Genomic DNA, 115343 nt, shown 5'->3' with positions numbered 1-115343 from the left:
ACAGGTTCCTTCCGGACAAGGTGGTGATGAGGATGCAGACCCGTGAGCTGTTCAACAGCCTGGCTTCCCGTTCCGATCACCTGGACAACGACACCCTCACGCAGACCGTCGACGCGCTGCTGGCGTGCGAGCAGGCCACGGCTGCTTGCGCGAGCGGAATGCTCGCGGAGAAGGAGGTGGACGAACTGCGGATGTCGATCGACAGGGACCTGGACTGCGCAGACATCGCTGTGGCGACGCGGCGGGTCCTCACTCGGGGCAGTAACCCCGAAACGACGCTGCTCGCAGCACAGCTGCAGGCCTGCGTACTGGCGTGTCAGCGCAGCCACGAGTCCTGTGACCAGCATGTGCAGCATGCCTGCGCACTGCCGGTTGTGCGCGGAGGCGACCGCGCAGGCCGCAGCGGCTTGCAAACAGGCCATGGAAGCCCTGAGCAAGACGCCGTGATCCTGGTCCGCTCCGCCGGCAGGCGAAGCCACAGCCGACCTTCGCAAGCTGAGCCAGCACCTGGTGGAAGAACTCCGCCGACGCGGCTACCTGCCCGATACGGCACCTACTGAGCCCGCGTCGCCCCCGCCCGCTGCCGACGCGCCATCGGCCCGGTGACGAGTACTCCCCCTGCGAAGCGGTCGACCAATCCTCCTCGGGAGTCCGGCGGCCTCGCGCCTGACTTCCCCACGAGTACGCCGTTCCGATCCCCGGCGAGCCTTCTTGCCCGACACTAGCGGAATGTGCGTTTTCTATGCTTTCGGTGGGTATCTTGACGGCTGAGCGCCCGTGGAATCAGCTGGGAGGAAGCACCGTGTCCCATCCCCTGTCCGACTCACCGCAGCACCGTATCTTCGCCATGTTGGACGTGGACGGTGACGGCGCCATTACCCACGCGGAATACCTCGCACGAGTCGACCGCGTGGCGTCGGCCCTGGAACGCGACGCCCATCATCCGGTCGTCACCGCCGCGCGGGCTGCCCATGAAGCGGTCTTCGCGGACATGGACGCCGACCAGGACGGCCGCGTGACCTTCGAGGAGTACCGCACCTGGGTGGGACATGAGGCGTTCGAGCGCTCCTGCCGGCCCGCGCTGGGGTCCCTGTTCGACATCGCCGACAGCGACGCCGACGGGCGTCTGGACCGCGGCGAGTTCATCCGCCTGCGTACCGCCGCGGGGAACGCTGGAACCGGCGTCGCCGCGGCCTTCGACGCCCTCGACAGTGACGGCGACGGGCTGATCGACCGTGACGCCTACCTGGCGGGCATCAAGACATTCGTCACCGACGGCAGCTCTCCCATGGCCGCGGCCTACGGCAGCGAGCGACCGGCACTCGGAACCCTGTCCTGACCCGCGGTCAAGGCGCCGACCTCAACATCGGTCTCGCTGACGACTCACCAGCAGCCCGTCCACCCGCGCGCACAACGTCTCCGTCACCGGCGAGGGCCCGGCCCCCGCCCCCGTAACCAGGGGCAGCGCGCAGGCGAGAACACCCCCTTCAGCGCCCGGTGGCGACCACGTCCTCCAGACGCTCACGCAGAGCGCTGATGTCGCTGCTGCCCGCATATGGCTCGGTCTCTTCGTGCAGTTCGCTGAGCCGGTCGGTGATGCGGGAACTGTGCAGGCCCTCGGCGATGGTGAGCGCGGTGGTCGTCTCCTGGCAGGCCCCGGCCAGTTCGCCGACGGCCCAGGTGTGTGCGGGCGAGGCCGATGTGATCGAACGCGCGAGACCGTACGCGGCCCTCGGGCCGTAGCCGCAGGGCGTTGGCCAGCAGGACGAGGGACTGCTCGGCCCGGTGGGTGCGACGGTGGCCGGAGGCGTGCTTGGCGGCGATCTGGTGGGCGACGCCGAGGGTGGCCGACAGTTCCGCCTCGTCGAAGAATGCGGTGTGCGGCGGCTCGTCGTCCGGGCGGATGCGGGTGAAGGCGTTCTCGGCCTCCCCGGCCGCCCGCCGGCTCTCTTCCAGGTCGCCGCACAGGGCGCTGAAGCGGGAGTGGAGCGCGGCGAGGATGGCGCGGGTGCCGGGGCCGGCGTGCCGGCGCGCCCCGTACTGGGCGAGGGCGACGAGTTCGAGGACGTCCTCGACGTGCCCCAGGTGGGACATCTGCCGGGCCATGCACTGGAGGATGTGCGCGCCCAACTGCCGGTCGCCGCCCTCGCTGGCGGCGTGCAGCGCGGCGATGAAGAGCCGTTGCGCGCTGACGTGCGCTCCGGCGTCGAAGGACATCCATCCGGCCACGCTGCCCAGGTCGGCGACGGCGCAGAAGAGGCGGCGCCCGGTGGCCTCGGTGTAGGAGGCGGTGGCAGCCACCCACGCCCCAGGCGCGTACGGTGGACACACCGGCGAGCCAAGGAGTGTCCATGGGTGTGGCGGCAGCGATCCGCAACAGCGACGGCGCCTACCTGCTGCACCTGCGTGACAACATCGACGGCATCTGCTGGCCCGGCCACTGGAGCTTCCTCGGCGGCCAACTGGAAGCTGGCGAGACCCCACACAAGGCCATTACCCGCGAACTCCACGAAGAAGCCGGCCTCGTCCTGCCCGACCTGCGCCCCCTGGCCACAGTGCAACAGGGCAACGGCCGGGCGGACATCGAAGTCTTCACCGCCTCCTGGAACGGAGACGCCGCCCGCATCCAGGTCACCGAAGGCATCATGCTCGCCTGGTTCCACCCCCGGATACTGCCGCGCCTCCGCGTCCCACCGTGGTGCGTCGAAGCGATCCACCTCCACCAGGCCGCCGCCCAGCAGGCCGGCGTCGAGGACGCCGGGGCCCGCCACCGTAGGTCACCACCCCCAGGATGAAGCCGACGAGCAGCGGCCCCATCAGGGGAGAGCGAGCCTGCGCGGCGGGCTTTCGCGCTGATGCTGTTCTGGGCAGCAGGACCAGCCCAAGCACGTTGACCGCCGCAAGGGAACTGGCATCTGAACAGTCAAGCCCGCCGTCCCCGGCGTCAGCGGGCGCCTCAAGCGCGACGCGCACCACCCGACCTGCCACTCGCCGGGGACGCCCTGGTCTGCCTCATCGCTCCGGAGACCACCGTCCAGCTCGTGGCGCCCAGAGTGGAACCGCGTCGACCTCCTGATTCGCGGCCGAACTCACCGACGCTGTTCCGGCACTGCTGGAGACGGAACGCATTCCCGGCGGCTGCCGCGCGTACTCGGGAATCTGCACCATGCCGGTGATCAGACAGTTCTCCCAGGTGGTCAGAAACCGTGTCCGTTCGTGCTCGACGGTGACGGCGTTCTGGACGGGCTCGTGTCCTGCGGACAGCTGGCGGCGCCATAAGCGGATGTGCGACTCGAATCCCCGCAGGCGGGTGAGCAGTTCCTCGTACGCCTCGGGTTGGCCGGTCCCCTGCGCCCCATGCGCCCAGGCCGTCGGCCGTAGCCGTCTGCTTACTGTTCTCCAGCTTGCTGGCCTTGGCCTTTGGGATCCGCGAGAACATTTTTTGCGGTGGAGCCCGTGGTCTTCCTGGCGGGCGCCGTCTCCTCCGGAGCGACGGCCTTCTGGATGACCCGACGCTGAGGAGACGTTCCGGCACGAGGCGGGCGAGGCGTAGACGACCGATCAGTCCTCAGCGTTATGGACTTGGGGGTAGCCAGGCGGAGGCAAGGGCGACTGTCGCAGGAACAGGAGAGCCGACGGCAGCGAGGAGCCCCCGGGGAACCGAACCCCACGCTTCCCTGAAGACGACCGTCCCGCCGGAGAACGCCGAGCTGCCGAAGGCCACCGTGCCCCCGGAGAACAGCGCTGCCGTGAAACACACCTCGCCATCGGAGAACGTCGCACCGCCGAAGTCCACCGCACCACCGGAGAACACCGCACGCCTGAAGGTCAGCGCGCCGCCGGAGAACGCCGCACCGCTGAAGTCCACCGCGCCACCGGAGAACTGTGCACGCCCGAAGGTCACCGTGCCGCCGGAGAACGTCGCAACGTGGAAGTACACCGTGCCACCAGCGAACGTCGCACCGCTGAAGTCCACCGTGCCATCGGAGAACACCGAGCTGCCGAAGTCCACCGCACCACCGGAGAACACCGCGCGCTCGAAGGACACCGTGCCACCGGAGAACGACGCGACGCCGAAGCGCACCGTGCCACCGGAGAACAGCGCTCCCGTGAAGCACACCTCGCCATTGGAGAACATCGCACCGCCGAAGCGCACCGTGCTACCGCAGAACTTCGCATCGTGGAAGTTCACCGTGCTGCCGGTGAACGTCGCGCCGCTGAAGTTCACCGCGCCATCGGAGAACATCGCACCGCTGAAGTTCACCGTGCCACCTGAGAACACCGCGCCGCTGAAGTTCATGCCGCCGTCGATGGTGACGCCGGTGAGGTCGAGGTCATAGCCCTGCCAGGAGCGGCGGGCGGCCTGCGGGCGCCGGTAGTGGTCGCCGATAATACGCAGGATCGTGTGCCGGACCTTGCGAAAGGCCAGGTAGCGGTGGCGCTCCTCCTGATGGGCCGGGTCGTCACCGGGGTCGGGGGTGAAGGGGAGCTGGAGGTAGGCGCACAGCACATCGATGCAGGTCTGGCGCAGGCTGTCGTCAGGGGCGTCATCGGCAAGGCCGGCCAGTGCATGGACCCCGCCCAGCCGGACGGCCGGGGAATCCGAGCCGAGCTTGTCGACCGCCTGAGAGAAGCGCTCGGTGTGGAGCCGGGTCGCTTCGCGGTGGGCGCCGGCCTCGTCGACGCGCTGGCGACGGTAGGCGACCACCAGAGCGACGAGCGCACCGGCCCCGGCGACCACCCCGAAGGAGAGCTTCACCAGGTCGAAAAGCGTCTTGGCGTCGAGCTTGGCGGTGTCGTCGATACCTCTGAAGCCCAGCAGCACCACCAGCCCGTAGAAGATGCCGCCCGCGACAAGGACCGCGGCGACGAAGGCGGAGGTCAGTGCCCGGCCGACCTTCCACATCCGCAATTCCCGGTCATCCGCGGCGGGACGTAACCTCCGGTTGGCTGTCATGACGGTGAAGATACGGCCCGGAAGCCAGCGGTTGCGGCCGGCCTGTCGAGTGGTTCGGATCATCTGCCCATGCTGCAGCCGGGGTTGCGGGTACGCAGGCGGTCGGCGAAGCCCGGGCTCGGCATCGAGGAGGTATACCGGCCGGTGCCGGGGCCTGTGCAACCAGCGGGAACGTCAGTGGCCCGCCGTCGCGGCCGTACGCGTCGGGCGAGGTTTCGCCCACGTCGGCGCACTCGACTATGGCCCGGCCGATCTGCCCGTCCAGCGCCAGGGTACCGCCCGCGGGCACGTAGGCGACGTGGTACACGCTGTGCGGGCTGCACCGCGCCTCCTGGGCAACCTTCGTGCACGTCATGCCCTGGTGATTGTGACGGCGCTCAAAGATGTCCACCTTCGCTGCAGAGAGCATCGGTCGCGCCTTCCTGCGGGAGTACGAGCCCACGGCGCGGGCTGCTGACCGGCATCTCAACCGAGGACCCCAGCCCCGTGTCCGGCCGACAGTAGGGACACGGCTCCGCACCCTGGCCGAGCGCCTCAGCCGTACAGTAGCCAGTAGCCAGTCAGGCTGCGGCGGCAGGACCAGCTCGGGGCGGTTGCGCTTCTGCTGCCCGACTTGCTGGATACGGCCTGTACGCACGGCTCAAGATCCCCGTCCGAAACATGCCCTAGCGCGATGGAAACTCCGGGGCACGCTGCCAGTCGGCGGTCCCGCGAGCTGTTGCCCGGTAGCCCCCGGGTGTCTGGCCGACCGTGCGGGTGAATGTGTCGATGAATGCGCTGGTGGTCGCCCACCCGCAGCTTCGGCCGGACTCGGTGACCGAGCGTCCTTCGGCGAGCAGGATCATGGCGTGGAAGACGCGGGTGATGGTCCTCCACTGCGGGTACGTCATGCCGAATTCGTTGCGGAACAAGCGCGACAAGGTGCGTTCACTCACGCCGGAACGCCGGGCCAGCCACTTCGCGGTGCGCGGCCGCGCCAGGTCCTTCGCGACCAGCGAGCACGCGCGGACCAGTCTGGGGTCCTGCGGAGTGGGCAGGGTGAGCGGCTGTACGTGCGAGCGTTTGAGCCTGTCGTGCACGACGGCCAGCAGTCGTCGGGCCTCGGGCGGGGCCAGGCCGGGTTCGCTGCCCGCGATGAGGAGTTCGCGCAGCAGCGGGTCGACGGAGACGACCATGGGCGTCGAGGTGGGGAGCGGTGCGTCGTCCGGAGAAAAGCCGTAGGTGTGCACCCGGCTGATGCCGTACACCCGGTGTTCGTGCCAGGTGTCTGCCGGGGTCCACATCGCCCGGGCACTGGAGGCGACCCAGGACGCCGCCTCGGTCCGCACGGCCAGGACGCCGGTGCTGACGTAAATCAACTGGTGGAACGGGTGGCGGTGGCGGCCGATCGTCTCCCCGGCGAGGTGGTCGTGCCGTGTGATGGCCTGCCGCGTTCCCGATGAGGTGTTCTCCGACATCTTTCGAGAGCGTACCGGGAGGAAATCGGTTCGCCGTTTCCGGTCAGCAGTGCAGCGCTGCGCTGCCGCTCCTACGGGAGGCTGGGGCGGTCACCGGTGTGGCCGTTCTACGAAAGTCAACGGCGGAATTACGGAAGCCCGCCAATGCCCGGACGCGTCAGGCTGTGGGGCATGCCCACGGAGACACCCAGCCCGGCACCTTCGCCCAGCACCGCAAAAACGCCCGGTCCTGCAGAAACGCCCGGTCCTGCAAGGACGCAGCGCGGTAAGCCCTCCACGAAGAGGAAGAGGTTGTCCGCACGGCTGCGTGGTGCCGCTCTCGACACCCGCCCCCTGCGCGTCCCCGCCTTCCGGCGCTTGCTCGCGGGGCAGGGGCTCTCGTACATCGGCACCATGATCACCGAGGTGGCGGTCCCGCTTCAGGTGTACGGCCTGACCCACTCGTCGCTGTACGTCGGCCTGACCGGTCTCGTCGGTCTCGCTCCGCTCGTCGTCTTCGGGCTGTACGGCGGTGCCATCGCCGACCGGGTCGACCGTCGCCGGCTGTATCTGGTCTCCGCGACCGTGACCTGGGCCGTCACCCTGGCCCTGTTCGTACAGGCACTGGTGGGCGCCGGGTCGGTGGGGCTGCTGCTCGGGCTGGTGGCGCTGCAGGCCGCCGCCTTCGCCGTGTCCTCCGCCGCGCGCGGAGCGATCATCCCCCGTGTCGTACCCGCCGCGCTGGTGCCCGCCGCGAACACCCTGAATTACACCGCCGGGAATCTGGGGCAGGTCGCCGGTCCGCTGGTGGCCGGGGTGCTCGTCGGTCTGCCGCACGGATTCGCGTGGGCCTATGGAGTCGACGCCGTCCTGTTCACGGCACTGTTGTATTCCACCGTGCGCCTGCCTCCCCTGCGCATGGAAAGGGGCCTCCCGCAGCGAGGGGGCGTGCGGATGGTGTGGGACGGCTTGCGCTTCATCGGCTCGCACCCGGTTCTGTGGATGTCCTTCGCGATCGATATCGCCGCCATGGTGCTGGCCATGCCCACGGCTTTGTACCCGGAGGCCGCCTCGACGCGGTTCCACGGAGGTGCGGGACTGCTCTACTCGGCCGTCGCCGTGGGCTCACTGGTGGCCGCCGCCTTCAGCGGCTGGATCGGCAAGGTGAGCCGCCAGGGGCGTGCCCTGACCGTTGCCGTGGCTGCCTGGGCGGTGGCCATCGCGGCGGCCGGGGCGACGGACAGCCTGACGCTCACGGTGGGGCTGCTGATCTGCGCGGGCGCCGCCGACCTGGTCAGCGCCGTCTACCGGCAGACCATCATGCAGACCTACGCGCCGGACGAGATGCGGGGCCGCCTCCAGGGAGTCTTCACGGTCGTCGTCGCCGGCGGACCGCGCCTGGGCGATCTGCGAGCCGGGGCCATGGCTTCCGCCACCGGCATCACGCTCGCCTGGTCGGGCGCGGCCCTCGCCTGCCTGGTCCTGGTCGTGGGAGCGGCGCTGACCGTACGGCCGTTCTGGCGCTACGCGGCTTCGTCGGCCTCGCCGGGCTCTCCGGCCTCGTCGGACGGTGTGCTCCCCCAGCCACAGGCCGTGCACGAGGCCGGCCGATGAGACGCAGGCGGCCGGGCCTCAGAGGCCCGGAATCAGACCGGGCCTGACACCGATCTCCGCCATATCCTCGCGGACGGCAGCCACAAAGCGTCCGGCCTCCGCTGCCAGGGCGTCCCAAGTGACCGGCGAGGTCCAGGCATCCGGCGCGAAGACGGAACCGACCCGCCACCCCGGGTTCCGCGCAGGACATCGAGTCGAACACGAAGTCACCGCGCTCGCCGTCCGGCCGCTGAAGCCAGCCCGCCAGAGCATGCGCCAACTCAGCCACGGGGAACAGCTTCTCCGCGAGCACCACCCGGTCGCCGTCCCGGATGACCAGGTTCAACCTCGTCCCAGGGGTGCAGCGCGCGGACCGTCACACCCTGTCGCGCCGAGACCCGACCGACGGTCAGGCCCTCGACGTCACTGGCATCAGGCACGCTCCTCACCGTCGCCGCGGCCGGCGTCCGGTGGGGTGATTCCGATGGCTGCGAGGTTCCGTGCCTCCCGACTGACCGGATCGAAGGGCTTCGCCGCAGTAAAGACGATGCATGTGTTTTCGGGCGTGGTCACCGTCACGTCGCGGGTGTTCCAGGGAGTGTCCCGCGGCTCTTCGACCGAGTCAGGGCGCACCGCGCGACAGGCTTCGACGAGGGAGTCGATCTGGCTGAGCACGCACGCGAAACTGCAGCTCATCGCCGGTGGCTGTGCCGGAACACCCTCCGCCTGGGCGAGGAGTACATCCTGGGACGCCCAGCGGCGCAGGTGCACCAGCCTGCCGGGAATGCCGGGCAGCTCGAAGAGCTCCAGCCCACGGGTCCAGAAGTCCACCGAAGCCGCCAAGTCGCTCGTGGGGATCGTCACGAACGCGGGCATCCCACACTCGGGCCTCACGCAACGCGAGGATCAAGCGCGATCGGGGCGCATAAAGACGCGTCATCAAAGATGCGATGTTCAAATGTCTGACGTTTGTCTGTATGCTGCCGCCATGAAACGCATCAGTACACCGCGGCGGACGGCCAGCCTCTCCGCGCAGCTCGTGGACAGTCTCCGCTCGCACATCGAGGCAGACGGATGGCCGGTGGGCACGCGCATCCCGTCGGAGCAGGCGCTCATTGAGGAGCTCGGGGTCGGGCGCAGCACGCTGCGGGAGGCGCTCGGTGCGCTTGTGCACCTGGGCCTGTTGGAAGCCCGGGTCGGGGACGGCACGTACGTCCGCGCGTCGAGTGAGCTCCAGTCGGTCATGGTGCGGCGAGCGAGTTCCGCCCAACGGAACAACGTGCTCGAACTGCGTACCGTCCTCGAAGAGTACGCCTCCGGAGCCGCCGCCCTGCGCCGCAGCGAGGACCAACTGCGGCAGCTGAGAGAGCTGTTGGCCGACGCCGACGCGGCCTGTGCGGGAGCGGACAGGTCCGCGGCCGAGAGTGTCGACGCGCTGTTCCACCGGGCCGTCGTCCGGGCGAGCGGCAACGACCTCCTGATCGAGATGTACGACCACCTCGGTACGGCTCTCACCTCCTCCCTGGGCGGTCTGCCCTGGGACACCGCCGGTGCCGAGGAGCACGCCGCCCTGCACCGGCGTCTCGTCGACGCGATCGAGGAGCGGGACGAGAGCGGCGCCCGCGCCGCGGCGGCCGCGATCGTCCAGCTCACCCGCGACCACGAGGCCGGTGCAGCACACGTAGCGGAGGGCGAGTGAGTCCGCGGTTAGCGTCGCTGTCCCACCGGCGCTCCCCCTCTGAGTCGTCGACCGCCGACCCCATCCGGCCTGCCGTGTCCGTCGGGCTGGTCTTCGCGATCTGCCTCGTCGCGGCGAAACTGCGTACCAGCCTCACCGGTGTCGGCACGCTACTGCCGGCGATCGAGCGCGGCAGCGACCTGACATCGAGCTGGGGCGGGCTGCTGAATACGCTCCCTCTGCTGACATTCGCCGCGACATCACTCCTGGTAGGCCCGGGCCTACCAGGGATTCGGCACCGCACGTCTGCTGGTGGCCGCCCTCGGCGCACTGACGGTCGGCACCGTGGTCCGGTCACTTCCCTCGGTGGTCTGCCTGTTCACCGGAACCGTGATCCTTTCCGCTGCCGTCGCGTTCGGCAAGGTGCTGCTGCCCGCGCTGGTCCGGCGGAGTATGCTCGCACACCGCATCCAGGGCATCAGCGCTCTCTGCGTCACAGTCATGGGCGTCACCGCCGCGGTCTCCTCCGGGATCTCCGCGCCGCGCTCCCCCAGCTTGCCGGGTTCCTGGCACCCCGCTCTCGCCTGGGGTGTCGCCTTCACCGTCGCGGCATTCCTCGCCTGGCTGCCCCGGACGCGGGGCGACCGGCCCCAATCCGACAAGCCCCACTCTGGCGGCCCCGACTGTCCCGGCAGCTCAGCATGTTCGTGGGCCTGCCGCCCCTGGCCTTCTGCACCGCCGTCGCATGGCTGCCCAGCATTCTGATCCACCGCGGCTCGACCAGCACCACGGCCGGATGGATGCTGTTCTCCTACCAGCTGGTCTCCCTGACAGCCAGCAGTCTCCCGCCCCTGCTCACCCGGGGGCTGTCACGACCAACGATGGACTGCGGCCGGGGCCTCGGTCGCCGTGGCCGGCGGCATCACCGTACTGGTCTCGGCCCCCGCGCTGTCCGTTCTGACGTGCACCCTGCTCGCTGGCGTGCACCCTGCTCGGTCTCGGCGGCGGCGCGTGCCTCGTCCCCGCGCTGACCGTCCAAAGCGAACGCGCCGATAGCTCCGGCGAGACTGCCGCGCCGGCAGGCATGGCGCAGCCCGTCGGCTACCTCATGGCGGCGGCCGGCCCCCTCCTCCTCGGCATCCTGCACGACAGCACGGGCAGCTGGACGCTTCCGCTCGTGGTGCTGGTCGCCCTCGGCGCGGCCATGGCAGCTGCCGGGTATGGCGCAGGGCGCAACCGCCTGGTGCGCTGTTCGGCACGCTGACGAGGCGGTCCGCTCCGCTCTTCCCCCGCAACATGACGATTCCCCCACCTGAACGGGCCTGCCAGGCACAGGCCGAAGAGGAGAGCACTCATGTCCGACTCGCAAACCCCGACCGACGACTTCACCGCACCTACCGCCCATCCCCCGACTGACGAGTTCACCGCACGTACCGCGCGGCGCGCCGCTCACCTGTACGCGACAGATCCGCAGTTCCGCGACGCCGCGCCGCTGGACTCCGTCACCGAGGCGATCCGGCGGCCGGGCCTCCCGCTCGCCGACCTCGTGGCCACGGTGATGGAGGGTTACGCGGATCGTCCCGCCCTGGGCGAGCGTGCCACGGAGCCGGTCACCGACCCGGATACGGGCCGCACCACGCTGCGCCTCCTGGAGCGCTTCGACACGATCACCTACGGCGAACTGTGGGAACGTGTCGGCGCGGTGGCCTCCGAGTGGCGGCACCACCCCGGCCACGCCGTGGACCGCGGCGATTTCGTCGCGCTGCTCGGTCCCACGAGCGCCGAGTACGCCATGGTGGACCTGGCATGCCTCCGCTGCGGTGCGGTGAGCGTTCCTCTCCAGGCCGGTGCCTCGGCGGAGCATCTGGCCCCCATCATCGCGCAGACCGGGCCGCGCCTGCTCGCGGTGGACATGGCCCACCTCGACGTCGCGCTCCAGCTCGCGGCGGACGCCCCCTCCCTGGACAGGATCGTCGTTCTCGGCCACCGTTCCGAGATCACCGCTCACCAGGAAGGGCTGGACTCCGCGCGCGACCGGCTCGCCGCGCAGGGCCGAGGCGTCACCGTGGACACGCTGGCGTCAGTCATCGAGCGGGGGCGGGCCCTGCCGCCCCTCCCCCGGTGCCCCGAGGGAGCGACGCCCGATGCGCTCAGCTCGCTGATCTACACCTCGGGGAGCACCGGCACTCCCAAGGGCGCCATGTACACCGAGCGCCTGGTCCGGCAGTTCTGGGTCGACTTCGTGCCGGGCCAGGGGGTACGGCCGTCCATCGTGCTCAACTACATGCCGCTGAGCCACATGATGGGACGGGGCGTGCTGTTCGGCACGCTCGCCAAGGGGGGCATCGCCTACTTCGTGGCGTCGAGCGACCTGTCGACGCTCTTCGAAGACCTCTCCCTGACCCGCCCCACCGAGTTCATCATGGTGCCCCGCATCAGCGACATGCTCTTCCAGCGCTACCAGGCCGAGTTGGCCCGCCGTAGCGATACGGGCGCGGAGGCGCCAGGAACCACGGCCGATCGGGCGGAGCACGTACAGGAGGACGTGCAAGCGGAACTGCAGGCCGAACTGCGCGAAGAGTTGCGGGAGAAGACCCTGGGCGGCCGCCTCCTGTGGGCCCTCAGCGCCTCGGCCCCGTTGAGCGCCGAGATGACGGCGTTCGTCGAGAAGTGCTTGCACGTCAGGCTGCTCAACGGTTACGGGTCGACGGAAGCCGGAATCGTCTCGCTCGACGGCCGGGTGGTGCGCCCGCCGGTGACCGACCACAAACTGGCGGACGTGCCCGAGCTGGGATACTTCCGGACCGACTCGCCGCACCCCAGGGGCGAACTCCTGATCAAGTCCGACCGGCTCTTTTCCGGTTACTTCCAGCGGCCGGACGCCACCGCCCAGGTCTTCGACGAGGACGGCTTCTACCGCACGGGCGACATCATGGCCCGCACCGGTCCCGACACGCTGGTGTACGTCGACCGCCGTTCCAACGTCCTCAAGCTGTCCCAGGGCGAGTTCGTGGCCACGTCGCGCCTGGAAGCCCTCTTCATCGGCAGTCCGTTCGTCCGGCAGGTCTTCGTGTACGGCAACAGCACCCGTGCCTACCTGCTCGCGGTCATCGTGCCCACCCAGGACGCGCTCGACCGCTCCGGAGAGGACACCCAGCGCCTCAGGTCGATCCTGCGCGAGTCCCTGCAACGCCTCGCCGCCGAGGCGGGACTCAACGCGTACGAGATTCCACGGGACTTCCTCATCGAGACCGAGCCGTTCAGTCAGCAGAACGGGTTGCTCTCCGGAGTGCGCAAGCTGCTGCGGCCCGCGTTGACGAAGCGCTACGGCGAACGCCTCGAAGCGCTGTACACCGAGCTGGCCGAGCGCGGGACCGACGAACTCCAGGCACTGCGCCAGGCCGGCCCGTCCCAGCCGGTACCGGAAACCGTGCTCCGGGCCGCCCGCGCACTCCTCGGACACCGACAAGGCGACGTCAAGCCCGACACGCACTTCCTGGAACTCGGTGGTGACAGCCTCTCCGCGCTGTCGTTCTCACAGCTGCTGAAGGAGATCTTCCACGTCGACGTGCCGGTCGACGTCCTCATCAACCCGGTCAACACCCTTCGGCAGGTGGCTGACCACATCGAGAATGCCCTTGCGGGGCACCAGCGTCCGACCGCCGACAGCGTCCACGGACCGGGCGCGAAGCGCCTCCTGGCGAGCGACCTGAAGCTGGGCGCATTTCTCGACACAGGCACCCTCACGAAGACGGGCAGGCCGGCCGGTCCGCTGCCCGAGGCACGGACCGTCCTGCTGACCGGCGCCAACGGATACCTGGGCCGCTTCCTGTGCCTCGAATGGCTGGAGCGGGTCGCCGAGCGCGGCGGCACCCTGGTGTGTGTGGTCCGTGGCAGCACCGACGAGGCGGCCAGGGCACGGCTCGATGCGGCCTTCGACAGTGGCGACGCGGAACTTCTCCGGCACTACCGTGAAGTGGCCGCCGAGCACCTGGAGGTGATTGCCGGCGACATCGGGGAGGCCGATCTCGGGCTCGACAAGGAGACCTGGCAGCGACTGGCCGACACCGTGGACCTGATCGTCCACCCGGCGGCACTCGTCAACCATGTCCTGCCGTACGACCAGCAGTTCGGCCCCAACGTCCTGGGGACGGCCGAGCTGATCAGGCTCGCGCTCACCTCCCGCGTCAAGCAGTTCACCTACCTGTCGACGGTCGCCGTCGTCTTCGGGGCCGAGGCCGCGGCCGACGAGACGGCGGACATCCGCACGGCCTGCGCAGTGCGCGATCTCGGCGGCGGTTACGCGGACGGTTACGCGGCCAGCAAATGGGCGGGCGAGGTACTGCTCCGCGAGGCGCACGAGACGTACGGTCTGCCGGTCGCCGTGTTCCGCTCGAACATGATCCTCGCGCACCGGCGTTACCGGGGCCAGCTGAACATCCCGGACGTGTTCACCCGCCTCCTGCTGAGCCTGCTGGCGACAGGCATCGCGCCAGGCAGCTTCTACGCCGGAGGCGCCGGCGCCCACACGGGCAGCGGGCACTACGACGGGCTCCCCGTGGACTTCACCGCGCGGGCCGTCGCCGCGCTGGGCGACGGCACACGGGAGGGTTACCGGACCTTCAACGTCGTGAACCCGCACGAGGACGGCATCTCACTCGACACGTTCGTCGACTGGCTGACGGCAGCCGGGCACCCCCTCACGCGCATCCACGACTACGACGCATGGCTCGACCGCTTCGAAACCGCCCTGCGCGGCCCGCCCGACCGCCAGAGGCAGCATTCGCTGCTCCCTCTGCTGCACGCCTTCACTAAGCCGGAGGAGCCCTTGCCCGGATCGGCGCTGCCTGCGCAACGATTCCGCGCGGCCGTGCGGGCCGCCGCCCTCGACGGGAAGGCGGACATCCCCCATCTGTCGCAGGACTTGATCACCAAGTATGTGGCGGACCTTCGGGCGCAACACCTGCTGTGACCAGCCGGGCCGGGTATCGCTGAATCCGGGGCTCGGACTGGGGCCAGGCCGTGTATCAAAAGTGGATCTTGGACTGTGCATGTTCGTGCTTCATGGGTCGGGGACTGTCCCGGACGAGCAGTGGGCGGTGCTGGAGCCGTTGTTGCCGAAGGGTGCCAGGAGGGGACCCCGTCTGTCCTCGGCGGCAGTTGATAGACGGCATACGGTTCCGGATCCGCACCGGTGGTCCATGGCGGGGATGGCCCCGTCGAGTACGGGCCGTGGAGCCGGGTCTGCGACCTGTTCCGCCGATGGCAGCGCAACGGCACCTGGCACCGCATCCTCACCCGTCTCCAGTCCGCGGCCGAGGTGAAGGGCGCGATCACGTGGGACCTGAGTGTCGACTCCACGGTGTGCCGCGCGCATCAGCATGCGGCCGGGGTCCGCAAGCAGGGAAATCCGCAGAAGGAGCCACCTGGCGGCACCTCCACCGAGCCCCGTGATCACGGACTGGGGAGGTCGCGCGGTGGGTTCACCACTGGTCTCCGCCCGGGTTGGCCCCCGTCGGCGGTCGTTGTCCGGGTCTCCGTTCGACGCGTACGACGGGGCCACCGGCGTCCAGGCGGGGCTGTATCTCGGTGCGCAGGTAGTGGTAGCGGTCGGCGGCAACGAGGCCGGCCAGAGCACGGCCGCGAAGGCGTTCGGCGAGGACGGCCACGGTGCCCCGCCTGAGACACAGACGGGGCCGGGTCCGAGAGCAGCCGGCGCCTCGGATGGAGGGAGATTCCGCACGTAACGTCAGCGTAGAAGGCGCGCCTGATGAACTTCAGGTGGGCCGGCCGTTGTCGTCTCCCGCCTTCGTGCGCCGGTGGTGGAGGGTGCCTTGCGCCAGCTCGGGCGGCAAGGAGTGCCAGGACCGAGGCTTCACGGTGAACGTGTCAGGGCCGCGCGGCAACCTCGCGGGTCGCACGCTTCAGGAGAAGGGGAACGGTCTGGTGGTGCAGGGGTGCGGCCGAGGCCCACACGGCTCGGCCGGTGCGGCCGGTGACATGCACGAAGGTCGACCAGGTCACAAGCGAGCCACCGGTGCGGATGACATTGCGGGCGGTGAGCAGCGGCGAACGCGCCTCCAATGTGATCGAGCCGGGCCCGGTGGCCGTGATGGGCCAGCCCAGCACGTGCCGGTGTGCGCCGCGTGGGCCCAACCGCAGGCCGAGCCCGCCACGCCACGCGGCATACAGGCATCGCTGCAAGGCGACGGGTGCCCCTTCGAAGACGATCCGGGCCCATGCTTCGGGCGACAACTGCGGCAGGCCCGCAACGGGTGCCGCGAACGCCGACGCATAGTGAGCACCAGCAGGGTCAACTGCGGTGCGGTGAACGGGCAACGCACGCGAAAGGGGCATGGGCGGATTGTAGAGAATCGTTGGGCCGCCCAGGGCTTGCTTGATCCCATCCGAGAGCAGGGGTGCATGCGTTGGCGGATAGTGACGGCCTCCGATGGCCAGCAACCGCGTTCGAGGCCGGACGTCCTGTTCCCGCGGCACCTTCGGCTCGGCCCGCTGATCTTGCCGTACGGGTTGGCTGTGTGGAGAGTGCGGACGGTTGCGTTCCTGTCGGTGCGACGGCCTGCCGCCGTCAGGGCGCGTAGGGCAACAAATGCGAAGGTTCGCCGGTACCAGCCGGAGCTTGGGCATGGGCCGGGGAAGGGCGCAGCAGAGGCCGCAGGCCAGCGAGCACCGGCAGGTGCAGAAGGTACGGGCGGCGGAAGACCGTCAACGGCAGCGGGCTCCCACCCCGCGGGTAACAGTCGACTCCGGCCCGGCGAACCACTACCGGGGCGCGGTCGTGGGCGATGCGGCCTGCGGCAGGGCGCCTTCGCCCAGACTTCCGAACCCGTCTACGGCGGCGTACGCCGCCTCGCCCCGGTCATCAGTGGCCCGGCAAAGCCACCCTCCACAACCGCGACACCCCCTGTGAGGGCCGGACCGGCGGCGCTAGGCTTGACAGTGCACCGTGAGGTCGCCCGGGCCGGGTGGAGCCGGCCCAAGCGGCGGTCGGGGCGGGTCAGGCGGAGAGCAGGTGAAGTGCGGCGGTCCCCGTCCGCGGGCATCAGCGGTCCCCTGTGGCCGGACTTCCGCTCCCACCGCTAGGCGCGCGCCCTGTCCCCGCGTCCACGCCGTGGAGGCGGGAGCCTGCCGATCGGCGGCTTTCATGCCTGCGACCCTGCGGGAAGTGCGCATCGCCGAAGCGGTGCGCGATCTGGTTCACCGCACAGCGGACTTCGATCCGCTGGAGTTGCTGCACGACCTGACCGAACACACCACAGCCCTGCTGCCGGTGGCCGGAGCCGGCGTCACCGTCCTCGACGACCTGGGGCAGGTGGAGTACGCCACCGCCTCGGACGAACGCTGCCGCCAGCTGGAGGACGACCAGATCGAACTGGGCGAGGGCCCCTGCCTGGACGCCACCCGCGACGGCACCGCCGTGCCCACCGCCGTCCTGACCGGCCCGGCGGCGCTGCGCTGGCCGCGCTTCGCCCGCCGCGCCCAGCGGGCCGGCATCACCGTCGTGGCCGCACTGCCGCTGCGTACCCCCGCGCTGACGGCCGGGGCCCTGAACCTGATGAGCGATCAGGACGCCGAGACCCTGCCCGACGGATTCGACCTGCGCATCGCCCAGGCCCTGGCCGATGCCGCCGCGTCCTGTTTCGGCCACCGGCACGACCTGCACGACCAGGCCGTCCTGATCGAGCAACTGACCACCGCGCTGGACAGCCGCCTGGTGATCGAACAGGCCAAGGGTGTGCTGTCCGAACGCTTGCGCATCAGCCTGGACGACGCGTTCCACCGGCTGCGCGCACACGCCCGCGCCCGCCGGCGCAAACTCACCGACCTGGCCACCGACGTCGCCCACGGCACGGTCCCCGACGAACTGTCCCACTCGTGACAGCCCGGCCGCACCCGGCACCCAGCGGCGCCCCGGCCGCCGCCCCGCCGTGCCCGCGACAGAAGGTGGACCATGCCCCGTGCCGAGATCGACACCCTCTTCGACCGGCTGCGCCACGCCGTGCGCACCGGCCGGGGCCTTGACGTCCTGTCCCCCGGGGCCATCGCGCGCCTGCTCGGCCACGACGCACTGACCTTGTGCCTGGCCACCCCCCGCGGCCATCTGGAGCTCGTCTGGAGCGACGACGCAGCCGACCAACTCGGCCCGAAACTGGACGACCTGCAATACACCCTCGGCGAAGGTCCCACCCTGGACGCGGCCCGCACCGGCCGCACCATCACCGAGCCCGACCTGACCCGGACCCCGGCCGACCGCTGGCCGCAGTTTCTGCCCGCCGCCGCCACCACTCCCGCCCGCGCCGTCGTGGCCATCCCGCTGCGCCTGGGCGTCGTCCCCGCCGGTGCCCTGACCGTCTACCGCATACGCCCCGGGCCGCCGACCGCCCGGCAGCAACAAGCCACCGAACGCTTCGCCCGCGCCGCCCTGACGCTGATCCTGCGCACCTCCCCCGCCCGTCTGCTCACCGGTGAACACGGCACCGGACTCGCCCTGCACCGCGCCGAGGTCCACCAGGCCGCCGGCGTCCTCGCCGTCCAGCTCCGCCTCCCCCTCGACCAGGCCCTTCTACGGCTGCGCGCCCACGCCTACACCCACGACCGGGCCCTGCTCGACGTCGCCCGCGACATCCTCACCCACCGGCTCCACCTCAACAACGGCACGGCATGACATACCGCCGGGCGCCCCAGTTCCGTCACACCGGTGCTGCACCACCTCGTACACGCGATGCATACTGCCGAGTGGGCAGTGATCGACCGGTCGAACCGCCAGGTGCCGGCGCGGGCCCGTGCGGCGAGTGGGAGCGGCTGCTCGACGAGCGGGAGGCGGCCGCCGAGCTGCGCGAGCGCCGCGCCGACGAGCGGGAGCGGGCCGCTGACCGGCGCCAAACCGCTCTCGATACGCAACAGGGGCGGGCAGACCGGCGCTCTCGCGCCGCGGGGCAGGCGGTGACCGGTTGCTGGAAGTCGTCCTCCGCATCCCTGCGTCGGACGCACGAGGCTGTCGCGGAAAGTCAGGACCGGCTGGACCGTCATGCAGCGAGGCTCAAGCGCGCACAGGCGCGCGAGACGCGCGAGCAGCGGGCCGTCGATCGAAGTGGCCACCTCGGCCCGTCAGCGCGACGATGACGATACGCCCGCCCGCCAACGGCACGAGGACGCCCCGGATACGCACTAACACCACCGCAGGCGGGCGGTTCCCTTCAACAGGTGTGCTCATCCAGGTGTGTTCGTACATGGCCGAGAAGAGACCGGGCATGGCCGGCCCTGCCCTGGCAGGCTGCCTCCACCGCTTACTGGAGTCGGGCATGTCACTGCCGATGGGAGGCGGTGACCGGGCGCGAGGGCGGCACCCGCGCCCGCCCTCGCGCCCCGCACCCGGACTGGCGAGCGGTGCCCCAGCAACCGCTGCACTGCCTACCACCACACCGGACGTAGGGGATGTCATACCGCTGCGGCCGGGTGATGCTGACGCGGACGGGTATGCCGATGGCATGCTCAGCGCGTCGAGCCGCCAAGGGTGTGGACTCCTCGGGCCGAGGCGTCCAGCGCCGTATAGGGGAAGGCCCTGATCTCGTTGCTCCGACCCGCCCAGTACCACCTGCTGTATCTGCCCGACGGGTCGTGGGAAACCGTGAGCTGCCTCGCCTCCGTTATCCGGTGCCGTGCCACCGCACCCACCGTGCTCCTCGATGTGTCGCCAGTAGAGCGGCTGACCTTCAACTCCCTGACCGTGCTGGTCCGCAAGGCGATGCATCTGCGCTCGGTGGGCGGCGAACTCCTGCTAACCGGCCCGGGCCCGACCCTTCGCAAAATGGTCGACCGCACGGGAACCGGCTCGCTGCTGCCCCTCTTCACCGACAACACCGCCGCTCTCCGCGCACTGGCCGAGGACGGGCGCACCTGGTGCCGGGTGGACCTGTCCGCTGTGCCAGACACGTTCTTCACCGCACCGCCGCTGCAGTAGCGTTTACCCACCAACCGTGATTATCGGGTGAACATCGTGCGACGGCACGTGCCCGAAGGTTCCGATTTTCGTTGCTCCCACCACATAGGCGCCCTGAAGAAGGCGAGGATCTGATGGAACATCGCGCGGCGCCGGCAACCTACGGCCCCTGGGCTATGACTTCCTGGCGTGCTGTCCGTTCCGTGCGGGCCCGACGCCAAGGTACCGGTGGTGCGCCATCGCCCCGTCGGCGGTACCGACCTCTGGAACTGCGCCGCGAAGCATCACTCGGCACTGTCGCCCAGCGGGCCTCGGTCATCCAGGGTGCCGCGCCCACGGCCGGCGGCGGTGCCCCCTCTGCTGTGGAGAGCCGTATGAACGCACACGTCGGCACGCCTTCGCGCCTTGGCCTCCTCGGCCGGCAGCAACACCATGCCCCAGCCACCCGGCCTGAGGAGGAACCGGCCGCAGGGCGGCCGAAGAAACAGGTCACGCTCCCGACCATGGCCCTGCACGGCTGCGCACCGGATCACCACCGCACCCGCCTTCAGGACGGCGTGGTGGTCCGCGAGGAGTGCGTGCAGTGCGGCTACCGGATCTCCTACGAGCCCGTCGACCGTAACCGCTCTCCTCGCCCCGGCTGGCCCCCCGATCGCGAACCGTCAGGACCGGGCCGAGGCCGCCAAGCGCGCTGACGGCGACCCGTACGCCGAAAATGCCTGCTCGGTGATGGCTACGCAGACGCCCGTGGCGGCCGATGCCGCAGGGTCGTTACGGGCTCGCTTCAACCACCACGCTCTTGCCTCACCGGACCAGGCGGCGACTTGCGGGCCGCCCTCGAAGGCAGCAGCTCGATCGGTGCCGGCACCGCACCATTGCCGACATGCAGGCGCAGGTCGCCGGCGCGGCGTCGTATCCGGTCGCGGGTGGCGACCACCAGCGCCGCCGCGACCAGGTCCAGCCGGGTCACGCGGGTCAGGTCAAGGTGAACGGTCCGGCCGGGAAACCGCTGCGCAAGTTCCCGCAGGCACTGCTCCAGCACGGGGCGGGTGGCGGTGTCGATGGCGCCGCTCAGGCGCAGGCCGAGCGGACGTATCGTCCAGTGCACCCGTAGCGCCTGCGGGCGGGACGGCAGTCGAGGCATGATCGCTCCAGGGTCCGGGGAGCTGCGTTGATCTTCACTTCTGGTGCGGATCCGTGCCCACACTGGGTGGGTACGAACCGCACAGTGCGTGGCCTCAACAGCCCGAACATCGTCCGGCCGGTAGCCCGTCGGCGGCCACAGGGGTGAGGGCGTCGGCAACCGTGGGAGCGGGCCGCAGCACCGCCGCAATACCGGTGACGTGCAGCAGGCACAGTGTCAGTACGCGGTCGCACACCACCCGCAGCCGTCCGCTCCGTGTGCGAAGACGCTGATGCGCGGACAGCAGTAACCGTAGTCCGGAGCAGCCGAAGAACGCGGCCGGACGCAGGCCGAGCAGCACGGCCGACTCCGCAGCGTCCATGACCGCCATGACACGGCCGCGCGCCGAGAAGGTGCTCGCGAGGCCGGGTCGAACTCACCGTGCAGTTCGAGCACCGTGGCATCGCCGATCGCATAGCCGCACAGCCGCCAGCGGCCGGGGAAGCCCGCCGGGCCTGGGGATACGGCGGCCAGATGGCGGTGCCGGCGGTCGGACATGCGCTCTCCACCGTGAAGCAGCCGGGCAGGTAACAGCGCTCTGCGGCCAGCAGGGCGCCACGGGCAGCACACGAGCAGCGTAGCGGCGCCAGCCCGGCCCCTGGGGCGCACGAACGTTCGTGCTCACCGCATCATTCATCTGTCAGCGGCCTGCCCGGTGCCAAAGGGGAGCGGCTCTCTCGGGGCGAGGGGCTGCTGTCGAAACGCACGGGACGGCCCCGGTGTCCTATGCGTGCCCCAGGGTGCAAAGCAGCCACCGGGGTTGCGGCCAGGTCCGCGGCACCCGCCTGGTCGACCTCGTCAAACCATGGGTCCTGAGCTCGTGGCCACGGCCTCCGGCATGGACCCGCAGGCCGCCCTCGTCCATCTCGCCGATCACGTCGATGCCGGGAGGCTCCCTGAGCCGCGAGCAATCCCGCTACTGCAGGCGCAGAACACCTGGGGCACGGCTCTCGAAGATCCCGACGAGCTGGTCGAAGACGGTCTGCCCGCGGCCGTCGTGGGCGGCGGCCAACCTGGCTTCGACAGCCGCCCGGTTCGAAGGGTGGCACCGCGCCAGGCGAAGCTCCAACTGACGTACCGTTTCCGGGTAGCCGAGGTGCTCGCGCGATACGGCATGGTCGTGCCACTCGACGACGTAGTCATCCGCTTCGGGCCCCCCGGGCCCGCCACTGAGGCAGTCCGCGAAGGCGTCGAGGTTCCGGCCGAAGTACTGGCGTCCCGGGCTGTCGAACGCGTCCATGAGAACCCACCAGAAGTCATCCAGCGATCGAATCGAAGCGCCGTCCAGCACGAATATGGCCATCACGAGCCGCAGGATACGTCCGCCTCGGAGTCACGATCACCTGGATCGAACCTGTGCCGTCCAGGCATCGCCTCGCACGGATTCGCCGGAAGATGTGCTTTTTCGAGGACGACCCGTTCGAGGCGATGGCGACGCTGTTCTGCTCCTCGGGTCCGGTCACCTCCTGGAACAGCAGCTCCGATACGGATTTGAACGGTACTTTCCGGTTGATAGGCTCCGCGGCGCTTCGGCGCCACTACTCTGCGGGTACGGCGTGTGACCGCCTTCGGAGTCGGCGCGCCATCGTCGCAGGGAGGCCGCGATGGAGGACGCGGGTGTTCTGCCCCAGCTGCTGGACGGCCTGGCGCAGGCCGCCGAAGCCGAGGAACGCCGCCGGTGGGCGCAGCGGTGCGCCGACGCCCTGGAGCTGGAAGGCATAGCGGCCTCGCTGAACTCGGAGCTGGTGTGGTTCAGCAACGACACCAGTGCCCGGCTGGAGGACGCGCAGTTCACCCTGGGCCAAGGCCCCGGCCTGGCCCCGGACTTCGACCAGGTGCCCTACCAGGTGGCCGACCTGGGCCAGGCGGCGGACGAGCGGTGGCCGCAGTTCGCCGCCGAAGCCCGCAAGCTCGGCGTGCGGGCCGTGTTCGTCTGGCCGCTGCGGGCCGGCGCGGCCCGCTTCGGCACCCTGACCGGCTACCGCAGCCGGCCCGGCCCGCTGACCGGGCGGCAGGCGCACGACGGACTGCGGGTGGCCGATGTGCTGGCCGGGCGGCTGCTGGCCTGGTGGCCTGGCGCCGAAGCCACCCACGGAGGCCGGGGGGCCGCAGGTGCGGTGGAGGTGCACCGCATCGAGGTCTATCAGGCCGCCGGCGTCCTCAGTCACCGGCTGGGCATCGCGGTCGACGAGGCACTGGTGCGGCTGCGCGCCCAGGCGTACGCCGCCGACCGGCCCGTCACCGACGTCGCCCACGACATCCTGCGCGAGCTGCCACCGTGACGCCCGGCCCCGCCCCGCCACGGGGTTGCTCACCGTACGAGGAGACACAGCATGAGCAGGGAAGAAGCCATCACCCGGACGTTCGTGGAACTCGCCGACACCCTGGTGGACGACTTCGACGTCATCGACTTCCTGCAGCACCTGACCACCCGCTGCTGCGAGATCTTCACCCTCGCCGACGCCGCCGTCCTGCTGGCATATCCGGGCCCGGACCTGCACAGCCCTGCCCCGTGCGACCCCAGCCCCGCCCTGTCCAAGGTGCTGGACCTGGCCCTGCGCGAAGGCCCCGGCCGCGACGCCTACCGCACCGGCGCCGCCATCGCCCCCGGCGACCTGGCCCGCGCCCCCGCCGACTGGAACGACTTCACCCCCCAGGCCCGCGACGTCGGCTACACCCACGCCTGCGCCGTGCCCCTGCGGCTGCGGCGGCAGACCCTGGGTAGCCTCCTGCTGCTATGCACCACCTCCGGCCCGCTGCCGGCCGACGACCTGCTCGTGGCCCGCGGCTTCGCCGACGCCGCCACCATCGGCCTGCTCAACGCCCGCACCCTGGAGTACGCCGAGTCCGTCAACGAGCAGCTGCACACCGCCCTGCACAGCCGTATCGTCATCGAACAGGCCAAAGGCTTCCTGGCCTCCCAGCGCCGCATCCCCCTCAACACCGCCTTCGAGGCCATGCGCCGCCATGCCCGCCAGCACTGCGTCAGGCTCACCACCGTCGCCCACAACGTCATCACCACCGGCCAACTCCCCCAGCCCCCCAACACCCCACCGGCCAACCAGCGCCCCGGAAAACCCGCCCAAAACACGCCCTCCGAATGACGCACCGCCGGCTGCCGAACCGGCACCGGCAGCCGGACCGCCCACAGGCGGCCGGTGACGCAAGACAGGGCTGCAGCACCGCCTCCTGTCAGGCCCCCAGGTCGGTGACGAGAGCGGAGGCAGGAGCCCTGAGCATGGCGCGCACGGTCTTGCCGCTGCCGGAGACGGCACGTACGTCCAGCGCCTGAGCCAGGGCGCGGACGATTACCAGGCCGCGCCCACTCTCCTCGCTCATCTGCGCCGGACGCAGGCAGGACCACCCGCGAGGCGCAGCCAGCAAGAACTACGCGTGTGGCAGATGACGTTGGTGACCAGCTCGGTAACGACCAGCACCACATCGTCCGGATCAGCGCGACTGTACTGATGCAGATCTTTTCGGGACAGGAAGGCGGCGGTCAGCCAACGGGCCCGACAGGCGGACTCCCGCGCGCAAGGCAGGAAGTATTCGGCGCAGGTCCTCGGGATGCGGGCGCGGCAGGCGCTCCCTCCTCGCGGCCCGGACGCGCGGACGATGCCCGGTTCGCGCACGCCCCACAACTGGCAACACAGTAGGCAGAGTTAGTTGCGGAAGATGCGCCAGCACATATTCACGCACGTCATCACGCACACGGTCGGCATCCCCCCGGCCCGGCCGAGAAGGTGTTGCATGCCGTCCGGACCCGCCTCACCGGACCACTCGGCAATCACCCAACAGTTCGTGCAGCAGTTCGTGCGCGGCAAGACCGACAGCAGACCCAGCACCAGGCCCTCGCCCGGCGCCAGAGCCCCACCCGCGAGAACCGGCCCGCTACCCGCCCATCAGGATCTCGAACGCCTCTGGCCGACAGGCGGGGTCTACGCTGTGCCCCGCGGCCACCACGTGATCTCAGCCTGCACACCCCGATGATCGGCAATGGCCGTACGCGTCTCTCAGCCGACCCCGACACCAAGAGCGCGACCTCCGGCTGAAGTAAGAGCAGTCACCAAGAGACAAGGAGACACAGCCAGGTGGTCGCCAACGGCGAACAACAACACATACAGGGCCAGCGGATCTGGGCGGTCCGCGCGGCGCGACTGTTCGACGGGCACGCGTTGCGAGCGGGGCGCCCGCTGGTGCTCATCGAGGGTTCGCGCATTGCCGGTGTCGATATGACGGGAGCGGCCCCCTCCGCGGATCTGCGCGTTGTGGATCTCGGCGATGCCACGCTGTTGCCCGGGCTCATCGACTCCCACGTGCACCTGGCCTTCGACCCCGACGACAGGTCGAAGGAGGCGATGGCGGATGAGGATGACCACACCACCCTGACGCGCATGCGCCACCACGCCGGGCAGCACCTGCGGGCGGGCGTCACCACCGTACGAGACCTCGGCGACCGCCGCTTTCTGGCCCTATCGCTCCGTGAGCGCTACACGGCAGGCAGCGAGACGGGCCCGGAGATTGTTGCCGCCGGGCCTCCCAACACGCGTACGCGGGGACACTGCTGGTTCCTGGGAGGCGAAGCCGACGGCGTCGCGACGGTGGAGGCCGCCGTCGAGGAGCGGATCGCGCGCGGCGTCGACGTGGTCAAGGTCATGGCGACCGGTGGTGTGACCACTCCCGGATGGGGGCCGCATCAGTCGCAGTACTCACTCGACGAACTGGCCGCCGTGACCCGGACTGCCCATGCTCACGGCAGGGCGGTCACCGCGCATGCGCACGGTCGGCAGGGGATGGCCGATGCCGTGGCCGCCGGCGTCGACGGCCTGGAGCATGCCTCCTTCTTCACCGAGGACGGTGTCGAGCCCGACTGGAAGACCGTTGCGGCCGTGGTGGAGGCAGGCATCTTCATTGGCGCCACCGAAGCATGGCTGCCGACGGGCGCGATGGTCGCACCGCACATGGCCGAGCGCGTGGTGCAGCGCGCCGCGAATTTCGCGCGGATGCACCGCGAAGGAGCCCGGCTGGTCTGCTGCTCCGATGCCGGTGCCGGCCCCCGCAAGCCCCACGGTGTGCTCCCGTACGGAATCATCCACTTCGGCTCGCTCGGCCTCACCCACGCCGAAGCCCTGGCCTCGGCCACGTCCCTCGCCGCACAGGCATGCGGGCTGGCCCACCGCAAAGGAAGGGTCGCCGCTGGCTACGACGCCGACCTCATCGCCGTACCCGGCAACCCGCTGCAGCACCTGGAGACGCTGCTCGACATCCGAGCCGTGATCCGAGCCGGAACGATCGTCAGCGGGAGAACGGCGTCCTTGCCTTAGCGGGTAACTGGCCGTCCGGCGCCTTGGCCTGGGCGGCCTGCAGCGTCGCGGACGAAAGAGAGCGGCGCAGGACGATTGTGGCCGACCCTGACAATCCGCCCCCGGCGAACCGGCCCCGCCACTTGCGCACGCTGTCCAGGTGCAGGCCGGTCTCCCGGGCGACGCTCGCGTTGGAGCGGCCCCTGGCCGTGTGCAGCACGATGTGCGCCCCCATCCGGGCCTGGTGGAAGGTCTTGTGGCTCGTACGTCATCTTCTTCAGCCGATGCCTTTGCGAGGCGATCAGCGATATCCGACCGGCGGAAGCAACCGGCAAGGCAGGCAAGGCCGATCAGCAGATGTGGATCTCCTGAGCCAGGGCCTGTGCGGAGTCGTGATCACGCTGTGGCCGGCCACCGATCGGGGCGCCTGGAAAGAGGTGGCGTGCGCTGGGCAGCGGCCGGGCTTCGTCGTCGTCCGACGGCGTACGGAGCAGCGGGCGGTGGAAGTAGCGCGCAGGTCGGGAGGATCAGTCCGGCGCGCAGGAGCGAGGACTCACCACTGCCAGACGGGCCGGCCAGCACCGGCAAGGGCCTCTCGCGCACCCTGACCATCAGCTGCTGGATGAGGTCGTCCCGGCCGACACGGTGACGGAATCAAAGGGCGCGTAATCTTCCCGCCGTGCGACCGTGATGCTTCGATACCTGATAGCGGCTCGGCGAAGCCGTGCAGGAGTGACGACGCTCCGAAGGAGGGCCGCGTGCCGGCATTCGACTTCGTCATCGTGGGCGCGGGGACGGCCGGCTGTGTGCTGGCGGCGAGGCTGTCGCAGGACGTGAACACTCATGTCCTGCTGATCGAGGCGGGTGGCTCACAGGTGCTGCCCGCGCAGACCTCGCCTCCCGTATGGCCCACCCTGCTCCAGACCCCCGCGAACTGGGGAGACTTCACCGTCGAGCAGTCGGCCACCGGCACATCCGTACAACTGCCGCGAGGGCGCGGGCTCGGCGGATCTTCGGCGATCAACGGCATGGTCTTCACCCGCGGCCACCGCTCCGGCTACGACCGGTGGCCCAGCCAGGGCGCCAAGGGCTGGGGCTTCGACGATCTGCTGCCGTACTTCCGGCGCAGTGAGACCGCGGTGGGCCGCGATCCGGCACTGCGCGGGATCGACGGCCCACTGACCGTGGGACCCGCCAACCCGCCGCATCCGGTCATCGAAGCGTGCCTGGAAGCGGCCGCGGAGACGGGGTATGCCAGGGCCCCCGACATCAGCGGCGGCCTGGAGGAGGGCTTCGGACTGACGGACCTCAACATCGTCGACGGCAGGCGGCAGAGCGCCGCCGACGCCTATCTCGCGCCGGCCCTGGAGCGGCCCAACCTGAGCGTCGTGACCAACGCCCTGGTGCGGCGGCTGCGCATCAGCGGCGGGCGCTGTGTCGGCGTGGAGTACCGCACCGGTACCGACGAGGTGAGCGTCGACTGCGCGGGTGAAGTCGTCCTGACTGCCGGTGTCATCGGCTCCGCACAGCTGCTGCTCCTGTCGGGGGTCGGCCCGCAGGCCCATCTGGCCGACGTGGGCCTCACGACCGTCCTCGACCTGCCGGGCGTCGGCGCCCGGCTCCACGACCATCCGATCGTCAGCGTCACGTCGAGCGCGGCCCGCCCGCTGCCGCCACGGCGCAACAACCACGGCGAAGCCATCGGTCTCATACGCAGCGATCCCGCTGTCGAAGAGCCGGACCTCCAGGTCGTCTTCGTCGACGTGCCTTCCCACCTGCCCTCGGGCAAGGACCCCGAGGACGGCTACACCATCGCTGTCTCCGCGATCCGCCCGTACAGCCGCGGCACGCTGCGGCTGGCAAGCGACGATCCCGGTGCGGCGCCGGTGCTCGACCCGGGTTTCTACACCGACGAGCGTGACCTGACGGCGGTCGTCGCCGGTGTGCGGCTCGTCCGGGAGATCGGCTACGCCCCGGCGCTCGCGCCGTGGCGTGGTCGGGAGGTGGTTCCCGGGCCGGACGCGGACGACGACGATGCCGTGCGCGGGTTCGTCCGCCGGACCCTCACCTCGTACTGCCATCCGGTGGGCACCTGCCGGATGGGGGCCGATCCCCTCTCTGTCACCGGGCCCGACCTGCGGGTCCACGGCATCGACGGACTCCGGGTCGCCGACGCCTCGGTGTTCCCGTCCATTCCGTCGGCGAATACGGTCGCCACGGTGTACGCCGTGGCCGAACGAGCCGCGGACCTGCTGCGCGGCACCGCCTAAAGGAGGGCATCGCCATAAGCGTGCTGCCCGCCCGGCTGACGGAGCGGTTCGCCGTCCCCCACCCGCACGAGCTGTCGCCGCACCGCCTGCCCGCCGCCGGATACCTTTCCAGGCGGAGTTCGGGCCTTCACGTGAGGCCGCGGAGCCAGATGACCGCGCCGCGGAGGTGGAGTGCTGCAGGGTAGCTCTCGGGGGTCTTGTCGTAGCGGGTGGGTGCGCCACGAGGCGACCGTCCTCATCGCTGCCGTCAACGAGTGGCTGTGACGCGCACCTCCACAGACGTCCTACGCGACCCTGACCACGTACTTGCCCTGGACGCCGCCCGCCTCCAGTGCCCGATGTGCCGCTGCCGTCTCCTCCAGGGGGAAGACCGTGTCCACCGCAGGGCTCAGCTTGCCCTCGACCACGTGGCGGGCGAGGTCGTCGAAGTCCGCCCGCGTGGGGTTGCCGCTGAAGAAGCGCACCCGGCCGTGTCCGTGGACCGTGCTGGCCGCGAGGTAGCCGAGCGACGCAGCGGGCCGTTTCATGTCGAAGGCGATGGTGACCATGCGCCCGCCCGGATTCAACAGGCGCCGGAAGGCCCGCAGGTCGGTCCCCGCGGTGTCCAGGACCACGTCGAAGCGGCCCAGTTCCGCCGGCCGCACGGCCCGGTGGTCGACGGCCTTGTGCGCGCCGAGCCCGCGGACGAAGTCGAGGTTGGCTGCGCGGGCCAGGGCCGTGACCTCGGCGCCGTACGCCCGTCCGAGCTGGACGGCGGCGTTGCCGACACCGCCCGCCGCGCCCCGGACGAGGAGTCGTTCGCCGGGACGCAGCCCTGCTTTGTCCCGCAGCGCGGTGATGGCCGTGGTGGCCACCGGCAGCGCGGCGGCGTCCACCGGGTCAAGGCCGTCGGGGAGCCGGCCGACCCGCTCGGCGGGCACGGTCACGTACTCGGCGGCGCTGCCGAACCCGGAGGTGCGGCCCAAGACCCCCCATACGCAGTCGCCGGCCGCGAACCGTGTGACTCCGGCCCCCCGTACGGCGACCTCGCCGGTGAAGTCCAAGCCGACGCGCTTGGGGAATTTCCGGCCGCTCAGCAGGCGGAGACGGCCGGCACGGACTGCCAGTTCGCCGCCGTTGACGCTGAACGCGCGCACCTTCACCAGGACCTCGCCGGGGGCCGGCTCGGGGCGTGGCACGCGGCCCGTATAGAGCACATCGGGGCCGCCATAGCGGTCGTAGAGCACGGCCTTCATCATGCGGTCCTTCATCGTTCTGCCTTCGTCGCCGGGTGCCGTACAGGGATCTGGCACCGACCGTAAGCTCTTAAGTGGACGCAATCGTCCGTTTGGACCGGAAGTGAGAGACAGTGATGGCGGAATCCTCTCGGATCACAGCCCGGGACGGGGTGCGGGCGGACGCCCGGCGCAACCGGGAGCGCGTCCTCGTCGCCGCCCGTGCGGTCTTTGCGGAGCACGGGATCGACGCCCCGATGGCGACCGTGGCGCGACGGGCCGGGGTCGGCGTGGCGACGCTGTACCGGCATTTCCCGACCCGGGACGCCCTGGTGAGAGGCGCGTTCGCGCAGCAGATGGAGACCTGCGCGCGGGCGCTCACCGAGGCTCTGGCCGCCCCTGACCCGTGGCAGGGCTTCCAGCAGCTGGTCGAGACGGTCTGCGCTCTGCAACGGGAGGAACGCGGGTTCCCGGCCGCGTTCGTCGCGGCCTTCCCGGAAAGCACGTCGGAACACGCGCAGTCCCGGCAACACGCCGAGCGGGACTTCATGACCCTGGTACGCAGGGCCCAGGCGTCGGGCGCGCTGCGGGCCGATTTTCACCCTTCCGACCTCGCCGTGGTCCTGTTGGCACACTGCGGTCTGGTGACCGCCCTACCGGATGACGGTGCAGCGTCCCGGCGCCTGGTGGCCTATCTGCTCCAGTCGTTCCGCACCGACCCGGCCAACAAACCGCTGCCCCCGCCGGCTGCACTGACACTGCGCAGCCTCCCGATGGCAACTGACGGCCCCCAGGGGCAGTGCCCCCCACGAGCCTGACAAGAAGCGGTACCTACCGCAGGGCACCTCAGTCCGACAACTCCACTTTCGCAACAGGCCCCAGCAGGATGGCTTGGACTCGACACGCACCCGTCCACCAGGAGCTTCTCCACGCCCGGTCCCCGCCCTCGCCCCCAGTGGCCCTGCTCCGCACGCAGGTTGAGGAAACCTCAGTGGGGGTGGGCGTGAGGGAGCGCGCGCCGAAGTGATCGGCGCCGGTCACGAGCGCGGGACGGTGGTCGAAACGACACCGATCCATTCGTGTCCGCGTCGTGCTCGGCTACCTGCGAGCCGGGCGCGAGCTGGATCCGGCCGAGCTTGCGGCTCAGGGCCGACTCGGACTCCCCTCCGGTGTGCTCAGCTGTGCTCAGCGAGGAGCACTACCGCCGGGGGACTCTGCTCCCAGGAGCGCGAGCAGCCCGGGGAATCTCTTCTCGATGTCCGCGCGTCGTAGTCGGATGCCCTTGCGGTTGCCGTAGTCGATCTCCTCAATGAGACCTGCCTCGCGCAGGACCCGGAAGTGGTGGGTCTGGGTCTGCTTCGAGATCGGAAGATCGAACGAGTTGCAGCCCCGCTCGCTGTCGCTGCGGTCGGCTGCCAACTCCGTCATCACCGAACGACGGTGCTCGTCGGCGAGGGCGCGGAACACCGCACCCAGATCGAGCGCCTCGGCCTCCGGGCCGACCAGGTTCCTCCCGGCCACGCCACACCTCCTTCAAGTACGACTTGCATCGTACCTGAAGGACGTGCTCCACTTAGGTACGAAAATTTCCGTACCTTGCCCCGGGCTGTGCTGCCCCGTGCCGCCGCGCCCTGAGCCCCGGCCCCGGCACTCGCCGGGGACCTGGTCATCGACACTCCGAGAGGTCATCGTCATGAAGAAGCCCGAGGTGCTGATAGTCGGTGCCGGAATCGCAGGGCCCGCACTCGCCTACTGGCTCTCCCGCAATGGATACCGGCCGACGGTCGTCGAACACGCCCGGCAGCTGCGCTCCGGTGGTAGCGCGATCGTCGTGAAGGGGCCCGCGATCCCGGTCGCCGAGCGCATGGGCATCCTCCCGCAGCTCCGCGAGCTCGCCACCCGCAATCGGTCGCTGACCCTGCTCGACCCCGACGGCAGGCGAATCCTGCAACTCCCGCTCACCTCGGACCAGGCGCCGACGGTCGAGGTGACCCGAGCCGACCTGTCCGAGGTGCTCCACCGCTCGGCGCAGACCGAGGCCGAGTTCGTGTTCGACGACACGGTCACCGCTCTCGACCAGGATGAAGACGGGGTCGATGTCACCTTCCGGCGGTCCGCGCCACGGCGATTCGACCTGGTAGTCGGTGCCGACGGGATGCACTCCACCGTTCGACGCCTGGTATTCGGCCCCGAGCGGCAGTTCGCGGGCGACCTGGGCCTGTACGGCGCGACCGTCCCGCTGGAACCCGACGCCATCGAGGACCCGACCGAGATGACGATGCTGACCGTGCCGAACCGGATGCTGGTCCTCCACCCCTCGCGGACCACCCCGCTCGCGATCTTCACCTTCCGGGCCGCACAGCCGGCGCCCCACGACCGCAAGAACATCGCCCTCCACAAGCAGACCGTGGCCGACGCCTACGCCGACGTGCGATGGCGGGCACCGGAACTCGTGGCGGCGTTCCTCGACCACCCGGCTCCGTTCTTCGACCCCCTGACCACCGTCCGGGTGCCCTCGTGGTCCCGCGGACGGGTCGTACTGCTCGGGGACGCGGCGGCGGCGACAGCCCTGCTGGGTGACGGGTCCAGCATGGCGATGGCGGGCGCGTACGCCCTCGCGGAAGAGCTCGCCGCCCATCCCGGTGATCACGCCCACGCCTTCGCCGCCTACGAGTCGCGGCTCCGCCGTGAGGTAGGTCCGCGGCAGCGACGCGTCGGCCTGCTCTCCAGGCTCATGGTGCCCCGCACCCGGCCGGGCCTCGCGGTGCGCAACGCCGTGGGCCGCGCGGTCGGCCGCACGAACCGGATCGCCTCTCGCGAAGCCGCGAACCGGTAGACCGGGTCCGCACCGACCGGTGCATAGCTCCGCGGTGGCTCGCGGCCGGCTCGGCGCCGCCATGTCCGACGAGCCCGGCGGGGCAGGCCATCGCCGATGCGGCAGGTCGGCTGCTGTCGGCCTCACCCACCGTTCCCGGCGCTCGCCACGACACCGGTGCTGGCGGTGACTACCCCCCCCCCCCGCGACGCGGAGGTGAAGTGCTGGACGGACAAGGCGTATCGATGCGCCGGCGGCACCACCCGGGCGCCCTTCCGCGGCCTGCGTCTCAAGCTGCGGCAACGTCGGCACAACAGCACCCAGGCCAAAATCCCTTGCCTCGGCGAGCAAGTGGCCGCCCTGAAGGGCTGGCGCCTCCGGCGGAAACCCCGCTGTAGCACCAACCGAGCCACCGCCATCGTCAAGACCATCCCCGCCCTTCGTCACGCCTCGACCTGAGGTTGGAGAAGGCTCAGTGTGTCCTCAGGGTGATGGCGGCGAGGGAAGGCAGGAGAGGGTCATAGCCGCGTGGCCGTGCGGATCAGTGCGGCGAGGGTGAGGGAGCGGCTGTGTGGGGGCCAGGCGATGTGGGTGACGATGGGGGGTGCGTCGGTCAGGGGGACGGCGGTGTGCTCGGCCCATAGCCAGGCGCGGGCGGAGTCGGGGAAGACGGCCATGGTGCGTCCGAGGGCGATCAGTTGGGCCAGTTGTGTCTGGTCGTGGATCTCGGGGCCCGGGCCGGGCGGGTAGGTGCCGTGGCGGGGCCAGCGGGCGAGCGGAAGGTCGGGGATGTCACTGATGTCGGCCAGGGACAGCGTCTTGTGTGCGGCGAGGGGGTGTCCGGCGGGCAGGATGGCGATCTGCCCCTCGGTCAGCAGTTGCTCGCTGTCGAACCCGGTGAGGGAGTTGTACGGCGTGTGCATGAGCGCCACATCGGCGCGGCCGTCGCGCAGCATTTCCTCCTGCTCACACGTGCCGCTCGGCAGCACCTCGATCTCTGCGGCGTCGGGCTCGGCCGCGTAGGCGTCGAGGAGTTTTTGCAGCAGCTCGTGGGACGCGGCGGCCTTTACTGCCAGCACCAGGCGGTTGCGGGAGCCGCCCGGCCTGTCGGTGCCACCGGCGCGACGGGTGCGGCGAGGGGCAGCGGTGATCGCGTCGAGGGCTGCGCGGCCCTCGTCCAGCAGCACCTCTCCGGCGCCGGTCAGGCAGACGCCGCGGCGGTTGCGTTCCAGCAGGCGGACACCGAGGCGCCGTTCAAGCTGCTGGATCGCCCGGGACAGCGGTGGCTGGGCCATGCCGAGGCGCTCGGCGGCGCGGCCGAAGTGCAGTTCCTCGGCAACGGCCAGGAAGTACTTCAGCTCGCGGGTCTCCAAGGTGTCCACGGCCACAGCGTACGCCGGTGATACCTACCGGGTATGACAGGGCACCGTATCGGTGTTGGCTGCGCCGCTCGTCCGCGAGCGAGCATCAACGGCATGAGCGAAACGAAGATCGCGCTGGTGACCGGCGCGAACAAGGGAATCGGGTACGAAATCGCGGCCGGGCTCGGCGCCCTCGGCTACCGCGTGGGTGTGGGGGCCCGTGATGAGGACCGGCGCGAGGCCGCCGTCCAGAAGCTGCGCGGCGCCGGGGTGGACGCGTTCGGGGTGCCGCTGGATGTGACCGGCGACGAGAGCGTCACCGGTGCCGCGGAGTTGATCGAACGGCGGGCCGGGCGCCTGGATGTCCTGGTCAACAACGCCGGCATCTCGGGCCCGCCGACGGGTCCGGGGTGGGGCCAGGACCCGACCATGCTCGACCTCGACGTGGTCCGTACGGTCGTGGAGACCAACGTCATCGGTGTCATCCGGGTGACCAACGCGATGCTGCCGCTGCTGCGGCGCTCGGCGTCACCGCGCATCGTCAATGTCTCCAGTTCCGTCGGCTCCCTGACCTGGCAGGCCGACCCCGGCATCGACATCGGCCCGATCATGGCGGCCTACGCACCGACGAAGACGTACCTCAACGCCGTCACCGTGCAGTACGCCCGGCAACTCGCCGGCACGAACATCCTGATCAACGCCGCCTGCCCGGGCCTGGTCGCGACCGACTTCAACGGCCATTACGGGCCCCGCACCCCCGAGCAGGGCGCGGCCACGGCCATCCGGCTCGCCACGCTGCCCGACGGCGGCCCGACCGGCTCGTTCTTCAACGACGACGGAGTCATCCCCTGGTGAGCCCGGCCACCCCGTGCCGATCGCGGCGGAGAGCGGCACGGAAGGCTCCCCGTCGCCGCGAGCGCCTTGCCGATCCAGCAATCTTACTTGCCACTCGCCGACGCGTGCGCGCAGGCTGCATCTCAGGAAGTGCCGGCCCGCAGCCTGGAGTCGGTGCCTCCTGGTCGCAATTGCCTTACCGACAGAGGGGCGGCAGATGGATAATCGTCATGTTGTGATCATTCCGATCGAGATCGACGAGGAGAAGGAAGAGGCGTATCTCGACGCCTGGCAGGCTGCCGCCGAGGTGATGGCGGCGCAACCCGGTTTTCTTCGGACGTACATGTTCCGCACGATCGTTCCGGGAAGCAGGTTCACCCTCGTCAACGTGGCGGAATGGGAGTCCACCGCGCACTGGGAAGAGGCGATGAACGTCTGCCCGATGATGGGGCAGACGCTGGCCGTCGCCCACGCCTCGAACTACGAGGCGATCCGGACGGTGCTGCCATCCCCCCGGCGCGACGCCCGCACGCCCGCCGACCTGTCCCCCGCCGAGGCGCATCGCCGCGTCGTGGACGGGGAACTCACGCTGGTCGATGTCCGCGAGGACGACGAATGGGCAGCGCGTCACCCGGCCTGCGCCGTCCACGCCGCGCTCGGCACGTTGCCGGCCTCGCTGCCCGGACTGCCCGCCGGCCCGCTGGCCTTCATATGCCGCACGGGCGCGCGCAGCGTGCAGGCCGGCGCGCAGGCGATCCGCGCGGGCCGGTCCTCCGTCCACAACGTGGCGGGCGGCCTTGAGGCATGGGAGGCGGCAGGGCTGCCGGTCACCCTCCCCGGCCGCGAGGACGCGCTGGACAACGGCGACCGTGCCGGAACCGCCGCCCACTGAGCCGAAGAGGGCGCCCGGTTGGCCCTATTGGGGCTGATCGAGGTCCAGCTGCGCGGTGTCGGCCGGACGCACCGCCGGCGTCGTGCCATCCGCACCGTACGTATCCGCACTACGAGCGGCAGCCGGCGGCGCGCCCCGGGCCGGAGCAGCACTGTGCGGGGTGCGCGACCGGCGACGTGGCGCGCTGCACCTTCGACGGCGAGGTGGCCGAGCGGTATCTACACCACTTCGGCGGCCTCACCAAGGCCAGCCGGCAGCTGTGGCGGGTCACCACCCGCGGGCACCTCCACACCACCGGCCCGACCGGCGATGACAACCTGTGGCAGACGAAGGCCGCGCGCCCTGGACGAGGCCGCGATCAGCGAGTGCGGAATCCGCAGTCGGGTCGCGGCCTGGCGGTGGCTGCGGCGACGGCCCTGATGAGGGCCGTCCTGCCGACCGCAGACCCGTACGCCAACACCTCCGACAACCGGGCAGAAGTGGCTTCCTCGGCCGTGCCCGGCGGCGGCCTGCAACTGGTGTGGCTCCAGCACCCGCACCTGGAGACCCGGATGGACAGCCTCTGGCACGCCCAGCAAACGGCCGCCCACCAGGCCTTTCGCACCGTTACGGAAGCGCAGACGGCCCTCTCCCCCACGGCCAAGGAGGTCACCGCGACCAGCCGCACCTACACCCGCTGGGCACGCTCGACTTCGCGCACGACCCGGCGACGGTCGACCAGCCTCCACCCCTCAGCACCGCTGTTACGGCACCCGCCAATAAACAGCAGGCATCAATCAGCCAGAAGGAACTGACCGACAGAACCAGTTCGAGCATCCGTATCCGAGTCAGCAGACGCAGACGGCATATACAGCGCGCCTCTCGGGGGCCGGCCCAGCAGGATCCGTCGGTGCAGTTCCCGCAGGCCGTGGCCCGGTTCGGCGCCGAGCTCTTCCGCGAGGCGGTGCCTGAGCTGCGCGTAGCAGCGCAGCGCCTCCGCGCCGTCTCCCGCCATGTACAGGGCGTGCATGAGGGCCTCGGCGACGGATTCCGTCGTGGGGTGCTCGTCCAGCAGATCTCTCAGTTGCTGCGCCACGGCGGCCGGGTCGCCGCTGTGCACCTCGAGGTCCGCCAGGCGTACGGCGGCGTCCACCCGACGGCGCCGCCACGCCTCGCGCACCCGGGCCGGCCACGCACCGCGCAGTCCGGCGAGGGGTTCGCCGCGCCACAGGGCGAGGGATTCACGGAGCAGCGCGGCCTGCCGGTCCCGAGGCTGTCCGCTGACGCGGGCCAGCGCCACCAGCCGGCGGAACCTGCGCAGGTCGACCGCGTCGGGGTCGAGGTCCAGCTGGTAGCCGCCGGGCCGGCGCAGCACCGGCAGCCGTCCCCGGCCACCGGTGTCCCGCTCTTCTCCCAGGCGCCGGATGCGGCATATGTGGGCGTACAGCGCACGGCGCGCCCCTTCCGGGGGGTCCGCGCCCCACACCCGCTCGATCAGCGCCTCGACGGGCACCGGCCGGCCGGCGTCGACGGCCAGCGCGGCCAGCACGGCCCGGCGCTGCGGCGGCCCCGCATCCATCGCACGCCCCCGCAGCACGACTTCCACCGGTCCCGACAGGCACAGCCGCACCACCATGTCCAGCCCCCGTTCACCTTGTCTCCACGGTCCTCGCACCGGCGCCGCAGGGCGACAAGCTTTCGGCAAACTTTCAATCAATAACCGACCGTCAGTCTGAACCCGGACATGCCGGGCCCCACCGGAGGCGGCGGGCACCGGCCGGGAACCGATGCGGGGTTCGGTGCGCCCGCGAACTCCACCGGCAGACGGGAGTTGACACGTGTACCGATCGAACACGGCGACGGCGGTCCGAAGCAACGGCTCACCGCCGGCACCCTCGACGACCGGGGCGCCGGGGCGTGGCGTACTGGCGGGGGCCTTCGCGCTGCTGTCCGCCCTACGGCAGGCCGAGGACGCGGGGCTCACCACCCTGGCGTCCGCCAGCGGCCTGCCCAAGACGACGGCGTACCGGCTCCTGGAGCAGTTGAGCGACCTCGGAGCCGTCGAGCACCGGCAGGGCCGTTACCGCATCGGTCCGCATCTGTTCCGGCTCGGCCAGGGATGGCAGCCGTGTCCCGAGCTGCGTCCCGCCGCACGGCGGCCATCGCGGCGGCTGGCGTCCGTCACCGGGACGACGGTGGGACTCGCCGTGCTGCACCAGGGGCAGACGATGATCCTGGAGTGGACGACCGGACTCGACACGACGCTTCCGCCGGTGAACGACCGGCCGGTCTGGCCGTGGTACACGGCGGCCGGGAAGGTCCTGGTCGCCCTGTCCGGCCCCGAACTGCCCCTCGGCCCCTCGCGGGACTCCTGGCCGGACGAGGCTGCCGCCATCCGCCGGCACGGAGCCGCTTTCGACCGGGAGGAGGTGCTGGAGGGCGTGTGCTGCACCGCCGTACCGGTGCCGGTACGCAGCGGTCCTCCGATGGCGGCGCTGTGCGTGCTGACCGATCCGGAACACCGCCTGGACCGCCTCGCCGAGGCCGCCCGGCGGACCGCGGCCGCCATCGGCGCGGCGCTCGGCCACCGCAGGTGAGCCCCGCCCCGCACTCCCGGGGGTCCGCACCCCTGTCACCTGGCAGGCGCTCCGGCTGACGGCCTTGCTCCCTGTTCCGCTCAGCGGCACAGAGGGCGACAGGTCACCGCCCGGTCGGCAGGCTGTCCACGCCGGCCGGGTTCCTCGTACCGCGCAGGCACACCGCGCTCCAACGGTCTGCTGGGAGAGCCTCATGAAGTCGTCCGCGACGCGGTCCGGGGCCGGCGGACACGCCCGTACCCCGTGCGATGCCGCGGCCCGCGCCCACTCCAGCGGCCCGCTGGATCTCTTGCGCGCCGAGTTCGACGGCGTGCACGACGTGTGGCGCTCGGCCTCGGGAATGGTGTACGTGGCCGGCCCGGAGGCGGCGCGGGCGGTGCTGGGCAACCGGCCGGCCATCGTGGCCGAGACGTCCGACTTCTACCGGACCCGGCACGGCGTCTTCGGGCCGCGGGCCGCGCAGGCGGAGATCGGCCGTGCGGCCCGCGCCCTGATGCACCACCACCTCGACGCCCGGCGGTCGCAGCTGCCCCGGCTGATCCACGAGCGCCTCGCGCCCCGCAGTTCCTGGCCGGACGCGGGGAACCTGCTGGTCCACGAGCACCTGGCGGATGTCCTGCTGCACCCGGGCGCGCCGATCTCCCTGCGTACGACGGTCGGCAAGGTCGTCACCCGCGCCGTGCTGGCGGGTGCCCGCAGGCGCCACGCACCGCCGTCCAGGCTCCTCCTCCGCCACCGCGCGTCCGCCGCGCTGCAGGCCGAGATACGCGCCCGGCAGCACCGGCGACAGCACCACGGCGGCAGCGCCGGCCCCCGCGACCTGCTCGATGTCGTGGTGGACGGCTGCGGTCCCGCGACGGCATCCGACGATCTCGCCGAGGTCTACCTGTCTTTCCTGTTCGCCGCGGTGGGCTCCATCGGCTTCGCCCTCGGATGGTCGGTCCACCTTCTCGGCACCCATCCCGGCTGCCCGGCGGCACCGGACCGGATCGTGCGCGAGGCCCTGCGCCTGTGGCCGGTGGCCTGGCTGTTCGCCCGTACGCCGCTGCGGGCCGTGGAGCTCGGCGGGATGACGGTGACACCCGAGGACCAGCTCGCCGTGTGCACCTACCTGGTGCACCGGCATCCCGCGTACTGGGAGCGACCCGACGAGTTCCTCCCGCAGCGCTGGGCGGCACCCGTCTCCCGGGCCGCCTACCTCCCCTTCGGGCACGGGCCGCACACCTGCGCCGGAGCGACCGTCACCCTGCAACTCCTCAAGGACATCGTCGGCCTGCTCATCCATGACTGGCGGCTGTCGGTCATCCACGACGGCGGCGGTCCTCAGGTGGGCCCGGCGCTGGCTCCGCCGCGCTTCACCGCGGTGCTGAGCCCACGTGCCAACAGCTCCGGAAGGAGGTGAACTCCCATGCGCGCGTTGTACCGCCAAGTGAAATCGGCTCTCAACATCCGACGCCAGTACGAATACTTCTGGTACCTCTACCACCACATCTGACCGGCCCGGCGCGGGGACCCACGCCCGACCGGCTCCCCGCGCCACGTAAGGGGAACGCTCGCCATGACCACCCCCCAGCACCCCGACGACTTCCTGCGTCTCCTGCGAATGCGCAGCGCGGCCGAGGACGGGATCTTCCGGGTCGACGAGGAACGGCTCGCCGTGTTCGATCCGGAAGCGGCCCGCCGGATCAGCGCCGCGAACTGGCACCGGTTCGTCATGCACGACCGCCTGGTCGACATGGTGCGGCGGCGCCGGAGTCCCGAGGTGCGGTGGAGCCAGGTACGGTCCGCCTGGCTCACCCAGCTGCACGCGCTGGCCACGCCGGAACAGCACGGCCGGCTGATCGAGCGCATGGCACAGATCATGGACGCGCGGCTCGGCCGGGACGTGGATCTCACCATGCTCAGCCAGGACGTGGCCGTGCGGTCGCTGCTGCCGCTCGCGCTGTCGGGCCTCACCACCGGCGAGGCGGATCTCGTCCGCCGGGACCTGGAGATGAAGCTGCTGCGGCTGGTCTCGCCCGACCCGGGCAGCACCTGGCACCACCTGCGGTTCGTCGCGGTCCAGATACGGTCGGGACTGGTCGTGCGCCGGGTCCTGCGCCAACGCGCCCGCGGGCGCCGGGGCCGCGAGCCGGACCTCGCCGACCCGATCGTCGACCTGCTGCCCGCACTCGGCATGGACCGCGCCCTGGACGTGGTGACGGCCGTCCTCACCGCCATCGGCGGCCCGCCGGGCACGGCCGCCGCGAGCGTGCTGTACGAGTTCGCCCGCCGCCCCGAGTGGCAGCGGCGGCTCGCCGATGAGCTGGGCGCCGTCGACCCCGTCGCGTTCCGTACGGCACCGCCGGACGCGGCCCCGGTGACCCACCGCTTCGTCAAGGAAGTGCTGCGCCTGTGGAGTCCGCCGCTGCTGCTGGTACGACGCTCCACGGTCCCGTTCGACCTCGGGAAGACACGCCTGGCGCCGGGCGACTGGTACTTGCTGAGCCCGCACATGATCCATCGCGATGACCGCGTCTGGAAACGGCCCGACCTCTTCGACCCGGACCGATTTCTGCCCGGTGCGCCCCACGGCCCGGCGGACCGCACGTGCTACGTGCCGTTCGGCTGGGCGCCCAAGAAGTGCATCGGCGCGAACATCGCCATCGTCCAGCTGATGGCCCTGTGCCACCTGCTGTGCACCCGGTACCGCCTGACCGTGCACCGGCCGGACGAGGTCACGATGGCCTTGCGTTTCGCTCCGGTACCGGAGAACTTCCGGGGGGAGCTGGCCTTCCGGTAACGGGGGCCGATTCCTGAGTGGTGGTGCCGTGTGCTGAGTGGCGGTGCGGTCCCGGCTCCGCCGCGTACCCTGCTCGATCGCCCGCCGCATGTCCCCACGCGTCTCTTGCGCCATGCACACCTTCTGCGCCCGGTGCGTCCCGTATGCGCCATACGGGCTCTGCGGCCCGTCGAGATGCCCGCCGCCAATACCGGGTTACCGGGAGGCCGGGTCACCGGTAGACCGGGTCACCGGTAGGAGCCATCGGCACCAGGCCGGTTCCGATGAGCGGAACAGAGCATGACCGGGCGACCGCGGGCGTATCAGACTGCCGACTGCGCCATCTGAGCCGCAACCGTCGGAGGGCGCCGGACCATTCGGCTCCGCGCGCCTCACGACAGGGGGGAATCACCATGAAAGCGCAATCTCTGGTGCATGCATTACGCGACACCGCATACCTGGACGGCATCGACGTGGGCGCCTATCTGGACCTGGTCCGCGAGCAACACCCACAGCTGTACGCAGAACTCGACTTCGGCCGGGACGGCGCCCAGCAGGCCCTCGCCTCGCTCGCCCAGGTGTTCAACGAGTTCGAGACCGACGACCGGGACAACGGTCGCGGCGATTCCTATCGCCGAGCTCAACAGAACATCGCCGTACGGATGACGGGAATCCGCCGGCTCTTCGAACTGGCCGGCGGAGTACAGGACGTACGGGACCTGCCTCCCACGTGGCGCATCCTGGACCTGCTCGCGGGCGACGGGCTGCTCACCCGCGCCCTGCGGGTGCTGGCACCGCAGGTACGCGACGGCGTCATCAGCAGCGACATCGCGCGCACGATGGTGACCGCGGCGCTGGCCGCGGGCCTGCCCGCGATCCGGCAGGACGCCCGGTTCCTCTTCATTCGAAGCACCACCATGGACGCCGTCATCCTGGCCTACGGAAGCCACCATGTGCCGTCGGACGACCGCACCACGGTGTTCCAGGAGGCCGCGCGGGTGCTGAGGCCGGGCGGGCGGTTCGTCGTCCACGACTTCGAAGAGGGCTCGCCCTCCGCGCGCTGGTTCTCCGAAGCCGTCCACCGGCACTCCGCGGCCGGCCACCCCTACCGGCACTTCACGGCGGAGGAACTGCGACGGGGCCTCGGCGCGGCCGGACTGCGCGGGATTCGCGTCCACCGCGTCTACGACCCCTTCATCATGCGGGCGGCCACACGCGAGGACGCCGCCGGGCAGCTCGCCGACTACATGCACGACATGTACGGCCTGTGCGGTCTCGACCGCGGCGACGCGACACGAGAAACGGTACGTGCGCGGGTCTGGCACCTGTGTGAGGAATGTTTTTGCTTCGGCCCCCACGACGGCGGCGCCGACCACACCGACACGTGGCCGCGACATCCCGCCGTGTACCGCGTGGGCGGACAGTGGGTCGCGGAGATTCCACGCATCGCGCTCGTCGGAGTGGGCGAAAAATAGCCCGCCGACCGCACGCCAGGAAAGCAAAGGGAAGCAAAGGAAAGCAAGGCAGAAGAACAGGGGGGCTTGGAATATGTGTGGAATCGCCGTGGAATTACGGCCGCGCACGCCGGGTGAAGTGCCCGTCGCGCGTATCGGGAAAATGCTCGCGGAGATCGCGCATCGCGGTGATCCGGAGAACGCGGGCGGGGCCCGCGGGCTGCCGGGAGCGGCCCTGGGCTGCAACCGGCTGGCCATCGTCGACCGGGAGTCGGCGATCCAGCCGATGACCGACAGCACCGGCACCCTGTGGGTCGCGTTCAACGGGGAGATCTACAACCACGCCGCCCTGCGACGCGAACTGCGCCGCCTCGGCCACACCGTCCGCACCGGCTCGGACACCGAGATCCTGCTGCACGGGTACCGGGAGTGGGGCCGTGACCTGCCCGCCCGTCTGGACGGCATGTTCGCCTTCGTGGTGTACGACGTCGCCCGCCGCGCCTACCTCGCGGCCCGCGACCGGTTCGGGGTCAAGCCGCTCTACCGGGCCACGGACGGCGACGCGGAGTACTTCGCGTCGGAGATGAAGTGCTTCCTCCCTTTCGGGCTGACGCCCGAAATCTTCCCGGCCGGCCACTGGACGGACGGCCGTACCACGGTCCGCTACCACGAGGAGCCCGAACGGCCGCCGGCCGGGACGGACCGTTCGCTGGTCGCGGAGTTCGGGCACCTGCTGGACGAGGCCGTCCGTAAACGGGTGGACACCGACCTGCCGATCGGCGTCATCTACAGCGGCGGCCTGGACAGTGCCTCCGTGCTCGCCCTGGCGGCACGGCACCATCCCGACGTCACCGCCATCTCGGTCGGCTTTCCCGGCTCGTCCGATCTCGCGTTCGCCGTCAGGTCCTGCGCGGACCTCGGCATCCGCCATGTGGTGCGGCACCTGAGCCTCGACGGCCTGGTACGCGATCTGCCCAAGCGGGTCCGGGAGGCCGAGACGTTCGAGACGGTCGACATCATGGACGCCTCCGTCATGGCACCCGCCTTCGAGACCGCCGCCGAACTCGGCCTCAAGGTCGCCCTGGTGGGCGACGGCAGCGACGAACTGCTGGCCGGCTACGACCTCTTCCGGGAACACCCCGACCCGGTGGAGCTCATGCGGTACCGGGTCGGGAACCTGCACCGTACCGATCTGCAGCGGGTCGACCGGGTGGCGATGCACCGCACCGTCGAGGCCCGGGTCCCCTTCCTCGACCGCGACCTCGCCGATTTCGCCTGGCGGCTGCCGATGGACGTCAAGTACCGCGACGGCACCGAGAAGTGGGTCCTGCGGGAAGCCATGGCCGGCATCCTCCCGCCGTACCTGGCCCGGCGCCCCAAGATCCGGATGCCCGAAGGCACCGGCCTGCTCTACCAGTTGCTGGAGCACGTCAAGGGGCAGTGGCCCCACCGGGCGCCCGGCCGGCACCCGGAGCTGCGGCGCCGGATCGGACTGGACCAGCCGGACGCCGCATACCTCCTGGAGCTGTACCTGGAACACGGCTATCCGCTGCCCCGAAGCCGTCACAAGCGGCCCGGCTGGGACTTCGCCCCCCACGGCTACTTCGCCTTCCCGGGCGCCGGAGCCCGCTGACCGGTTCCGGAACCCGACGAGGAAGCCCGACACGCTTACACGAAGACGAAGAAGAGGAAAGGGACGACCCTATGGGGGATTCAACGGTGCTGCTGGTGTACGCCCGGGGCGGGCCGCCACCGAGCGACGCCATACCGAAGGCCGCGGCCGCCACGGACCGCCTCCACCTGCTGCTCCTCGACCCGCTGCCGCTCCCGGCGGTCGCCCCGGCGGCCCGGTGCTGCGCCTCGGTCACCGACCTCACCGCCGACCGCCCGGAACCTGGTGAGCTGATCGACAGAATCGTGGCCCTGGCCCGCCGCACCGCGGCCGACGCGGTGCTGACCTTCTCCGAGTTCGCGCTGCTCGCCGTCGCCGAGGCCGCCGAGCGGCTCGGCCTGCGCGGTCCCGGCCCGGGGGCGGCCAGGGCCCGCAGCAAGCGCCTGATGCGGCGCACCTGGGCGGACGCGGGCCTGCCCGTCCCCCGCTTCCGCTACGTCGACTCGCTCACCGACCTGGAACGGGCCTGGGCCGAACTGCACCCGCCCATACTGCTCAAGTCGGCGTGGGGCGCCGGGTCGATCGGCCAGACCGTACTGGAGCAAAGGGCCCAACTGGCCGGTGCCTGGCGCCACATGCTCGGGGCGCTGACGGCGGCGAGGGCCCGCAGCATGAGCGAACTCAAGGCCGGTGAGGCCGGCCACGAACTCATCGCGGAAGAACTCATCCCGGCCACCACCGAGTCCTGGTACGACCGATCCGGCTACGGCGACTACCTCAGCGTCGAGGGAATGGTCGTCGACGGCGTCTACCACCCGGTGTGCATCACCGGGCGGCTGCCTACTGTGCCGGACTTCACCGAACTGGGGAACATGGCGCCCTGCGTACTGCCCGAGCCCCTTCAGCACACGGTGTCCGAGCTGTCGCGGCAGGCGGTCGACGCCCTCGGCCTGGGGACCTGCGGCACCCACACCGAGATCAAGCTGATGGCGGACCGCCGGCTGTGCCTGCTGGAGACCGCGGCCCGGTTCGGCGGACTGCTGCTCACCCAGCAGATCGAGGCCATCCACGGGGTGGACCTGGTCGGTGCGCTCACCCGGGCGCACCTCGGACAGGACCCGGGCCTGCCGGACGGCCTGCTGACCGGCCCCGGACGCTGCGCGGCCGGCTCGGTCAACGTCCTCGCGACCGACTCCCGGGGCCGGCCGTGGACGACCCGGCCGCTCTTCCTTCCCGAGGCGGTGGACTGGGACCGTCTGTTGTCCCCGGGCAGCGGCATCCGGGTGGCACCCGATTTCACGGTCCCGTCCGGCACCGTCATGCACCGTTACCGAACCGGTCACGGCTCCCTGAACCTGGCGGGTGTCCTCCTGCTCACGGCGCCAACCCCCCAGGTTCTGCTGCGCGATTCCTACGCGGTCCTCAACGGTCTCGAAGAAGCCTTGGCGGGCGCCGCCCTCGCTCATGGCTGACCGGCCCCGGCCACACATCACGCCGGGCCGTCGTGCCCCCGGTCCTTCGCGCGCCGGGATCACGACGACCTGGCGCGAGGCGCCGCCCGCGGCCCGCGCCCTGATCGGCGGCATGTTCGTCAACCGGCTCGGCGGGTTCGTCCAGGTGTTCATCGTCCTCTACCTGACCGGCCTGGGGTTCTCCGCGACGCAGGCGAGCCTGACGCTCGCCGCGTACGGCACGGGCTCGGTCGCCGGGGTCCTCGCGGGCGGCCGGCTGTGCGACCGCTTCGGCGGGCACGCCACCATCGTCGGGTCCATGGTGGTGTCGTCGGTGCTGCTGCCCGCCGTCCCGTTCACGAGCGACTTCACCGTGCTGCTGCTCGTCCTCGCCCTCCAGGCGGCCGCCGGGCAGGCCTACCGCCCGGCCGCGGCCGACCTGCTGAGCCGGATGCTGCCGGCCGACCGGCACGTCATGATCTTCTCGATGTACCGACTGGCGATCAACCTCGGCGCCGCGGCAGCCCCGCTGCTGGGCGCAGCACTGGTCGCCCAATCGTACGAACTCCTCTTCTTCACGGAGGCGGCTGCCGGCCTGGCCTACGCGATCGTCGTCGCACGTTGTGTGCCCAGACAGCGGCGCCGGGAACCGGTGACCCGCGCCCACTCGGGCCCGCGCGGCCGCGGCTACCGTCCGCTCCTCGCCGACCGCCGTTATCTGCTCCTGCTCCTCGCGATGCTGATCAGCACCCTGGTCTACGTCCAGTACCTGTCCGCCCTGCCGCTCGCCGTCCACGACCAGGGCCTGCCCACCACGGTCTACGCGGTGCTCATCACGGTAAACGGGCTCACCGTCGTCGCCTTCGAACTCCCGGTCACCCGCTTCACCCAGCGGTGCCGCATGCGGCCGGTGGCCGCCGCGGGAACGGCACTGACCTGCCTCGGGATGATGCTGTACGGACCGTACTGGGGCATCGCCGGACTGGTGGTCGCGACCCTGACGTGGTCCTTCGGCGAAGCCCTGTCGGCTCCCACCCTCTTCCTGGCCTACCCGGCCAGGGCGGGCCCGCCGGACCTGCGGGGCCGCTACCTGGGCGCGGCGAGCGCGATGTACGGCCTCGGATCCACCGCGGGCCCGGTCCTCGCGGTCGCCGGCTGGGACCTGCTCGGCCGCTCCCTGTGGTGGTGGTCGGCCGTCGCCGGGCTGCTGGCCGTACCCGCCGCGTGGGCAGGCGTACGGCCCGACGCACACGGCGACGGGTCACGTCCGCCTGTGGGCACCTGAAGCGGCTCACCGGGTCGGCGCGGCCGGGGGTGCCTCGCGGGGGGGATGCTCCCCCGTGCTCGGACCCGAACTCCGGCGATGTCGATGCAGGCGCTGGGAGCGCAGACACAACGTGACGTGGAAGGTGGGGCGGCGGGTGTTGGGTGCGCAGCAGCGGTTCTTCGACCGGCTGGTCGACGGGCGCGGGGCGGACGGTGGCCCCGTACGCCTTGGTCTGCACCTATGTGAAGTCGTGGCGTGCGGAGATCTGCGGCAAGCACGCAGGGGGGCGCCTCCCGCCCCACCTCGGGCGCCTGTTGGCGCGGCTGAGCGATCCGCCGGGCCGGTTCGGCCCTGGAACACGTCTCTGCCGCCGTGGTCGCGGCGGAACTGGTCATCATGCTGCTCGCCCACCTCGGCACCGAACGGCGACACTGGCGCCACTACAAGAAGGACAAGGCAGCACCCCACCAGCATGACGACATCAGGCTCGGCCCCGGCCTGGTCTATCCCGTCGCCGCACTGGCCCTGGTCGCCATCGCCGTGATCAGCGGCACCGACGTCGAGTGGAACATCGGCACGCTGAGCCTGCTCGGCGTCCTCGGCATCCTGGTTCCGGGCTACGCCGCCAACTCCGTCATGCAGCTCAGCACCCGGGGCCGCAGCAAGCCGCTCAAGGGCTGGCAGGAGATGCTGGCGTACACCCTGGCCGCACTCGGCGGAGCCGCCGCGGCCGCCTTCATCTGACCACCGCCCCACCGGCGCCGGGCACACACCCGCGATGTGTGCCCGGCACCGTCTTTGCCCATCAAGGTCGGCCCCAACAGCCCACGGGAGCCGGTGCGCCCCGGCCCGGGGACGTGTCAGAAGCGCACGTCGGAGCAGGCGTAGAAGGCGTTGCCGGTGTCGGCGATGGTCCAGACGCCGAGGATGAGGTGCCGGCCGGTCTTCTGTGGCAGGACGCCGACGTGGGTGACCGTGGAGCCGGGCAGACGGCCGCCGAAGGGCACCGTCAGGAAGGGCTGCGGGTCCAGGTCGGCCCTGGTCAGGGGCTTGTGGGGTCCCAGCCGTCCTTGGTGATGTAGTAGCGGAAGTCGGTGGTGGCGTGGCGGGCGGTGATCCGCCAGGTGAAGTTGTGGCTCTGGCCCGCGGTCAGCTTGGTGGCCGGCCAGTTCCCGCCCCGCGGGTCGTCCAGTTCGGAGAAGCGCCCGATGCCGCCCGCGCAGATGCGCCCGTCGGCGGGCCCGCGCGCGGGGAATCCCTTGGGCCCCTCCACGCTCGGCGGCTCCCACTGAATCTGCCCGCAGTTTCGGACGGTGCCGTTGCCGCACAACTGCTGGCGGCTGACGGGCGAGTCGGTGTAGCCGTGGCCCTGAGCGCTGCCGCTGGTGGCGAGCAGGGCCGTGCCGGCGAGGCCGAGGCCGAGGAGTAACGAGGTGAGCTTCCTGCGCATGGCGTGCTCCCGTGGTCCAAGGGTGCGGATGAGGCGGACACGTACCTCGGATGCCCTGCCCGGACGGACAGGGAGGACGAGGTGGCGGTACGGAGGCAACCGGAGGGCACACGTCCGATGCGGTCTAGACCAAGTTCGAGGCTAGCCCGACGATTTGAGCATGTCCATATCAACGGCAAGTCCGTCGGGACATGGATCGCCCTGGTCACTGCAGGCCCTTCCAGAACTTCTTGGACCAACGCGAGATCCCCCGGCCGAAGTCCTGCCGAGCGCTGGGCACCTGACCCCGGCTTCGCACGATCCCCGGCAGAGCCAAGCCGACAGGCCGGTCGGATACTTGCTCTGCGATTTCCCGGCATGATCATGGCATGGCAGTCTGACGCTGGCCTTGATGCGCCTTTGTCGGTATTAGGGCTGTCATTGCTGCTATAGACCACGGCAGCGGGCGGACACGCACACGTGAGCGCCCATGGTGCGGATGTAGCGGCGAACGGGACCTTCATCAAACTTCCGACGTCGACCGGTGACTTCTCACGCGGCTGGTGTCCGGGGACGTGCGGGCGCCGCGGCGCCTGCGTCCTCTGCGACAGGCGGGCACCCATCGCCGTGCACCACCGAAAGGCAGCCGGTGCCGACCGGGGTCGCCCCGGAGTCCCAGGAGGAACACTTTCATGAAGCGCCTGACAGGTACGGTTGCGGCCGCGGCGGTTTTCGTACGGCACTCATCGTCGGAGGCTCGGGGCAGGCCTTCGCCGCCACCAAGACCGTCCAGTGGAAGAACAAGGCCGCCGGGTACTGCCTGTCGTCCATCGCTGACACGCTCAGCACGGCCAAGTGCAACCTGCGGATCACCAACTAGCAGGAGACGAAGCAGGCCGACGGGACCTTCGTCCTCGAGAACTCGACCGACGGCTGATGCTTGGACAGCAGGAAGAACGGCACCGCCTACACCCACTCGTGCAACGGCGTTAACAACCAGCAGTGGCGCGGGGCCAACACTTCCACTCACCTTCCACAACCATTGGTTGTGTCTGGTGTGGTGCAGGGTTGTTTGATCGAGTGGTCGGGGCGGTGGTGGGATCAGTGCATGTCTACCCGCACAGAGCAGATCATGTATGTCCAGACGCCTGAGTTCGCGCGTCACGCGGAGCGGATCGCGGAGGTGACCGATGCGACGTCTCGACTGAACGTGCTTCCGTTCAGCGACAGCAAAGGTCGCGCGAAACTACTTTCTGTTGTGTTCGGTGGCCCGCTGCCGGAATCGGTGACGATCTACCCGCCGTTCTTCACCGAGCACGGGCTGAACACGACGTTCGGCGAGAACGTCTTCGTCAACCAGGGATGCACCTTCATGGACAAGGGAGGCATCCGTATCGGCAACGGCGTCATGATCGCCCCGAAGGCCAGCCTCATCACCGGAGGACATCCACTGCCCCTGGCCGAGCGCCGCGAGTACCTCTCCTTCGCCCCGATCGTCATCGAGGACGACGTCTGGATCGGGACAGCTGCCGTGATCACGCAGGGAGTGACCATCGGCGCCGGTGCGGTGGTCGCTGCCGGTGCGGTGGTCACTCGTGATGTTCCTGCCCGCACCGTGGTCGCGGGAGTGCCCGCCCGGGTGATCAAGACGATCGACTGAGCCCGGCCGGCTGCCGGCCCGGGTGCGCAGCACCTCTGCGGTCTGATCCCGATGCCCCGTCACGCCAGGCTGAGCGACCGGTGGTGTACCGCGTCCGACCTCTGCTGCCCTCCAGTACCGGTCGTCGTGGCGGGCTGCGGGCCGATCACCGCCGCATTGTGGAGACGATCGCCTATGAGGCGGCACGGTGGGCGACGCACTGGCTCACCCACCACCACCTCGGCACCGACAGCGACTGATCAACCCAGGCGCCGCATCACACCGACGCCTGGCGGTCAGCCGCCCGGGGTCGGCTGCAGGGCGGCGCGCAGCAGCTTGACGGGGGCGGCCGCGGCCGCCATGGCTTCGGAATAGACGGCCGTACGGGCGGGTCGCCCAAGAGCGCGACGGCGGCCTGCACAGCATCCCGGCCTGGACGGGCACGGTACGCAGGGCGGCGAGCGCGGCCGCAGCCTGTCCGGCCGGAGTGTCGGCGAGGGGCCAGCGGGCTGCCGGAAGCCCGGCGCCGCACCCCGCCGCCGCGCCGGGGCTTTCTTCGTCGCCAGCCAGCACCGGTTGGGGCTGTTGTCCCTAACGGGCCCAACACCTCCTGGGTGCGGACATGCGAGACGCCTTGCCGGATGCCCGGCAGGGCCTTGTCGGTATGCGGTGCGAGTGGGCCCGCCCCAGCGGTGCGCCTCGTCGGGGCGGGCCTGGTCGTGCGCTGCGCGAGCCAGGTCAATTGTCCAGCCAGTCTCGGAGATTACGATGCGGGCGGCGTAGGTGGCGGGCCCGTTGGTGCCCGGCTCGGTATCACCGTCGTGGTACTCGGCGGGGCCGATGTCGCGGGCCAGCGGTGCCAAGTACCAGGCCGGCTGGGCCAGGAACGGGACTGGGTCGGCCCGCAGCTCGGCGAGTAGGTTCGCCACTGCGGAGAACACGCTCGCCGAGACGCTTGGTCCAGTAACGGAAGCACGGCGGGCGAGAGCCGAACACCGTTCTCGTCTTCCCTCTCAGCGCGATCGGGGGCATCGCTCACTGGTGCTCGTCTCGCGATCGGCGGCGGCCCGCCGTCACCGTGATGTACCGGCTGTGGCACTCATGGACGCATCCTTCCGGCGGCGTCGAGCCTGCCGCCTGCTGGCCGGGGAGTGCGAGCGGTGACGTAAGAAACGGGAAGTACACACGAACCGAGACTGATGCTGACCGCTCCGATTCCGCCGGAACACCCCGCCGGCCATCAAGGCGCGCCTTCGTCCAGCGACGTGAGCTTCGAGGGGCGACGTCCAACGCTCCAGCGCCCGCGCTCCTCTTGCACCAGGTCAAGCGCCCGGGATGAGTCCTCCGCACACGGCGCGATCGTAGAGTCGCTGGACCCATTCGTTAGCACCGGGACCGGGATCGTCGGTCAGGACGGGGTTCGGGCCGGTCTCGATGAGGTGCAGCAGCGACCCGGCGACGCCGAAGCAGTCGTCCGGGCCGAAGCAGGAGACGAGGGCCCGGGCCTCTTCGCCCGTGACGGGTTCCACGATGGCCTCGAGTTGCCGGACCCGCCTGTCGATCTCTTCTTCGCTCGCTCGCCCGCGCCGTCGTCATCGCCGGACTCCTGGACGAGGACGGCGAACGCACCCTGTCTGTGATCACGACGCCGGGCGTGCCGGACTGGGACACCGTGGGACTGTGCCGGTACGGCGCCCTGTCCGTCGAAACCACCGGCAGAGGCTTCTTGGGGACGACGAATGATCGACCGCGCCGCCATGCCCGAAGCCTTCCGCCGCGCGCTGGCCGATGCGCCCGGTAGGCCGTGCGGCCTCGGGAAGCTGCCGCTCGCCGAAGGCCGGCCAGCCGAGGTGCCGTACCTGGTGCTGCGCCCGGAAGGCGGACCTGTCGGCGGCGCGCCCCGGCCGGCGCCTCCGAGGACGCGTAACTCCTTTACCGGATGACGGCCCTGGCCGCCCGTACCGACCAAGCCGAGTGAGTGGCGGACCGAGTACGACGTGCGGTCCTCGAACGCACCGCGACCGGTGACTGGCACTGGCCGATCGACGTGCCGGACGTCAGCGTGTGGGCGCGCGGGCCAACGACTCGGTCCGCGATGGAGTCAGGATGTGTCGGCCTGACAGGTCGGCTGGCAGGTGGCCGACCGAGGAGCGGTCCGAGACCAGTGAAACGGTCACACGGTGGCCTTGGCGCCTTGGTCTAGCGGCGTCGCTCGCGTCGTAAACCACTGGCTGATCGCATCATCCCGGAGGAAGGCTGTGCCCCATGACGACAACCTTGATCACCGGGGCCAACAAGGGTCTCGGCCACGAGGCCGCCCGCCGCCTGATCGCTGCGGGCCACACCGTTTACGTCGGAGCGCGCAACATTGAGCGGGGGTCGGCGGCCGCGGCCGAGCTCGGTGCCCGGTTCGTGCAACTCGATGTCACCGACGACGCGTCGGTGGCCGCCGCAGTGGCCACCGTTGAGGCCGACGGTGGCCTGGACGTCCTGGTCAACAACGCCGGAATCGAGGTGCGGTCGCCGGAAGGCGACATCATCGGCGCCGCGGAGCTGACCGCCGACGTGATGCGCGAGGTGTTCGAGACCAACGTCTTCGGCCTGGTCCGGGTGACCCACGCGTTCCTGCCGCTGCTGGAACGTTCCGCCGCCCCGGTCGTGGTCAATGTGAGCAGCGGCCTGGCCTCGCTGGCCCGGGCCGCCGGCCAAGGCTATCCGGGGGTCGCCTACGCGACCTCCAAGACTGCGGTCAACATGCTCACCGTGCAGTTCGCCAAGGCGTTCCCACTGATGCGGATCAACGCCGTGGAACCCGGCTACACCGCAACAGACCTGAACCGGCACGAGGGCGCGCAGACCGTCGAGCAGGGCGCCGAGATCATCGTTCGGATGGCTCAGCTGGAACAGGACGGCCCGACCGGCGGCTACTTCGACGCGGCGGGCCCCCTGCCCTGGTAGGCGACCAGGTTGGCGACGCGGCCCACGCTGCCGCTCGACCAGGGCCGTGCCGTGCCAACGGCCGCACGGGTTCTTTGAGTGCGGCCAAGAAGCGGGCCCGTGCGGCCTTGAACCACCCTGCCTTCTGCGGCGTCCCGCATGCACATTCCGGCGATCTGATCGAAGAGTGGGCAGGCCCCTGGCTGGTTCGGCAGAAGGTCAGCACTGCCGCCTGCTCGTCACCCTGGTCCGCTATCGCACCGGGCTCCCGTACGTCGCGCTAGCCGAACGGTACGGCACCGCCCGTTCCACGATCTCCCATGCCATCGGCGAGATGCGCTCACTGCCAGCGGTTCACGGTTTCGCCGTCCCGGGCCGCCCCGGTGTCCGGCTGCGTCCTGTGGCGGACGTGTTCGCCTACGCCGAGGCCGAGGGGATCAGGCTGCGGATCGACGGCGCCGAGACCCAGGTCCGCCGGCCTCAGGCCAGTCGGCCCGGGCGACGGGCCTTCCTATCCGGTAAGACGCAGCAGAACCCCATCAAAACCACCACCCGCGCCTGCTGTGATAGCCGGGCGCGGGCCGCCCAGGGCACATGCACGACCAGACCGCGACGCGCACCGAGGGCATCGCCGAGCAGCTCCGACTCCGGCCCAGGACGACAGCCAAGGTCGACAAGGGCCACCGGGACCCGGCCAACAAGTCCCCCGACCAGGTCAGCGCCCGCCGAAGAAGCGAAGGACAACGCGCCGCCCGGCGAGCAGCACACCCGGCAGGAAACGCCACGACGGCAGCCCTCCAAGCGGATCTGCATCGAGCACACCAACGCCAAGCTGCAGCACTGGCACCCACTCCAGCACTACCCCAGTCTCCGCAAGAACTACGCCGAGCCCCACCAGGCAATCGCCTCCCTGGTCTCGGCCCACTCCGCCCGCCAGCCACCCCGCCACAAGCCGAGCACCGCATCGGCGCTCGCCTGGCAGGCGGCCTGCTGATCAACCACCTGCCAACCCACCAGACCAACACACCCAGACCACAATCACAAACCGAATCATCAGAGCAGACGCGGTGACAGTCGATGCGGGATCCACGGCTGACACCATCACCTACCCACGACACTGTTTTGTCGGCCAGCGGGCTCGCCCGAAGCACCGCATATCCGAGAATCCCAGAGGCTGGTACTACTCCGGGCGTCTGGTCCGCTCTATGACGACGTCGAAGCGGGTGCGATCGGGTATCGGAACGGCGCTGCTCCATAGCCTTCTGGCGTATCCGGCATCGGCTCCAGCAGGAGGTTACGCGGCTGTTTTCGGCATGCGTGCCGGTGGGCGGAGTGATGGCGGCAAGCGGCTCGGCCTGGGAAGCCTCGTGGTGCGCATCGGTGGCCACGGCTGGGCCGGTGGCCGCAGCCTTCTGCAAGGGGGCCGGAAGCCGACGACGTGGCCGTCACGGCGCCCTGGCTCCTCTAGACGCCGTCTGCCAGTGCTCCTAATGTCCGGGCCGATGGGCGGCAGCACGGTACGGCAACCGGGCACCCGTCGGCGCATGGTGCCGCTGGTCCACCGCTCACCTGCCGTGCACGGGGGTTCCCGACCGGCGGCGCGTGACGACTGCCGGGTGGCCGACTTCTTTCCGCGTACATGACGATCAGTGATGACCGAGACTGGTGAAGGGCGGCGTCGCGAGGGCCCGCGGCCATCCCTTCTCACGGATGGAGGACCCTATGGAGCCTTCAGCCAGCACTGCACCGTTTGCGGCCGATGCGGGCGTGTCGCTTCTGCGGGCCCGGGCCCTGAATGGGCTCCTTGGCCACCTCGCGCCACCTGACCGTGAGGCGATCCGCAGCTCCGCTCACGCGCTGCACCGCCTGCTGCGTAGCCAGGGCGCCCGGAACGGAGGGACGGTACTGGTCGCCTACGGAGGCGGAAAAGACAGCAGTTACACGGTGGCGTTCACGCGCGGCATGCAACTGCTCCTCGGCCGGTGGTACGGCGATATGTTCACCCTCCGGACGGCCACCAACTGGCACGCGGGTATGCCGCGGGCGGTGATGGAGAACATCGACCGGGTCTATACGGCGCTGGGCATGCACGAGGACCCCGCGTGCGAGCTGCTGCTCGTCGAGGGCAGCCGCGTACGGCCGTTCGCCGTCGGCATTCCGCGCTCGCGGGAAGTGACGGCACGTAACCGTGCCGACATCCTGATGACCGGCCACCGCACCCATGCCGATGCCCGGCCCACCTTCTGCAACGCGTGCAATCTGAGCATGGCCAACGCCTTCGGAGTCGCGGCCTCATACCAACAGGGCGCCGACGTCATCATCACCGGTGACTCGGCCGAGGAGCAGCGGGCCTACACAGCGTGGATCAACCGCCTCGCCCGCCAGGTGCCCCGCCACGGCAGGCCGGGGCAGCCTTCAGGGTTCGGCAAGGTGCTGGGCGCGCTGGACGACGTGGCCCGGGCCTATTTCGAGGACATCCACGGGCCGCAGGGATCACGGGGTGCCGGCCACGGCGTACAGTCCGAAGTCCTGCCCCACCTGCAGTTCTTCTCGATCTACGCGAGCACGGCCTACGACGCGGGCAGCCACTGGGACCTGCTCTCGCACCACCTCGGTTTCGTCTTCGACGATCTCGCCTTCAGTTTCACCGAGTCCGACTGTGCGAATCCGGCGCTGATGGCTCACCTGCGGGGGCCGAAGGCCCAGTACCTCTTCCACCGCGACTACCGGGAGGGGCTGGAGGAGTACGCGACCTTCGCGCTGAGACTGATGCGGCGCAAGGAGTTTCCGCAACCGCTGATCGACACGATGGCGGCCCGCTACGCGGCTCCGGAGGCTCAGTCGGTACTGCGCAGGCGCGTCAACGCTTTCGCCCAGGAGGCATACGGGCTCGACGAGCGGCAACTGGTGTGCATGGTGTACTCGCCGTTCACCGGGGCCGGCGCCGGTCTGCGCCGCTACCTCACGAGCCGGGCGCCCCATCTCGCCAGGTGTGAGGTAGCCATCCGCCACCTGCTCTCCAGCCAGGACGGTGACGGGGACACAGATGACAGGGACCGGCTGGCGGCGGAACTGGAGCAGCTGAGCGGTCTGGAGCTGGGGCAGTTACGGACCCTTTACGGCAGTGACCTCAATCCAGGGCTGGTCCAGAGCATTCTGCGCGGAGACCCCCACAAGGAGCGCATCCGCACCCGGCACGCTCCGGACGGCCCGGAGATCGGCGAAACTCTCTCCGGGCGGTGAACGATGGCAGCGACTCGCGGCGCGTTCGTCCAGATCGGCGCCACGCGTGACGGCTTGGACCCGTACCTGCGCTGTGCGCGCCGGCGTGGCATGACCGCGGTGCTGGTGGAGACACCTGCCTATCTGCGGTGGCGCCGGCTGCTGCGTCGTCAGCCCTTCGACCTGGAGTTGCCGGTACCGGGCCTCGACAACACCGGGCAGATCGCCGACGCCTTGCGCGCCGCGGAGGTCGAGCCCGCTCTCGTACTCGCGGGATTCGAGCGGTATGTGCCGACGGCCTTCCGCTTCGCGGCGGCCGCACGCGTCGCGCCATGGCCGTACGTCGGGCGGCACTTCGTCCCTTTGGACAAAGTGCAGCAACGCGCCGCGCTGCGCCGGCACGCGCCTACGGTGCTGCAGCCCGGATACGCGCAGGTGCCTACGGGCGCTGTCGGCACCGATGAGAACGGCAGCAACGGTCCGGGGCCAGGCGGGCCCGGCCTTCCCACCGGGCTCTCGTTCCCGCAAGTGGTCAAACCTGCCGACGGTGCGGGCGGACTCGGCGTCTCCCTCGTACGGAACGAGGCGGAGCGCGCGATCGCCCTCCGGGACGCCGCGGCGACCGGCAACTACGGCGGTGGCGCTTTCAGCGGTCTGCTGGTGGAGGAACACATCTCCGGTACGGAGTACTCCCTGCAAGGTCTCGCCTGGAACGGCCGGTCCCGCATCCTCACCTGCTGCGAGAAGCTCGTCCTTTTGGAGAGGAGCGGAGCGCTGCGGGGCTTCCGGGAAGCCGGCCACCTCGCCGCGCCCGGCCCGGCCGCGCCACCGGCGCTCAAGGCACTGGCGCAAGCCGGCCTAACGGCCACCGGCTACGAAGAAGGCCCGTTCCACATCGATGTGATCGAGAACGATCAGGGCCCGTTCTTCATCGAAATGGGTTTCCGGCTCTCGGGCTTCGGGTTGGTCGCCCTCGTTACGCGTGTCTCCGGGCTGAGTTGGGCGGAGCACGCCTTCGCGGCGCATCTTGAGCGCAAGGCCCCGGTGGCGTCGCCGAACGGCGGGCGGCGCCGTCCCGCGGCCGGCCAGCTGCTGGCCACCGACCCGGGCCAGCTGGCCCGCGCCGCGAGACTCGCGGCCGAACAGGCGCACCAGGCGCGGGTACGGGTGGAGGCCAGTCCTCCCGTACCCGGACCGGACGGGTTCACCGAGCGGGAACTCGCCTGCCTCGCCTCGGACCGGCAGCGCCATGCCACCATCCTCGGCCGCGTCACGATCGAGCACGACGATCCCGCCTGGGTCCGTGACCGCCTTCTCTACTGTGCCGGGAGCGTACCGGGCGGCTGATCCCCGCGATCACTGAGGACGACGCCTTCCTTCGCGCGCTCGTCGATGTGGAGCGCGAAGATGTCCGGCCGGGCGTAGTGCCCCGTCACATCGAGGTCGAAGCGCGCCCGGGCGAGTTCGGCGAGATCCAGCTCGGCGGTGAGGATGCCTTCCCCGTCCCGCAGCGGCCCGGCCAGCACCTCCCCGAGCGGGGAGACGATGACGCTGCCCCCACCGATCAGCACCGTGCCCGCCTCGTCGCCCTGTACGGGGTGTACGTCCTGTGGCAGGTCGGCGCGCGTCAGGTACTGGCTGGCGCTGAGTACGAAGCACCGGCCCTCCAAGGCCACGTGCCGCATCGTCGCCTGCCAGCTTTCCCTGTCGTCCACGGTGGGCGCGCACCAGATATCGACGTTCTTGGTGTACATCGCGGTGCGGAACAGCGGCATGTAGTTCTCCCAGCAGATGGCCGAGCCCAGGCGGGCACGGCCGATCTCGACCACCGGCATCGAGGAGCCGTCGCCCAGGCCCCAGATCAGCCGCTCGGAACCGGTCGGCATCAACTTCCGGTGCTTGCCCAGCAGTCCACCCGGCCCGAAGAACAGCGCCACGCAGTACAGGGTTCGGCCGCTGCGCTCGACCGCCCCGACGACGGCGTGGTGCCCCAGCTCACGGGTCAGCGCACCCAGCGCCTCGGTCTCGGGGCCGGGTACGTCGATCGCCGCATCCCAGTAACGGCGGAACTCCTCCCGCCCGATCGCGGACCGCGACCCCACGGTCACCCCGAAATCCAGGCCCTTGGGATAGCCGCCGATGAACGCCTCCGGCAGAACGACGAGTTCCGCGCCCTCCCGCATCGCCTCAGTGATGAGCCGCTGCGCCTTTGCCAATGCTTCGCCGGTATCGAACAGCGGAGACCCTGCCTGCACGACGGCTGCCTTCATGCGGTCCATGACGCAAAGATACGGAACCGGCACGGAGCGGTGGCCGCTATCGCGAGGAAAAACGATCGGCCCACTCCATGGACTGTCGATCGAGCTTCCCGCACCAGGATGCCCGCATTCACCCAAGCGGAATCTTGACCAACTGAGCGTCTGGTTCGGCAGGCCGGGCGTCGCGCCGGTTGGGAGTGGCTTCGTCATGAGGCGGCGGGTCGATCACCATGAGGCGGGTCGCAGCTGCGACACCCTCGGCCTGCTCCTGACCGTTTTGGTCACTGCCGCCGGCGCGTCTGACACCGCGGCCGGCACCCGGTTGCCGTCAAAGATCGCAGCCGCCCACCCACGGGTGCGCGATGCGTCCAACGCCTACCCGGACTACTGCGTGAACGGCGCGGCCCACGCCAACTGCCGCATTCAAGTCGAGATCTGGGACAACGCCAACCACCGGTTCAACTCGGCCTTCAAGGACGACAACTCCTGCGCCCGGGGCCGCCACCCGGTCGGCGGTTCGTGGTGCGTATCCAATTGGGACCCTGTCGATTACGGCAGTCGTGTCACCGTGCACGCCTACTTCCGGCTGTACAGCAGCAACCGGCAGGTCAACGACACCAGCACCAACTCACCGTCGACCACGGTGTCGTACACGGGGATGGCGCACTGCTGAGCCACCGGCGCCCGTGATCCAGCGCTGCCCCCGATGACGCCACGGCGTCGGCAGGCGCCTCGCTCGCACCGGTCGGAGCAGAGAAGGGAAGCCGCTGACGGACCGACCGGACGGGCTGACGACACCTGTGGTCAAGGCGCTGAACCCGGCCCGTGCGCCGAGGCCGACAGCAGCAGGCGCAACGGTCCGGCCGCCGTCATCCTTAGGGCGAGCGCCGGGGAAAGACGCCCCGCCGCAAGCATGATCCCGAGTGCGGTGAGCCCGCCCACGACCAGACCGGTCAGGACGTCGTGCGGATAGTGCACGCCCACCCAGACCCGGGAGGCCGCCATGGCAGCCGCCGCTCCGCAGGCGAGGGCACCCAGCCACCGCGAGACGAACAGCAGCGCCACGGCCGCTGCCGCCGCGATCGCCGCGTGATTGCTGGGGAACGACCAGTCGCCGGGCGCCGGGCACGCCTCCAGGGTGCTCACCCGCAGGCTCTGGCACGGTCGGTCCTCGCGGACCACAGGCTTCAGGACGACGTCCAGGCCGTACGCCAGGAGAGCGGCGAGCGGTACGGCCAGCGCCGTCACCGCAGCCGCGGCTCCCGTGCGGCGGGCCCGCCACCAGCCCAGGACCATGAGCAGGGCGAAGAGCGCCAGCCCGTATGCGGACCACACCGTGACCGCGGTGTCCAGCCAGCGGGGCGAGTGCTGCGCCAGGCGCGTCACGGCTTCGTAGGCGGGGCCGTCGACCGGCGCCCCGTCGAACGCCAGGATCACCTACATGTCCCCTTCGCCAGGGCGGACCTGCGGCTTCGGTACGCGTACGAAGCGGCGGCGGGCGGCATCAGCGGACCCACCGGCGCGGCGCAGGCGGCCGGCGGCGGCTGCGCGGGGAGCAGGCCCTGCGCGGGCTGCGACGATGGAACGGGTACGGGCATCGGCACGAGTCCTTCCCGGCGGCGGCCGGATGCACGGCACCCGGCCGCGCACCCGACCGACTACAATTCTGTAGACGGTCTACAGCACTGTAGACGATGGTGAGGTGAGGAGCGTTCCCGTGAACGCCGAAAAGGACGAGCGCCGGCCGGGGGGCGAGCTGGAAGCCGCGGTGCTGGCCGCACTGTGGGCCGCGGACACACCGCTCACCCCGGCCCAGGTACAGGCCGCTCTCGACTCCGGCCTGGCCCGTACGACCGTGACCACGATCCTGTCGCGCCTGTACGAGAAGGGCACCCTCCACCGGGAGCGGCAGGGCCGCGGCTACGCCTACCGCCCCGTCCAGGACCCGCACGGCCTGACCGCCCTGCGCATGCACGGCGAACTCGACCGCGACAGCGACCGCAAGACGGTGCTGGCCCGCTTCGTCGCCCATCTGAGCCCGGACGACGAGCAGGTGCTGCGCCGGCTGCTGGAGGAGGGCCCGTGATGATCGCATTGCTGCTGGCCCCGCTCCTTCTGCCCTGCGCGGCGCCCCTGCTGGCCCGCCGTGTCCTCGACCGCTGCCCGCCGGTGGCCGCCCTGTGGATCCTCAGCGTCTCGGCGCTGCTCCTCGCGGCCGGCACCGTGGCGGCGCTCGGCACCCTCGCGCTGACCGGCCTGCTCGACATCCCGGCCTTCGCCGCCCTCGGTGAACTGGTGCACCCGCTGCGCACCGCCCCCGAACGGCTGGTACTGCCCCTGGCCGCCCTGGCCACCGCCCTGCTCATCCTCGCGACCCTCACCCTCGGCCACTCGGTCGTACGGCAGGCCGCCCGTCTGCGTACCGCCCGGTCCCAAGCCGGCCGCCAGCCCGCCGCGGGCGACCTGTGCGTCGTCGAATCGCCACACCCCGACGCCTACGCCCTGCCCGGCCGCCCGCACCGCATCGTCGTCACCACCGCCATGCTGCGCAGCCTCGACGCACGCGAGCGCGAAGCACTCTTCGCGCACGAGCGCGCCCACAACGCCGGCGGTCATCACTACTTCCTGGCCGCGGCCGAACTCGCCGCGCACTGCCACCCCGCCCTGCGCCCGGTACGCGAGGACATCCGGCTGGCCGCCGAACGGGCCGCCGACGAAGCCGCCGCCACCAGCGTCGGCGACCGTGGCCTGACCGCGCGCGCCATCGCCCGCGCCGCGCTGGCCGCGCACACGGCACACACCTCCCGGTCCACGGTCACACCCGCGGCCACCACCGGCCCCGTACCCCGGCGCGTGACAGCCCTGCTGCGCCCCGCCGCACGCGCCCCGCGCGCCGCTTCCTGGATCGCCGTCCCGCTGGCCGTCTGCGCCTTGCTGTCCTGCGGGGCCGCGGGGACCGGCGCGCTCCACGTCCACCAGGACGTCGAAGTCGCCCAGGGCGAGACCGGCCCCTGAGCCGCCCGCCCGAGTACGCGGCACCGGCCGGGCTCCTCCCCAGGTGATCGCCGGTCGGGGCGCGGCGAGCACGGCGGCCGCAGCCAGGACGTCCCGGCCCCACTGCGAGCCGACTCCGTCTCCCCCTACGCCTGGCTGCCGTGTCCCGGAAAGCGCATGCGGCCCTGTACACCACACGGGGCACATCTGCCGATCCGGGCAACGCCGAAGGGCAAGAAGGCATCTCCGGTGGTGCGGGTGATCGGGCCCGTACGAAGCCTCGGACAGGAGGCGGTGTGCCGTTGTACATGGCCTGGCGGGGCGCGCTGGGCGATACGGGCCTGTGGTGGTCCCAGACCCGCGACGGAATCACCTGGACACCACACCAACGGGTGCTCGGCGCCATGTCGCTGGAACGCCCCGTCCTGGCGGCATGGCGCGGCCTGCTCTACCTGGCCTGGCGTGACGAGCGCGACCAGGCACTGTGGTGGGCCGTGAGCGACGGCTCCAGTTGGAGCCGACCGCGCGCGGTCCCCGGCGCCCACTCCAGCCACTCCCCCGCCCTGGTCGCCGGCCACCACGGACTGCACCTGTACTGGAAAGGGCCGGGCGCCGACGAGCGGCTGTTCCACGCCGCCTTCGACGGCCGGTTCTGGATACCCGGGCAGGCGCTGTTCAACGGCTGGCCCATGACCTCCTCACGCCCCAGTGCCACCACCACCCACACCGCCTGCACCTGGCTGACCTTCACCGGCGCAGGCCGCGACCGCACGATCCGCCTGTGCCCCTCCCCCGACGGTACGGAGTGGAACCACCGCCACGTCGTACGGGGACCGCACACCGCAACCGGCTCCTGGCCCTCGGTGGTCGGCCGGACCGGGGCCGGGCGCGCCGACCGCCTGCTGCTGGCCTGGCCCGACCACGACGGCGCCGTATGGTGCGCGCTCTCCCAAGACGCCGCCCAGCACTGGTCGCGGCCGGCCCCCGTACCCGCCCGCACCCTGCGCGGCATCGCCTTCGCCGGCTGGGGCACGGTGGACGCCTACGCCGCCTGGGCCATGACGCCGGAAGGCGAGTACGGCATCTTCTGGGCCGACACCACCGGCGGCCCCACCTGGCATGACCCGGACACCCTCTGCCCCCTCCAGCACGGGCAACGGCGCCTGGACGAACGGGCCTCCCTCCGGGAGCCGGCCATGGCCGCCTACGGCACCATGTGGCGCTGAACACCGCAGTCCACCCGGGCAGCAGTGGACACTGCCATGGGGCCGGTCCGCGCGGCGGCACGAAGGCGGTGTCCCGCACCGGTCGTCAGGCTCGGTGGTCCACCAGACGGGGATGCCGGCGATCACTTCCGTGGACAGAACCGCGCCCCCTCAAGACCGCCGTTCGGGTCGGGACGGCCGCCCTGCCGCTCCTGCCACGATTTTCTGCAGCAGGCTGTACGAGAGGATCGGCAGCAGCACCCCAGGGCGATGGGAGAACCAGCCGGCGGCCAACACCGCTGCCGCGCTGCTGTTGTTCATCCCCGTGGCAAAGATCAGGGAGATTCCGTCCGGCCGGTCGCACCGCGTCCAGGAGGACATCCACCGCCCGCAGCAAAAGGTCAGGCAGCACACCGCGCCGGACAGGCCGAGTGCCAGCACCAGCAGGTCGGAGTCCGGACGGGCGAGCACCTGCCCCAATGCGCCCGCGGCGTTGACGTAGCACAGCAGCAGGATGTTCACCAGGTTCACTGCCTTGACCGCGGGCAGCACCTGGTGGACACGGTCCTCGCCGAGCGCGACGCGTACGGCGATCCCGGCAAGGCACGGCAGTACCACCGACACCAGCGCGAACACTCCGGCACCGGTCCCGGCGATGACGTCGACCGTGGTGGTGTCGTCCAGGATTCCGGCACCATGGGGGCCGACCAGTCGACCGGCCAGGTGGATCCCGAGCGGGACGGTGAGCGGGCTGAGCACAGTGGAGCCGATCACCATCGCGACGACCAGCGGGACGTTGCCTCCCGCGGTCTGTCCCCACGAGGCGGCGCCGCCCGCGATCGGCATCGCCAGCACCAGCAGGAGCCCGACCACCAGCCCCTCCGCCTCTCCCGGATCGGGCCAGGCACGCAGGCCCAGGGCAACGGCTGGCAGCACGAGCAAGGGGAGCAGGGCATTGGCGGCGATGCCGAGCACCAGCCGCGCCGGCCGGCACAGCACGACGCGCAGATCGGTGATGCGCACCCCCAGCCCGGCGTTGAACAACATCATCGCGAGCAACACCATTGGCAGGGTCAACACGGACGCGCCCATCGGCATGCGCAGCACCAAGCCGCGCAGCGCCTCACCGGGCCCCGGCAACGCACCGGCCAGCACGTAGCAGGCCAGCATCAGCCTCAACAGCCACCGCTGCACGACCGCCGTCACCGTCATCACCGTCGTCACGCATCCGAGCCTATCGATCACCCATCGCGACTGCTTCAAGCGCGTATTTTCACCGGACGTGCCACAGCCCCCTCGGCTGCGGCACACCGGCGAGGGCGGTGGGGCCCGTCCGCGGTGGTTCCAGTGCTTGGTACCGGCAACCATGCGGCGGTGTCGCGGTGGTTGTCCCCCGCGTAGGTGCGGCGGTTCTGCCAGGGCGGTGGCCAAGACGGCCGGCGCCGCCGCGGCAGCGGCCAGACGCGGTGCGAAACGAACCGCGTGATCCTCCTGGAGGACGCCCCGAGGCACGGGCGGTTAGCGCCCAAGTGCCGGCCGGTCGCCGGACGTAGACCACTGTAAAGCCACCCGGACAGATGTGGTTGACGGATTGACGGCCCCTTACACAACGCGGGCCTCCCCATGTCCACCACGCTCCACCGCCCCAGGCGCGTGCAGGCCGCCCCGCACCCCTCCGATCGCGCCCCGCCCCGCCCCGCCCCGGCAGCCCCGCTTCGTTCTCCCCATGAGCGCCGCGTGCGCCCAGGCAGGCACATGCAGGCTCCTCCCCGTCAGGGCGGCACGGGGCGAGGCGATCGTCCGAAGTGGGCGCGTCGTGTGGTGTACGGCGAGGTCGTACGGTCAGCCGACGGGATGCGGACGTCAAGACGGTGGTTACGGACAGCCCGCTCCTGTTCACGGCCAATTGCCGCTCCTTTCATGTGCCCCCTCCTCCCCCGGACGCGCTGTCGCCACGACAGTCGGTGCGGCCCGCTACGGGCCCGTGTGTCCCAGGAGGGAGCGCTTTCATGCCCGACATGACCCGTCGCAGACTTCTCACCGGCGCCGCCGGTGCGGTCGGCGGCGCCGCCACGCTGTCGTTGCTGCCGCCCAGCATCCAGGCGGCCGTGGCGGCCGGCCCGGTGCGGGGCGGCTCGCTGCGCGACATCGAGCACGTGGTCCTGCTGATGCAGGAGAACCGCTCGTTCGACCACTACTTCGGCACCCTGCGCGGCGTCCGCGGCTTCGCCGACCCGCACGCGCCGCAGCTCCCCGGTGGCCGCCCGGTCTTCTACCAGCCGGATGCCGAACACCCCGACGGCTACCTGCTGCCCTTCCGCCTGAACACCCACGAGAGCAGCGCCCAGGCCATCCCCTCCACCAGCCACGCCTGGCTCGTCCAGCACGAGGCGCTCAACGGCGGGAAGATGGACCGCTGGCTGCCCGCGCACCGGGCGGCCGACGGCGTCAACGGCCCGTACGTGATGGGCTACCACACCCGCGAGGACATCCCCTTCCAGTACGCCCTCGCCGACGCCTTCACCGTCTGCGACAACTACTTCTGCTCGGTCCTCGGCCCCACCTGGCCCAACCGCCTGTACTGGATGACCGGCACCCTGGACCCCGGCGGCACCCGCGGCGGCCCGGTCATCAGCAACACCGCTCCGGGCCCGTACCGCTGGACCACGTACGCCGAGCGCCTGCAGAAGGCCGGCATCAGCTGGCGGGTCTACCAGGAGCAGGACAACTACGGCTGCAACATGCTGGAGGAGTTCCAGCGGTTCCGTAACGCGAAGCCGGGCGATCCGCTGTACGAGCGGGGGATGCGCCGGCTGCCCGCGGGCACCTTCGAGGACGACGCGCGCAACGACCGGCTGCCCGCGGTGTCGTGGATCATCCCCACCAGCTACCAGTCCGAGCACCCCGCCTACCTCCCGGCCGCGGGCGCCGACTACGTCGCGAAGAAGATCGAGGCCATCGCCGACAACCGTGAGGTGTGGCGCAAGACCGCCTTCATCCTCAACTACGACGAGAACGACGGCCTGTTCGACCACGTGCCGCCGCCGTCGCCGCCCGCCGGGACGCCCGACGAGTTCGTGGGCGGCCTGCCCATCGGGGGCGGCTTTCGCGTCCCGTGCCTGATCGTCTCACCGTGGACGGTGGGCGGCTGGGCCGCCGGCGAAGCCTTCGACCACACCTCCGTACTGCGGTTCCTGGAACGCTGGACGGGGGTGCGCGAGCCCAACATCAGCGACTGGCGCCGCGCCACCTTCGGCGACCTGACCTCCGCCTTCGGCTTCGGCAGCCCCGCGCACCGCCCGCCGTGGCTGCCCGACGGCACCGAGGAGCAGCTGGAGGAGGCCCAGTGGGAGGTCGCGCACCTCCCGAAGCCGACGTTCCCGGGCACCGGGCAGAAGCCGCCGGGCCAGGAACCCGGGCGGCGCGGACGGCGCTGAGCGACCGGTGGGGCGCGGGGAGCACCGGCAGACGGCCGGCGGTTCCCCGCGCCCTCGTCCGCCTGCGGCCCACTGTCCCCGATAATGGTTCCGTCGCTGCACGGAGCCGACGACGGGAGTACGCACTTGGTGAGGGAGGCCGGCCACACGGTGACCACGCGGCGCTGCGCTCTGGTACGGACGGCGGTCACGGCCCTCGTCCTCACTGTGGCAGGCTCGGCCTGTACTCCGGCCGGCTCCGGCCGGACACCGGATACGCCGACGACTGCCTCCGCCGCCTCGCCGCGGGCCCAGGAGTACGACCCGTCCCGCTTCGCGCCCCAGGTGGTCACGCACGCCCGCCAGGCCGGCGTGAATGCCCGTCTGCTGATGGCGATCCTGTACAACGAGGCGTACAAGCCGCACGACCCGGCGTGGGAACGGGCCTGGCAGCGGAGCAAACCGGATGCTGCCTTCGGCATCGCCAACATGCACAGGGCCGCCTTCGACCAGACCAAGCGCGGACGCGACTTCGCCGACCGCGACTGGCACGAGCTGCCCGACGATCGGGATCTCGCCATCAAGGCAGCGGCGTGGTATCTGCACGACTTGGACGCGCAATTGCCCGCCCGGCGCAGCGGATCGCTGTCCCGGGACGAGTTGCTGGCCTTGGGCTACAACACCGGCGCGGGCAACATGCGGGCCTTTGCCCGAGGCACGGCACCCGGCCCCCAGGCCCAGTCGTACCTGGACCGTCTGCACGACAACTGGGCCACGGCCCAACAAGCTCTTCAGCGCAACTGACTCTTCTGTGATGTATCGGGCCGCCTGCTGAGGCCCGTCAGGGGCGGTCACCGTCAGGGCACCGACTGACCCGCTGCCGGACGAGGCCCCTCGGGGCCCACGGAGCGGACCAGGTTGCCCGCCTGTTCCCGGTGCTCGTGCACGAGGCGGATCACCATGGCATCCTCACCGGTCGCCGAGGCCACGCGTGTGACCGAACCGCTTCGGACGTCGTCGGCGGCGAAGACCCCGGGAAGGGTGGACTCCAGCAGCATCGGATCGCGGCCCAGCGAGGCCCATTTGTTCGCGTCGGCCACCGCCTGGGCGTCGGCGCCGGTGAGGACGAAGCCCTTCTCGTCCAGGGCCAGCACACCCCTGAGCCATTCCGTGCGCGGCCGGGCCCCGATGAACACGAACAGCGCCGCGGCCTGCAGCTCGTGGCACTCATGGCTTGCGTTGTTTGCAGCACCTCGATCCTGGGGTGCCGCTCCACCTGGTCCACCAGGTAGCACGACATGTCCGCGTTGAGATCGCCACCCCGGACGAGGAGGTAAACCTTGGACGCGTGGTTGGCGAGGAACAGCGCCGCCTGCCCGGCGGAGTTCCCACCGCCGACCACGGCGACCGGATCCGCCCGGCAGAGACTGGCCTCGTGGACCGTCGCCGCGTAGTAGACGCTGATGCCTTCCAGACGGTCGAGGCCGGGCACTTCGAGCCTGCGGTACCACACGCCCGAGGCGAGCACCACGGCGCCCGCCCGCGCCCTGGACCCGTCGGTGAAGGTGACGACGTACTCGTCGTCCTGCGGGCTGAGCCCCGTGACCTGGGCCGGCACCATGAGGCGGGCACCGAACTTGTGGGCTTGGAGCACCGCGCGTTCGATGAGCTCGCCCCCGGAGATGCCCGACGGGAAGCCGAGGTAGTTCTCGATGCGCGACGAGCTGGCGGCCTGGCCTCCGGTGGCCACCGCGTCGACGGTGACCGTGGTGAGGCGACGAGGCCGCCGCATCCCTCGCGATCCACCGCAGCACACTGTGCTACAGGCTGCGGCGCATCCGCGAAATCAGCGGCAACGATCTCGCAGACGTCGAAGACCGGCTGAATCTCCAGGTGGCGACCCGGGTGTGGAGAATTGTGCTGGGCAGATCCTCCGGCTGATGCCTCTGACAACAGCTGAGCTAGCGGGCCGGTGCAAGGGCTGTCCCGTAAGTGACCTTCAGATCTCGCAACCCGGTCTGGAAGACCCATACATGGGAGTGGACACCAGCTCCCGTGTACCGGACTGGGAGAGGACGCTGTGCCTCGTGGGATTCCCGCTGGCGGAGTGCCTGGACGGTGGGCCTCGGAGTCACGGGGGCCGGTCCCGCGCCTCATCGTCCGCACCAGATGCATCAGTTGATCAGGCCGGCGCTGATCAGCCAGATGTGTTCGCAGGTCGCAGATGCCTTTTGCAACTCGTCGCGGGATTTCTGCGAGGCGTGGTAGAAGGTCCGCTCGATCATCCAGCACAGGGCGCGTGCCATCGACGACGCCTGGTCCGGTGCGGTGCCCGCCTGGACGCCGGCGCGCTCCAGGACGGCGGTGATGGCCGCGATGAACAGGTCAGCCGTGTGGTTCCACAGCTCGCCGATCTCCGGCACGGTCAGTGAGAGGTCGATCGCCGTGCGCATGACCAGGCCGTGCTCGTTCCACAGCTCGACCGTGCGCTGCATGGCTGCTGCGATGGCCTGGCGCGGCTCGTCGGTCTGCGCGGTGGTCCGGGACCGTTCCCACAGGTGCTCGACGGTCCGGGCCACGAGTGCCGTGACCGCTTCCTGTTTGGAACCGAAGTAGAAGTACAGGGCGCCGCGTGTGATGCCGGCGCCCTGGGCGATGCCGCCGACGGTCATGGCGTCGTAGCCCTTGTGCGCCAGCAGGGCTTCGCAGGTGTCCAGGATGGCCCGCTCCCGGACATCGCCCTTGCGTTCGGTGGCGCGCCGGCTGCGCGCGGGGTGGTAGCTGGGCATCAGAGCTGAGCGCCCTCGGCGAAGTCGGTCGTACGGGAGAGCTGCTCCCAAGCGCGGATGTCCTCGTCCACGGCCGTGCGCGCGGCGCTGACCAGCCGCAGCGCGTCCGAGCCCAGGACGAGGTGGGCCGGCGGCTGATCGACCGACGTGATGTGCACGACCGCTTCCCCGGCCTTGGCCGGGTTGCCCAGTTGGTTCCCGCTGGCCTTCTGCCGCGCCTCACGGATGGGGGTGAACAGCTCGTCGTAGTCGTCGATGGACTGCGCGGCGCGTGTCATGGACCGTCCGGCCCAGTCGGTACGGAAGGAGCCGGGCTCGATCGCCGTCACGTGGATCCCGAACTGCGCGACCTCCTTGCCCAGCGCCTCCAGAATGCCCTCCAGGGCGAACTTGCTGCCGCAGTAGGCGGACATGCCGGGCACGGCCATGAGCCCACCCATGGAGGTGACGGCCATCAGGTGTCCGCGGCGGCGCCGGCGCATGTGGGGCAGCGCTGCCTGCAGGGTGGCCACTGCCCCGAACACGTTGACCTCGAACTGCCGCCGCACCTCGGCCAGCGGGGTTTCCTCGAAGGTCCCCTCCAGGCCGTAGCCGGCGTTGGCGATGACCACGTCCAGCGGACCGACGCTGCTCTCGACCTCCCCGACCACGCCGAATAGGGCGTCATCGTCCGTCACGTCCAGAATTCGGCCGTGAGCGCGCCCGGGCCTGAGCTCTTCGAAGGACCGCAGGTCCGCTTCGGAGCGGACGGTGCCGACGACGGTGTGCCCGGCGGCCAGGGCGGCCTGGGCGAAGGCACGACCAAGGCCCGTACTGACGCCGGTGATGAGCCAGTTTCGCTTCTCCACGGTTCTTCCTCCAGAGAGGCCTCGGGAGAGCCGGATCGCCCTCTTCAGCAAAAGTCTACACGGTGTCGATTTTTATCGTCATGGTGTCGATTCCGGTAGCGCTCCCGGGATGAAACCCCAGGCCATCCACGTACCGCGCACCGCCCGGATCGGCGCCGTCAAGGCCCAGCAGCCAAACCGTCAACCAGAACCGCGCCGCAGTCATCACAACGACAGCCGCGGAGCCGACCGGCCCGGCACGGGCTGCTACCAAGAACCGTACGGCGCGGCCAGGGCTACACCCTGCCCGTCACCGCTCTCCCCGCCGTGCACCGCCGGCTCCTCTCCCGCTGCCAGCCGCTCGACCTCGGCCACGGCGTTCCAGCGGTCCCGGCTCAGCGCAAGGCCCGCCGCGAGTACGAGAACCGCGTCAACTCCCTCATAGCCGACGCTCGGCACTGATGGACCGCCGAGTCTGCAGCCCAGAACGCTCCGCAGGGCCACTCGCCACCTGGCCGTAGCTATACGAGGACAGGGCCATCACCGTGGGCGGCCCGGGTGATCACCTCGGCTTCGCGCGACGACCCGCCGGCCGTGCCGTACCGCCATCGTGCATCCGAACCCAGATACGAGTGTCCCGTGCACGGGGCACACATCCGGGGCTTTCATCCCCCTGCTTCCCCGGCCGGCGCGGAGCGGAGCACAACCGGTAGTTCGCGGTGGCCGTTGGAGACGAAGCTCGGCAGGGGGCGCAGCCGGTGTGCCGGGACGGCGAGAGCGAGATCGGGGAAGCGTTCGAAGAGGCCGCGCAGGGCGATCGTGCCTTCCAGCCGGGCGAGTGCGGCACCCAGGCAGGCGTGCACTCCGTGTCCGAAGGAGAGGTGGGATTTGTCCGTCCTGGCGGGGTCGAACTGATCGGCGGTGGGACCGTGGAGGTCCGGGTGCCGGTTGGCGGCGCCGTACGAGGCGAGGATCGCGTCCCCTTTGCGGATCGTCGGGCCGTGGCCGGGCAGCGGGATGTCCTCCACCGCGTAGCGCATGGGCAGGTACGGTACCGGGGCCTCCCAGCGCAGCGTCTCCTCCACGACGTCCTGCCAGCCGACGCGGCCCGCTCGCGCGAGGGCGAGCCGGCCGGGGTGGGTGAGCAAGGCCGTGACGGCTTGGTCGATCAGGTTGACGGTGGTCTCGAACCCGGCGTTGATCACCAGGAGGAGAGTGTCGATCAGTTCGGTCTCGGTGAGACGTGATCCGTCGCCCTCACTGTCCCGCGCGGTGATGAGCTTGGAGGCCAGGTCGTCGCCGGGCTCGGCCCGTTTCGCGGCGACCAGGCCGGTCAGCAGCGCGTACAGTTCAGCGACGTTGGCGCCTGCCTCCACCGGGTCCAGACTGGTGGAGAAGACCTTGTCGACGGTACGGCGGAAGCGTGGCCCGTCCGCTTCGGACAGGCCCACCAAGTGGCTGACGACCCTGATCGGCAACGGCGACGCGAAGCGTTCACGCAGGTCCACCGGCGTACCGGGCGGTGTGGCAGCAAGGCCGTCGAGCAGCTCTCCGGCGATGCGTTCGATGACGGGTGCCAGGGCGTTGACGTGCCGCGCGGTGAAGACCTGGCTGATGATGCGGCGGAGCCGACGGTGTTCGTCACCGTAGGCGGTGAACATGTTGTCCACCGCCACCCACAGCTCCAGCGGCCAGACCCCCGCGATCCGGCCGGGATAGGCAGGCCAGTGACGGCGGGCATCCTTGGAGACGCGCGGGTCCATGAGGAGCCGACGCAGCAGAACAGGGTCGGAGACCGCCCAGGCTTCGACGCCGAGCACGTCCACCCGGGTGAGCGGGCCACGGGCGCGCAACCGGGCGTCCTCACCGTGCCGGTCACGGCCTGCGGGATCCAGGACGAAGACGGGCGACTCATCCATGCGGGACTCCTTGAAGTCCGCGGCCGTGGGCCGGGCCCGGGAACGGCCTGGTCGAATGGGACTGCTCCGGTGCGGTGCTGACAGCCGGCCCAGCCACCTTCTACGACGGCGATGTCACGGGCTGCACCGACTACGGTATCCACCGCCCGAGGGAGCAGGCTACGGCTCCCTCGGATCCGCGACACGGCCGCGGACTGCAACACACGGATTCCCGGCAGCGGACGCGGCTGGGTACCTGTGGACCGGCGCCCGCGGCCGCGAAGGTGGTGGACAACGCCACTAGGCGGTGGACAACGCCACTGGGGTACGCGCGGACGTTCCCGTTGAGGTGCTGTCCGGCTTGCCACCGGTGACCGCCTGAGTCCCGGCACCTGATTCCGGGGCCGGGGCCTTCCCCGGTCAGTGACCAGCGGCCTGCCTGATCAAGGCAGCCACCTCAGCGGGCCGCGACACGTACACGGAGTGGCTGCCGGCGACTTCGACGACCCGGGCGCCCGCCCGCTCCGCCATCGCGCGCTGCGCCGGCGGCGGGATCATCCGGTCGTCCGTCGCGACGAGGTACCAGCTCGGCCTGGTCCGCCAGGCCGGTTCCGCCACGGCGCCGGACAGGGCCTCCTCGCCCCAGGGGACCTGGGAGTCGGCCAGGAACTCCGCCTGCTCGGTGGGCAGGTCCGCGGCGAAGGAGTGCGCGAATTTGTCACGGTCCAGGAACAGGAAACCGTCCCTCGGCGGCAGAATGGGCGGGACCGCAGCACCCGGCGGCGGATCGGCGATGAGGGTGTTGACCGACTCGCCCTTGTCCGGCGCGAATGCGGCGATGTACACCAGCGCCGACACCTTCGGATGATGGCCCGCCGCTGAGATCACGGCGCCGCCGTAGGAGTGGCCTACCAGGACGACGGGCCCGTCCAGTGCGTCGAGCACCAGCCGCACCGCGGCGACGTCTCCTTCGAGGGACAATGTCGGGTTCTGGACGACGCGGACCCCGTAACCGTCCCGCTTGAGGATGTCATAGACCCCCTGCCAGCCTGTTCCGTCGACGAAGGCTCCGTGGACGAGAACGACATTTCCCGGTTCCGGACCAGTGCCCATGACGTCTCCTTCGAGGTGTCCGGCCGTCGCAGCCACGCGAAGCAAGCTAGGCGGAAGCACGAGCGGCCGAATCCGTCAGGTGACGTAGTTCGGCGAATGCGTACCGCATCGGTGACTGCTGGGCGGTACCCGTCTCGGTCCGTTCCCACGCCGTTCCCGCCGACGCGATCCCATCAGCATTGCGTACGCCCTGGTCATCGTGTGGCGGCCTGTCTCCCGTGCTCGTGACCCACCTCTCGCGGCTCCCGAGACCGGCTACGCCAGGTGCCCTGCTGTCGGGTCTGCCAGGCATCTGAAACCCGCCCGCGGCCGGGTCGCCCGGCCGGAGAGCCGCCTACACTGCCGCACGGCTCCTGAATCGGCCCCTTCCGGGATTTGCACCGCACGGGCACCCCGTGGGCAGCGCTCGCGGACGGCAGGTGGCCCAGGCCGCACGCCGACGGCCCTGCTGCGCCGCCGCTCCTGGAGCAGCCGGTGAGCCCTGCCCCGCACCGAACCGGAAAAGGGCCGGGGAGCCGAGGCGACGGAGGGAGTGGCACGCCATGCAGATCGTCGTGGACCTCACCCGCTGTCAGGCGTACGCGCAATGCGTCTTCCTCGCGCCGGAGGTCTTCCGGCTGCCCAGGGAGGAGAGCCTGCTGTACCGCCCGGACGTTCCCGAGGACCAGATGGAGCGCGTGCGCCAGGCCGCGGCGGCGTGCCCGGTGCAGGCGATCCTGATGGGAGAGGCGGTGAGTCCCGGTGCCCGGTGACCTGCGGGACGGCCGGATCGTCATCGTCGGCGCGTCGCTGGCCGGACTGCGCGCCGCGGAGACGCTGCGCGACGAGGGCTTCACCGGTTCGCTGACCGTGCTGGGCGAGGAGCCGTGGCCGCCGTACGACAGGCCGCCGCTGACCAAGCAGGTGCTCCTCGGCACCGCGGCCCCGGAGAGCACCGGGCTGCCGATGCGCCGGGACGTGGACGCCGACTGGCGGCTCGGGGTACGCGCCGACGGGCTCGATCCGATCGGCAAGCGTGTGCTGCTGGCCGGCGGCGAGGCGCTGCCGTACGACCGGCTGCTGATCGCCACCGGTACCCGGGCGCGCCCCTGGCCCCACCCGGAACAGGCCGCTCTGGACGGGGTACTGGCCGTGCGTACCCGCGACGACGCCGCGCATCTGGCCGACCGGCTGGCCGCCGGTCCGCGCCGGGTGCTGGTCATCGGCGGCGGCTTCACCGGCTCGGAGATCGCCTCGGCCTGCCGGGAACGGGACATCGAGGTCACGGTCGCCGAACGCGGCCCCGGACCGCTGGTGGGCGCGCTCGGCGGCACGTTGGCGAAGCTCGCCGCCGGCCTGCAACGGGCCCACGGCGTGGACCTGCGCTGCGGCGTGACGGTCACCGCACTGCGCGGGGACGACAAGGGCCGCTTCACCGGGGCGGATCTCTCCGACGGCAGCCGCATCGACGCGGACGTGTGCGTCATCGCGTTGGGCGCGGTGCGCAACGTCGAATGGCTGGCGGACTCCGGGCTGGCGGCGGGCCCCCACGGAGTCGCCTGCGACGCCGGATGCCGTGCCTTCACCCGGTACGGGATCGTCACCGACGACGTCTTCGTGGCCGGTGACGTCTCCCGCTTCCCGCATCCGCTCTTCGACTACCAGATGCTCTCCCTGGAACATTGGGGCAACGCGGTCGCCCAGGCCGAGGTGGCGGCCCACAACATGGTCAGCCCGGGGCCGCTGCGCCGTCCGCACCTCGGCGTTCCGGTGTTCTGGTCGAACCACTTCGGGATCAGCATCAAGTCCGTGGGCGTCCCCACCTTCTCCGACCAGGTGGTCGTCGCCCAAGGCTCGGTGGCCGAACGCCGGCTGGCGGCGGTCTACGGCTACCAGGGCCGCGTCACCGCCGCGGTCACCGTCGACATGGGCAAGTGGCTGGAGCACTACCAGCGACTGATCGAGACCGCCGCCCCGTTCCCGCCCGCTCCCGGCGCGGCCGACGGCCACCCGCTGATCAGCGAACTCCCGGTGCCCTCCGACGTACCGGACCCCGCGGGGCTCTCCCACGGCCCCACCGTCGCGCTCACCGGTCATCTGCCGGACCGCCGGCTCACCGTGCGGCATTCCGGCACCTGACTCCTCAGCTCTGTTGTCAGTCCCTCCCGTCCGAGGAGCCGTCATGGCCGTCGACACCCTGCTGGAGCGGATCACCGACTACGCCAGCCGTCCCGACCCCTACCCGCTGTACGCGGAGCTGCGCGAGGCGGGCGTGGCGCGGCAGACGGACGGCAGCTACCTGATCGGCGGGTATCACGACATCGTCGCGTTGCTGCACGACCCGCGGCTCAGTTCCGACCGCCGCAACCGCGCCGCGCCCTACCACGGTCTGCGCGAGGACGAGGAGACGCTGGTCCCCTTCCTCCGGCTCGACGACCCCGAGCACCACCGGCTGCGCGCGCTGGCCATGCGGCCGTTCGGGCCACCGCACAGCCCGGGCCGGGTCGACGCGATGCGCGGTGAAATCGCCCGTATCACCCGGGAACTGGCCGAGGCGTTCCGCGGCCGTACGCACCTCGACCTCGTCGACGACTTCGCCTACCCGCTGCCCGTCACCGTGATCTGCCGGCTGCTCGGCGTCCCGCGCGAGGACGAGCCGGTCTTCCGTGACTGGTCCACCACGATCATCGACGCCTTCGACGTCCGGTCCGGCGAGGACGCCGACAAGCGTCAACGGGCCGGTGCCCAGGCCCGCACGGAGATGGGCCGCTACCTGGTGGACCTCGCCGAGCGGCGCCGCGGACAGCCGGACGACACCATGCTCTCCGCGTTCGTCAACGCCCCGGCCGCGGACGGCGTGCTCATCCGCGAGGAACTGGCGGCCACCGCAGTCCTGTTGCTGGTCGCCGGACACGAGACCACCGTCAACCTGATCACCAACGGCGTACTCACCCTGCTGCGCCACCCCGACCAGCTGGACCGACTCCTGCGGGAGCCGCAGCTGATGCCCACGGCGGTGGAGGAACTGCTGCGCTACGAGCCACCCGTACACCTGCTACAACGCGTACCCCTCGCCCACATAGACGTCGCGGGCACAACCCTCCCCAAGGGCGTGCCGGTGGTACTCGCCGTGGCCTCGGGCAGCCGCGACCCCAGGCGCTTCCAGAACCCCGACCGGTTCGACCCCACCCGCCAGGACAACCAGCACCTCGGCTTCGGCAGCGGCATCCACCTCTGCTACGGCGCCCCCCTCGCCCGCATAGAAGCCCAAACCGCCCTCACGGCACTCCTGCCCCACCTCAGCACAGCAACGCTCACCGAAGACCCACCCCCTTACCGCCACAGCGCCCTCCTGCGCGGTCCTCGGCACCTGCCCCTCGATTTGGCGTCGCCTCGAAATAAAGGGTGACTCGGGTGATGCTCTCGTAGAATCCAAGTACAGAGCGCCGACCATGCTCCCGAAGGATGAGTGCCGGCGCGTGATGCAGCGAGAACGTCTGCGGGGCACCAGTGAGGTCGGGATGTTCCCCGCTTGGCTCGAAGGGCAGCGGCTCCGCCGTCGGGTGGATGAGCGCGGGTCGGGGTGGTGTGACTGGTGCTTGAACGACTTCCCCGCAGATGTGGTGGAAATCGATCACATGCGGCCCCTTGAGACGGGACGGACCGACACGGATGGGAACGTTCAGGTGTTGTGCGTCGGGTGCCACCAGCTCAAGACCGGCACGGAGTTCGGAATGTGAACGCCGGGCGTTGATCACCCGAAACTATGCCCGTGCAAGTGAAAGGGGTGGGTGCGAGGCAGGTCGGCTCCCCCGCAGTGGTTGAGCGGCCCAGAGACCGGCAGTGCGGCGAGGATGCCCCCGGCGCTTCCGCTCCCGCTCGTTGTCGCTCCCCGTTGGGTCGCGTGCCCTTGGTTCGTACACGTGTTGTCGTGTGAGGGCGACGCGATGACGATGATGCCCCCTGCCGCTGCGGGGGCCGCCGACGCGAATCCGGTTGCGATGGCTGCTGCGGCTACGGCAAGCGCTGTGACTGCCCTACGAGTGGCCATGTTCTGCGAACGATGATCGGCGCGGTAGGTCACCGCTGATCGCACGAACGGACCTCCGCGGGCGGTCATCGCTCCCACCATTCGGGCCCGGAGCCAGTGCCGCGCCATCGGGCACGTACCTGCTCCAGTGACGTGATCAGGTCTGTCACGTCGGTTGCGGTCAGCTCCGAATGGGACGGCATCCCGTCCTCGTTCTGCCCGTACAGCCGGTCCCTGTGCCGCGGGGTGTACTCCAAACGAGCCAGCGCGCGCGGGTGTTACTTGGGGCGGGTGGGGGCTGGCTTGTCCGTGGAGGGCCGTGCGGGACAGTGGTCTGCGATGTCCTCGACCTCTCCCAGTAGCTCTTCTGCGTGCCGCTCGGTGCGGGTTCCGCCGGGCTGGTCGATCACTGTCAGGAAGTGCTGAACCGACGCGTTCTCTTTGAGCATTGCGAACGCCAACTCTTCCGGGCTGTGCTGGGACAAGTGTGCAACGGCTTCAACGTCGCTTCTGCATGGCGGTTGTATGAAGTCTGGGCAGACCAAGCAACCTCGGCCTGCATCCTCGTAGTTGATCAGTTCGTCCATACTTCCTCCATGTCGTCGGCGCGGCGGGTCCGGCCTTGCGTCGTATCAGGTCGTACCGAGTGATCAGCGTGTGAACGCTCCCCCTCCGCCGACGACCCATTCGCCGCTCCGTCGAACGCTGTCTGTTTCGACCCGACGAGCCCACCACATCAGTTCGCCCCATGCCGCGTCCGCCTCGCGCGACCAGGCGGCGGGCGCGTGCTCCACGATGTCCAGCGCGGCGCCGATGCGCTGCTCTGCTGTGGCGAGTTGCTCGCGCGGCGGCGAGCCGGACCAGGCCCGGGTCGCATTGTCCTGGGTGCCGCCGCCGTTGACCGTGGCGGCCTGCGTCCACCCCGTAACCGCTGGGGAGGCTCCCGACTCCTCCAGCGCAATCGCGAGCAGCAGCATGACGCCGTTGGCCACCCCGGACGGCACGTGGATCACGCCGGTCGATGCGGACCCGACCCCGGCCGTCGTGGCGTTCCGGAACACGATGGCCACTACTCCCCGACGGCATGGTGAACGTCCCGCTCGTGATCTGTACGTTGACACCGACGGAAATGGTCGTCGTGTTGAGCTGGAGGTCACCGTCGCCGGTCGCCGTCACGCTGCCGTCGAAGCACGTGCCCGGCGTACTGGTGGCACAGCGGAACCAGGCCGCCGTCCCCGCGGCGGCACCGGTCGTCGTGATGGGCGTACCGGCCAGCGTGGCGACGCCGGCCGACGCGCAGCCGAACGCCGGATCCTGCAAGCCGAACGTGGCCGGCAGCGTCTGGCGGCTGACCGCAGTGTTCGCGCTGGACGGCATCGCGGCCGTATAGATCTTGATGGTGCCGACGCGTCGCGCCGCTGTCGACGTAGTCCACCGCGGTGTCGCACACCGCGTTCTGCACGGCCGTGGCCAAGTGGGTTGCCATGGCTCTCCTCAGTTTCTGCTGTCGAAGACGGCCCCCCAATGCGCTGCACGGGCTGCCTTTCCCGCCAACGGCCGGCTCCCTGTCCAACGCCGGTCAGCAGGAAGAACCCGCAGCTCATAGCGTTGGCGAGATCCCGTTGGAGACTGTCGATTCAGCCCATGGCCCGCCCCTGCCGCGCTGCTTAGCGTGAGGGGCGCGGTCAGGAGACCGGCTGTCCCGGAAGAAATGAGAAGCGCCATGCTCGCCCAGTTCGTGCTCTTCGACGGCTTCGACCCGCTGGATGTCATCGCCCCGTACGAGGTGTTCAGCGCCGCCGGGAACTTCACCGACCAGGTGCGGGTCGAACTGGTCAGCGCCGAGGGGGCCAGGGAGGTTCCCAGTGGGATTCCCGGCGTATCCCTGACGGCCGCTGCCCCGCTGGACCCGGGCCGCGCGGACCTGATCGTCGTCCCCGGCGCGGCGGGCACGCTGCCCGCGGGGACGGACGCCCCCACCGGGGAACCGTCCGGCGCGACCATCCCCGTCCTCATCGGCAACTCCCTCACCACCGCGCTTCCGGGGCTGCTGGCCAAGGCCCTCGCCACGCCCGGCACCACGGTGGCCACGGTCTGCGGGGGTTCGCTGGTTCTGGCGATGGCCGGGCTCATCAAGGGCCGTAACGCGATGACCCACCAACAGGGCGTGGACGTGCTCGCCCGCAACGGCGTCACCGTCGTCCGCGCCCGCGTCGTGGACGACGGTGACCTGGTGACTGCCGGAGGCGTCACTTCCGGTCTCGACCTGGCCCTGCACCTGCTGGACCGGGAGATCGGCCCGAAGATCGCCTTGGCCGTCGAGCACCTCTTCGCGCACGAACGCCGGGGCGTGGTGTGGCGTGACCGGGGGGCGGTCCCCCAGCCCAGCCCCTTCGACACGGCGCAGGGCGCCGCCGGCATGCCGTCGTCCGCGTCCGTTTCGGCCTGACACCTCGCACGCCTACGCGTCCCGCCGTACGTTGCCTGCCACGGCGGGTACGGCGGGGCGCGCCATCCTCCGGCGCGGACCGGGAACCGAGCACGTGCCGCCCCGGCGGCCCGGGCTGCCCGCCGCAACTGTGGCGAACGGAAGGAAGCCATGGACACACCACACAGCGAGGTCTCGACGGGGGGCGCCCTCCACAGCCCCCTCCCGGGCTCCGGCCTCAGCCCTGGGAAGGCGGTGATCAAACGGTTCGGCGGCGCCTCGGGACTGGTGGCCACCGCGGCTCCCACCCTCGTGTTCGTCGTCGCCGACCGTCTCGGCGGCCTGCGGCTCGCCCTGGTGGCCACCACGGTGACGGTGATCGTCGTCCTCGCCTGGCGTCTGCGTGCCAAGGAGCAGGTACGGCACGCCGTCATCGGCGCGCTGGTGGCGGTGGCCTGTGCGGCCGTGGCGGCCGGCACCGGGGAGGCCAAAGGATTCTTCCTGCTGCCGATCCTCATACCGGCCGTGGCGACGGTGGTTTGTGTCCTGTCGATGGCGGCCGGCCGCCCGCTGGCCGGTCTGGTCGCGAACCGGCTGGTCGGCGGCCCGCCGCGGTGGCGCTCGTACCGGCCCCTCAGGCGCTTCTACGGGGCGGCGACCCTGCTCATCTCGGTGGTGAGCCTCGCGAGTCTGGTGGCGCAGGTGATTCTCTACCGCCAGGCCGAGATCGCCTGGCTCGCAGTCCTGCACATCCTCATGGGACCCCTGTGGCTCGCCGTCACAGCCGCCTCCCTCCTCCTGTCCCGCATGGCCGTGACCCGGTACCGCAAGGCGGCCAGGCAGGAGTCGGAGTACGCGGGGGCCGAGGCGTGACGACGCGGAAGAAGCGTTACGGAGCGAGACCCACGGTGCCGCCCGTCGGCCGCTGAGCGGCGCCCCGCCGCACCGGATCACTGCCGTCCCCGACGGGCGAGACGGTCCCCGACCGGGACGTCGTCCTGCGCATCGTCCTGGTCCTCTTGAGGGCTTCCTCGGACTGACCCTGAAAACCGTCTTCCGCCTCAAGGGCGCCAGATGACGTCGGCGCTAGCGGCCGCTGCACTGACCACCGCCCCACCGGTGCCGGGCACACCGCCAACGTGCGCCCGGCACCGTCTTCGCCTCCCCGGCCCGGGAAACAGCGGGCAGCGATCGGCGGTCGGCGCGCCCGCCCCGGGCACGCACGTCGCCGTCTACGCGGCCGGGGTGAGTTCGGCGCGGCCGAAGAGCAGGGCGTAGCCGGTGGGGAGCTGGTGGAGGATGCGGGTGATCAGGTCGGGGCCGGCGCAGGCGGCGACGGCGGAGAAGACGGAGCCGGTGTCCCAGCGGGTGGTGGCCAGGGAGGCGCCGGTGCGGGCGGCGAGGTCTTTGACGAAGGCCCAGCCGGTCAGCGGCTGGGGGTCGGGGATCTGCGTGGTGAGCACACGGGCGGCTTCGAAGGGCAGGCAGGCGGCCAGGTCGACGCGTTCGTCGCCGGTGAGCTGGCGTCCCAGTCCGGCAAGCACCAGGCGGACGGCTTCCTCGGCCCTCTCACGGGTGGGGTAGGCGCCCTCGTAGCGGACCTTTTCCAGCATCTGCTCGTAGGCCGTCCCGTACAGCTGCTGGGGCGGTGCGTACCGGTCGGTGAGCACTGGGGTGTTGCCTTTCTTGTTGTGGCCGGTGTGCGGGCACCGGCGTGCGGGATGGTCAGGTGGGCTGGGGGCGGCCGAAGAGCAGGTCGTAGCCGTCCGGGAGCTGCAGCAGGATCTGGCCCAGCAGGTCCTCGCCGGCGGCGTCGGCGACGGTGGACAGTACGGCGCTGACGTCCCAGGCCGCGGTCTGCTCGGTGGCGCCCTCGATCCACGCGGCGGTCGCGCGGACGAACCGCTCCGGGGACAGCGGCTCGGCGCTCTGCAGCGGATTGAGCAGGATCAGGGCGAACGCCTCGGGCAGGCGCGCTGCCAGCTGGGCGCGGACATCGCCGATCAGGTGTGCGCCGAGGAGGGCGAGCACCACACGGGCCGCGCGCTCGGCTTCCTCCAAAGTGCCGTATTCGCCGCGTTCCTTGACGTGACCGAGGAACGCTTCGCATCGCAGAGTCATCGCGGCCGTCACCCCTTTTTCTTCGGACTGCTCATGAGGGTGCGGAGAGCGGGGTAAGGGGGAGATCAGGTGCCCGCCTCCGCACCCGTCCGGCCGGTGTCAGCCGGAGGTCTCCTTGCGGCCGGATCCGGCGCCGATGGAAATCTTGCGGGGCTTGGCGCGCTCGACGATCGGGACGCGCAGGGTGAGCACACCCGCGTCGTAGTCGGCCTGGATGCGCTCGGTGTCGAGGGTGTCGGCGAGCACGATCTGACGGGAGAAGACACCCAGCGGCCGTTCGGACAGCTCCGTCTGTACGTCGTCGGCCTCCGCCACCGGGCGCCGCTCGGCCCTGATGGACAGTCTGTTCCGCTCGACGTCGATGTCGATCGCGTCCGCGGTGACACCCGGAAGGTCGAAGACCATCACGAGCTCGTCGCCTTCGCGGTAGGCGTCCATCGGCATCGCCCACGGCCGGGACCAGGTGCCCGGGCCCATCAGCTGCTGCTCCAGCCGGTCCAGCTCACGGAAGGGGACAGTGCGCATCAACATCGTGAAAACACCTCCAGCGGGTCCAGGCCGTTGCTGCCAATGCGCCTCACGGACACCGTTGTAACATGTCATCCGATGGATGACAAACATGATGTCGTCGACCTGATGACAACCCGAGGGAGGTGCCCGTGACCGCAGCCGACCAGCAGTCCGCCACCAGCACGAACGCCCACAGCCCGGCGTCATTCCTCGCCGCCGCGGCGGCCCTCAACGCCATCGACGACGCCCTGCGCGACGCCCAGCGCGACGCCCCGGACACACCCGAAGACCCCGGCCCGGAACCGGAGCAGGCGCTGGCCTCCCTGATGTTGCTGCGGCAGGTGCGCGAGCAGCTCGCCGGGTGGGAGACCGGCCTGATCGAAACAGCCCGCAACGCGGGAGCCAGCTGGGCGGATCTCGCCCGGCCCCTCGGCGTCGCCAGCCGCCAGGCCGCCGAGCGCCGCTACCTGCGCGGCCGCCCCGGCCCGGCCGGGACCACCGGCGAGCAACGCGTGACGGCCACCCGCCAGGCCCGGGCCGCCGAACGTACGACCGCCGCCTGGGCCCGCGCCAACGCCGCCGACCTGCGCCGCCTCGCCGGCCAGATCACCGCCCTCACCGACCTTCCCCCGGCCGCCCGCCACCCGCTCGGCGAACTCCACGCGGCCCTCGCCCACGACGACCCCCTCCACCTCATCGCCCCCCTGACCGCCACCCGCCCCCACCTGGCCGCCGCCCACCCCGACCTCGCCGCCCGTATCGACACCCTCACACCCTCCTGAGGCCCACCCGTCGCGTCCCGCTGCGCCGGAGCCTGGAACGGGTGCCGCGCGGCACACAGTCGAGGCCCGGCTCGGGGAGCCCCACGAGGGCGGTCCGCAGCCGGACGCCGCCGCCCCGGCACCACCGGTGGGCCGGCCGCCGGTGCGGCGCCATCGCTGGCCCGCCTGGTCGACGGCCTCTCGCCGCTGCCGGCCATGCTGCTGGACCACCGCTACGACATCCTCGCCTGCCACCCCGAGACGGCGCGGCTGTTACCGGATTTCGAGGCCGTACCGCCGTCACGGCGCAAGGCGATGTGGCTGTGCCTTCTGCACCCGGCGATGCGCGGCTTTTACGCCGACCGGGAGCAAACGCTGCGGGACGGGATCGCCCACCTGCGCGCGGCATCGGCCGCCCACCCGGAAGACCGGGACCTGTCCGGCCTCATCGCCAAATTCGCCATGCAGGACGAGGACTTCGCCCGCCTGTGTTCGTAACGGGAGGCCGGCGTCAACGGACGCGGCCGGAAGGTGCTGCGGCATCCGGTCGCCGGTGCGATCACCGTCGACTTCGAAGTCCTGCTACCGCTCCAGGACCCGGGACTGCGCCTGCTCGTTTACCGCGCCGCGGACGAGGAGAGCCGCGCGTCCCTGGACCGGCTGTGCGCACGATGAAGGGGCCCCAACTCACGGTTGGTCGCAAGAAGCGTGACCCATCGGTGCCGACAAACGTGTCCCCGGACCAGGAATCACAGCTCACCGACCCTCACTGGTTCCAACTGACGTGTCCAGGCTCAGCTCTACCGGCGGACCGCCGAGATCAGTCCGCCGAACTACTCCTCGCGCTGCGGCGGGGTGCTGATCGGGCGGCCGTAGGCGGCAGCGCGCTCGTGCAGGGTGTGGCTGTCGGCCTCCCGGCCGTGCCCGACCAGCCGGCCCACCGGGTCGTCGGGCAACTCCGAGACCCACAGGGACGCCGCCGATCCCGGCTCGGCGGCCGCGCCGAAGCGCTCGATCACTCCGCGCGTGCCCAGCGGCAGCCCTATCCGACTGCCTGCCGCCGACTGCGCGCTGATCCGGGCCGGCAGGACCGGTTCGCCACCGGGCCTGCTGTGCCGCCCGTCTCGATCTTCGGGTCACACAGCCTATGGCCGAGGTGTGGCAGATCAGTCCAGCAGCGCCAGGAAGCCGCGTCGGCAGATCGTCGGCCGACGTGACCGCAAGCGTCGCGGGTCTCCGCCCTGCCGTCAGCGGCGCCCAGGCACCTGCCCCCGGAACCAAACACCCACCACAGGACCAAACGCTCCCTACTGTGTTCTGCGGGTCAGTCAGCCGAAAGCGGCGATGGCCGCTCTCACCGGAGTAGACCGGCTCATCGGTTGGGCTCTACCTCAACAGTTTGAGGAAATCCGCTTGCCCGCCCCCGGGGTACCTGGTGTCACCGGGGGACTGGTTAGCCATGTACTCGATGCCGGGATCATCATCCGGAGCTTCGTTTCCCTGGCGGTTCCCGGGCAGGTCAGCCCCGCCGCAGTGGTTCAGTGGTGTGGTGAACGGCACCTCGCCCAGGTTGTTGCTCACAGGCCCGCTCCCGGTCGTGGTGGCTCCGCTCGCGTGCGCGTCCGGCCGGTTGGCGCACAGCGTGCCGAACGCCGGCGAGAGAAGGACACCGAACCCGCCGGCTGACGCGATGGGCGCGGCGGCCATGCTTACACCCGCCGTCGCGACGGTGAGGGCGAGTGCGGTCATGGCTCTGTGTGTGGGCATATGCCGACAACGACTCCGGCACCACGGGGACATCACCGACTACGCCAACCGGACAACACAACATCGGCTGGGGGGCCATAAACATGCCCCGACAGCACCTGCCCGGCCCTCACATCGATCGGAGCTGGTTGCCGGCCGGTCGCGGGTGGCGCGGCGGGTCCATTGCGGGGCCGAGGTGATGCTGATGCCGAGGAGGTCGCCGAGGACGGCAGCGGGCAGGTCGTTGGCCAGGGCGAGCAGGGCGGTCTTGCGGCTGGGGTGGGCGGGCAGGTGAGGGCGGCGGAGTTCGGCCGCGAGGGCGGCGGGCGAGCGGTGGCCGTCGCGGAGGCGGTCGGTGGTCAGCTCGGTGATTTTGGAGAGCGGCATGCCGTACAGGAGCATCAGGGCTCCTGCTGCCCGTACGTCGAGTATGTCCAGAGGCAGGGTGTCGTCGCACAGGCAGTGCTGCAGGTGAGTGGTGTATTCGGTGTCGCTGAACCAGGTGTGGGCCTCGCCGCGGGCCCCGGGCTGACGTAGTACGCGCCGGTCAGACGGCGTTGGTGGGCCCAGCGCAGGAAGGGGCGAGCATGGCGGCGTTCGAGCGGGCCGGTCAGCCACAATCAGCCACAAATCGACCTGGTTTTGAGTGAGGCCGGCCAGGGCGGTGTGCTGGTCGTCCAGCTACAGAAGGAAAGCGCCGGCGATGCGTCCGCGTTCGGTCGGCGGACAGCTGCTGCTGGCCGGGCCTTCACCGGCCGCACGCAGGCTCATCATGCGTACCGGGCCCGGGCCGTTGATGCAGGTCCTTCCCGGCGTTGCCGCCGCGGTGCGCTTTCCGGCCCGGGACGGCCACACCTGGCGCGGTGCCGGCCCAGTCGAGGAGGAGACCACCCTCTTCGCCGCGTGCCGGAATATGCCTGACGACCGAGTGGCCCAGGCTTCACAGCTCGGGGGCGCCTTCGCCGGGGCTGGACTCCGCCCGCGACAGGGTGTCCCCGGCCAGGGAGCTGAGGCAGGCCACCGCTGCGCCTGGACACGAGTCGCGGCAGGCCGATGGGCACAGGGCCGCCGGCACACGCCCCTGAATCAGGCTGTGCCGTCCCGGCGATACCCGTCATGAGGTCCGCGGCCGGCCTCGTCCCGCACGAGCAAAGACAGCAGGGAAGCCACGGTCAGGCCCGCTTCGGCCGGGTGGCGCAGGATCTTGCCGGGTTCGATCCGGTACGTGTTGGTGCGGCCTTCGCGGGTGTGGGAGAGGTAGCCGTCGCCCTCCAGGTCGGTGATGATCTTCTGCACGGCGCGTTCGGTCAGCCTGCAGTACGCGGCGATGTCACGGATGCGGGCGTGGTGGTTGTCGGCGATGGCGGCCAGCACCCGGGCGTGGTTGGTCACGAACGTCCATCCGGTGTGCGGCTCGGGAACGTCACTCATACCTCGATACTAACGACCAATGGTTCACGCACAGAAATACATGTACTCTTCTTCGTGTATTGGTTTACGTGAATGAGCTGGATGGGCAAGCCTGGAAGCGAAGGCAGGTGAGCCGACACAGAAAAAGAGGAAGGCCATGCCGGAGCCGGAGCCTGCACACAGCACCTCCCCCCTCACCAGGCGCGACGCCGGAGGCGACACCCCGCAGTCCGCGCCGGCGGCGCAGCTCGCACCGAGCCTGGTGGCCATCGAGGTGGCCGCGGACAGCGACCGCACCGACATCGCGATCTGGGGGGACCTCGACCTGGGCACCGGCCGGCACATCGAGCCGGTCGCACTCACCGCCCTGGACCACAGCGTCCGCGGCCTCGACCTCCATCTCGACGCCGTGCACTTCTGCGATTGCGCCGGCCTGGGCACCCTGCTGCACCTGCGCAGCCAGGCCCTGGACCAGAACAAGACCGTCACCCTGCGCACCAGCAGCCGCGCCATCGACCGCATCCTGGACCTGACCGGCACCCGGCGCCTCTTCACCGCCCCCGGCCCGGACGGCCAGGACGCGGCGCACTCCCCGATCACGGACCGCGTCCCGCACAGCACCGACCAGGAACTGCAGGAGGAGGTGATCCACCTGCGGCGCGCCATGCAGACCCGCCCGGCCATCGACCTGGCCCGCGGCATCCTGATGGCCACCTTCACCCTGAGCCCCGAAGACGCCTGGGCCGTCCTGGTCGCCACCTCCCAGAAGACGAACACCAAACTCCACCGCATAGCCCAGGACCTCGCCGACAGCGTCCAGGGGACCGCACTGCCCGAAGACACACAGACACAGCTCGCAGCGGCAGTTGCCACAATCAAGGCCACCGGCACCGCCGCGCCGACAGCACCGTCCCAGCGCAGCGGTGTCACCGGTCAGCGCATCCGCACCGCATCACGCGAGGCATAGCCCCCGATGCGAGCCCGCACCGGTGCCGGACGGGCGAGGTACGCGCCCGGCGAAGACCGCCCCGGCTATGCCCGGCCCACTGCGCCGGGCGCTCCAGCTCCACCTCACCGAGACTGCACAGCCTCGTACACACGACGCATACTGCCCGGGTGGGAAGCGATCGATCGGGCGATCTGCCAGGCACCGCCGCGGACCCGTGCGGCGAGCGGGAGCGGCTGCTCGACGAGCGCGAAAAGGCGGTCGAACATCGCGAGCGCCGCGCCGACGAACGGGAACGGCTGGCGGATCAGCGTGATGAGGCCGCCGACCAGCGAGAGCACCTCGCGGACGCCCGCGAAGACGCCGCTGACCTGAGAGAACGCCGGGCCGACGAGCGGGAGCGGGCCGCTGACCGGCGCCAGGCCGCTCTCAGGAGCCGCGTGGGGTGAGGGCCGGCCGCGGGACCGGACGTGAGGCGACGTCCTGGCCAGCGATCACGTCGAAGAGGGCCCGGGCCACCTCGGCCCCGAAGGCGTGCACGTCATGACTCATCGCCGAGAGCGTGGGGTGGGTGAGCCTGCACAACTGCGAGTCGTCCCAGGCCAGCAGGGACAGACCGTCGGGTACGGAGATGCCCAGTTCGGCAGCGACGCCGACACCGGTCACCGCCATGATGTCGTTGTCGTACAGGATCGCGGTCGGACGGTCGGGCGCGAGCAGCAGGGAGCGGGTGGCGCGGGCCCCTTCCTCGCCCGCGAATCCGGCGGCGAACTGCCGGGGGCCGTCGAGTCCGAGTTCGCGCAGCGTGGTCTCGAACGCGGTGTCCCTCCCGAGTTCAGATCAACCTGCCGGAGCCGCTCACCGCGCTCCCTTCCTCTTCGGCACCGACGCCTGGACTGCCCGCAAGGCGCCGAACATCCGCCCCTTCGCTCGCGGCCGGCGAGCCGGTCGCGGTCATGGTCGGAGCCGTAGGTCGTGCGGGCGGTCGGCCGCCGCGGTCTCGGCTGCGAGCACCAGGTCGTGCTCGCGCGTGAGCCGGGGACGGAACAGGAGTTCGCCGTCGGGGCCCGCGTATCCGGCCACCGGGAACTGGCGGAGATGGCGGTGGTCCACGAGGTCGCCCGTCACCATGCCCAGCCGGACCTCCGGCCCGCCCCCGTACGCGCGCAGCAACAGTTCCCAGACCGCCTCCCTTCCGGGATGGTGCCCGGCGACCGGAGAGAAGGGCACATCGACGCCGAAGCGGCCGTCCTGATCCACCTGGCAGGAGGTTTCGAAGACCCGCTCGGGCGCGCCGCGCAGTCGGGCCTGGAACCGGTAGTGGTGAGCGCGTGCTCTCCACCCGAGGAGCTGTCCCGTAAGCCGGAGCGTCTCGTTCTCGACGGCGCATGTCACGACCTCGGCGTGTGCGGGTCTGTGCCAGGCGCGCAGCGCGAGCGTCCCGTTCGGTGTCGGGTACGGGATCCAGGTCTTGATGCCCTCTCGCCACGAGGAGAGCTGGTGCGCCGGTTCCAGGAGGTGTGCAGTTTCGATCAGTCCTGCCCGGACGGGACGTGAGGCTCTGCCGTCGCACCGGGCCAGCAGTACGTCCCAATCGCCCTCGGCGAGTTCACATACGCGCTTGTCGAGGGTGACGTGCAGAGAACGGGCGCCTTCTGCCGTATCGCGTTCGACCGGAAGCTGGATGGGCTCGGCACGCTCGGGGTCGCGCGGCCGCAGCGTGAGGCTCCAGGCTCCCGGCCCGAGGTGCCGTGGGGGCAGCGCGAAGACGAGTGAGCCGTCCGTCGTCACCCGGCAGGCCACGGTGGGCAACGACGGGGCGAGCTGTGCGGGGCCGAGGCGGCTGACGAGCAGTCGTACGCGACGCCGCCACCGCGCGCCACCACCGGCGTTCCGCGACGAGCGTTTCCCGGCCGCGGCGCGTGCGGTAGCGCGGTCGGTGAACAGTGCCTCGTACTGTGCGGCGATCAGCTCGGGCCGGAAGCGTTCGGCGGTGCGCCGGGCTGTCCCGGCCATCCGCCGGCGTGCGGCTTCGTTCTCGATCAGGTGGCGGAGCTCGTCGGCCAGGGTGTCCTGGAGGGGGCCGTGGTCCGGGACGAGAAGCCCGTTCTGACCAGGCGTGATGAGTTCGCGGGGGGCGTGGCCGCTGTCGGTGCTCACCACCGGCAGCCCCCAGCTCATCGCCTCCACGAGGGATATGCCGGACAGATCGGCGCCACTGCCGGACACGACGGCGATGGCGCCCTTGGCCCACTCCGCATCCGTAGGGGCAGGGGTCCCCATGACCAGGACGTGGTCGTGCAGGCCGAGTTCTTCGACGCGGTGTCGGAGCCGCTGCTGTTCCCCACCGCGTCCGTGGATGCGCAGGCTCCAGTCCGGATGCACCTTCGCGACCTTGGCGAAGGCCTCCAGGAACCGGTCGTAGCCCTCTGCCGGCAGGAGCCGGCCGGCCGCCAGAACCACTTTCGAGTTGCCGGTGGAGGGTTCGGCACCGGGTACGGGAGAACACACCGGGATGCTGGTGAGCCGCACCGGAGCGTGGGGCAGCGCGGCGCGGTGCGCGCGTGCGGCGGCCCGGGAGAAGGACACGTAGGCGTCGAGACGGGCGATGGCCGCCTCCAGTTCGCGGCGCAGCGGGGCGCGGTGGGACGCGTGGGCCCGGTATTCCTGACCGATCCGAAGGTGATCGGCGCGGCCGTGTTCGGCGAGGAAACAGACCGCGTGGGGCTGGGTCGCCACGACCACGTCGGCGTCGGTGTCGCGCAGGTGGGCGGCGAGCCGGTCCTCGCCCAGTCTGCTGGGCGGTGTCGGGCCGGTGTAGGCCGTGTCGTACGGGCACACGGCGCCGGGCAGCCACTGGTCGACGATGGTGCCCGCGTAGTGCGGGGAGGCGGGACGCAGGTCGACCATCGCCCGCACCGTCACCTCTTCGGCCACCGCGAACGGCATCCGGTCGGCGGTCCGGTAGAGGGAGACGATCTCCACCTCGTGGCGTGCGGCGAGGGCGGTGGCGAGGCTGGTCGTGTTCCGGACCGCGACGCCGGCCGTGTAGGCGTCGTGCAGCAGGAAGGTGATCTTCATGGCCCCGTCGCCCACTCAGCCGACCAGCCGGGCGCGCAGCGCCACAGCGCGCTCGACCAGGCCGGAGAACAGGTCGGGACGCAGGACCACCAGGATTCCGGCCACCGCGACGCAGGCGATGACGACGGCTTCCCGGCCACCCCAGGTGCGCCCGTGCGGCAAGGGCCGGCCCGCCACGCGCCGCGCGCGAAAGGCCGTGCCGGGGGTGGGCGAGGCAGGCGCGTGCCCTTGTGGGCCGTGTCGGTTGTCGTGCATGCGTTCAGGCTGGTCGCCGGAGGGGTCCACGCGTATCCGGCAGTCATCCGGACCGCGTCCGCCGGTCGGCTGGTCCGCACCCCCCAAGTGGCCGGGCCGTACCCGCAGGGACGGCGAGGGGCCAGGGAACCGGCAGGGGGCCGGCGGGGGCCGTTCAGCGCGGGCGTGCCGCGGGGCGGGTGAGCTGCTGCATCAGCCATGGGAGCGGGCTGCGCCGGAGAAACGGGCGGGTGGTCCTCGAACGGTACGGAATCGGCGGCGAGCAGGCGGTTCGGTAGCCTTGTGCCGATTTCACCAGCCGAGCGCGGCGTGCACCATCCACCGGTGCGCCTCCGCGCATCCGCCGACGGGCCGGAGCCTTCCCCCTAACGGCTGGAACCGGCCCGCCGGGTGTCCGGAGTCCCTGGCGGCCGCACCACCGCGCGCCCTGCGAGACTTACCGTCGACAGCAGGCGATCACCGTACAAGAGCCTCATTTGTGGCTGGCGGCGTACGGGCCGCTCGCAACCGATGCAGGCAGGCAACAGTAAGGCGGACCGGGTGTGATCCGGGTAGTGGTGGTGGACGACGAGGCGCTGGTGCGGTCCGGTTTCGAACTGATCCTGAACACGTCCGACGACATCCAGGTCGTGGCGACCGCGGACGGGGCGCACGCGGCCGAGGTGATCCGGCGCGAGGCCCCGGACGTCGTGCTCCTCGACATCCGTATGCCGGACGTCGACGGCCTGACCGTGCTGCGCCAGGTACGGGCCCTGCCCGAGGCGCCCGTGGTGGCGATGCTGACCACCTTCGACACCGACGAGTACATCCTGACGGCGCTGCGCTCCGGGGCCGCCGGCTTCCTCCTCAAGGACACCGAGCCCGAACAACTCGCCCACCTGGTACGTACGCTGGCCGCCGGCGGGGTGGTGATGTCCCCGAAAGCCTCGCGTGCTCTGCTGCGCAGCCATCCCGGGGCCGGTGCACCGCAGGACGCGGACGTGGCGCGGGTCGCCCTGCTCAGCGACCGGGAACGTGACGTGCTCGTCCTGGTGGCGGAGGGCCTGTCCAACGCCGACATCGGCACCCGCATCCACCTCAGCGCGGGCACCGTCAAGGACCACGTCAGTTCGATCCTGACCAAGCTCCGGGTTTCCAGTCGCGTCCAGGCCGCACTGCTCGCCGAGCGGGCCGGGCTGCTCGGCGGCAACACGGAACAGGACACAGGATGGTGAGCGTGGGCAAGCCGCTGTGGCGGCGCGTACCGCCGTGGGCCGTCGACACCTGCCTCGTGGCCTTCGCCGCCCTCGACGCCTGGATCAGTCTCCTCGACGAGGAGCACCCCTTGGTGCTGGCCTGCGCCGCCCTCGGCTGCGCCGGACTGTTCCTGCGCAGGCGCTTCCCGCTGGCCGTCTTCCTTCTGACGCTGCCCATGACCTTCTATCTGGACGTGGCGTTCGCACCGATCACCGCCCTGTACACCCTGGCCACGCACAGCCGCAATCGTCCCTTGCTGGCCGGCTGCGCCCTGCTCCACGCGGTGGTCGGCTCCCTTGACCCGTCTTCGCTGTCCGACACCTTCTCCGACAACCACGCCTGGACGCTCGTCCAGGCCGTCTACACGCTGGCCACGGCCTTCGCCCCGGTCCTGTTCGGCCAACTCGTACAGGCCCGGCACGACATGGCCCAGCAGCTCATGGAGGTCGAAGAGGCCCGCGAACACGAACGCGCCCTGTACGCGCAGACCGTGCTCGCCCGTGAGCGTGCCCAACTGGCCCGCGAGATGCACGACGTCGTCTCCCACCAGGTCAGCCTCATCGCCGTACGGGCCGGAGCACTGCAGGTCGCCGCCAAGGACACCGACACCCGCGAGGCCGCCCGCACCATCCGCTCCCTGAGCGCGAACACCCTCGACGAACTCCGCCACATGGTCAACCTGCTGCGCGCCTCCGGCGGCAGGACCACCGAACTCACCCCCCAGCCCACCCTGGCCGACCTGCACCACCTGGTCACCACCAGCGGCATCGAAACGACCCTGACCGGCGACCTCCCACCCGACATCAGCACCACCGCCCAACGCACCATCTACCGCACGGTCCAAGAAGCCCTCACCAACGTACGCAAACACGCGCCCGGAGCCCGCGCCGAGGTACGCCTGTGGCACGACGCGGCCCGCTTCGGCGTCACCGTCACCAACACGGCACCCACCCGCCCCTCGGTCGCCCTCCCCAGCTCCCGACAGGGCCTGATCGGCCTGCGGGAACGCGCCGACCTCCTCGACGGCACCTTCACCACCGGCCCGACCCCCCAAGGCGGGTTCCAGGTCGAACTGCAGGCGCCCGTACGGGCCGACTGAGCCGGTACGTACGGGCCGGCCGACCCCGTGCGGGCGCCCACCGGCAGCCCGGCAGCGTACTGCGTGGCGCGCGCAACCACGGCGGCTTCCGCGCGCCACTCCATCGGATCCTGCTCTCCTCGACACGGTGTTCCGAGGAGTCCTGGACGCGCAGAGCGCCGCCCCTGCTGGCCCCCTCCCTCGTCGCTGCCTCACCCCCGTCGCCCCGCCGTCACTGGGGCCGGGTAGGCGTGGGTGACCGGCGCTCGGATCACCGGCCCGGGGGCGACATCCGGGGTTGTGCCCCCGGGCTGTCAACCGTGCGGTACTGGCCCCAATGCGACCGCACGGAACAGAAGTTCTGGGCAGGAGCGAATGCAGGGATGCTCCGCATCTTCGACCTCACCCCGGACGACGGCCACGCGCTCCTCGCCCCGCTCGCCGGACCCGCCACCCTCGTCACCGCCGCCGCACCGGACGGCCACCGCCTACGCCGCCTCCTCAACACCGCACAGGCCGCCGCCCGCCACTCCGCCTCGACGCACAGCGAGCCGTAACCGCGATCACCTGACCCGATACCGGGGACCGCAGTGAGCTTGCCAAGGAAGCGTCAGGCCATGCACGTCCGTGGGCGCGGTATGACTATTCGCCCCCCGGTTGGCCCCAGGACCGTTCGGGTGAACAATCGGCGCAGGCCGGGTGGCGGTCGGCGATCCGCGCTGGTGCGCTCCGCCTCCCGGCCGATCCGCCACAGCCGGATCGCGGCATGACGGCGGGGACGTGACGGTGAGGCGATGCGGCTGGTCAGGCCCCGGGGACGGGCGCGTGGTGGGTGTGGGCGGCGTGCAGATGGTCGGCCAGCCAGCGGGCGGGGTGATCGTTGCCGCGGGCGGCGAGGATGAAGGCGAGCAGGAGGATTTCCGGGGGCAGGGCGACGGGGTGGCCCAGCCGGTCGAAGAGCCGGTGGGCGCGGTCGCGTACGTAGGTGGCCACCGGTTCGTCGTCGAGGAAGAACGGCAGGTGCAGACCGTGTTCCCGGGCGGTCTCGGCGGCGTGGGTGGCGGTTTCGGTGAGCGACTGCTCCACCGTCATGGTCTCGATGGGGGCCCGGTACGGGGTGAACCACGCCCAGTCCGCGTCCGCCGGGCCGGGGCCGAGGAGCCGGGCGGCCAGGTGGCGGGCGATGACCGGGGCGCAGTGGAAGCCGTCGCGGTAGGTACCGGTGGCGAAGTGCAGGCCCGCCACCGGGCAGGGCCCGATGAGCGGGAAGCCGTCCAGCGTGATGGGGCGTGCGCCCCACATCCATGCGGTGAGCTGGCTGCCGGCGAGAGCCTGGTCGATCTCCTGGCGCGCGCTGCGGATCAGGATCTCCGCGGCGCCGGCCACCGGGCCGTCCGGACGCGTGCAGGTGATGAAGTTGGTGGCGCCCAGGTACTGGCGCTCCGTGCCGGGCAGGGGCAGCAGGTGCAGGCCGCAGCCGGCGGCCCGGTTGGGGGTGCGGATCGCCTGGCGGGCGCCGCCGGGCCGGGTGCGCCGGGTCAGCAGGGCGGATCCGGCGCCGTGCAGCAGCGGGGGCACCGCCCCGGGCGGCAGCACATCGGCGGTCAGCTCACTGCTGCGGCTACCGGCGGCCAGGACGACCGCGCCGGCGCCGAGCGTGCTGCCGTCGGCCAGCCGGACCCCTCGTACCGTGTCCGCGCTGACCAGCACCTCGGACACGGTGTCCGGCACCATCCGTACCCGGTGCCGACAGGCGGCCGCCTCCAGGGCGGCCAGCACGGCGCGCGCGTCGACGCAGCCCTCCCGGTGCAGGTGCACCGCACGCAGCGGACGGGCCTGCGGTGCGGGGGCCAGGCCGGGGACGTCAGCGGGGTCGATGACATCGTGCGGCTCCCCGTGTTCCTCGACGGCCCGGCACAGAGCCGTGAAGTTATCGGCGGCGATCGCCCCGGCCCCGGCGCCCAGCACGACGAAGGTGCCCGGGACGTGGGAGCGCAGCGCGGTCTCGCCCGTGGGCGGCCCGGCATCGTCGGCGAGCTGCTCCAGCCACCTGGGCCACTGGTCCAGCGCCTGACGGGCGAGCGCGAACTTCGCCTGTGCCGCCGGGTGCCATCCGGTGTACCGGGTGACCTCGCCGAAGCAGTTGAGCATCGCCCCGGCAGCGGCGGTGGCCGCCCCGGCCCGCCCGGGCGGGCCGATCACCGCGATCCGCAGCCCCGGAGCACGCCGGGCCGTCTCGACCGCCACCGCCAGCCCGAGCACCCCGTTGCCCACCACCGCCACATCCACACTCGTCTCGCGCACCACGGTCCGCCTCTCGTCTGCAAGGACAACGGTGCGCTACCGGCAGCCGGACCGCAGTACGTCGCCGAACGCCGCCTGCGCGGCGGCCCGGGCCGGCGTGAGCACGAGCATGGGGGCGTTGGCGCCGCGGCGGGAGCTGAAGGCGTAGGAGGGCCGGCCCGAATCACGGCCCGCATCTGTTCGCAGGGGACAGCGGGCTCCAGACAGGTGGGCCGCCCCACCCGATGCACGGCGTCCTGGATGCCGTGCTGGCGGCAAAGCCAGCCAGGTCAGTGACCGTGCCGCCGGCCACGGCGACGACCAGGCCCGCGCGGCTGCCGCTGCGAAGGCCCGATCCTTGATGCGCCCGATCGAGGGCGTTGCCCATCACCACCGGCATCGGCACTTTTCTCAAAACCAAGATCCGGACCATGCACGGACCAACGCCCCCTCATTGGCAGCCCCAGCCAGCATTGCCACAGGTCAGCAACGCCGTACTTCCTGTTCCTGGAACTGCGGCACAGGGTCTCGATCCACCGCGTGACCGGCCGGGTGAGCAAGTGCCCATCGAGGAGAGGAACAAGCCGCGTGGCTCGGAGGAGGCGGCGCTGCGGATTCCGTCGTCCGGGACTACGCCGCCTCCCAGCTGATGTCCCAGTCGGGCTGCGGGCAGCGAGCGGAATCGGCGCCTTTCGTGAACGGAGCTGGACGCCTCGGCCCCCAGAACACGCGCTTTCGGCGGCACAACACGCCGGCCGGGCGGAGGAGATACCCGCTTCCGGCACCCTGCCCCCACCTTCGGGGAGGAATTCTCCTGTGCCGGGCAGGTGAACACCGTCCGCACCACGTGCGCGGGCCCAGACTGCAACTGCCCACTCAGTCTGGTCGCCCCTGCACGTCCACGCCGGTCGTATCCGCCAAGGTAGCACGTAACGGAAGGCGGGACTTGGCGAAGCAGAGCGATCTGTGGCCAATTCCTGCCGTACGTCCTGGTCGTCCAGTAGCCCTCCCCCATGCGCCACTCCATGACGCCATGCCTTCCCGCACCCGTCCGCGCCCCGTTTGTGCCCCGGGTCGGGGCCAGGGCCCGTCCGGTCAACGTCACCGTGGCGAATCACCCTCGCGCCGCCATTCCCGGCGTCCGGACAAGATCCGGACAAACCCCGGTGTCATCTCCCGCGCACGCTGCGCATCTGGCTACGGTGACGGGCATGCCCCATCTCCTCCTCGTCGAGGACGATCCCCTGCTGCGCGCTACGTTGGTGCGCGTGCTCCGCGGCCGCGGCCACGCCGTGGCCACCGCGGCGACCGGAATGTCCGGCCTGGACGCCGCCGTGACCGACCGGCCGGACCTCGTCGTCCTGGACCTCGGGCTGCCGGACGTGGACGGCGCCCAAGTGCTGCGGATGCTGCGGGCGGTCAGCGACGTACCGGTGATCGTGGCCACCGCGCGGAACGAGGAGCCGGTCATGGTCGCGGTCCTCGGGGACGGTGCCGACGACTACATCGTCAAGCCCTTCGGCCCGGCCCAGCTGGATGCGCGGATCAAGGCGGTGCTGCGCCGCTTCGGCACCGCCGGGCCGGAGCCCGCGCTGCGGGTCGGCGGTCTGCTGGTGGACGCGGCGGCGCGGGAGGTGACCCTGGACGGCGCGTCGCTGGAGCTGACGCCGCGCGAATTCGACCTGCTGGTGTACCTGGCCCGGCGGGCGGGGCAGGTGATCTCCCGGCGGGAACTGCTGGCGGAGGTGTGGCAGCAGCCGCTGGGCGGCACGGACAAGACACTGGACGTCCATCTGTCATGGTTGCGGCGGAAGCTGGGCGAGACGGCGCAGCGGCCGCGGTACCTGCACACGGTCCGTACGGTGGGCGTGAAACTGGCGGCGCCCGATGAGCTGGCGCTGGCAGGCGCCTCGAACACGGCGGGCGGATCGGACGTCGCGCCCGCCGGCTGCGGCGACTCCCCCACCCCCGTACTGCCCGGCACGCCGTAACCACGCACCGCGGCCTGCTCCTTCGCGCCGGCGCTACCACCGCGCTCGCACACCGCCAGCTGGTTCCGCCGGCCCTGCGCATCCGCAACCGCGCCAGCCACCGGGCTCCCGCCGACACCACCTCGCGCGTCCGTTCACTGGTCTCCCAGATCAGCCAGACATCGACCGTCTCTCGGGACGGGGCCGGGCTCGCCGCTGTCGGGGCCCTCGTCGGCAACGTCTTCACCCCCTCGCCCGACGGCGTCGGCACGCTCCACACGGCCGTTCCCGAGGGCGGCGGGAGAAGCGGACCATCGTCGAGGATGACGGGCCAGGCTTTCCGCAGGGGTGCATCCCGGCACTCGGCGACTACGGTCGCGGGGCGACGGGTCTGGGCCTGGAGATCGTCCAGGCCCAGACCACCGCGGAGCAGTCGAGCGGCTCGCCGGCAGGGGCGCGGCGGCTGTGGGCGGTGGCCGTGGCCCAGCGCGCTCCCTCCGGCCTGGCGGCCCCCGTGTCTGGAGGTGGGCAGCCGCAGGCCCGGCTCTGGAGGTGCCGCCCGGACAGGTCCTACGTCGCCGGCTGAGGGAACACCGTCCGTACCGCTCGCCCCCACTTGTTGGCCTTCAGGCCGGGGCGCAGGGCCGCCATGGCGCCGCAGTACTTGGTGAACTGGACGGCGCGCAGTCCGTAGGTGTGCAGCAGCCGGTCCGCCTCCGTGAGGTGGCCGGTCACCGCGGTCTTGGTCTCGACGAGCACCACGTCTTCGTCGGCGCGTACGCTGCGGCCGGTCCCCGCGTCCTGGCAGACCAGGCCGGCGTCGCAGGTGATGCGCCGGCCGTCGGCGACGAACGTGGCGCGCTGGTAGTCGGTCACCAGCGACGGGACCAGTTCCCCGGGCGCGGCGATGCCGTACGTACCGTGCAGCACGGCGGCCAGGAAGTCGCGCGGGCCGCGTCCCAGCGTCGCCTCGTCGGACAGCAGGGGCCGCCTTCGCTTGTCCGTCTCGCCGCGCCGTCCCTTGAGCTTGATCTCGAACTGCCGCTCGCCGGAATGCTCGTACAGCCGCTCGCGGATCTTGTAGCGGTTCCGGCGGCCCTGCCGGTGGTCGTGGAAGGACCGCAGGTCGAGGGTGTCGTAGTAGACGGAGTGGTAGCCGAACCACCGGCGGCCGTTGATGCACAGCGCCTGGAACGGGCCGCCGGTCCGGTGCGGGTCGGTCAGCCGGGCCGCGAAGTCCGCGAAGACCTCGACCGGTACCAGGTAGCTGTGGTCGATGCGCGCCATCAGCTCCGCGCGGGCCTGGAGCTCGCAGAGGGTTATCGGGCGTGCAGCCATGGCGGCGTCGGCGACGGCCTGTAAGGCGGGGATCACACGGTCTCCTCGGAGAGGGAGCGGGGCTGCGGGTGAGCGTCGGAGGGAGCGGGCGTGCGGGTCCGTCGGGAATGCTCGTCCGGGGGTGCCGTGCGGGTGGGCGCCGTGGACGTGTCCGGAAGGCGGAAGCGGACGTCCACCACCATCAGGTCCCGGACGTAATCCACCTCGTTGACCGTCCAGTTGAGGGGGGCGCCGAGTCTGCGCGCCAGGTCGTCGCGGACCGCCTGGGGGTCGGCGTGCACGGTGTCCAGGGTGACGACGATGCGGCGGGTACGGGCCATCAGGCGCGGGTGGTCGGCGCCGTACATGACCAGGAGCAGCAGCCCGGCGAGCGCCGCGGCGACGGAGAACCTCAGATGCGGCAGGCCGCACAGCAGGCCGAGCACCAGGGTCGTGAAGTAGTACGCGACCTCCTCGTGCTGGACCGAGTCGGAGCGCAGCCGGACGATCGACAGCACCCCGAACAGACCGAAGCCCAGGGCCATGCCACCCTCGCCGACCTGGGCCAGCGCCGAGACGACCGCGAACAGCGCGACGTTGAGCGCCAGGTAGGCGGGCACCAGATCGCGGCGCCGGTGGCGCGGGTAGTAGATGGCGAACGTCAGCACGCCCACCGCGGCGAGATCGAGCGCCAGATGAGCGGCGAGCTGCCCCAGCGTCTCCATGAAACGTCTCCTTCGGTCGCTGATCGGTACGCGTCAGACGCTAGGAACGGACGGGTTAACTCCACCCCCCTTCCGGGTTAACGCCACGGCCCTCCGAGCGGTCGGCGCATCCGCCCCTCTCCAGGGACGACACCCTGCCGTCGGGCTCTGTCGCCGCATCGGCCGGCGTGCGGCAGGTGCCGCAGGACGAACACGACCAGGCTCGGCGGGTGGCTGAAGCGGCGGCCGGCGGACCGGGTGCTCGTGGAGTGGACGCCGGACGAGCCGGTGCAGGTCACCGCGGGCCCGCGCCGCACCACCCCGCTGTACCTGGCCACGGACGGCACCGCTCTGCACGGATCCTGGGAGATGGGCGACCTCTCCTCGTTCGCGGGCGGGCTGAACGCGCGGGAGGTCACCCGGCTGCTGCTCTACCGCCCCCGCTACAGCACCAGCACCGTCTTCACCGGCATTCACCGCCTGAGAGAGCGGGCCACCGCGCACTTCGGCGGCGCCCTGTTCCCGCGCTGCCCCGAAGCCGCCCTGCACAGCGGTCCCCGCGACCTGGCCGACGACGCCGACGTACTCGGGGCATTCGTGCAGGCGATGGGGGACGCCTGGGACACCCGGCCCCTGGAGACGGTAACGACCGCTGCGCATCTGACCGGCGGCTTCGACAGCGGCGTCCTCGCCACACGCGCCGCTGCACCGCGACTGCACCCACGTCAACGGCGAGTCAGCCCGTACGACGAGCCGCTGTACCGCCCGTTCCAGCGGCTGACCGAAGGGCTGGCCGCCTTCGGTGTGCGCGCTGTGGTCACCGGTCTGGGCGGCGACTAGATGATGGCCCTCCGCCAGGCGGAGTACCCGCACCAGCCGATGGGCGCTCTGTCCGACGCCGCGAGCCCGTGCGGCGGGCGGCCTACCGCGCCGGCTTGCCCGCCGTCCGGCGGAGTGCGGCCTGCTGCGCGAGGCCGGTCAGGCGGTGCGCAGGGGCATTTCCGTCCGGTGCCTCGCGGGTTCCGGCCGCACGCCGCCGCCTCGCTGCGGCCCGGGATGCGGTGAGTCTCACCTCGGCTCTCGTCGGCCACTGCGCCGCGCGCCGGGCTGCCCCCGACTCCGCCGCCAGTGCCCGGCGCTTCCTCGGCCTGGCCCAGGTCCTGCTCCCCACCTGGACGCACGGCTGGCCCGCGTTGCCGGCCCGGGCACCGGCGGGCCCATGTGCTGACACGGCGCTCACGCCGCCCTGACTTCCTTCGCACGGCTTCCCGGCGCCGGGCGGCGGTACCCGCCTGGGGCCGGGCCCGCACCGGACCTGTCCCACTGGCACGGATGGCCGATGCCGCAAGCCCTCGGTCACCGGTGCGCCGCCCTGTCGTGGCTGCACCGCGTTGGCCAGCCGCCGCCCGGCGCCTGCCCTTGGCGTTGACCGCTCGGATGGCGGAAGCCCTGCTGGTCATCGGGAGGCCCCGCCCTCCACCCCTTGCTACCTTTTTCCCTATTGCCGGATTTATCCTGCCGTGAGGTCGGCAGACCGAACAACGCGGGGATCGCACTCATGACGCACAGCAGCGCTCGGCGGCGCGGCCTCCCGCCGCCTCCGGCCGCGGAGGCCGTCCCGGGCCAGGGGGCCGGGGCCGGGCCGTACGACTATGCGCGGTTCAGCCGACTGGCGGGCCCGCTGACCGAACCCGGCCCGGAGGAGCCCGGCGTCCCCTATCGGGTGCGCTACCGCAGTCTGCTGGGCGCCGGGAAGCACCGGGTGCGCACCGCGCTGCTGCTGGCCGGCGCACCGCTCGTCTCGCTGGGTCTGCTGGTGTGGCTGATGCAGCCGCAGCACTGGGTGCACCGCCCGGGGGTGAGCGCCTGGGAGCGGGCCGCGGACCTGGTCATGCTCATATCCCTGGGGCTGCTGGAAGGTTTCCGCCTGGTCAACGTGGCCTCCAACGCGCACGCCACCTTGATGGCGCGCGATCCCATACCGGTGGTGGCTGCGCCGGGCTCCCGGGTGGCGCTGCTGACCAGTTTCGTGCCCGGCAAGGAGCCCCTGGCCATGGTGCGGGCCACACTGCAGGGGGCGCGGGCGGTACGCCACCGGGGGCGGGTGGACGTGTGGCTGCTGGACGAAGGCAACACCCGGGCGGCGCGGCAGCTGTGCCGCGAACTGGGGGTGCGCCACTTCTCCCGGAAGAACGTCGTGAAATGGAACCAGCCCTCGGGGCCGTTTCGCGCCCGCACCAAGCACGGCAACTACAACGCCTGGCTGGACCGGCACGGGCACGCCTACGACTTCATGGCCGGGGTGGACACCGATCACGTGCCGCTGCCGGAGTTCCTGGAGCGGATGCTGGGCTACTTCCGTGACCCGGACGTCGCCTTCGTCGTCGGCCCCCAGGTCTACGGCAACTGCACCAGCGCGCTCGCCCGGGCGTGCGAGAGCCAGCAGTTCCTCTTCCACGCCCTGATACAGCGGGCCGGCAACGCCTACCGGGCCCCGATGTTCGTGGGCACCAACAACTGCGTGCGCATCGGCGCGCTGAAGCAGGTCGGCGGGCTGTACGACTCGATAACCGAGGACATGGCCACCGGCATGGAGATCCACCGGCACCGCAACCCGGCCACCGGACAGCGGTGGCGCTCGGTGTACACCCCCGACGTCCTGGCGGTCGGCGAGGGACCGGCCACCTGGAGCGACTTCTTCAACCAGCAGCTGCGCTGGAGCCGGGGCACCTACGAGACGCTGGGCCGCCAGTTCCCGCGCGCCGTGCGGTCGCTGGCGCCCGGACGCGTCCTCAACTACGCGCTGATGATCGCCTACTACCCGCTGACGGCCGTCAACTGGGCTCTCGGCGGCCTGTCGTGCCTGCTGTTTCTGGGGCTGGGGGCCTCCGGCCTGCACATCGAGACGCAGGTGTGGCTGATGCTCTACAGCGATGCGGCGGCCCTGCAGATCGGCCTGTATCTGTGGAACCGCCGGCACAACGTCAGCCCGCACGAGCCGCAGGGCTCCTCGGGCGCGGCCGGGATGGCACTGTCGGCGCTGGCCGCCCCGCTGTACGCGCGCTCCCTGACCGCGGCCCTGCTGCGACGCAAGGCCGGCTTCGTGGTCACCGCCAAGGGAGAGACCGCCAGCCCCGACACCTGGCGCACCTTTGCCACCCACCTGGGCTGGGCGTCGCTGTTCGCCGGCTGCCTGCTCGCCGCGCCGCTGCTCGGCCATCTGCACATCGCCATGTGCCTGTGGGCCGCCCTGGCGCTCGTCATCGCCCTGGCCCCGCCCCTGCTGTGGCGCCTGGGCGCCCGCACCGCCGCGGCCGCGCCGGATCGCAGCGTCCCGCCGCACCCGACTGCGGCTGCGGCTGCGGCGGTGCCCGCACCGCCCTAAGGCGCACGGCCCGCGCCACTCGAAAGGACTTCTTCGTGCCCCGTCGTTCCCGCATCCGCTCCCGCAAGAGCGCCTACGGTATGGCCGCCCTGCTGGCGCTGGCGGGCCTGAACGCCCCGGCCGTCTACGGCTTCGCCACCCGCGCCTACCACCAGTACACCATCAGCCGGCCGGAGTACCTGGCCCGCTACGGACGCTGGGAGAGCGTCGAGATCCCCGAGCGCCGGCGCATCAACACCATCCACGCCGCGCTGCTGCACACCGGCAAGGTGCTGCTGCTCGCCGGCTCCGGCAACGACGCCAAGCAGTTCGCCGCCAAAACCTTCCGCAGCGTGCTGTGGGACCCGGCCACGAACACCTTCACCGAGGTGCCCACCCCCCGGGACCTGTTCTGCTCCGGGCACGCCCAGCTGCCCGGCGGGCGGCTGCTGGTGGCCGGCGGCACCGCTCGTTACGAAAAGCTCGAAGGCGACGTCCACCGCGCCGGCGGCACCATGATCGTCGCCAATGAGTACCCCGACGCCCCGAAAACCCTGCCCGCCGGCACCGTCTTCCGCTCACCGGCCGGCAAGATCTACCGCTCCCAAAGCGCCGTCGTGCTGCCCCGGGCCCGCAAGACGACCGCCGCCGGGGGCCAGCGGGTGCAGATCAGCGCCAGCCGCACCCCGGTATACGTGGAAGCCGACCGCCCCGGCCCTCAAGGCGCCACACATACCGCCGCCCGCTACACCATCAACGGGCTCACCGGTGCCGACGCCCGCAACCACTACGGCACCGCCAGCAAACTCGCCCTGGACAAGAAAGACTTCCAGGGCATCCGCCACGCCTACGAATTCGACCCGGTCGCCGAACGCTACCTGCCCACCGCCCCCATGGCCCGGGCCCGCTGGTATCCGACCCTGGCCCCCCTGACCGACGGCACTGTCCTGGCCGTCTCCGGCCTGGACGACATGGGCCAGATCATCAACGGCCACAACGAGATCTACCGTCCCGCCACCCGCACCTGGTCCACCGGGCCCACCCGATACTTCCCCACCTACCCCGCCCTGTTCCTGACCGCCGACGGCCAGCTGTTCTACTCCGGCGCCAGCTCCGGCTACGGCCCCGCCGACCGCGGCCGCCGGCCCGGGCTCTGGGACGTACGCGCCAACACCTTCCGGCCCGTGCCCCAACTGGCCCAGGCCGACCGCAGCGAGACCGCCGCCACGGTCCTCCTGCCGCCCGCCCAGCAACAGCGCGTCATGATTCTGGGCGGCGGCGGGGCCGGCGAGTCCCCCCTGTCCACCGGGCGCACCGCCATCGCCGACCTGACGAGCCCCGCCCCCCGGTACCGCACCGGCCCCAGCCTGGGCCGCGGCACCCGCTACCTGAACGCCGTGCTCACCCCCGACGACCAGCTCTTCACCACCGGCGGGTCGGGCGACTACCGCGGCAAGGGCGCCAGCGACCATCACACTGCCCAGTTCTACGACCCGGCCCGCAACGTCTTCCGCCCGGCCGCCGACCCCACCATCGGCCGCAACTACCACGCCGCGGCCCTGTTGCTACCCGACGGCCGGATCGCCACCTTCGGGTCCGATCCCCTGTTCGCCGACGCGGCCAACACCCGGGCCGGTTCCTTCGAACAGCGCATCGAGGTCTACTCCCCGCCCTACCTCTACCGCACCGACCGCCCCCGTCTGCTGGGCGGTGTCTCGCGCATCGCGCGCGGCGCCGACGCCACCTTCACCCTCAAGTCGGCCACCGCCATCCGTACGGCCCGCCTGATGCGTCCCAGCGCCGTCACCCACACCACCGACATCGAGCAGCGCTCCATCGCCCTGGACATCGCCCAGCACGGCACCCGCCTGCGCGTGAATGTGCCCCGCTCCCCCGGTCTGGTCCCGAGCGGCTGGTACATGCTCACCGTCACCGACGCCCGCGGTACTCCATCACCGGCCCGCTGGCTGCAGGTGACGTAGAGACCCGACAGCATCGCCCGGCGCCGTCCCGCCCCGGGCACCAGCCGTCCCAGCCCCGGCGTGCGCGGACCGCGCCGTCCCGCCTCGGGCACCATCCGTCCCAGACCCGGCGTGCGCGGACCGCGCCGTCTCCTGCCCCGGCACGGCGTGCGCCAGAGCCACGGCGTACGGCATCCACCACCGGCCCGCCGGCGGCCCGCCCCGGCAGGCGCCGTCCGACTCCCCCGGAACCTTGACCCACAGATAGGCATCCAGGCGGGGGTGCCCCGTCGACGCGGTGGGCAGCCGCCCCAGCGCCCGGCCCGGCGGATTGCACCACGCCTCACCGCCGTTGGGGCCCGCGCCCGCCACCGCCGGCGGTGGGCCGTTGCCGTTACGGCTGGTGTCGATCACAAAGTGCGCCCCGCCCAGCGCCCGGGAGATCTCTTCGCCGTACGCCACCGTGGTCCGGGTGGTGTGAAAACTGGCGACGTTCAACGCGAATCCGTCGGCCCGCCGCCCACCCGAAGCGGCCAGCGCGGCGGCCAGCCGGTCGGTGTCACGGACCCAGCCGGGATTGCCCGCGTCCAGATACACCCGCACCCCGGGGCCGTGTTTGAGCGTATCGACCGCCTCGGCGAGCAGCCGCTGCCGCAGCTGCTCAGGCGCGCAACCGGTCAGGGCCTGCGCCACCGCGTCGGGCTCCAGGATCACCACCGCCCGCCGGTCGCCCAGGCCCGCCGCCAGGCGGCCGACCCACCATCGGTACCCGGCCGCATCCGCAGCACCCCCGGCCGAGTGCTGGCCGCAGTCCCGCCCCGGAATGTGATAGGCCACCAGCACCGGCACCCGCCCCACGGCTTCGGCCGCCATACTGACCTCCCGGGCCCGCGGCAACGGATCCCCTTGCGTCAGCCAGACCGCAACCGGCTGCCCGGCCAGCCATCGCAGCACAGCCCGCTCCGCCCCACCCCCGCCCGCAACGCCGTCCAGCGCCCGGCGCGCAGCATTGTCCGGGTCGACCCACAGCCCTCCCTGCCACGGCGCCGCAGGCAGCGCCGGCCCGCCGATCCATCCCCCACACGTCAACAGCACTCCCACGACCATCAGGCGGACCCCGGACTGGCCCCGGCCCCGCCGCCGCATCCCGCTCCACCTGCCCATATCCCTGCCATCCTTCGTCACCCCCGTCTCGGCTGCCCCTCGGCCCCACCCTGACCGAGCGCGCTGTCCACGGCAGGCCCGCTAGGCCGAACGGCCGGAAGCCAGACCAGCGAACCCCACAGGCTCCAGCGCGGCCGCGAACACGCCTGGTGCCAGGCGGGCGGCACCCCAGGAGACATGCCGGACTCGCCCCGGCGGATACAGCCGCGAGCCGACGCCGGCACGACTGACCACGCCGATGCCCGGATGCTCCACAACCCGCCATCAAGCAGCGGCGCCCCGGTGACGTTGCACCCTGGGCGGGTGGTCGGCCGCGATCTTCCGGGGAGACCTCGCCGTCCAGCGCAGCGGCGACATCACCTCCCCGCACGCATCCGGTGCGACAGGTGCCACCAGCGCGGATCACAGACCGAGATCCGCGTCCGCGGCCCTTTTCCGCCTGCCGCCAAGCCGACGCACCCCGTCCCAGCACCCGGGCTTCGGCCCCGTCTCGCCGCTGCCGATCGTCCAGATGCGGAAACAGCCTCTGATACTTCAGTCGCGCTCCCCCATTTGCGCTGGTTAGCGTTTCCGTATCAGGTCTAGCTGACTGGTGGCGCGTCATGAGGCGACGGTTCGTGTCTCCCCCGGATGAGCTTGTTGCCGCGGCAGCGGATGCGGGACTGCGTACGGGTCTGCTGGGCCCGGCCGACCGCAAGAACAGTTGGCAGCTTGCCAAGCATGCGGGGCCATGCCACGCCATACGGCCTGCAGCGCCTGCTGTCGTGGCACCGGCGGAACTCCGTCGACATCCGCGACGCCCTGCAGGACTACGCGGCCGAACGGCGCGGCGAGCCAGGCCGCGTGCTGCTCGTGGACGACACTTCACCAAGAAAGGCACCTTCTCAGCCTGGGACATCACCGTACTCGGGTCCGCTGGCGTACAACGACCGGCGTAGACGCAGAGGGCGGTGGCATCGGGGGCGTGCGTGGGGCGGGGGCACGGCGGGCACCGGTCAGCACGCTTCACATCCACCAGCAGGAGCGTCTCGATCGCCAGGGCGCAGGCCCACGCGGTCACACCCGCCGGCGATCAGCAACACGCCGAAGCGCCGCCCGGGCAGACATCGGCAGCGCCGCGGCAGAGCCGAAACCGGTGCGGACGGCGGTGTCGGCTCCGCCAGCCTCGATGGAAGGCGCACTTACGCCGCGAGTCTCGTGACACCGCGCAGCGCAGAACCCGTCAACTCGCCACGCCATCGCTCACCAGCACTGGTGAGCTGCTCAACCTGCGGCCGGTTGGCCTCAGGAGTTGAGCCCCGGTTAGGCGTTGATGCAGGGCTGTCTCAGCGTCCTTCAGGTGTCTGTCCGCGGTTTCTTGGCGCCGGTGGCGGGTGCTGGTGGCCCTTCTGCTGCGTACGCATCTGCCGTGTAACGCTCCCGCCCTCGCCGAAACCAGCCGACGGGGATTCCTCACCTCTCACCTGCCGCCGCCCCAACGCCGGGACATCTTCCCCCTCTCCGTCACCGGACGGTCGTACCTCAGGTCGTCGAAGAGCCTGGCCGATTCCCTGGCGTCCCACTTCAATACGTTGCCCTTGGGTGTGGGGACGCCGATGCCGGACAGGGGGACGTTGATCTGTTTGCCGTGTCCGCCTGCGACGCTTTGTACGGCTAGGAAGATCTGGCTGAGATCGCGCAGGGTCATGTCCTTGTCGACGATGAGTGTGTCGAGCCCGGCCTGCATGGCTGGGCCGATCTGTGTCGGGTCGAAGAGGGTGTCGGGCTGGGCGGCCTGGTGGGCGAGGGTGGAGAGGAACTTCTGCTGGTTTTTCGACCGGCCCAGGTCGCCCTGCCTCTCCTGGTGCCGCTGGCGGACGAAGGCGAGCGCCTGCCTGCCGGTCAGGGTGTGACAGCCTTTGCGCAGGTCGGCGCCCGACTTCTCGTCCTTGATGTCCCGGTCCAGGCACATCCGGACGCCGCCGATGGCGTCGACGATGTTCACGAACCCGGCGAAGCCGATCTCCGCGTAGTGGTCGATGCGCAGCCCGGTGTTCTTCTCGACGGTGTGTACGAGCAGTTCGGGGCCGCCGTAAGAAAAGGCGGCGTTCAGCTTGTCCCTCTCGGGCCGCTTGGTCTTCCCCGTCGTCGTGTCGAGGCGGCCGGGCACGGTGATCCAGGAGTCGCGCGGCAGGCTGATCATGCTGGTTCCCCGGGACCCGGAGTGCAGCAGCATCATGGAGTCGGTGCGCCGACCGCCGCCCCCGCCGGCGTGCAGGTCTTTGACGTCGTCGTCCGAGAGTCCGTCGCGGCTGTCCGAGCCCACGATGAGGTAGTTGGTCCCCTCGCCGGGCGGCGGTCGGTCCCCGTACGCGCCGAGGTCGACGTCACGTTGGAGCCGGGTCTCGGCCCAGCCGTACGTGCCGCCCGCCGCGACGACCACAACGGCCAGCAGGACGAGCACCGCCCGCCGCAGCCTCCTGCGCTTCTTCGGCTGCCGGGCGTGGGCGCGCCGGGGCCCGTAGCGCGAGCTGGGGCGTTCGGCGAACCGCTCACGCGCGGCGGTTCCTTCCGGGGCCGCGTACGGGCCCTGGCCGGCGGCGGGCACACCCGGATCAGCGTACAGTTTTGGGCCAGCACGCAGGTCAGGATCGGCGAGCGAACCCGGATCGGCATACAGACCCGGATCGGCGAGCGAATCTGGATCGGCGTACAGCTTCGGCTCGGCGTACGGGCCCCAACCACCCGCCGACTTGTGTCCGGCCCGCTGGTCGAGCGGGTCTGTCATGGTCAGCTCCCTCGGTCATGTCCCAGGGTCATTTCCCAGGTCGGACCGGCGCGGCCGCGCGCCGGTTCCCCTCCCGTGCGTTCCGCCGTCCCCTCACTGCGGCGACAGGCTCCGCCGCGGGGGTAGGTCCTGCAGCGGCGCTTCGGACGTCTCCGCGAACGGCGCTTCGAGCAGATACGGGTCGGCGGTTCCGGTGCGCTTCATGGTGTGCCACTTCAGGCGGGTGCCGAGCAGCGCCGTGGTCACGGAGTGGATGACCACCAGGTACATCAACTGCCGGTAGACGAACTGCTGGAGCGGCAGCACCCACAGCACGCGCAGCCGTTCCCGGTCGAGCCGCAGTGCGTACGCGGCGGTGACCAACTGGACGGCGAGGAAACCGAACCAGACGAGGGCGGCCTCCCCGGGGTCGCGGAACAGCGCCCCGAAGAGGGCGAACAGGTCCACGACCGGTGCGCACAGCGGCAGCACGATCTGGAACAGCGTGACGTAGAGCAGCACGCGACGGCCGAAGCGTCCGGCGGGGCCGACCTCCTTCACCGTGTGACGGTGCTTCCACATCGACTGGAGGGTGCCGTAGCACCAGCGGTAGCGCTGGCGCCACAGCTGTCGTACGGTGCTGGGCACCTCGGTCCAGGCGACCGCCGACTCCTCGTAGACGACGCGCCAGCCGGCCCGCCAGAGCGCCATCGTGAGGTCGGTGTCCTCGGCCAGGGTCTCGTCGCTGACACCGCCGACGCCCATCAGCGCGTCTCTGCGGAAGGCGCCGATCGCTCCCGGGACCGTCGGCATGCACTCCAGGACCTCGAACATCCGCCGGTCGAGGTTGAAGCCGAGGACGTACTCCAGGTGCTGCCATTTGCCCATCAGGCGGCGCCGGTTGCCGACCTTGGTGTTGCCGCTGACCGCGCCGACCGCCGGGTGGGCGAGCGGCTGGATCAGCCGGGCCAGCGCCGCGGGCTCGAAGATGGTGTCCGCGTCGACCATGACGACGATGTCGTGGCGGGCGTACGCCAGGCCGGTGTTGAGGGCGCTGGGCTTGCCGCCGTTGGGCTGGCGGATCACCGTCACCCGCGGATCGTCGATGCCCTCGGCGATGTCGGCGGTGGAGTCGGTCGAGCCGTCGTCGATCACGATGATCTGCAGGTGCGGGTGGGTGGAAGCCAGGAGCGAGTACACGGTGGAGGCGATGCCGGCCTCCTCGTTGTACGCCGGCACCAGGACCGTCACCGGGTCCCGCACCGCGCGCAGCCGTGGTGCGCCGGGCCGGTACCGGTGCAGCCTGCGGACGTGGAGGCGGGCGAACAGCGCGAACAGGAGCATCCGCAGGACGCCGAGCACGCCCGTGAGGGTCAGTGTCCACACCATCACGGTGAGGAAGGCGTGCCCGAGCCGCTGCGACCAGATCAGGCCCTCGCCCTTGATCTTCTCGGTGGCCGGGACCTCTTCGAGGAAGGAGGCGCGGCCGAGTCCGCCGCTGATGGTGGTGAACCGTTTCGCGCCGCGGTCCTCCAGCAGATCCTTGGCCTCGTGGTAGCCGAGGTCGGTGTGGCTGTGCTGCGTCACCACCCCCCGCCACGGCTTGCGGTCCTTGTGATCCGAGGCGACCACCAGGTACCCCTGCGCCGCCGCGCGCTTCGCGGCCGGCCACTCGGGGCCGCAGAGCGTGTCCGCGGCCGTGGTGTGCGGCAGCCTCAACAGGGTGGTGTTGATGCCGGCCGCGCCCGCGAAAGCGGCCTGAGTGAGTGGCAGTTCGAGCCGTGCGCGCAGCGGGGAGGCGACACCGAGGTCGCCGCCGCTGTAGGTGTACGAGCCGATCTCGTGCCCGTCGTGCAGGATCTGCCGCACCAGCTCCGGGTTCCGGGCCGCGTCCTTCCCGTGGAGGAAGAAGGTCGCCCGCGCATGGTGGCTGCGCAGCAGGTCGAGCAGACGCGGCGTCCACACCGGGTCGGGCTCGCCGTCGAAGGTGAGCGCGACGGTCCCGGGGGGCATGGCCGCGGTGGCGACTCCCGTCGGGCCGAACCGCAGCAGCGGCTTTCCGTCGTCCGCCTCCCGCGGGATCGGCCGGGTGCACGGCGGCTTGGTGCGCGCGGCGTCGACCTGGTGGGTCGTCCAGCCCTCGAAGACCAGGGCGACGGCGACCACCAGGAGGACCAGCAGGAGCACGAGCCAGTGTCCGCGCGGCGGCCGCCGGACAGCGGCGGCGTGCCGGCTCACTGCTTCGGGCCTCCGGCCGGCGGGGCGGATCTGCCGGCCGGCGGGCGGCGGCGGTCGTCGCGGTCCGCTCGGTTCCTGGCCGACGGCCGGTGTGCCTCGGCCCGGGCCGGTGCGCCGCGGCCGTACTGCGATGTGCCGGTGCCCGGACCGGACGGCGCCGGTCCGTTCATACTCGGCGGGTGCGTGCCGACTGGCTGCCGGAGCCCGCTGACCAGCATGCCGACGAACGCCAGGTACCCGAGGCAGGAGCAGCCCACGGCCAGCGCCATGCCTTGCAGCGTCCGCCTGCGCCAGCCCGACCGGGAGATGAAGACGGGATGTTGGGGAGCGGCGGCTTCGGGAGGCCGTGCCGCCGGGGTCACGTGAGGCGCCGCGCCCTGGTACGGCATGCGCGGTGCCATGTCCCGCCCCGTGTGCGGCGCCGGGTACTGCTCCCTGCGGGCAGGGGGTACGGACGACCGTCGCCCGTCGTGCGGTGTGCTGGCTATGTGGGGGATGCCCTGCACTGATGCTCCTGATCTGCGGCCGCGCACGCGCGGCTCTTTGTCTGTGGGGGACACGGACCCGGGGGCCCGCTGTACTGCCCGTGAGACGCCGGAGCCGCATCCCGGTGCCCGGCGCGTACGGGCGCTTCCCGTACGTGCGCATGCCATGCGGCCTTCCCGGGTGGGGCCGGGAAGGCCGCGTAGACATGTGCCCTCGCAAGGGCCGGGAGGACCGGGTACAGCCCTCAGTGATCACGCAGCCCCCCGACCCTACTCGCGCACCCGGGTGGCACGGCAACAGGCCAATCCGGCCTTCACCTCGCGATAAACGACATTTACAGCGTCGAAATCCCGGTCACACGCGCCGTCGCGCCGCGCTCCGTACGCAAGCACGGCCGTTGACGGCGATACGGCGTCACGGCGTCATGGCGTCACCGAGAGGCACGCAGGCCGACCATGATGCAGAGCCCCCTCCCGCCGCCTCGACGCCCGCAGCCTCCGCGGCCTGGCCCACCCCTTGCGCATGCGCATCTTCGAGGTGCTCAGCCTCGACGGTCCGGCCACCGCCACCCACCTCGCCGCCCGCCTCGGTGAGAACACCGGTACCGTCAGCTGGCACCTGCGCCACCTCGCCGAACACGGCTTCATCGAGGAGGAGACCGGGCGCGGCACCAAGCGCGAGCGCTGGTGGCGGCGGGTCGCGGCCGACAACGACCTGTACACGGCCGACTTCCGGGACGACCCCGACAGCCGGGGACCGCTGTCGGTGTACCTGCACGAACTGGTACAGCTGTACTTCCACCGCGTCACGGACTACGTGAACGGCGACTGGGACGACACCTGGCGGCGCGCCGGCACCCTCGCGGACTGGCACAACCTGCGACTAGCACCCGAGCAACTGGCCGCTTTGAACGCCGAGTTGGCCGAGGTCGTCGCCCGGCACACCCCTCCCCCGGACGCCGACCCGGCACCCGGCGCGCTCCCCGTCGTCGTCCAACTCCAGTCCTTTCCGCGCGAAGAGCGCGGCGCGGGGTGAACGCCTGGAGCAGCGGCGGGCTACTGCGGCGCCACCGCGACTTCCGGCTGTTGTGGTGCGGTGAGACCGCCGGCAAGTTCGGCGCCTCGGTCACCGGGGTGGCGATGCCGCTCATCGCCGTGTCCACTTTGCACGCGGGACCGTTCGAGGTGGGGCTGTTGAGCACGGCGGCCTGGCTGCCGTGGCTGGTCATCGGTCTGCCGGTGGGTGCCTGGGTGGACCGGCTGCGGCGCCGGCCGGTGATGCTGGCGTCCGCCGCCGTCTCCTGCGTCCTGTTCGCGGCCGTGCCGGTCGCGGCGTGGCGCGGCCTGCTCGGTACGGGGCTGCTGCTGGCCGTCGCCCTGCTGACGGGTACGGCGACGGTGTTCTTCCAGACCGCGTACACCGCCTACCTGCCGAGCATCCTGGCGCCCGACGACCAGGCCGAGGGCAACGCCAAGCTGCACGGCAGCGCGTCCGCGGCGCAGCTCGCCGGGCTCGGCTCCGGCGGGCTGATCGCGCAGGCGGCGGGGGCGGTGAACGGGATGTTCGCCAACGCCGCGACGTTCCTCGTGTCGTTGCTGTGCCTGACGGGCATCCGGCACCGCGAGCCCCGGCCCGGCCGGGCGGAGCGGCGGCCCGGCGGGCCGGCCGGTGAGGTCGGCGAGGGGCTGCGGCTGATCGCCGGTGATCCCTGGCTGCGTACGCTCACGCTGTTCGGTGCCGCTTCCAACCTGGCCCTGATGGGGTATCAGTCGATCCAGGTGGTCTTCCTCGTCCGGGAGGTCGGCCTGGCGCCCGGCGTGGTCGGCGGGCCGGCCGCCGCGACCGGGGCGGGCGGCGTGGCCGGCGCCTTCGTCGCCCGCCGCGTTGCGGCGCGGGTGGGGACGTCCCGCGCGACGCTCCTGTTCGAGTTCGGTCTCGCCCTGTTCGCGCTGCTCATCCCGCTGACCACGGACGGCGCCGGGGTCGTGTTCTTCCTGGCCGGCGGCTGCTGTGTCTCGGCGGGCGTGGTGGCCGGGAACGTACTCAAAGCGGGGTTCCAGCAGCGGTACTGCCCGCCGCGGCTCCTCGGCCGGGTCACCGCCGGTTCGGCCTTCCTCGGGTACGGCACGATCCCGCTCGGCTCCCTGCTCGGCGGCGCGCTCGGGTCCGCGCTCGGGCTGCGGGCGACCCTGTGGATCACCACGGCGGGGATTCCGCTCGCCGCCGTGATCCTGCTCTGCTCACCGCTGCGGCGCGCCCGCGATCTGCCGGTTTCCCGGCAATGGCCCGGCGACGAGGGCTCGTTGTCCGGTGGTGGCGGGGAGGCGGCGCTGCCCCGGCCGTGACGTACGGGCGGCGCGCTCCACTCCGTACGGAGTTGGTCCAGACCTATTGACGGCCCCTGCGGGTCACCCTACGGTTCGGGCAGCGCGACGCGCGGGTTCCGGCCACCGCCCGCACGCCGCCACCCCCGTACGCCCCCGCTCGGCACCACCCCCCACCCACGCTCCACCGGTTCCCCCTCCTCAGTCACCGCCGGCCACGGCCGGAAAGGAGCACATCATGTTCGGTCGGGCGCTTCGCCTGCTCGGAATCGGCCTGGCGATGGTCTGCGCCGCCCAGTTGCCGGCCGCCGCGGCCCCGCACGCCGCACCCCGGGACACCACCTGTCCGGTCAAGTCCAGACCCGCGGGCAAGGTGCTCCAGGGGTACTGGGAGAACTGGGACGGCGCCGCCAACGGCGTCCACCCGCCGTTCGGCTGGACCAAGATCACTGATCCCCGGATCGCCCAGCACGGCTACAACGTCCTCAACGCCGCCTTCCCCGTGATCCGCTCCGACGGCACGGTCCTGTGGGAGGACGGCATGGACGCGACCGTGAAGGTCGCGACGCCGGCCGAGATGTGCGAGGCCAAGGCCGCGGGGCAGACGATCCTGATGTCCATCGGCGGCGCCGCCGCGGGCATCGACCTCAGCTCCAGCAAGGTCGCCGACCGGTTCGTGGAGACGGTGGTGCCGATCCTGAAGCAGTACAACTTCGACGGCATCGACATCGACATCGAGACCGGGCTCACCGGCAGCGGCAACATCAACACCCTGTCCGCCTCGCAGGCCAACCTGATCCGCATCATCGACGGCGTGCTCGCCCGGATGCCGTCGAACTTCGGCCTGACCATGGCGCCGGAGACGGCGTACGTCACCGGCGGCAGCGTCACCTACGGCTCGATCTGGGGCGCCTACCTGCCGATCGTGAAGAAGTACGCGGACAACGGGCGCCTGTGGTGGCTCAACATGCAGTACTACAACGGGAGCATGTACGGCTGCTCCGGCGACGCGTACTCCGCCGGTACCGTCCAGGGCTTCACCGCGCAGACGGACTGCCTGAACAAGGGCCTGGTGATCCAGGGCACGACCATCAAGGTCCCCTACGACAAGCAGGTCCCGGGCCTGCCGGCGCAGCCGGGCGCGGGCGGCGGCTATATGTCACCGGGCCTGGTCGGCCAGGCGTGGAACACCTACCGTGGCGGGCTGAAGGGCCTGATGACGTGGTCGGTCAACTGGGACGGCTCGAAGGCGTGGTCGTTCGGCAACAACGTCAAGGCGCTCCAGGGGCGCTGATCCGCGCGCCGCAGCGGTACGCCTCCGACGCGGTACGCAGGTGAACCCGTACGCGGGCGGGCCCGGGCCTACGTCCGGGCCCGCCCGCGCAGGGGCTCAGCTCTCGCCCTCCTGGGAGGGGTGCAGGCCCAGCATCTCCAGGAGCATCTTCAGCTCTTCGGCGTCGCGCGCCTGGCCGGCCAGGGTCAGCCGGGCCTGCTGCCGCACGGCGCCGGCCTCGTCGTGCTCGGGCTCGGCCGGGTCAGTCGGGTTCTCGCTGCGGTGGTCTTCCTTAATCATCACCGCCATTGTCCCATCCCCCCGGAAGGCGCGGACACCCCGGGGCCCGGCCGGCCGGAGCGGAGTCCGCGCTACCGATTTCTGAAGCCGCCTTCAGAAAATGCGAATTCCGCTCCCGCAGACCGGTCGATCCGGGTAATTCTGAAGGCGCTTTCAGGTTCTCCGGAATTACCGAGACCTTTTGACCATCCCACGCATTGCGTGCCATCATTCTTTTCGGCGCCGGCCCCGGGAGGCCGCCGCGCCGCCGTGCCGAAGAATTCGAGGAGGTGGTCGTTGTGCTCTACGGCGAACCTCCCAGTTGCCCACGCCGCCCCAGCTGACCGGGCCGCATGGCCCGCATGAATTCTTACGGGTACTGCCATGAATTTCCTCCGGTTTCCGGCCGGCGGCGCGCTGCGCGCTGCCCGCCTGCGCCCCGTGGACCTCCTGGTCCTCTGCGGCGTTCTCGCCCTTCTGTTTCTCATCGTACGGGTCGGTGCCACCGCCGACCGTCCTTTCGACCCCGGAAATCCGCCGGCCGTCTCCACCGATCCGCGGCATCTGCCGTACTATGCGGCGCGTTCCGTGCTGCGGATGTTCGCGGGGCTGGTGCCCGCGGTGCTCTTCACGTTCGTGTTCGGGACCTGGGCGGCCCGGTCCCGGCGGGCGGCCAAGGTGATCGTCCCGGCGGTCGACATCCTGCAGTCCGTACCGGTGCTGACTTTTCTGAGTATCACCGTCACCGGATTCGTCGCGCTGTTCCCGCACTCCACGCTGGGCCTGGAATGCGCGTCGGTCTTCGCCGTCTTCACCGCGCTGGTGTGGAACATGGCGCTGGCCTTCTACCAGTCGCTGACCACCCAGCCCAGGGAGCTGGACGAGGCGGCCCGGCTGATGGGGCTGACCCGCTGGCAGCGGTTCTGGAAGCTGGACGTGCCCAGCGGCATGATCGCCCAGGTCTGGAACGGCATGATCAGCTTCGGTGCCGCCTGGTTCGCGCTCAGCGCCTCCGAGACGATCACCGTCAACAACCGGGACAACGCCCTGCCGGGCATGGGCTCGTACGTGGCCCAGGCGCTGGCCGACGGGGAGGGCGCCCGGGTCGTCCTGGCCATCGCCGTCATGGTCGCGATGGTGGTGTCGGTCAACTTCCTGTTCTGGCGGCCGGTGACGGCGTGGGCCGAGCGGTTCCGTACCGAGGACTGCGAGATCGCCGAGCAGCCGCGCAGCCGGGTCCTGGAGCTGCTGCGCCGCTCCACGCTGCCCGGCCGCCTGGGGCGCGCCCTGCGCCCGGCCGGTGAACGG

At 71.0% G+C, this 115343-nt stretch carries 99 protein-coding genes and 10 pseudogenes (1 of these 109 only partly in view); 62 read left to right on the top strand and 47 right to left on the bottom strand.

Going from position 1 to position 115343, the window contains the following annotated elements; genetic code table 11:
- Positions 1–32: 32 nt before the first annotated feature.
- Together CP984_RS38825 and CP984_RS38820 are read left to right on the top strand one after the other, a co-directional pair.
- Positions 33–560 carry a hypothetical protein gene (locus tag CP984_RS38825; RefSeq protein ID WP_197049345.1) on the top strand — a complete coding sequence of 176 codons (528 nt, stop codon included), beginning with the start codon at positions 33–35 and terminating at the stop codon, positions 558–560.
- Between the two features lie 242 nt (positions 561–802).
- Positions 803–1339: an EF-hand domain-containing protein gene (locus tag CP984_RS38820; RefSeq protein WP_003984529.1), complete on the top strand. Its 537-nt coding sequence runs from the start codon at positions 803–805 to the stop codon at positions 1337–1339.
- Positions 1340–1521: 182 nt separating this feature from the next.
- On the opposite strand, the gene CP984_RS38815 is transcribed toward CP984_RS38820, so the two are convergent.
- Positions 1522–2301 (bottom strand): hypothetical protein, encoded by a 780-nt coding sequence (locus tag CP984_RS38815; protein ID WP_003984528.1) that lies wholly within the window; start codon positions 2299–2301, stop codon positions 1522–1524.
- Between the two features lie 50 nt (positions 2302–2351).
- On the opposite strand from CP984_RS38815, the gene CP984_RS38810 reads away from it, so the two are divergent.
- Entirely contained in the window at positions 2352–2795 is a 444-nt protein-coding gene (locus CP984_RS38810; RefSeq protein ID WP_003984527.1) for an NUDIX domain-containing protein, read from the top strand.
- A 779-nt stretch (positions 2796–3574) separates the two neighbouring features.
- Here CP984_RS38810 and CP984_RS38805 read toward each other — a convergent pair.
- Positions 3575–5020 carry a pentapeptide repeat-containing protein gene (locus tag CP984_RS38805; protein ID WP_371281582.1) on the bottom strand — a complete coding sequence of 482 codons (1446 nt, stop codon included), beginning with the start codon at positions 5018–5020 and terminating at the stop codon, positions 3575–3577.
- Between the two features lie 602 nt (positions 5021–5622).
- Positions 5623–6414 carry an AraC family transcriptional regulator gene (locus tag CP984_RS38800; protein WP_003979457.1) on the bottom strand — a complete coding sequence of 264 codons (792 nt, stop codon included), beginning with the start codon at positions 6412–6414 and terminating at the stop codon, positions 5623–5625.
- Positions 6415–6705: 291 nt separating this feature from the next.
- Here CP984_RS38800 and CP984_RS38795 point away from each other — a divergent pair, with 291 nt between their 5' ends.
- Entirely contained in the window at positions 6706–8007 is a 1302-nt protein-coding gene (locus CP984_RS38795; protein ID WP_003979458.1) for an MFS transporter, read from the top strand.
- Positions 8008–8418: 411 nt separating this feature from the next.
- Here the strand turns inward: CP984_RS38795 and CP984_RS38785 are convergent.
- Positions 8419–8865: pseudogene (locus tag CP984_RS38785) on the bottom strand (VOC family protein); the annotation flags it as partial.
- A 109-nt stretch (positions 8866–8974) separates the two neighbouring features.
- On the opposite strand from CP984_RS38785, the gene CP984_RS38780 reads away from it, so the two are divergent.
- From CP984_RS38780 to car, 3 genes are all read left to right on the top strand, one after another.
- Positions 8975–9685: a FadR/GntR family transcriptional regulator gene (locus tag CP984_RS38780; protein WP_003979460.1), complete on the top strand. Its 711-nt coding sequence runs from the start codon at positions 8975–8977 to the stop codon at positions 9683–9685.
- 1063 nt (positions 9686–10748) lie between these two features.
- Positions 10749–10928, top strand: a complete 180-nt coding sequence (locus tag CP984_RS42410; protein WP_226048751.1) for a hypothetical protein — start codon at positions 10749–10751, stop codon at positions 10926–10928.
- Between the two features lie 90 nt (positions 10929–11018).
- On the top strand, positions 11019–14636 hold the full coding sequence (gene car, locus CP984_RS38770; RefSeq protein ID WP_003979461.1) for a carboxylic acid reductase: 3618 nt from the start codon (positions 11019–11021) through the stop codon (positions 14634–14636).
- Between the two features lie 917 nt (positions 14637–15553).
- On the opposite strand, the gene CP984_RS38760 is transcribed toward car, so the two are convergent.
- A complete protein-coding gene (locus tag CP984_RS38760) occupies positions 15554–16021 on the bottom strand; it encodes a DUF2867 domain-containing protein (protein WP_030178282.1) in 468 nt (155 codons plus the stop codon).
- 808 nt (positions 16022–16829) lie between these two features.
- On the opposite strand from CP984_RS38760, the gene CP984_RS38755 reads away from it, so the two are divergent.
- The 3 genes from CP984_RS38755 (at position 16830) to CP984_RS38745 (ending at position 19646) form a co-directional block, all read left to right on the top strand.
- Positions 16830–17564 (top strand): ANTAR domain-containing protein, encoded by a 735-nt coding sequence (locus CP984_RS38755; RefSeq protein WP_003979464.1) that lies wholly within the window; start codon positions 16830–16832, stop codon positions 17562–17564.
- 72 nt (positions 17565–17636) lie between these two features.
- A complete protein-coding gene (locus tag CP984_RS38750) occupies positions 17637–18350 on the top strand; it encodes an ANTAR domain-containing protein (protein WP_050504551.1) in 714 nt (237 codons plus the stop codon).
- Positions 18351–19313: 963 nt separating this feature from the next.
- Positions 19314–19646, top strand: coding sequence for an STAS domain-containing protein (locus CP984_RS38745; protein ID WP_106973233.1), 333 nt, complete (start codon positions 19314–19316; stop codon positions 19644–19646).
- A gap of 763 nt (positions 19647–20409) precedes the next feature.
- On the opposite strand, the gene CP984_RS38740 is transcribed toward CP984_RS38745, so the two are convergent.
- The 3 genes from CP984_RS38740 to CP984_RS38730 all read right to left on the bottom strand — a co-directional run bounded on the left by CP984_RS38740 (position 20410) and on the right by CP984_RS38730 (position 22114).
- Positions 20410–20769, bottom strand: coding sequence for an STAS domain-containing protein (locus CP984_RS38740; RefSeq protein WP_078605164.1), 360 nt, complete (start codon positions 20767–20769; stop codon positions 20410–20412).
- Between the two features lie 94 nt (positions 20770–20863).
- Complete coding sequence (locus CP984_RS38735; RefSeq protein WP_129820874.1) at positions 20864–21130, bottom strand: STAS domain-containing protein; 267 nt, start codon at positions 21128–21130, stop codon at positions 20864–20866.
- 594 nt (positions 21131–21724) lie between these two features.
- Complete coding sequence (locus CP984_RS38730) at positions 21725–22114, bottom strand: barstar family protein (RefSeq protein WP_003979468.1); 390 nt, start codon at positions 22112–22114, stop codon at positions 21725–21727.
- Positions 22115–22412: 298 nt separating this feature from the next.
- Between CP984_RS38730 and CP984_RS38725 the strand changes: the two genes are divergently transcribed.
- Both CP984_RS38725 and CP984_RS38720 read left to right on the top strand, forming a co-directional pair.
- Positions 22413–23090 (top strand): ANTAR domain-containing protein, encoded by a 678-nt coding sequence (locus CP984_RS38725; RefSeq protein WP_003979469.1) that lies wholly within the window; start codon positions 22413–22415, stop codon positions 23088–23090.
- A 51-nt stretch (positions 23091–23141) separates the two neighbouring features.
- Positions 23142–23912 carry a GAF and ANTAR domain-containing protein gene (locus tag CP984_RS38720; protein ID WP_003979470.1) on the top strand — a complete coding sequence of 257 codons (771 nt, stop codon included), beginning with the start codon at positions 23142–23144 and terminating at the stop codon, positions 23910–23912.
- Positions 23913–24000: 88 nt separating this feature from the next.
- Here the strand turns inward: CP984_RS38720 and CP984_RS38715 are convergent, their stop codons facing one another.
- Together CP984_RS38715 and CP984_RS43125 are read right to left on the bottom strand one after the other, a co-directional pair.
- Positions 24001–24147: an ATP-binding protein gene (locus tag CP984_RS38715; protein ID WP_139679709.1), complete on the bottom strand. Its 147-nt coding sequence runs from the start codon at positions 24145–24147 to the stop codon at positions 24001–24003.
- 279 nt (positions 24148–24426) lie between these two features.
- A pseudogene (locus CP984_RS43125) lies at positions 24427–24768 on the bottom strand (IS701 family transposase); the annotation flags it as partial.
- Positions 24769–24899: 131 nt separating this feature from the next.
- Between CP984_RS43125 and CP984_RS38705 the strand changes: the two are divergent.
- Complete coding sequence (locus CP984_RS38705) at positions 24900–26132, top strand: amidohydrolase family protein (protein ID WP_003979472.1); 1233 nt, start codon at positions 24900–24902, stop codon at positions 26130–26132.
- Here the strand turns inward: CP984_RS38705 and CP984_RS38700 are convergent.
- A complete protein-coding gene (locus CP984_RS38700; protein ID WP_003979473.1) occupies positions 26104–26346 on the bottom strand; it encodes a helix-turn-helix domain-containing protein in 243 nt (80 codons plus the stop codon). The two genes, CP984_RS38705 and CP984_RS38700, sit on opposite strands and share 29 nt — an antisense overlap.
- A gap of 161 nt (positions 26347–26507) precedes the next feature.
- Positions 26508–26738 (bottom strand): annotated as a pseudogene (locus tag CP984_RS43085) (nSTAND1 domain-containing NTPase); the annotation flags it as partial.
- Between the two features lie 131 nt (positions 26739–26869).
- Here CP984_RS43085 and CP984_RS38695 point away from each other — a divergent pair.
- Positions 26870–28381: a GMC family oxidoreductase gene (locus CP984_RS38695; RefSeq protein ID WP_003979475.1), complete on the top strand. Its 1512-nt coding sequence runs from the start codon at positions 26870–26872 to the stop codon at positions 28379–28381.
- Positions 28382–28665: 284 nt separating this feature from the next.
- Here CP984_RS38695 and CP984_RS38690 read toward each other — a convergent pair whose 3' ends face one another.
- Positions 28666–29631 carry an NAD(P)-dependent alcohol dehydrogenase gene (locus tag CP984_RS38690; RefSeq protein ID WP_003979476.1) on the bottom strand — a complete coding sequence of 322 codons (966 nt, stop codon included), beginning with the start codon at positions 29629–29631 and terminating at the stop codon, positions 28666–28668.
- A 101-nt stretch (positions 29632–29732) separates the two neighbouring features.
- Between CP984_RS38690 and CP984_RS38685 the strand changes: the two genes are divergently transcribed.
- On the top strand, positions 29733–30413 hold the full coding sequence (locus tag CP984_RS38685; protein WP_003979477.1) for a TetR/AcrR family transcriptional regulator: 681 nt from the start codon (positions 29733–29735) through the stop codon (positions 30411–30413).
- 367 nt (positions 30414–30780) lie between these two features.
- Here CP984_RS38685 and CP984_RS38680 read toward each other — a convergent pair whose 3' ends face one another.
- A complete protein-coding gene (locus tag CP984_RS38680) occupies positions 30781–31116 on the bottom strand; it encodes an ArsR/SmtB family transcription factor (RefSeq protein WP_003979478.1) in 336 nt (111 codons plus the stop codon).
- Between the two features lie 172 nt (positions 31117–31288).
- Between CP984_RS38680 and CP984_RS38675 the strand changes: the two genes are divergently transcribed.
- On the top strand, positions 31289–32431 hold the full coding sequence (locus tag CP984_RS38675) for an FAD-dependent monooxygenase (protein ID WP_003979479.1): 1143 nt from the start codon (positions 31289–31291) through the stop codon (positions 32429–32431).
- Between the two features lie 497 nt (positions 32432–32928).
- Here the strand turns inward: CP984_RS38675 and CP984_RS38665 are convergent, their stop codons facing one another.
- Positions 32929–33792 (bottom strand): LysR family transcriptional regulator, encoded by an 864-nt coding sequence (locus CP984_RS38665; RefSeq protein ID WP_086026178.1) that lies wholly within the window; start codon positions 33790–33792, stop codon positions 32929–32931.
- A 93-nt stretch (positions 33793–33885) separates the two neighbouring features.
- On the opposite strand from CP984_RS38665, the gene CP984_RS38660 reads away from it, so the two are divergent.
- The 3 genes from CP984_RS38660 (at position 33886) to CP984_RS38650 (ending at position 36291) form a co-directional block, all read left to right on the top strand.
- The gene (locus CP984_RS38660; protein ID WP_003979481.1) at positions 33886–34626 is read left to right on the top strand and encodes an SDR family oxidoreductase; all 741 of its coding nucleotides are present in this window, start codon (positions 33886–33888) and stop codon (positions 34624–34626) included.
- A gap of 214 nt (positions 34627–34840) precedes the next feature.
- On the top strand, positions 34841–35497 hold the full coding sequence (locus tag CP984_RS38655) for a rhodanese-like domain-containing protein (RefSeq protein ID WP_003979482.1): 657 nt from the start codon (positions 34841–34843) through the stop codon (positions 35495–35497).
- 176 nt (positions 35498–35673) lie between these two features.
- Positions 35674–36291 (top strand): hypothetical protein, encoded by a 618-nt coding sequence (locus CP984_RS38650; RefSeq protein ID WP_003979483.1) that lies wholly within the window; start codon positions 35674–35676, stop codon positions 36289–36291.
- Here CP984_RS38650 and CP984_RS38645 read toward each other — a convergent pair.
- On the bottom strand, positions 36270–37112 hold the full coding sequence (locus tag CP984_RS38645; protein WP_003979484.1) for an AfsR/SARP family transcriptional regulator: 843 nt from the start codon (positions 37110–37112) through the stop codon (positions 36270–36272). The two genes, CP984_RS38650 and CP984_RS38645, sit on opposite strands and share 22 nt — an antisense overlap.
- 202 nt (positions 37113–37314) lie before the next feature.
- Here CP984_RS38645 and CP984_RS38640 point away from each other — a divergent pair, with 202 nt between their 5' ends.
- The 8 genes from CP984_RS38640 to CP984_RS38605 all read left to right on the top strand — a co-directional run bounded on the left by CP984_RS38640 (position 37315) and on the right by CP984_RS38605 (position 47362).
- Positions 37315–38073, top strand: a complete 759-nt coding sequence (locus CP984_RS38640; RefSeq protein ID WP_003979485.1) for an IclR family transcriptional regulator — start codon at positions 37315–37317, stop codon at positions 38071–38073.
- Between the two features lie 193 nt (positions 38074–38266).
- Entirely contained in the window at positions 38267–39475 is a 1209-nt protein-coding gene (locus tag CP984_RS38635; RefSeq protein ID WP_003979486.1) for a cytochrome P450, read from the top strand.
- Positions 39476–39631: 156 nt separating this feature from the next.
- Positions 39632–40855, top strand: coding sequence for a cytochrome P450 (locus CP984_RS38630; protein WP_003979487.1), 1224 nt, complete (start codon positions 39632–39634; stop codon positions 40853–40855).
- Between the two features lie 392 nt (positions 40856–41247).
- The gene (locus CP984_RS38625; protein WP_063727274.1) at positions 41248–42309 is read left to right on the top strand and encodes a class I SAM-dependent methyltransferase; all 1062 of its coding nucleotides are present in this window, start codon (positions 41248–41250) and stop codon (positions 42307–42309) included.
- 118 nt (positions 42310–42427) lie between these two features.
- Positions 42428–43921 carry an asparagine synthetase B family protein gene (locus CP984_RS38620; RefSeq protein ID WP_003979489.1) on the top strand — a complete coding sequence of 498 codons (1494 nt, stop codon included), beginning with the start codon at positions 42428–42430 and terminating at the stop codon, positions 43919–43921.
- A 71-nt stretch (positions 43922–43992) separates the two neighbouring features.
- A complete protein-coding gene (locus CP984_RS38615) occupies positions 43993–45372 on the top strand; it encodes an ATP-grasp domain-containing protein (RefSeq protein ID WP_030178258.1) in 1380 nt (459 codons plus the stop codon).
- Positions 45365–46636 (top strand): MFS transporter, encoded by a 1272-nt coding sequence (locus tag CP984_RS38610; RefSeq protein ID WP_050504548.1) that lies wholly within the window; start codon positions 45365–45367, stop codon positions 46634–46636. The genes CP984_RS38615 and CP984_RS38610 overlap by 8 nt, the downstream gene beginning before the upstream one ends.
- Before the next feature lie 354 nt (positions 46637–46990).
- Positions 46991–47362 carry a hypothetical protein gene (locus CP984_RS38605; RefSeq protein WP_003979492.1) on the top strand — a complete coding sequence of 124 codons (372 nt, stop codon included), beginning with the start codon at positions 46991–46993 and terminating at the stop codon, positions 47360–47362.
- 116 nt (positions 47363–47478) lie between these two features.
- On the opposite strand, the pseudogene CP984_RS38600 reads toward CP984_RS38605, so the two are convergent.
- A pseudogene (locus CP984_RS38600) lies at positions 47479–48068 on the bottom strand (lytic polysaccharide monooxygenase auxiliary activity family 9 protein).
- A 1111-nt stretch (positions 48069–49179) separates the two neighbouring features.
- Between CP984_RS38600 and CP984_RS38595 the strand changes: the two are divergent.
- Entirely contained in the window at positions 49180–49707 is a 528-nt protein-coding gene (locus CP984_RS38595; RefSeq protein WP_030178251.1) for a DapH/DapD/GlmU-related protein, read from the top strand.
- Positions 49708–49787: 80 nt separating this feature from the next.
- Positions 49788–49946, top strand: coding sequence for a hypothetical protein (locus CP984_RS41680; RefSeq protein WP_156100278.1), 159 nt, complete (start codon positions 49788–49790; stop codon positions 49944–49946).
- Between the two features lie 1062 nt (positions 49947–51008).
- On the opposite strand, the gene CP984_RS38590 is transcribed toward CP984_RS41680, so the two are convergent.
- A complete protein-coding gene (locus CP984_RS38590; RefSeq protein ID WP_003979495.1) occupies positions 51009–51215 on the bottom strand; it encodes a hypothetical protein in 207 nt (68 codons plus the stop codon).
- A gap of 736 nt (positions 51216–51951) precedes the next feature.
- On the opposite strand from CP984_RS38590, the gene CP984_RS38580 reads away from it, so the two are divergent.
- Together CP984_RS38580 and CP984_RS43080 are read left to right on the top strand one after the other, a co-directional pair.
- A complete protein-coding gene (locus CP984_RS38580; protein ID WP_003979496.1) occupies positions 51952–52644 on the top strand; it encodes an SDR family NAD(P)-dependent oxidoreductase in 693 nt (230 codons plus the stop codon).
- A 46-nt stretch (positions 52645–52690) separates the two neighbouring features.
- Positions 52691–52969, top strand: a pseudogene (locus tag CP984_RS43080) (transposase family protein); the annotation flags it as partial.
- A gap of 369 nt (positions 52970–53338) precedes the next feature.
- Here the strand turns inward: CP984_RS43080 and CP984_RS42395 are convergent.
- Positions 53339–53482, bottom strand: a complete 144-nt coding sequence (locus CP984_RS42395) for a hypothetical protein (RefSeq protein ID WP_226048750.1) — start codon at positions 53480–53482, stop codon at positions 53339–53341.
- A 1085-nt stretch (positions 53483–54567) separates the two neighbouring features.
- Here CP984_RS42395 and CP984_RS38570 point away from each other — a divergent pair.
- Together CP984_RS38570 and CP984_RS38565 are read left to right on the top strand one after the other, a co-directional pair.
- Positions 54568–55866, top strand: coding sequence for a PqqD family protein (locus CP984_RS38570; RefSeq protein ID WP_003979498.1), 1299 nt, complete (start codon positions 54568–54570; stop codon positions 55864–55866).
- 3 nt (positions 55867–55869) lie between these two features.
- Positions 55870–57192 carry an ATP-grasp domain-containing protein gene (locus CP984_RS38565; protein WP_003979499.1) on the top strand — a complete coding sequence of 441 codons (1323 nt, stop codon included), beginning with the start codon at positions 55870–55872 and terminating at the stop codon, positions 57190–57192.
- Here CP984_RS38565 and CP984_RS38560 read toward each other — a convergent pair.
- Entirely contained in the window at positions 57162–58124 is a 963-nt protein-coding gene (locus CP984_RS38560; protein ID WP_030178239.1) for a carbon-nitrogen hydrolase family protein, read from the bottom strand. The two genes, CP984_RS38565 and CP984_RS38560, sit on opposite strands and share 31 nt — an antisense overlap.
- Before the next feature lie 187 nt (positions 58125–58311).
- Here CP984_RS38560 and CP984_RS43075 point away from each other — a divergent pair, with 187 nt between their 5' ends.
- Entirely contained in the window at positions 58312–58776 is a 465-nt protein-coding gene (locus CP984_RS43075) for a hypothetical protein (RefSeq protein ID WP_003979501.1), read from the top strand.
- Positions 58777–58907: 131 nt separating this feature from the next.
- On the opposite strand, the gene CP984_RS38550 is transcribed toward CP984_RS43075, so the two are convergent.
- Positions 58908–59540, bottom strand: a complete 633-nt coding sequence (locus CP984_RS38550) for a phosphatase PAP2 family protein (RefSeq protein ID WP_003979502.1) — start codon at positions 59538–59540, stop codon at positions 58908–58910.
- A 280-nt stretch (positions 59541–59820) separates the two neighbouring features.
- Between CP984_RS38550 and CP984_RS38545 the strand changes: the two genes are divergently transcribed.
- The 3 genes from CP984_RS38545 to CP984_RS38535 all read left to right on the top strand — a co-directional run bounded on the left by CP984_RS38545 (position 59821) and on the right by CP984_RS38535 (position 62323).
- A complete protein-coding gene (locus CP984_RS38545; RefSeq protein ID WP_003979503.1) occupies positions 59821–60189 on the top strand; it encodes a BlaI/MecI/CopY family transcriptional regulator in 369 nt (122 codons plus the stop codon).
- Positions 60189–61118, top strand: a complete 930-nt coding sequence (locus tag CP984_RS38540; RefSeq protein ID WP_003979504.1) for a M48 family metalloprotease — start codon at positions 60189–60191, stop codon at positions 61116–61118. Before CP984_RS38545 ends, CP984_RS38540 begins: the two co-directional genes overlap by 1 nt.
- A gap of 275 nt (positions 61119–61393) precedes the next feature.
- Positions 61394–62323, top strand: coding sequence for a hypothetical protein (locus CP984_RS38535; protein WP_032920152.1), 930 nt, complete (start codon positions 61394–61396; stop codon positions 62321–62323).
- Positions 62324–62473: 150 nt separating this feature from the next.
- On the opposite strand, the gene CP984_RS38530 is transcribed toward CP984_RS38535, so the two are convergent.
- Positions 62474–63526 (bottom strand): bile acid:sodium symporter family protein, encoded by a 1053-nt coding sequence (locus CP984_RS38530; protein WP_050509800.1) that lies wholly within the window; start codon positions 63524–63526, stop codon positions 62474–62476.
- 785 nt (positions 63527–64311) lie between these two features.
- On the opposite strand from CP984_RS38530, the gene CP984_RS38525 reads away from it, so the two are divergent.
- Together CP984_RS38525 and CP984_RS38520 are read left to right on the top strand one after the other, a co-directional pair.
- Complete coding sequence (locus tag CP984_RS38525; protein WP_003979507.1) at positions 64312–65739, top strand: alkaline phosphatase family protein; 1428 nt, start codon at positions 64312–64314, stop codon at positions 65737–65739.
- A 150-nt stretch (positions 65740–65889) separates the two neighbouring features.
- Complete coding sequence (locus CP984_RS38520; RefSeq protein ID WP_032920171.1) at positions 65890–66522, top strand: transglycosylase SLT domain-containing protein; 633 nt, start codon at positions 65890–65892, stop codon at positions 66520–66522.
- 53 nt (positions 66523–66575) lie between these two features.
- On the opposite strand, the pseudogene CP984_RS38515 reads toward CP984_RS38520, so the two are convergent.
- Positions 66576–67492, bottom strand: a pseudogene (locus CP984_RS38515) (NAD(P)/FAD-dependent oxidoreductase); the annotation flags it as partial.
- Positions 67493–67494: 2 nt separating this feature from the next.
- Here CP984_RS38515 and CP984_RS38510 point away from each other — a divergent pair.
- Positions 67495–67659, top strand: a pseudogene (locus tag CP984_RS38510) (helix-turn-helix domain-containing protein); the annotation flags it as partial.
- 233 nt (positions 67660–67892) lie between these two features.
- Here the strand turns inward: CP984_RS38510 and CP984_RS38505 are convergent.
- Positions 67893–68507: a TetR/AcrR family transcriptional regulator gene (locus CP984_RS38505; RefSeq protein ID WP_003979509.1), complete on the bottom strand. Its 615-nt coding sequence runs from the start codon at positions 68505–68507 to the stop codon at positions 67893–67895.
- Positions 68507–69355 carry an oxidoreductase gene (locus CP984_RS38500; protein ID WP_003979510.1) on the bottom strand — a complete coding sequence of 283 codons (849 nt, stop codon included), beginning with the start codon at positions 69353–69355 and terminating at the stop codon, positions 68507–68509. Before CP984_RS38500 ends, CP984_RS38505 begins: the two co-directional genes overlap by 1 nt.
- A 306-nt stretch (positions 69356–69661) precedes the next feature.
- Here CP984_RS38500 and CP984_RS42715 point away from each other — a divergent pair, with 306 nt between their 5' ends.
- Positions 69662–69796: a hypothetical protein gene (locus CP984_RS42715; protein WP_255304246.1), complete on the top strand. Its 135-nt coding sequence runs from the start codon at positions 69662–69664 to the stop codon at positions 69794–69796.
- Between the two features lie 203 nt (positions 69797–69999).
- Here the strand turns inward: CP984_RS42715 and CP984_RS38490 are convergent, their stop codons facing one another.
- Both CP984_RS38490 and CP984_RS38485 read right to left on the bottom strand, forming a co-directional pair.
- Entirely contained in the window at positions 70000–71253 is a 1254-nt protein-coding gene (locus CP984_RS38490) for a cytochrome P450 family protein (protein ID WP_003979512.1), read from the bottom strand.
- Positions 71254–71652: 399 nt separating this feature from the next.
- Positions 71653–72345, bottom strand: coding sequence for an alpha/beta fold hydrolase (locus CP984_RS38485; RefSeq protein WP_003979513.1), 693 nt, complete (start codon positions 72343–72345; stop codon positions 71653–71655).
- 542 nt (positions 72346–72887) lie between these two features.
- Between CP984_RS38485 and CP984_RS38480 the strand changes: the two genes are divergently transcribed.
- Genes CP984_RS38480 through CP984_RS38465 form a run of 4 tightly spaced genes read left to right on the top strand, consistent with a single transcriptional unit; the run spans position 72888 to position 76064 of the window.
- Positions 72888–73097, top strand: coding sequence for a ferredoxin (locus CP984_RS38480; RefSeq protein ID WP_003979514.1), 210 nt, complete (start codon positions 72888–72890; stop codon positions 73095–73097).
- Positions 73087–74463 (top strand): NAD(P)/FAD-dependent oxidoreductase, encoded by a 1377-nt coding sequence (locus tag CP984_RS38475; RefSeq protein WP_003979515.1) that lies wholly within the window; start codon positions 73087–73089, stop codon positions 74461–74463. The genes CP984_RS38480 and CP984_RS38475 overlap by 11 nt, the downstream gene beginning before the upstream one ends.
- A 43-nt stretch (positions 74464–74506) precedes the next feature.
- The gene (locus CP984_RS38470; protein WP_003979516.1) at positions 74507–75733 is read left to right on the top strand and encodes a cytochrome P450; all 1227 of its coding nucleotides are present in this window, start codon (positions 74507–74509) and stop codon (positions 75731–75733) included.
- Between the two features lie 43 nt (positions 75734–75776).
- Positions 75777–76064: an HNH endonuclease gene (locus CP984_RS38465; RefSeq protein ID WP_078575630.1), complete on the top strand. Its 288-nt coding sequence runs from the start codon at positions 75777–75779 to the stop codon at positions 76062–76064.
- 568 nt (positions 76065–76632) lie between these two features.
- On the opposite strand, the gene CP984_RS38460 is transcribed toward CP984_RS38465, so the two are convergent.
- Together CP984_RS38460 and CP984_RS38455 are read right to left on the bottom strand one after the other, a co-directional pair.
- Positions 76633–76941, bottom strand: coding sequence for a hypothetical protein (locus tag CP984_RS38460; protein WP_051738650.1), 309 nt, complete (start codon positions 76939–76941; stop codon positions 76633–76635).
- A 63-nt stretch (positions 76942–77004) separates the two neighbouring features.
- Positions 77005–77415, bottom strand: a complete 411-nt coding sequence (locus CP984_RS38455; protein ID WP_129820876.1) for a hypothetical protein — start codon at positions 77413–77415, stop codon at positions 77005–77007.
- 41 nt (positions 77416–77456) lie between these two features.
- Between CP984_RS38455 and CP984_RS38450 the strand changes: the two genes are divergently transcribed.
- The 3 genes from CP984_RS38450 (at position 77457) to CP984_RS38440 (ending at position 79655) form a co-directional block, all read left to right on the top strand.
- On the top strand, positions 77457–77744 hold the full coding sequence (locus CP984_RS38450) for a hypothetical protein (RefSeq protein ID WP_129820877.1): 288 nt from the start codon (positions 77457–77459) through the stop codon (positions 77742–77744).
- Positions 77745–78077: 333 nt separating this feature from the next.
- Complete coding sequence (locus CP984_RS38445) at positions 78078–78803, top strand: DJ-1/PfpI family protein (protein WP_003979521.1); 726 nt, start codon at positions 78078–78080, stop codon at positions 78801–78803.
- A gap of 150 nt (positions 78804–78953) precedes the next feature.
- A complete protein-coding gene (locus CP984_RS38440; protein ID WP_100246464.1) occupies positions 78954–79655 on the top strand; it encodes a DUF3159 domain-containing protein in 702 nt (233 codons plus the stop codon).
- Between the two features lie 359 nt (positions 79656–80014).
- On the opposite strand, the gene CP984_RS38435 is transcribed toward CP984_RS38440, so the two are convergent.
- The 3 genes from CP984_RS38435 to CP984_RS38425 form a co-directional block, all read right to left on the bottom strand.
- Positions 80015–80395 (bottom strand): DUF2267 domain-containing protein, encoded by a 381-nt coding sequence (locus CP984_RS38435; protein WP_237526473.1) that lies wholly within the window; start codon positions 80393–80395, stop codon positions 80015–80017.
- A 112-nt stretch (positions 80396–80507) separates the two neighbouring features.
- Positions 80508–80903: a DUF2267 domain-containing protein gene (locus tag CP984_RS38430; protein WP_030178222.1), complete on the bottom strand. Its 396-nt coding sequence runs from the start codon at positions 80901–80903 to the stop codon at positions 80508–80510.
- Between the two features lie 99 nt (positions 80904–81002).
- Positions 81003–81434, bottom strand: coding sequence for an Hsp20/alpha crystallin family protein (locus CP984_RS38425; protein WP_003979526.1), 432 nt, complete (start codon positions 81432–81434; stop codon positions 81003–81005).
- A gap of 128 nt (positions 81435–81562) precedes the next feature.
- Between CP984_RS38425 and CP984_RS38420 the strand changes: the two genes are divergently transcribed.
- Positions 81563–82195 (top strand): hypothetical protein, encoded by a 633-nt coding sequence (locus CP984_RS38420; protein ID WP_030312058.1) that lies wholly within the window; start codon positions 81563–81565, stop codon positions 82193–82195.
- A gap of 156 nt (positions 82196–82351) precedes the next feature.
- Positions 82352–82849 (top strand): annotated as a pseudogene (locus CP984_RS38415) (MmyB family transcriptional regulator).
- A gap of 158 nt (positions 82850–83007) precedes the next feature.
- Here the strand turns inward: CP984_RS38415 and CP984_RS38410 are convergent.
- The 4 genes and pseudogenes from CP984_RS38410 to CP984_RS38390 all read right to left on the bottom strand — a co-directional run.
- A pseudogene (locus tag CP984_RS38410) lies at positions 83008–83265 on the bottom strand (SAM-dependent methyltransferase); the annotation flags it as partial.
- Positions 83266–83560: 295 nt separating this feature from the next.
- Positions 83561–83923, bottom strand: coding sequence for a hypothetical protein (locus tag CP984_RS38405; RefSeq protein WP_030179314.1), 363 nt, complete (start codon positions 83921–83923; stop codon positions 83561–83563).
- Positions 83924–83980: 57 nt separating this feature from the next.
- Positions 83981–84322: a hypothetical protein gene (locus CP984_RS38400; RefSeq protein ID WP_030658007.1), complete on the bottom strand. Its 342-nt coding sequence runs from the start codon at positions 84320–84322 to the stop codon at positions 83981–83983.
- A 684-nt stretch (positions 84323–85006) separates the two neighbouring features.
- Complete coding sequence (locus CP984_RS38390; RefSeq protein WP_003979531.1) at positions 85007–85351, bottom strand: helix-turn-helix transcriptional regulator; 345 nt, start codon at positions 85349–85351, stop codon at positions 85007–85009.
- 136 nt (positions 85352–85487) lie between these two features.
- On the opposite strand from CP984_RS38390, the gene CP984_RS38385 reads away from it, so the two are divergent.
- Positions 85488–86297 (top strand): ANTAR domain-containing protein, encoded by an 810-nt coding sequence (locus CP984_RS38385; protein WP_078575629.1) that lies wholly within the window; start codon positions 85488–85490, stop codon positions 86295–86297.
- A 104-nt stretch (positions 86298–86401) separates the two neighbouring features.
- Here CP984_RS38385 and CP984_RS38380 read toward each other — a convergent pair whose 3' ends face one another.
- From CP984_RS38380 to CP984_RS38365, 4 genes and pseudogenes are all read right to left on the bottom strand, one after another.
- The gene (locus CP984_RS38380) at positions 86402–86617 is read right to left on the bottom strand and encodes a hypothetical protein (RefSeq protein WP_003979532.1); all 216 of its coding nucleotides are present in this window, start codon (positions 86615–86617) and stop codon (positions 86402–86404) included.
- Between the two features lie 88 nt (positions 86618–86705).
- A pseudogene (locus CP984_RS38375) lies at positions 86706–87104 on the bottom strand (substrate-binding domain-containing protein); the annotation flags it as partial.
- 126 nt (positions 87105–87230) lie between these two features.
- Positions 87231–89357 (bottom strand): glycosyltransferase, encoded by a 2127-nt coding sequence (locus CP984_RS38370; RefSeq protein ID WP_129820878.1) that lies wholly within the window; start codon positions 89355–89357, stop codon positions 87231–87233.
- Positions 89358–89372: 15 nt separating this feature from the next.
- Entirely contained in the window at positions 89373–89612 is a 240-nt protein-coding gene (locus tag CP984_RS38365) for a hypothetical protein (protein WP_129820879.1), read from the bottom strand.
- A gap of 554 nt (positions 89613–90166) precedes the next feature.
- On the opposite strand from CP984_RS38365, the gene CP984_RS38360 reads away from it, so the two are divergent.
- The 3 genes from CP984_RS38360 to CP984_RS41670 all read left to right on the top strand — a co-directional run bounded on the left by CP984_RS38360 (position 90167) and on the right by CP984_RS41670 (position 92483).
- Positions 90167–90826 carry a response regulator gene (locus CP984_RS38360; RefSeq protein ID WP_032924181.1) on the top strand — a complete coding sequence of 220 codons (660 nt, stop codon included), beginning with the start codon at positions 90167–90169 and terminating at the stop codon, positions 90824–90826.
- Complete coding sequence (locus tag CP984_RS38355) at positions 90820–91947, top strand: sensor histidine kinase (protein WP_003979536.1); 1128 nt, start codon at positions 90820–90822, stop codon at positions 91945–91947. The genes CP984_RS38360 and CP984_RS38355 overlap by 7 nt, the downstream gene beginning before the upstream one ends.
- A gap of 362 nt (positions 91948–92309) precedes the next feature.
- Positions 92310–92483 carry a hypothetical protein gene (locus CP984_RS41670; RefSeq protein ID WP_156100279.1) on the top strand — a complete coding sequence of 58 codons (174 nt, stop codon included), beginning with the start codon at positions 92310–92312 and terminating at the stop codon, positions 92481–92483.
- Positions 92484–92730: 247 nt separating this feature from the next.
- Here CP984_RS41670 and CP984_RS38350 read toward each other — a convergent pair whose 3' ends face one another.
- On the bottom strand, positions 92731–94230 hold the full coding sequence (locus CP984_RS38350) for an NAD(P)/FAD-dependent oxidoreductase (RefSeq protein WP_157849533.1): 1500 nt from the start codon (positions 94228–94230) through the stop codon (positions 92731–92733).
- 1190 nt (positions 94231–95420) lie between these two features.
- On the opposite strand from CP984_RS38350, the gene CP984_RS38345 reads away from it, so the two are divergent.
- Positions 95421–96200 (top strand): response regulator transcription factor, encoded by a 780-nt coding sequence (locus CP984_RS38345; RefSeq protein WP_003979538.1) that lies wholly within the window; start codon positions 95421–95423, stop codon positions 96198–96200.
- 549 nt (positions 96201–96749) lie between these two features.
- Here the strand turns inward: CP984_RS38345 and CP984_RS38340 are convergent.
- Positions 96750–97553, bottom strand: a complete 804-nt coding sequence (locus tag CP984_RS38340) for a polyphosphate polymerase domain-containing protein (RefSeq protein ID WP_003979539.1) — start codon at positions 97551–97553, stop codon at positions 96750–96752.
- Positions 97550–98221 (bottom strand): DUF4956 domain-containing protein, encoded by a 672-nt coding sequence (locus CP984_RS38335; RefSeq protein WP_003979540.1) that lies wholly within the window; start codon positions 98219–98221, stop codon positions 97550–97552. The genes CP984_RS38340 and CP984_RS38335 overlap by 4 nt, the downstream gene beginning before the upstream one ends.
- 243 nt (positions 98222–98464) lie before the next feature.
- On the opposite strand from CP984_RS38335, the gene CP984_RS38330 reads away from it, so the two are divergent.
- From CP984_RS38330 to glxA, 3 genes are all read left to right on the top strand, one after another.
- Complete coding sequence (locus CP984_RS38330; RefSeq protein WP_129820880.1) at positions 98465–99040, top strand: hypothetical protein; 576 nt, start codon at positions 98465–98467, stop codon at positions 99038–99040.
- A 718-nt stretch (positions 99041–99758) separates the two neighbouring features.
- Positions 99759–101585: a glycosyltransferase family 2 protein gene (locus CP984_RS38325; protein ID WP_003979542.1), complete on the top strand. Its 1827-nt coding sequence runs from the start codon at positions 99759–99761 to the stop codon at positions 101583–101585.
- Between the two features lie 35 nt (positions 101586–101620).
- Positions 101621–103546, top strand: coding sequence for a radical copper oxidase GlxA (gene glxA / locus CP984_RS38320; RefSeq protein WP_030179303.1), 1926 nt, complete (start codon positions 101621–101623; stop codon positions 103544–103546).
- Here the strand turns inward: glxA and CP984_RS38315 are convergent.
- From CP984_RS38315 to CP984_RS38305, 3 genes are all read right to left on the bottom strand, one after another.
- On the bottom strand, positions 103517–104632 hold the full coding sequence (locus CP984_RS38315; protein ID WP_226048860.1) for a glycoside hydrolase family 6 protein: 1116 nt from the start codon (positions 104630–104632) through the stop codon (positions 103517–103519). The two genes, glxA and CP984_RS38315, sit on opposite strands and share 30 nt — an antisense overlap.
- Positions 104633–106148: 1516 nt before the next feature.
- Entirely contained in the window at positions 106149–107456 is a 1308-nt protein-coding gene (locus tag CP984_RS38310) for an LCP family protein (protein ID WP_003979545.1), read from the bottom strand.
- A 93-nt stretch (positions 107457–107549) separates the two neighbouring features.
- The gene (locus CP984_RS38305) at positions 107550–109673 is read right to left on the bottom strand and encodes a bifunctional polysaccharide deacetylase/glycosyltransferase family 2 protein (RefSeq protein WP_003979546.1); all 2124 of its coding nucleotides are present in this window, start codon (positions 109671–109673) and stop codon (positions 107550–107552) included.
- 990 nt (positions 109674–110663) lie between these two features.
- Here CP984_RS38305 and CP984_RS38300 point away from each other — a divergent pair.
- The 3 genes from CP984_RS38300 to CP984_RS38290 all read left to right on the top strand — a co-directional run bounded on the left by CP984_RS38300 (position 110664) and on the right by CP984_RS38290 (position 113777).
- Positions 110664–111194 carry an ArsR/SmtB family transcription factor gene (locus CP984_RS38300; RefSeq protein ID WP_226048859.1) on the top strand — a complete coding sequence of 177 codons (531 nt, stop codon included), beginning with the start codon at positions 110664–110666 and terminating at the stop codon, positions 111192–111194.
- Positions 111191–112504 (top strand): MFS transporter, encoded by a 1314-nt coding sequence (locus CP984_RS38295; protein ID WP_003979549.1) that lies wholly within the window; start codon positions 111191–111193, stop codon positions 112502–112504. The genes CP984_RS38300 and CP984_RS38295 overlap by 4 nt, the downstream gene beginning before the upstream one ends.
- 217 nt (positions 112505–112721) lie before the next feature.
- Entirely contained in the window at positions 112722–113777 is a 1056-nt protein-coding gene (locus CP984_RS38290) for a chitinase (RefSeq protein WP_003979550.1), read from the top strand.
- Positions 113778–113873: 96 nt separating this feature from the next.
- Here the strand turns inward: CP984_RS38290 and CP984_RS38285 are convergent, their stop codons facing one another.
- Entirely contained in the window at positions 113874–114056 is a 183-nt protein-coding gene (locus CP984_RS38285; RefSeq protein WP_129820881.1) for a hypothetical protein, read from the bottom strand.
- Between the two features lie 363 nt (positions 114057–114419).
- Here CP984_RS38285 and CP984_RS38280 point away from each other — a divergent pair, with 363 nt between their 5' ends.
- On the top strand, positions 114420–115343 hold the 5' portion of the coding sequence (locus CP984_RS38280) for an ABC transporter permease (protein ID WP_003979552.1). Its footprint extends 813 nt past the window's final position; 924 of the gene's 1737 nt are visible here — the first part of the coding sequence; its start codon is at positions 114420–114422; the stop codon falls past the right edge of the window.

Source organism: Streptomyces rimosus (genome assembly GCF_008704655.1).
In the GTDB taxonomy this organism is placed as follows: domain Bacteria; phylum Actinomycetota; class Actinomycetes; order Streptomycetales; family Streptomycetaceae; genus Streptomyces; species Streptomyces rimosus.
This window is presented reverse-complemented; position numbering and strand designations above follow the sequence as displayed.

What these genes read in the sequence shown, in the direction of transcription:
- CP984_RS43075 (WP_003979501.1), top strand. Translation starts at nt 58,312, where the DNA reads ATGAGGCGGCGGGTCGATCACCATGAGGCGGGTCGCAGCTGCGACACC.
- CP984_RS38325 (WP_003979542.1), top strand. Translation starts at nt 99,759, where the DNA reads ATGACGCACAGCAGCGCTCGGCGGCGCGGCCTCCCGCCGCCTCCGGCC.
- CP984_RS38615 (WP_030178258.1), top strand. Translation starts at nt 43,993, where the DNA reads ATGGGGGATTCAACGGTGCTGCTGGTGTACGCCCGGGGCGGGCCGCCA.
- CP984_RS38690 (WP_003979476.1), bottom strand. Translation starts at nt 29,631, where the DNA reads ATGAAGGACCGCATGATGAAGGCCGTGCTCTACGACCGCTATGGCGGC.
- CP984_RS38400 (WP_030658007.1), bottom strand. Translation starts at nt 84,322, where the DNA reads ATGCTCCTGTACGGCATGCCGCTCTCCAAAATCACCGAGCTGACCACC.
- CP984_RS38405 (WP_030179314.1), bottom strand. Translation starts at nt 83,923, where the DNA reads ATGACCGCACTCGCCCTCACCGTCGCGACGGCGGGTGTAAGCATGGCC.
- CP984_RS38580 (WP_003979496.1), top strand. Translation starts at nt 51,952, where the DNA reads ATGACGACAACCTTGATCACCGGGGCCAACAAGGGTCTCGGCCACGAG.
- CP984_RS38750 (WP_050504551.1), top strand. Translation starts at nt 17,637, where the DNA reads ATGCCCCGTGCCGAGATCGACACCCTCTTCGACCGGCTGCGCCACGCC.
- CP984_RS38390 (WP_003979531.1), bottom strand. Translation starts at nt 85,351, where the DNA reads ATGAGTGACGTTCCCGAGCCGCACACCGGATGGACGTTCGTGACCAAC.
- CP984_RS38560 (WP_030178239.1), bottom strand. Translation starts at nt 58,124, where the DNA reads ATGGACCGCATGAAGGCAGCCGTCGTGCAGGCAGGGTCTCCGCTGTTC.
- CP984_RS38720 (WP_003979470.1), top strand. Translation starts at nt 23,142, where the DNA reads ATGAGCAGGGAAGAAGCCATCACCCGGACGTTCGTGGAACTCGCCGAC.
- CP984_RS38310 (WP_003979545.1), bottom strand. Translation starts at nt 107,456, where the DNA reads ATGACAGACCCGCTCGACCAGCGGGCCGGACACAAGTCGGCGGGTGGT.
- CP984_RS38805 (WP_371281582.1), bottom strand. Translation starts at nt 5,020, where the DNA reads ATGATCCGAACCACTCGACAGGCCGGCCGCAACCGCTGGCTTCCGGGC.
- CP984_RS38725 (WP_003979469.1), top strand. Translation starts at nt 22,413, where the DNA reads ATGGAGGACGCGGGTGTTCTGCCCCAGCTGCTGGACGGCCTGGCGCAG.
- CP984_RS38335 (WP_003979540.1), bottom strand. Translation starts at nt 98,221, where the DNA reads ATGGAGACGCTGGGGCAGCTCGCCGCTCATCTGGCGCTCGATCTCGCC.
- CP984_RS38780 (WP_003979460.1), top strand. Translation starts at nt 8,975, where the DNA reads ATGAAACGCATCAGTACACCGCGGCGGACGGCCAGCCTCTCCGCGCAG.
- CP984_RS38755 (WP_003979464.1), top strand. Translation starts at nt 16,830, where the DNA reads ATGCCTGCGACCCTGCGGGAAGTGCGCATCGCCGAAGCGGTGCGCGAT.
- CP984_RS38385 (WP_078575629.1), top strand. Translation starts at nt 85,488, where the DNA reads ATGCCGGAGCCGGAGCCTGCACACAGCACCTCCCCCCTCACCAGGCGC.
- CP984_RS38445 (WP_003979521.1), top strand. Translation starts at nt 78,078, where the DNA reads ATGCTCGCCCAGTTCGTGCTCTTCGACGGCTTCGACCCGCTGGATGTC.
- CP984_RS41670 (WP_156100279.1), top strand. Translation starts at nt 92,310, where the DNA reads ATGCTCCGCATCTTCGACCTCACCCCGGACGACGGCCACGCGCTCCTC.
- CP984_RS38505 (WP_003979509.1), bottom strand. Translation starts at nt 68,507, where the DNA reads ATGCCCAGCTACCACCCCGCGCGCAGCCGGCGCGCCACCGAACGCAAG.
- CP984_RS38740 (WP_078605164.1), bottom strand. Translation starts at nt 20,769, where the DNA reads ATGCCTCGACTGCCGTCCCGCCCGCAGGCGCTACGGGTGCACTGGACG.
- CP984_RS38345 (WP_003979538.1), top strand. Translation starts at nt 95,421, where the DNA reads ATGCCCCATCTCCTCCTCGTCGAGGACGATCCCCTGCTGCGCGCTACG.
- CP984_RS38610 (WP_050504548.1), top strand. Translation starts at nt 45,365, where the DNA reads ATGGCTGACCGGCCCCGGCCACACATCACGCCGGGCCGTCGTGCCCCC.
- CP984_RS38460 (WP_051738650.1), bottom strand. Translation starts at nt 76,941, where the DNA reads ATGGACGAACTGATCAACTACGAGGATGCAGGCCGAGGTTGCTTGGTC.
- CP984_RS42410 (WP_226048751.1), top strand. Translation starts at nt 10,749, where the DNA reads ATGGCGCAGCCCGTCGGCTACCTCATGGCGGCGGCCGGCCCCCTCCTC.
- CP984_RS38435 (WP_237526473.1), bottom strand. Translation starts at nt 80,395, where the DNA reads ATGCTGGAAAAGGTCCGCTACGAGGGCGCCTACCCCACCCGTGAGAGG.
- CP984_RS38430 (WP_030178222.1), bottom strand. Translation starts at nt 80,903, where the DNA reads ATGACTCTGCGATGCGAAGCGTTCCTCGGTCACGTCAAGGAACGCGGC.
- CP984_RS38735 (WP_129820874.1), bottom strand. Translation starts at nt 21,130, where the DNA reads ATGGACGCTGCGGAGTCGGCCGTGCTGCTCGGCCTGCGTCCGGCCGCG.
- CP984_RS38565 (WP_003979499.1), top strand. Translation starts at nt 55,870, where the DNA reads ATGGCAGCGACTCGCGGCGCGTTCGTCCAGATCGGCGCCACGCGTGAC.
- CP984_RS38425 (WP_003979526.1), bottom strand. Translation starts at nt 81,434, where the DNA reads ATGTTGATGCGCACTGTCCCCTTCCGTGAGCTGGACCGGCTGGAGCAG.
- CP984_RS38285 (WP_129820881.1), bottom strand. Translation starts at nt 114,056, where the DNA reads ATGATTAAGGAAGACCACCGCAGCGAGAACCCGACTGACCCGGCCGAG.
- CP984_RS38490 (WP_003979512.1), bottom strand. Translation starts at nt 71,253, where the DNA reads ATGGATGAGTCGCCCGTCTTCGTCCTGGATCCCGCAGGCCGTGACCGG.
- CP984_RS38290 (WP_003979550.1), top strand. Translation starts at nt 112,722, where the DNA reads ATGTTCGGTCGGGCGCTTCGCCTGCTCGGAATCGGCCTGGCGATGGTC.
- CP984_RS38485 (WP_003979513.1), bottom strand. Translation starts at nt 72,345, where the DNA reads ATGGGCACTGGTCCGGAACCGGGAAATGTCGTTCTCGTCCACGGAGCC.
- CP984_RS38700 (WP_003979473.1), bottom strand. Translation starts at nt 26,346, where the DNA reads ATGGGGGCGCACATCGTGCTGCACACGGCCAGGGGCCGCTCCAACGCG.
- CP984_RS38645 (WP_003979484.1), bottom strand. Translation starts at nt 37,112, where the DNA reads ATGGTGGTGCGGCTGTGCCTGTCGGGACCGGTGGAAGTCGTGCTGCGG.
- CP984_RS38800 (WP_003979457.1), bottom strand. Translation starts at nt 6,414, where the DNA reads ATGTCGGAGAACACCTCATCGGGAACGCGGCAGGCCATCACACGGCAC.
- CP984_RS38540 (WP_003979504.1), top strand. Translation starts at nt 60,189, where the DNA reads ATGATCGCATTGCTGCTGGCCCCGCTCCTTCTGCCCTGCGCGGCGCCC.
- CP984_RS38525 (WP_003979507.1), top strand. Translation starts at nt 64,312, where the DNA reads ATGCCCGACATGACCCGTCGCAGACTTCTCACCGGCGCCGCCGGTGCG.
- CP984_RS38760 (WP_030178282.1), bottom strand. Translation starts at nt 16,021, where the DNA reads ATGCCCCTTTCGCGTGCGTTGCCCGTTCACCGCACCGCAGTTGACCCT.
- CP984_RS38630 (WP_003979487.1), top strand. Translation starts at nt 39,632, where the DNA reads ATGACCACCCCCCAGCACCCCGACGACTTCCTGCGTCTCCTGCGAATG.
- CP984_RS38365 (WP_129820879.1), bottom strand. Translation starts at nt 89,612, where the DNA reads ATGCACGACAACCGACACGGCCCACAAGGGCACGCGCCTGCCTCGCCC.
- CP984_RS38440 (WP_100246464.1), top strand. Translation starts at nt 78,954, where the DNA reads ATGGACACACCACACAGCGAGGTCTCGACGGGGGGCGCCCTCCACAGC.
- CP984_RS38635 (WP_003979486.1), top strand. Translation starts at nt 38,267, where the DNA reads ATGAAGTCGTCCGCGACGCGGTCCGGGGCCGGCGGACACGCCCGTACC.
- CP984_RS38660 (WP_003979481.1), top strand. Translation starts at nt 33,886, where the DNA reads ATGAGCGAAACGAAGATCGCGCTGGTGACCGGCGCGAACAAGGGAATC.
- CP984_RS38625 (WP_063727274.1), top strand. Translation starts at nt 41,248, where the DNA reads ATGAAAGCGCAATCTCTGGTGCATGCATTACGCGACACCGCATACCTG.
- CP984_RS38675 (WP_003979479.1), top strand. Translation starts at nt 31,289, where the DNA reads ATGAAGAAGCCCGAGGTGCTGATAGTCGGTGCCGGAATCGCAGGGCCC.
- CP984_RS38595 (WP_030178251.1), top strand. Translation starts at nt 49,180, where the DNA reads ATGTATGTCCAGACGCCTGAGTTCGCGCGTCACGCGGAGCGGATCGCG.
- CP984_RS38480 (WP_003979514.1), top strand. Translation starts at nt 72,888, where the DNA reads ATGCAGATCGTCGTGGACCTCACCCGCTGTCAGGCGTACGCGCAATGC.
- CP984_RS38825 (WP_197049345.1), top strand. Translation starts at nt 33, where the DNA reads ATGCAGACCCGTGAGCTGTTCAACAGCCTGGCTTCCCGTTCCGATCAC.
- car (WP_003979461.1), top strand. Translation starts at nt 11,019, where the DNA reads ATGTCCGACTCGCAAACCCCGACCGACGACTTCACCGCACCTACCGCC.
- CP984_RS38685 (WP_003979477.1), top strand. Translation starts at nt 29,733, where the DNA reads ATGGCGGAATCCTCTCGGATCACAGCCCGGGACGGGGTGCGGGCGGAC.
- CP984_RS38810 (WP_003984527.1), top strand. Translation starts at nt 2,352, where the DNA reads ATGGGTGTGGCGGCAGCGATCCGCAACAGCGACGGCGCCTACCTGCTG.
- CP984_RS38370 (WP_129820878.1), bottom strand. Translation starts at nt 89,357, where the DNA reads ATGAAGATCACCTTCCTGCTGCACGACGCCTACACGGCCGGCGTCGCG.
- CP984_RS38315 (WP_226048860.1), bottom strand. Translation starts at nt 104,632, where the DNA reads ATGGTCGTGGGAGTGCTGTTGACGTGTGGGGGATGGATCGGCGGGCCG.
- CP984_RS38715 (WP_139679709.1), bottom strand. Translation starts at nt 24,147, where the DNA reads ATGAGCGAGGAGAGTGGGCGCGGCCTGGTAATCGTCCGCGCCCTGGCT.
- CP984_RS38355 (WP_003979536.1), top strand. Translation starts at nt 90,820, where the DNA reads ATGGTGAGCGTGGGCAAGCCGCTGTGGCGGCGCGTACCGCCGTGGGCC.
- CP984_RS38470 (WP_003979516.1), top strand. Translation starts at nt 74,507, where the DNA reads ATGGCCGTCGACACCCTGCTGGAGCGGATCACCGACTACGCCAGCCGT.
- CP984_RS38465 (WP_078575630.1), top strand. Translation starts at nt 75,777, where the DNA reads ATGCTCCCGAAGGATGAGTGCCGGCGCGTGATGCAGCGAGAACGTCTG.